The organism is Polynucleobacter sp. KF022 (assembly GCF_027924105.1).
Lineage (GTDB): Bacteria > Pseudomonadota > Gammaproteobacteria > Burkholderiales > Burkholderiaceae > Polynucleobacter.
Genome location: NZ_AP026972.1, coordinates 1,026,026 through 1,140,675, shown reverse-complemented (window position 1 = coordinate 1,140,675; position 114,650 = coordinate 1,026,026). Strand labels below are relative to the sequence as shown.

113 protein-coding genes and 6 tRNA genes (2 of these 119 running past the window's edge) are annotated in these 114,650 nt (G+C 46.3%); 77 read left to right on the top strand and 42 right to left on the bottom strand.

Annotated features, from left to right (window positions below):
• The 6 genes in view from PKF022_RS05930 to fabI are tightly spaced (at most 57 nt apart) and all read right to left on the bottom strand, a layout consistent with a single transcriptional unit that may run on beyond the window.
• Positions 1–798, bottom strand: partial view of a tripartite tricarboxylate transporter substrate-binding protein gene (locus PKF022_RS05930; protein ID WP_281776190.1) — the 5' portion only. Its footprint begins 204 nt before the window's first position; 798 of the gene's 1,002 nt are visible here — the first part of the coding sequence; the start codon lies at positions 796–798; its stop codon lies beyond the left edge, outside the window.
• A 57-nt stretch (positions 799–855) separates the two neighbouring features.
• On the bottom strand, positions 856–1,701 hold the full coding sequence (locus tag PKF022_RS05925) for a CoA ester lyase (protein WP_281776189.1): 846 nt from the start codon (positions 1,699–1,701) through the stop codon (positions 856–858).
• Positions 1,702–1,715: 14 nt separating this feature from the next.
• A complete protein-coding gene (locus tag PKF022_RS05920; RefSeq protein ID WP_281776188.1) occupies positions 1,716–3,092 on the bottom strand; it encodes an MmgE/PrpD family protein in 1,377 nt (458 codons plus the stop codon).
• Between the two features lie 17 nt (positions 3,093–3,109).
• The gene (locus tag PKF022_RS05915; RefSeq protein ID WP_281776187.1) at positions 3,110–3,994 is read right to left on the bottom strand and encodes a MaoC family dehydratase N-terminal domain-containing protein; all 885 of its coding nucleotides are present in this window, start codon (positions 3,992–3,994) and stop codon (positions 3,110–3,112) included.
• A gap of 22 nt (positions 3,995–4,016) precedes the next feature.
• Positions 4,017–5,345 carry a chromate efflux transporter gene (gene chrA / locus PKF022_RS05910; RefSeq protein WP_281776186.1) on the bottom strand — a complete coding sequence of 443 codons (1,329 nt, stop codon included), beginning with the start codon at positions 5,343–5,345 and terminating at the stop codon, positions 4,017–4,019.
• The gene (fabI, locus tag PKF022_RS05905; protein WP_068323402.1) at positions 5,342–6,127 is read right to left on the bottom strand and encodes an enoyl-ACP reductase FabI; all 786 of its coding nucleotides are present in this window, start codon (positions 6,125–6,127) and stop codon (positions 5,342–5,344) included. The genes chrA and fabI overlap by 4 nt, the downstream gene beginning before the upstream one ends.
• 50 nt (positions 6,128–6,177) lie before the next feature.
• Between fabI and PKF022_RS05900 the strand changes: the two genes are divergently transcribed.
• The 5 genes from PKF022_RS05900 (at position 6,178) to PKF022_RS05880 (ending at position 12,574) form a co-directional block, all read left to right on the top strand.
• Positions 6,178–8,046, top strand: coding sequence for an extracellular solute-binding protein (locus PKF022_RS05900; RefSeq protein WP_281776185.1), 1,869 nt, complete (start codon positions 6,178–6,180; stop codon positions 8,044–8,046).
• 11 nt (positions 8,047–8,057) lie between these two features.
• Positions 8,058–9,122: a microcin C ABC transporter permease YejB gene (gene yejB, locus PKF022_RS05895; protein ID WP_281776184.1), complete on the top strand. Its 1,065-nt coding sequence runs from the start codon at positions 8,058–8,060 to the stop codon at positions 9,120–9,122.
• Positions 9,119–10,144 carry an ABC transporter permease gene (locus PKF022_RS05890; protein WP_281776183.1) on the top strand — a complete coding sequence of 342 codons (1,026 nt, stop codon included), beginning with the start codon at positions 9,119–9,121 and terminating at the stop codon, positions 10,142–10,144. The genes yejB and PKF022_RS05890 overlap by 4 nt, the downstream gene beginning before the upstream one ends.
• Positions 10,141–11,778 (top strand): dipeptide ABC transporter ATP-binding protein, encoded by a 1,638-nt coding sequence (locus tag PKF022_RS05885; protein WP_281776182.1) that lies wholly within the window; start codon positions 10,141–10,143, stop codon positions 11,776–11,778. Before PKF022_RS05890 ends, PKF022_RS05885 begins: the two co-directional genes overlap by 4 nt.
• A 148-nt stretch (positions 11,779–11,926) precedes the next feature.
• A complete protein-coding gene (locus PKF022_RS05880) occupies positions 11,927–12,574 on the top strand; it encodes a C40 family peptidase (RefSeq protein ID WP_281776181.1) in 648 nt (215 codons plus the stop codon).
• 28 nt (positions 12,575–12,602) lie between these two features.
• Here PKF022_RS05880 and PKF022_RS05875 read toward each other — a convergent pair whose 3' ends face one another.
• Positions 12,603–13,526 (bottom strand): patatin-like phospholipase family protein, encoded by a 924-nt coding sequence (locus PKF022_RS05875; RefSeq protein ID WP_281776180.1) that lies wholly within the window; start codon positions 13,524–13,526, stop codon positions 12,603–12,605.
• 187 nt (positions 13,527–13,713) lie between these two features.
• Here PKF022_RS05875 and scpB point away from each other — a divergent pair, with 187 nt between their 5' ends.
• The 13 genes from scpB to arsB all read left to right on the top strand — a co-directional run bounded on the left by scpB (position 13,714) and on the right by arsB (position 28,736).
• Entirely contained in the window at positions 13,714–14,439 is a 726-nt protein-coding gene (gene scpB, locus PKF022_RS05870) for an SMC-Scp complex subunit ScpB (protein WP_281776179.1), read from the top strand.
• 6 nt (positions 14,440–14,445) lie between these two features.
• The gene (locus tag PKF022_RS05865; RefSeq protein ID WP_281776178.1) at positions 14,446–16,236 is read left to right on the top strand and encodes a pseudouridine synthase; all 1,791 of its coding nucleotides are present in this window, start codon (positions 14,446–14,448) and stop codon (positions 16,234–16,236) included.
• A gap of 173 nt (positions 16,237–16,409) precedes the next feature.
• Positions 16,410–16,901 (top strand): ribosome maturation factor RimP, encoded by a 492-nt coding sequence (rimP, locus tag PKF022_RS05860; protein WP_068323364.1) that lies wholly within the window; start codon positions 16,410–16,412, stop codon positions 16,899–16,901.
• Positions 16,898–18,379 (top strand): transcription termination factor NusA, encoded by a 1,482-nt coding sequence (nusA, locus tag PKF022_RS05855; RefSeq protein WP_215361312.1) that lies wholly within the window; start codon positions 16,898–16,900, stop codon positions 18,377–18,379. The genes rimP and nusA overlap by 4 nt, the downstream gene beginning before the upstream one ends.
• A gap of 13 nt (positions 18,380–18,392) precedes the next feature.
• Positions 18,393–21,155, top strand: coding sequence for a translation initiation factor IF-2 (gene infB, locus PKF022_RS05850; RefSeq protein WP_281776177.1), 2,763 nt, complete (start codon positions 18,393–18,395; stop codon positions 21,153–21,155).
• A gap of 5 nt (positions 21,156–21,160) precedes the next feature.
• Positions 21,161–21,529: a 30S ribosome-binding factor RbfA gene (gene rbfA / locus PKF022_RS05845; RefSeq protein WP_215346622.1), complete on the top strand. Its 369-nt coding sequence runs from the start codon at positions 21,161–21,163 to the stop codon at positions 21,527–21,529.
• A 3-nt stretch (positions 21,530–21,532) separates the two neighbouring features.
• The gene (gene truB, locus PKF022_RS05840; protein ID WP_281776176.1) at positions 21,533–22,444 is read left to right on the top strand and encodes a tRNA pseudouridine(55) synthase TruB; all 912 of its coding nucleotides are present in this window, start codon (positions 21,533–21,535) and stop codon (positions 22,442–22,444) included.
• Between the two features lie 51 nt (positions 22,445–22,495).
• Positions 22,496–24,313, top strand: a complete 1,818-nt coding sequence (typA, locus tag PKF022_RS05835; protein ID WP_068323346.1) for a translational GTPase TypA — start codon at positions 22,496–22,498, stop codon at positions 24,311–24,313.
• Positions 24,285–24,419, top strand: coding sequence for a hypothetical protein (locus PKF022_RS05830; RefSeq protein WP_281777507.1), 135 nt, complete (start codon positions 24,285–24,287; stop codon positions 24,417–24,419). The genes typA and PKF022_RS05830 overlap by 29 nt, the downstream gene beginning before the upstream one ends.
• Entirely contained in the window at positions 24,420–26,783 is a 2,364-nt protein-coding gene (locus PKF022_RS05825) for a Tex family protein (protein WP_281776175.1), read from the top strand.
• A gap of 92 nt (positions 26,784–26,875) precedes the next feature.
• Complete coding sequence (locus PKF022_RS05820) at positions 26,876–27,205, top strand: helix-turn-helix domain-containing protein (RefSeq protein ID WP_281776174.1); 330 nt, start codon at positions 26,876–26,878, stop codon at positions 27,203–27,205.
• Complete coding sequence (locus PKF022_RS05815; RefSeq protein ID WP_281776173.1) at positions 27,202–27,681, top strand: arsenate reductase ArsC; 480 nt, start codon at positions 27,202–27,204, stop codon at positions 27,679–27,681. The genes PKF022_RS05820 and PKF022_RS05815 overlap by 4 nt, the downstream gene beginning before the upstream one ends.
• 8 nt (positions 27,682–27,689) lie before the next feature.
• On the top strand, positions 27,690–28,736 hold the full coding sequence (gene arsB / locus PKF022_RS05810) for an ACR3 family arsenite efflux transporter (RefSeq protein ID WP_281776172.1): 1,047 nt from the start codon (positions 27,690–27,692) through the stop codon (positions 28,734–28,736).
• Positions 28,737–28,810: 74 nt separating this feature from the next.
• Here the strand turns inward: arsB and PKF022_RS05805 are convergent, their stop codons facing one another.
• On the bottom strand, positions 28,811–30,466 hold the full coding sequence (locus PKF022_RS05805) for an FMN-binding glutamate synthase family protein (protein ID WP_281776171.1): 1,656 nt from the start codon (positions 30,464–30,466) through the stop codon (positions 28,811–28,813).
• 170 nt (positions 30,467–30,636) lie between these two features.
• On the opposite strand from PKF022_RS05805, the gene PKF022_RS05800 reads away from it, so the two are divergent.
• From PKF022_RS05800 to PKF022_RS05755, 10 genes are all read left to right on the top strand, one after another.
• A complete protein-coding gene (locus tag PKF022_RS05800) occupies positions 30,637–31,020 on the top strand; it encodes a translational machinery protein (protein WP_281776170.1) in 384 nt (127 codons plus the stop codon).
• On the top strand, positions 31,017–31,283 hold the full coding sequence (locus tag PKF022_RS05795; RefSeq protein WP_281776169.1) for a DUF1488 family protein: 267 nt from the start codon (positions 31,017–31,019) through the stop codon (positions 31,281–31,283). Before PKF022_RS05800 ends, PKF022_RS05795 begins: the two co-directional genes overlap by 4 nt.
• A gap of 9 nt (positions 31,284–31,292) precedes the next feature.
• Positions 31,293–31,547, top strand: a complete 255-nt coding sequence (locus PKF022_RS05790; protein ID WP_281777477.1) for a hypothetical protein — start codon at positions 31,293–31,295, stop codon at positions 31,545–31,547.
• A 114-nt stretch (positions 31,548–31,661) separates the two neighbouring features.
• Complete coding sequence (locus PKF022_RS05785; protein ID WP_281776168.1) at positions 31,662–32,555, top strand: pseudouridine synthase; 894 nt, start codon at positions 31,662–31,664, stop codon at positions 32,553–32,555.
• A 6-nt stretch (positions 32,556–32,561) separates the two neighbouring features.
• Entirely contained in the window at positions 32,562–33,644 is a 1,083-nt protein-coding gene (gene dusA, locus PKF022_RS05780; protein ID WP_281776167.1) for a tRNA dihydrouridine(20/20a) synthase DusA, read from the top strand.
• A 67-nt stretch (positions 33,645–33,711) separates the two neighbouring features.
• Positions 33,712–33,787, top strand: a tRNA-His gene (locus PKF022_RS05775).
• A 52-nt stretch (positions 33,788–33,839) separates the two neighbouring features.
• The gene (locus PKF022_RS05770) at positions 33,840–34,625 is read left to right on the top strand and encodes a formylglycine-generating enzyme family protein (RefSeq protein WP_281776166.1); all 786 of its coding nucleotides are present in this window, start codon (positions 33,840–33,842) and stop codon (positions 34,623–34,625) included.
• A gap of 3 nt (positions 34,626–34,628) precedes the next feature.
• The gene (locus tag PKF022_RS05765; protein WP_281776165.1) at positions 34,629–35,960 is read left to right on the top strand and encodes a DEAD/DEAH box helicase; all 1,332 of its coding nucleotides are present in this window, start codon (positions 34,629–34,631) and stop codon (positions 35,958–35,960) included.
• 55 nt (positions 35,961–36,015) lie between these two features.
• Positions 36,016–36,306: an AbrB/MazE/SpoVT family DNA-binding domain-containing protein gene (locus PKF022_RS05760; protein WP_281776164.1), complete on the top strand. Its 291-nt coding sequence runs from the start codon at positions 36,016–36,018 to the stop codon at positions 36,304–36,306.
• A 5-nt stretch (positions 36,307–36,311) separates the two neighbouring features.
• Entirely contained in the window at positions 36,312–36,632 is a 321-nt protein-coding gene (locus PKF022_RS05755) for a type II toxin-antitoxin system PemK/MazF family toxin (protein WP_281776163.1), read from the top strand.
• A gap of 4 nt (positions 36,633–36,636) precedes the next feature.
• Here PKF022_RS05755 and PKF022_RS05750 read toward each other — a convergent pair whose 3' ends face one another.
• Genes PKF022_RS05750 through PKF022_RS05735 form a run of 4 tightly spaced genes read right to left on the bottom strand, consistent with a single transcriptional unit; the run spans position 36,637 to position 41,106 of the window.
• Positions 36,637–38,226 (bottom strand): gamma-glutamyltransferase family protein, encoded by a 1,590-nt coding sequence (locus tag PKF022_RS05750; RefSeq protein WP_281776162.1) that lies wholly within the window; start codon positions 38,224–38,226, stop codon positions 36,637–36,639.
• Between the two features lie 42 nt (positions 38,227–38,268).
• Positions 38,269–39,303, bottom strand: coding sequence for a tripartite tricarboxylate transporter substrate binding protein (locus PKF022_RS05745; RefSeq protein WP_281776161.1), 1,035 nt, complete (start codon positions 39,301–39,303; stop codon positions 38,269–38,271).
• On the bottom strand, positions 39,293–40,678 hold the full coding sequence (locus PKF022_RS05740) for an FAD-dependent oxidoreductase (RefSeq protein WP_281776160.1): 1,386 nt from the start codon (positions 40,676–40,678) through the stop codon (positions 39,293–39,295). Before PKF022_RS05740 ends, PKF022_RS05745 begins: the two co-directional genes overlap by 11 nt.
• 26 nt (positions 40,679–40,704) lie before the next feature.
• Positions 40,705–41,106, bottom strand: a complete 402-nt coding sequence (locus PKF022_RS05735; RefSeq protein WP_281776159.1) for a nuclear transport factor 2 family protein — start codon at positions 41,104–41,106, stop codon at positions 40,705–40,707.
• Positions 41,107–41,199: 93 nt separating this feature from the next.
• On the opposite strand from PKF022_RS05735, the gene PKF022_RS05730 reads away from it, so the two are divergent.
• Complete coding sequence (locus tag PKF022_RS05730) at positions 41,200–42,540, top strand: aspartate aminotransferase family protein (protein ID WP_281776158.1); 1,341 nt, start codon at positions 41,200–41,202, stop codon at positions 42,538–42,540.
• A gap of 17 nt (positions 42,541–42,557) precedes the next feature.
• Here PKF022_RS05730 and PKF022_RS05725 read toward each other — a convergent pair whose 3' ends face one another.
• Together PKF022_RS05725 and PKF022_RS05720 are read right to left on the bottom strand one after the other, a co-directional pair.
• Positions 42,558–43,286 (bottom strand): LrgB family protein, encoded by a 729-nt coding sequence (locus PKF022_RS05725; protein ID WP_216230390.1) that lies wholly within the window; start codon positions 43,284–43,286, stop codon positions 42,558–42,560.
• Entirely contained in the window at positions 43,279–43,626 is a 348-nt protein-coding gene (locus PKF022_RS05720) for a CidA/LrgA family protein (protein ID WP_281776157.1), read from the bottom strand. Before PKF022_RS05720 ends, PKF022_RS05725 begins: the two co-directional genes overlap by 8 nt.
• Positions 43,627–43,756: 130 nt before the next feature.
• Between PKF022_RS05720 and PKF022_RS05715 the strand changes: the two genes are divergently transcribed.
• The 6 genes from PKF022_RS05715 to soxA are packed head-to-tail and all read left to right on the top strand — an operon-like array spanning position 43,757 to position 48,484.
• Positions 43,757–44,206 (top strand): (2Fe-2S)-binding protein, encoded by a 450-nt coding sequence (locus PKF022_RS05715; RefSeq protein WP_216230388.1) that lies wholly within the window; start codon positions 43,757–43,759, stop codon positions 44,204–44,206.
• A 10-nt stretch (positions 44,207–44,216) separates the two neighbouring features.
• Complete coding sequence (locus tag PKF022_RS05710; protein ID WP_281776156.1) at positions 44,217–46,433, top strand: molybdopterin cofactor-binding domain-containing protein; 2,217 nt, start codon at positions 44,217–44,219, stop codon at positions 46,431–46,433.
• A gap of 27 nt (positions 46,434–46,460) precedes the next feature.
• Positions 46,461–46,898 (top strand): sulfur oxidation c-type cytochrome SoxX, encoded by a 438-nt coding sequence (gene soxX, locus PKF022_RS05705; RefSeq protein WP_281776155.1) that lies wholly within the window; start codon positions 46,461–46,463, stop codon positions 46,896–46,898.
• A gap of 16 nt (positions 46,899–46,914) precedes the next feature.
• The gene (locus PKF022_RS05700; RefSeq protein ID WP_281776154.1) at positions 46,915–47,391 is read left to right on the top strand and encodes a SoxY-related AACIE arm protein; all 477 of its coding nucleotides are present in this window, start codon (positions 46,915–46,917) and stop codon (positions 47,389–47,391) included.
• Positions 47,388–47,717, top strand: coding sequence for a thiosulfate oxidation carrier complex protein SoxZ (locus tag PKF022_RS05695; protein WP_216230384.1), 330 nt, complete (start codon positions 47,388–47,390; stop codon positions 47,715–47,717). Before PKF022_RS05700 ends, PKF022_RS05695 begins: the two co-directional genes overlap by 4 nt.
• Positions 47,714–48,484 (top strand): sulfur oxidation c-type cytochrome SoxA, encoded by a 771-nt coding sequence (soxA, locus tag PKF022_RS05690; protein ID WP_281776153.1) that lies wholly within the window; start codon positions 47,714–47,716, stop codon positions 48,482–48,484. Before PKF022_RS05695 ends, soxA begins: the two co-directional genes overlap by 4 nt.
• Positions 48,485–48,500: 16 nt before the next feature.
• Here soxA and purU read toward each other — a convergent pair whose 3' ends face one another.
• Genes purU through PKF022_RS05670 form a run of 4 tightly spaced genes read right to left on the bottom strand, consistent with a single transcriptional unit; the run spans position 48,501 to position 52,762 of the window.
• Positions 48,501–49,355 (bottom strand): formyltetrahydrofolate deformylase, encoded by an 855-nt coding sequence (gene purU / locus PKF022_RS05685; RefSeq protein WP_216230383.1) that lies wholly within the window; start codon positions 49,353–49,355, stop codon positions 48,501–48,503.
• 56 nt (positions 49,356–49,411) lie between these two features.
• Complete coding sequence (locus PKF022_RS05680; RefSeq protein WP_216230382.1) at positions 49,412–49,795, bottom strand: hypothetical protein; 384 nt, start codon at positions 49,793–49,795, stop codon at positions 49,412–49,414.
• Positions 49,796–49,811: 16 nt separating this feature from the next.
• Positions 49,812–50,249: a surface-adhesin E family protein gene (locus PKF022_RS05675; RefSeq protein ID WP_281776152.1), complete on the bottom strand. Its 438-nt coding sequence runs from the start codon at positions 50,247–50,249 to the stop codon at positions 49,812–49,814.
• Positions 50,250–50,302: 53 nt separating this feature from the next.
• Positions 50,303–52,762: a penicillin acylase family protein gene (locus PKF022_RS05670; protein WP_281776151.1), complete on the bottom strand. Its 2,460-nt coding sequence runs from the start codon at positions 52,760–52,762 to the stop codon at positions 50,303–50,305.
• A 124-nt stretch (positions 52,763–52,886) separates the two neighbouring features.
• Between PKF022_RS05670 and PKF022_RS05665 the strand changes: the two genes are divergently transcribed.
• Positions 52,887–52,975 (top strand) — tRNA-Leu (locus PKF022_RS05665).
• A 20-nt stretch (positions 52,976–52,995) separates the two neighbouring features.
• Positions 52,996–53,463 carry a hypothetical protein gene (locus PKF022_RS05660; protein ID WP_281776150.1) on the top strand — a complete coding sequence of 156 codons (468 nt, stop codon included), beginning with the start codon at positions 52,996–52,998 and terminating at the stop codon, positions 53,461–53,463.
• Between the two features lie 43 nt (positions 53,464–53,506).
• Here the strand turns inward: PKF022_RS05660 and PKF022_RS05655 are convergent, their stop codons facing one another.
• The 5 genes from PKF022_RS05655 to PKF022_RS05635 are packed head-to-tail and all read right to left on the bottom strand — an operon-like array spanning position 53,507 to position 57,699.
• Entirely contained in the window at positions 53,507–53,920 is a 414-nt protein-coding gene (locus tag PKF022_RS05655; RefSeq protein WP_215359180.1) for a biopolymer transporter ExbD, read from the bottom strand.
• Between the two features lie 2 nt (positions 53,921–53,922).
• Positions 53,923–54,615, bottom strand: a complete 693-nt coding sequence (locus PKF022_RS05650; protein WP_281776149.1) for a MotA/TolQ/ExbB proton channel family protein — start codon at positions 54,613–54,615, stop codon at positions 53,923–53,925.
• A gap of 5 nt (positions 54,616–54,620) precedes the next feature.
• Positions 54,621–55,337, bottom strand: coding sequence for an energy transducer TonB (locus PKF022_RS05645; protein ID WP_281776148.1), 717 nt, complete (start codon positions 55,335–55,337; stop codon positions 54,621–54,623).
• Positions 55,334–56,140 (bottom strand): glutamate racemase, encoded by an 807-nt coding sequence (gene murI, locus PKF022_RS05640; protein ID WP_281776147.1) that lies wholly within the window; start codon positions 56,138–56,140, stop codon positions 55,334–55,336. Before murI ends, PKF022_RS05645 begins: the two co-directional genes overlap by 4 nt.
• Before the next feature lie 35 nt (positions 56,141–56,175).
• Complete coding sequence (locus tag PKF022_RS05635; protein WP_281776146.1) at positions 56,176–57,699, bottom strand: fumarate hydratase; 1,524 nt, start codon at positions 57,697–57,699, stop codon at positions 56,176–56,178.
• 187 nt (positions 57,700–57,886) lie between these two features.
• Between PKF022_RS05635 and acs the strand changes: the two genes are divergently transcribed.
• The 10 genes from acs (at position 57,887) to PKF022_RS05585 (ending at position 71,946) form a co-directional block, all read left to right on the top strand.
• Positions 57,887–59,860: an acetate--CoA ligase gene (gene acs / locus PKF022_RS05630; RefSeq protein WP_281776145.1), complete on the top strand. Its 1,974-nt coding sequence runs from the start codon at positions 57,887–57,889 to the stop codon at positions 59,858–59,860.
• 60 nt (positions 59,861–59,920) lie between these two features.
• A tRNA-Ser gene (locus PKF022_RS05625) sits at positions 59,921–60,011 on the top strand.
• Positions 60,012–60,310: 299 nt separating this feature from the next.
• The gene (locus PKF022_RS05620) at positions 60,311–60,781 is read left to right on the top strand and encodes a hypothetical protein (RefSeq protein ID WP_281776144.1); all 471 of its coding nucleotides are present in this window, start codon (positions 60,311–60,313) and stop codon (positions 60,779–60,781) included.
• Positions 60,782–60,849: 68 nt separating this feature from the next.
• Positions 60,850–61,155, top strand: a complete 306-nt coding sequence (locus tag PKF022_RS05615) for a YciI family protein (protein WP_068323188.1) — start codon at positions 60,850–60,852, stop codon at positions 61,153–61,155.
• A 16-nt stretch (positions 61,156–61,171) separates the two neighbouring features.
• Entirely contained in the window at positions 61,172–63,592 is a 2,421-nt protein-coding gene (locus PKF022_RS05610) for a DUF748 domain-containing protein (protein ID WP_281776143.1), read from the top strand.
• Positions 63,593–63,602: 10 nt separating this feature from the next.
• A complete protein-coding gene (locus tag PKF022_RS05605) occupies positions 63,603–63,827 on the top strand; it encodes a hypothetical protein (RefSeq protein ID WP_281776142.1) in 225 nt (74 codons plus the stop codon).
• Positions 63,828–64,020: 193 nt separating this feature from the next.
• Positions 64,021–65,823 carry an NADH-ubiquinone oxidoreductase-F iron-sulfur binding region domain-containing protein gene (locus tag PKF022_RS05600; RefSeq protein WP_281776141.1) on the top strand — a complete coding sequence of 601 codons (1,803 nt, stop codon included), beginning with the start codon at positions 64,021–64,023 and terminating at the stop codon, positions 65,821–65,823.
• 35 nt (positions 65,824–65,858) lie between these two features.
• A complete protein-coding gene (gene fdhF, locus PKF022_RS05595; RefSeq protein ID WP_281776140.1) occupies positions 65,859–68,753 on the top strand; it encodes a formate dehydrogenase subunit alpha in 2,895 nt (964 codons plus the stop codon).
• Positions 68,754–68,845: 92 nt separating this feature from the next.
• Complete coding sequence (gene nadB, locus PKF022_RS05590; protein WP_281776139.1) at positions 68,846–70,504, top strand: L-aspartate oxidase; 1,659 nt, start codon at positions 68,846–68,848, stop codon at positions 70,502–70,504.
• Between the two features lie 68 nt (positions 70,505–70,572).
• A complete protein-coding gene (locus tag PKF022_RS05585; RefSeq protein ID WP_281776138.1) occupies positions 70,573–71,946 on the top strand; it encodes a TAXI family TRAP transporter solute-binding subunit in 1,374 nt (457 codons plus the stop codon).
• Between the two features lie 7 nt (positions 71,947–71,953).
• On the opposite strand, the gene PKF022_RS05580 is transcribed toward PKF022_RS05585, so the two are convergent.
• From PKF022_RS05580 to pgi, 6 genes are all read right to left on the bottom strand, one after another.
• Entirely contained in the window at positions 71,954–72,262 is a 309-nt protein-coding gene (locus tag PKF022_RS05580) for an addiction module antidote protein (protein WP_281776137.1), read from the bottom strand.
• 8 nt (positions 72,263–72,270) lie between these two features.
• Positions 72,271–72,441: a type II toxin-antitoxin system RelE/ParE family toxin gene (locus tag PKF022_RS09650; RefSeq protein ID WP_348773163.1), complete on the bottom strand. Its 171-nt coding sequence runs from the start codon at positions 72,439–72,441 to the stop codon at positions 72,271–72,273.
• Between the two features lie 196 nt (positions 72,442–72,637).
• Complete coding sequence (gene nadC, locus PKF022_RS05570) at positions 72,638–73,492, bottom strand: carboxylating nicotinate-nucleotide diphosphorylase (RefSeq protein ID WP_281776136.1); 855 nt, start codon at positions 73,490–73,492, stop codon at positions 72,638–72,640.
• A gap of 34 nt (positions 73,493–73,526) precedes the next feature.
• A complete protein-coding gene (nadA, locus tag PKF022_RS05565) occupies positions 73,527–74,654 on the bottom strand; it encodes a quinolinate synthase NadA (protein WP_281776135.1) in 1,128 nt (375 codons plus the stop codon).
• Positions 74,655–74,693: 39 nt separating this feature from the next.
• A complete protein-coding gene (locus PKF022_RS05560) occupies positions 74,694–76,079 on the bottom strand; it encodes a phosphomannomutase/phosphoglucomutase (protein WP_281776134.1) in 1,386 nt (461 codons plus the stop codon).
• Between the two features lie 53 nt (positions 76,080–76,132).
• On the bottom strand, positions 76,133–77,623 hold the full coding sequence (gene pgi, locus PKF022_RS05555; protein WP_281776133.1) for a glucose-6-phosphate isomerase: 1,491 nt from the start codon (positions 77,621–77,623) through the stop codon (positions 76,133–76,135).
• A 113-nt stretch (positions 77,624–77,736) separates the two neighbouring features.
• Between pgi and PKF022_RS05550 the strand changes: the two genes are divergently transcribed.
• Positions 77,737–78,870 (top strand): NAD(P)/FAD-dependent oxidoreductase, encoded by a 1,134-nt coding sequence (locus PKF022_RS05550; protein WP_281776132.1) that lies wholly within the window; start codon positions 77,737–77,739, stop codon positions 78,868–78,870.
• Between the two features lie 5 nt (positions 78,871–78,875).
• Here the strand turns inward: PKF022_RS05550 and PKF022_RS05545 are convergent, their stop codons facing one another.
• Together PKF022_RS05545 and PKF022_RS05540 are read right to left on the bottom strand one after the other, a co-directional pair.
• Positions 78,876–79,286, bottom strand: a complete 411-nt coding sequence (locus PKF022_RS05545; RefSeq protein ID WP_281776131.1) for a type II toxin-antitoxin system VapC family toxin — start codon at positions 79,284–79,286, stop codon at positions 78,876–78,878.
• 8 nt (positions 79,287–79,294) lie between these two features.
• On the bottom strand, positions 79,295–79,552 hold the full coding sequence (locus tag PKF022_RS05540; protein ID WP_281776130.1) for a type II toxin-antitoxin system Phd/YefM family antitoxin: 258 nt from the start codon (positions 79,550–79,552) through the stop codon (positions 79,295–79,297).
• 168 nt (positions 79,553–79,720) lie between these two features.
• On the opposite strand from PKF022_RS05540, the gene PKF022_RS05535 reads away from it, so the two are divergent.
• A tRNA-Ser gene (locus PKF022_RS05535) sits at positions 79,721–79,810 on the top strand.
• 65 nt (positions 79,811–79,875) lie between these two features.
• On the opposite strand, the gene PKF022_RS05530 is transcribed toward PKF022_RS05535, so the two are convergent.
• Positions 79,876–80,457 (bottom strand): hypothetical protein, encoded by a 582-nt coding sequence (locus tag PKF022_RS05530; RefSeq protein ID WP_281776129.1) that lies wholly within the window; start codon positions 80,455–80,457, stop codon positions 79,876–79,878.
• A gap of 158 nt (positions 80,458–80,615) precedes the next feature.
• A complete protein-coding gene (locus PKF022_RS05525; protein WP_281776128.1) occupies positions 80,616–81,866 on the bottom strand; it encodes a CoA transferase in 1,251 nt (416 codons plus the stop codon).
• Positions 81,867–81,942: 76 nt separating this feature from the next.
• Between PKF022_RS05525 and PKF022_RS05520 the strand changes: the two genes are divergently transcribed.
• Together PKF022_RS05520 and PKF022_RS05515 are read left to right on the top strand one after the other, a co-directional pair.
• Positions 81,943–82,932 carry a tripartite tricarboxylate transporter substrate binding protein gene (locus tag PKF022_RS05520; protein ID WP_281776127.1) on the top strand — a complete coding sequence of 330 codons (990 nt, stop codon included), beginning with the start codon at positions 81,943–81,945 and terminating at the stop codon, positions 82,930–82,932.
• Positions 82,933–82,937: 5 nt separating this feature from the next.
• Positions 82,938–83,735, top strand: coding sequence for an enoyl-CoA hydratase/isomerase family protein (locus tag PKF022_RS05515; protein WP_281776126.1), 798 nt, complete (start codon positions 82,938–82,940; stop codon positions 83,733–83,735).
• Between the two features lie 18 nt (positions 83,736–83,753).
• Here PKF022_RS05515 and hemW read toward each other — a convergent pair whose 3' ends face one another.
• From hemW to rph, 3 genes are read right to left on the bottom strand one after another with little or no spacing between them, the layout of a single operon-like run.
• Positions 83,754–84,935 carry a radical SAM family heme chaperone HemW gene (gene hemW / locus PKF022_RS05510; protein ID WP_281776125.1) on the bottom strand — a complete coding sequence of 394 codons (1,182 nt, stop codon included), beginning with the start codon at positions 84,933–84,935 and terminating at the stop codon, positions 83,754–83,756.
• On the bottom strand, positions 84,928–85,518 hold the full coding sequence (gene rdgB, locus PKF022_RS05505; RefSeq protein WP_281776124.1) for an RdgB/HAM1 family non-canonical purine NTP pyrophosphatase: 591 nt from the start codon (positions 85,516–85,518) through the stop codon (positions 84,928–84,930). Before rdgB ends, hemW begins: the two co-directional genes overlap by 8 nt.
• 8 nt (positions 85,519–85,526) lie before the next feature.
• The gene (rph, locus tag PKF022_RS05500; RefSeq protein ID WP_281776123.1) at positions 85,527–86,267 is read right to left on the bottom strand and encodes a ribonuclease PH; all 741 of its coding nucleotides are present in this window, start codon (positions 86,265–86,267) and stop codon (positions 85,527–85,529) included.
• Between the two features lie 67 nt (positions 86,268–86,334).
• Here rph and PKF022_RS05495 point away from each other — a divergent pair, with 67 nt between their 5' ends.
• The 4 genes from PKF022_RS05495 to PKF022_RS05480 are packed head-to-tail and all read left to right on the top strand — an operon-like array spanning position 86,335 to position 90,575.
• The gene (locus PKF022_RS05495; RefSeq protein ID WP_281776122.1) at positions 86,335–87,264 is read left to right on the top strand and encodes a YicC/YloC family endoribonuclease; all 930 of its coding nucleotides are present in this window, start codon (positions 86,335–86,337) and stop codon (positions 87,262–87,264) included.
• A 21-nt stretch (positions 87,265–87,285) separates the two neighbouring features.
• Positions 87,286–87,924 carry a guanylate kinase gene (gene gmk / locus PKF022_RS05490; RefSeq protein ID WP_281776121.1) on the top strand — a complete coding sequence of 213 codons (639 nt, stop codon included), beginning with the start codon at positions 87,286–87,288 and terminating at the stop codon, positions 87,922–87,924.
• A gap of 44 nt (positions 87,925–87,968) precedes the next feature.
• Positions 87,969–88,172, top strand: coding sequence for a DNA-directed RNA polymerase subunit omega (gene rpoZ / locus PKF022_RS05485; protein WP_011902918.1), 204 nt, complete (start codon positions 87,969–87,971; stop codon positions 88,170–88,172).
• A 15-nt stretch (positions 88,173–88,187) separates the two neighbouring features.
• Positions 88,188–90,575 (top strand): bifunctional (p)ppGpp synthetase/guanosine-3',5'-bis(diphosphate) 3'-pyrophosphohydrolase, encoded by a 2,388-nt coding sequence (locus tag PKF022_RS05480; protein WP_281776120.1) that lies wholly within the window; start codon positions 88,188–88,190, stop codon positions 90,573–90,575.
• 2 nt (positions 90,576–90,577) lie between these two features.
• Here the strand turns inward: PKF022_RS05480 and greB are convergent, their stop codons facing one another.
• Positions 90,578–91,078 (bottom strand): transcription elongation factor GreB, encoded by a 501-nt coding sequence (gene greB / locus PKF022_RS05475; protein WP_281776119.1) that lies wholly within the window; start codon positions 91,076–91,078, stop codon positions 90,578–90,580.
• Positions 91,079–91,096: 18 nt separating this feature from the next.
• Between greB and PKF022_RS05470 the strand changes: the two genes are divergently transcribed.
• The 8 genes from PKF022_RS05470 to PKF022_RS05435 all read left to right on the top strand — a co-directional run bounded on the left by PKF022_RS05470 (position 91,097) and on the right by PKF022_RS05435 (position 99,059).
• Positions 91,097–91,173: transfer RNA gene (locus PKF022_RS05470), tRNA-Arg, on the top strand.
• An 89-nt stretch (positions 91,174–91,262) separates the two neighbouring features.
• Complete coding sequence (locus tag PKF022_RS05465; RefSeq protein ID WP_281776118.1) at positions 91,263–92,435, top strand: ABC transporter permease; 1,173 nt, start codon at positions 91,263–91,265, stop codon at positions 92,433–92,435.
• Positions 92,435–93,220 carry an ATP-binding cassette domain-containing protein gene (locus PKF022_RS05460; protein ID WP_281776117.1) on the top strand — a complete coding sequence of 262 codons (786 nt, stop codon included), beginning with the start codon at positions 92,435–92,437 and terminating at the stop codon, positions 93,218–93,220. The genes PKF022_RS05465 and PKF022_RS05460 overlap by 1 nt, the downstream gene beginning before the upstream one ends.
• Complete coding sequence (locus PKF022_RS05455; protein WP_281776116.1) at positions 93,217–94,146, top strand: MlaD family protein; 930 nt, start codon at positions 93,217–93,219, stop codon at positions 94,144–94,146. Before PKF022_RS05460 ends, PKF022_RS05455 begins: the two co-directional genes overlap by 4 nt.
• Entirely contained in the window at positions 94,143–94,769 is a 627-nt protein-coding gene (locus PKF022_RS05450; protein WP_281776115.1) for an ABC-type transport auxiliary lipoprotein family protein, read from the top strand. The genes PKF022_RS05455 and PKF022_RS05450 overlap by 4 nt, the downstream gene beginning before the upstream one ends.
• Before the next feature lie 4 nt (positions 94,770–94,773).
• A complete protein-coding gene (locus tag PKF022_RS05445) occupies positions 94,774–95,760 on the top strand; it encodes a tripartite tricarboxylate transporter substrate binding protein BugE (RefSeq protein WP_281776114.1) in 987 nt (328 codons plus the stop codon).
• A gap of 30 nt (positions 95,761–95,790) precedes the next feature.
• A complete protein-coding gene (locus PKF022_RS05440; RefSeq protein ID WP_281776113.1) occupies positions 95,791–96,576 on the top strand; it encodes an SDR family oxidoreductase in 786 nt (261 codons plus the stop codon).
• Entirely contained in the window at positions 96,573–99,059 is a 2,487-nt protein-coding gene (locus tag PKF022_RS05435) for an FtsX-like permease family protein (RefSeq protein WP_281776112.1), read from the top strand. The genes PKF022_RS05440 and PKF022_RS05435 overlap by 4 nt, the downstream gene beginning before the upstream one ends.
• A 10-nt stretch (positions 99,060–99,069) precedes the next feature.
• Here PKF022_RS05435 and PKF022_RS05430 read toward each other — a convergent pair whose 3' ends face one another.
• Genes PKF022_RS05430 through PKF022_RS05415 form a run of 4 tightly spaced genes read right to left on the bottom strand, consistent with a single transcriptional unit; the run spans position 99,070 to position 101,287 of the window.
• Positions 99,070–99,606, bottom strand: a complete 537-nt coding sequence (locus PKF022_RS05430) for an RDD family protein (RefSeq protein ID WP_281776111.1) — start codon at positions 99,604–99,606, stop codon at positions 99,070–99,072.
• Between the two features lie 9 nt (positions 99,607–99,615).
• Complete coding sequence (locus PKF022_RS05425; RefSeq protein ID WP_281776110.1) at positions 99,616–100,251, bottom strand: DUF3106 domain-containing protein; 636 nt, start codon at positions 100,249–100,251, stop codon at positions 99,616–99,618.
• Positions 100,252–100,262: 11 nt separating this feature from the next.
• Positions 100,263–100,721, bottom strand: coding sequence for a DUF3619 family protein (locus PKF022_RS05420; protein WP_281776109.1), 459 nt, complete (start codon positions 100,719–100,721; stop codon positions 100,263–100,265).
• Positions 100,718–101,287, bottom strand: coding sequence for an RNA polymerase sigma factor (locus PKF022_RS05415; RefSeq protein WP_281776108.1), 570 nt, complete (start codon positions 101,285–101,287; stop codon positions 100,718–100,720). Before PKF022_RS05415 ends, PKF022_RS05420 begins: the two co-directional genes overlap by 4 nt.
• 193 nt (positions 101,288–101,480) lie before the next feature.
• Between PKF022_RS05415 and PKF022_RS05410 the strand changes: the two genes are divergently transcribed.
• From PKF022_RS05410 to PKF022_RS05385, 6 genes are all read left to right on the top strand, one after another.
• Positions 101,481–103,268, top strand: a complete 1,788-nt coding sequence (locus tag PKF022_RS05410; RefSeq protein WP_281776107.1) for an acetolactate synthase 3 catalytic subunit — start codon at positions 101,481–101,483, stop codon at positions 103,266–103,268.
• Positions 103,268–103,759 (top strand): acetolactate synthase small subunit, encoded by a 492-nt coding sequence (ilvN, locus tag PKF022_RS05405; protein WP_011902903.1) that lies wholly within the window; start codon positions 103,268–103,270, stop codon positions 103,757–103,759. The genes PKF022_RS05410 and ilvN overlap by 1 nt, the downstream gene beginning before the upstream one ends.
• 50 nt (positions 103,760–103,809) lie before the next feature.
• Entirely contained in the window at positions 103,810–104,826 is a 1,017-nt protein-coding gene (gene ilvC / locus PKF022_RS05400; RefSeq protein WP_068323077.1) for a ketol-acid reductoisomerase, read from the top strand.
• Between the two features lie 55 nt (positions 104,827–104,881).
• Entirely contained in the window at positions 104,882–105,529 is a 648-nt protein-coding gene (locus PKF022_RS05395) for a phosphatidylserine decarboxylase (RefSeq protein WP_216214978.1), read from the top strand.
• A gap of 28 nt (positions 105,530–105,557) precedes the next feature.
• Positions 105,558–106,421: a CDP-diacylglycerol--serine O-phosphatidyltransferase gene (pssA, locus tag PKF022_RS05390; protein WP_216232010.1), complete on the top strand. Its 864-nt coding sequence runs from the start codon at positions 105,558–105,560 to the stop codon at positions 106,419–106,421.
• A 225-nt stretch (positions 106,422–106,646) separates the two neighbouring features.
• Positions 106,647–108,194 carry a 2-isopropylmalate synthase gene (locus PKF022_RS05385; protein ID WP_281776106.1) on the top strand — a complete coding sequence of 516 codons (1,548 nt, stop codon included), beginning with the start codon at positions 106,647–106,649 and terminating at the stop codon, positions 108,192–108,194.
• Between the two features lie 14 nt (positions 108,195–108,208).
• Here the strand turns inward: PKF022_RS05385 and PKF022_RS05380 are convergent, their stop codons facing one another.
• The gene (locus PKF022_RS05380; RefSeq protein WP_281776105.1) at positions 108,209–108,751 is read right to left on the bottom strand and encodes a YSC84-related protein; all 543 of its coding nucleotides are present in this window, start codon (positions 108,749–108,751) and stop codon (positions 108,209–108,211) included.
• A 268-nt stretch (positions 108,752–109,019) separates the two neighbouring features.
• Between PKF022_RS05380 and rpsO the strand changes: the two genes are divergently transcribed.
• The 8 genes from rpsO to PKF022_RS05340 all read left to right on the top strand — a co-directional run.
• Positions 109,020–109,289 (top strand): 30S ribosomal protein S15, encoded by a 270-nt coding sequence (rpsO, locus tag PKF022_RS05375; protein ID WP_068323724.1) that lies wholly within the window; start codon positions 109,020–109,022, stop codon positions 109,287–109,289.
• Between the two features lie 267 nt (positions 109,290–109,556).
• On the top strand, positions 109,557–111,725 hold the full coding sequence (gene pnp / locus PKF022_RS05370) for a polyribonucleotide nucleotidyltransferase (protein WP_281776104.1): 2,169 nt from the start codon (positions 109,557–109,559) through the stop codon (positions 111,723–111,725).
• 24 nt (positions 111,726–111,749) lie between these two features.
• The gene (locus PKF022_RS05365) at positions 111,750–112,748 is read left to right on the top strand and encodes an NAD(P)H-quinone oxidoreductase (protein WP_281776103.1); all 999 of its coding nucleotides are present in this window, start codon (positions 111,750–111,752) and stop codon (positions 112,746–112,748) included.
• A 16-nt stretch (positions 112,749–112,764) separates the two neighbouring features.
• Positions 112,765–113,523: a triose-phosphate isomerase gene (gene tpiA, locus PKF022_RS05360; RefSeq protein ID WP_281776102.1), complete on the top strand. Its 759-nt coding sequence runs from the start codon at positions 112,765–112,767 to the stop codon at positions 113,521–113,523.
• 22 nt (positions 113,524–113,545) lie between these two features.
• Entirely contained in the window at positions 113,546–113,890 is a 345-nt protein-coding gene (gene secG, locus PKF022_RS05355; RefSeq protein ID WP_216232016.1) for a preprotein translocase subunit SecG, read from the top strand.
• Positions 113,891–113,976: 86 nt separating this feature from the next.
• Positions 113,977–114,061: transfer RNA gene (locus PKF022_RS05350), tRNA-Leu, on the top strand.
• Between the two features lie 108 nt (positions 114,062–114,169).
• Positions 114,170–114,529 carry an NADH-quinone oxidoreductase subunit A gene (locus PKF022_RS05345; RefSeq protein ID WP_012357790.1) on the top strand — a complete coding sequence of 120 codons (360 nt, stop codon included), beginning with the start codon at positions 114,170–114,172 and terminating at the stop codon, positions 114,527–114,529.
• A gap of 5 nt (positions 114,530–114,534) precedes the next feature.
• Positions 114,535–114,650 carry the beginning of an NADH-quinone oxidoreductase subunit B gene (locus PKF022_RS05340; protein ID WP_011902891.1) on the top strand. 367 nt of this gene lie beyond the right edge of the window, so the window shows 116 of its 483 coding nt (coding positions 1–116); it begins with the start codon at positions 114,535–114,537; the stop codon falls past the right edge of the window.

Below are 114,650 nucleotides of genomic sequence, written 5' to 3'. Positions count from 1 at the left end.
TTTTGGAGCATATACACCGTGCCAAACTTTAACTTCGAAGCCTTTGAGACCTTGTTCGTTCAAAGTTGGAACGTTTGGAATAGCTGGCAAACGTTTCATGGTGGTTGTGCCATATGCCTTCACACGACCATCCTTGATGTAAGGAATAGTCTGCGTTGTTTGGTCACACAAGAGGTCAACTTGACCGCCCAATAGGTCTGTTAACGCAGGGCCAGTTCCTTTGTAAGGAATGTTGGTTAGTTTCACGCCCAAACGGCTTTGGAACAAGAGGCCGCAAAGTTGTGACACAGCGCCAGGGCCAGCGTTAGCCATTGTGACTTTAGAACCATTAGCGCGGATGTAGGCTTCAAGTTCTTTAAAGTTGTTTGCTGGCAAATCTTTTTTACCCAACAACACCATTGGTACGTCAGCAACTTGGCCGATGTATTCAAAGCTAGTCATAGGATCGTATGGGAGCTTGTCATACAAAGCTTGCGCAGTAGCCATGCCCATGTGATGAATATAGATGGTGTAGCCATCTGGTGCAGCGCGCGCTACCTTAGTAGAAGCGATTGTGCCGCCAGCACCTGGAACGTTCTCAACAACCACAGTTTGACCAAGGGCTTGACCCATTGGTACGGCGATCAAGCGGGCGATAGAGTCGGTAGGGCCGCCAGCAGCAAAGGGAACGACCAACTGAATGGATTTAGTAGGCCAGTCTTTTTGCGCAACAGCGCTAGTGCTTAGAAATGCGCCAGCAGTTAATGCTGCAGCAATTCCTGAAAATAAAAATTTCTTCACTTTCAATTTGATCTCCATGTTGTTGTTATGTGTGTCAATTTTGCCAGTTTTAAAGCCTATTTGTGTTGAAAGACCCTAGTGTTTACCAGTAATTGCCAGGGCTCTTTGGGCTAATAACACTACTGGCCTGTCAATCATGCGGCCATCCAATTTCACGGCACCCCCCTTGGAGGCTTGATCTGCTTCAATTACCCGTTGGGCCCATGCCAACTCTTCTTCGGTAGGCGTAAATGCTGCAATGACGATTCCTACCTGTTTGGGATGAATGCAGAGCTTTCCACCAAAACCCATGCGTTTTGCGCGTTCTGCATCTTCTGCAATGCGCTCAACATCATCGGTAGAGGGCGTAACCCCATCAATTGGAGGGGCAATTTGTGCCAGGCGAGAGGCTAAAACGATTTGGTAGCGAGCAGTTTGCAGTTCAGTCTCTTGACGGTCGCAAACCATCCCAAGATCAGCTTGTAAATCTAGGTTACCTAAAGCAAGTCGAATAACCTGATTAGAGTTAGCGATTTCTTTGAGTTGATCCAAGCCAATTGCAGTCTCAATCATCGGGATGATTGCTGTATTGGGAAGTATCAAAGCAGCGCCATTAATTTGATCGAGTGATTCGCTTTTGGGAATGAGTAGGCAGGCAACCTGAAGTTCTTGAGCCAAGATTAAATCAGCGGAATAGAACTTGCTGCCGGGAGAGTTCGTACGAATCACCAATCTTTTCTTTTGCTCAGCACTAAAGCTTGGCCAGGCAGCGCGGATAGCATCCCGTGCGCTAACTTTATCTTCCTCAGCAACGGCATCCTCAAGATCCAGTACGACGCCGCTAGCACCGCTATCAAGGGCTTTTGCAAAGCGTTCAGGGCGAGTACCTGGGACGAATAGAAAGTTGGTGCTATAGCCTAATGGTGTATCAAGTGGATTCATAAAGAGGTATGCGCTTAATTCGAGGGAAGTAGAGAGCCTATCTTGGCTTGTTTGCGGATATTCCACAAGAGATCAATTGCTTTATTCATATCGGCTGGGTTAGCGCCACCGCTGAAGGCTGCTAGACGCATCGCTTTGTCGGTAATTTCTGCGCGAGACAGGGTGTTGCCAGGATCACCCTTAGGTTCGTCTACGCGTCCATCCAAGACTTGCCCGTTATTTAAATGCACTTTGACTTTGCCGATCCAGCGTTGTGGATAAGCGCCATCGACTTCAGGATCTAAGGTCATAGAAACGCGCTCGCGGAATGCGCAGATCTCATCATCATGAAAGTGCTTGTCGAACTCTTGAAGGCCGGCAAATTGATAGTGAGCAACTAAAGCCAAGACTGTGCCCATAGAAAACTTCGATTGATGGACGGTGGCCGGATCAGTGACTGGACCTAAAACATCAACAGCGCCCTGATGAACTAAAGTTTCCACTTTGGCGATATCGTTGGGCGTTAACTTATTCGTTAGCATCACTTGCAACAAAGCATCAGCAGCAGGGTGGGTATGGCGACATGAGGCGTAATACTTAAAACTGGTTTCCGCTAAAGCCCAGCGACTACCCAAACGATCTACGAGCTTACTTGGATCGCTATCGCTAGACATGCCAGCTGCAAGACCTTGCTTGCCTTCCAGAATATGCTGCGCACCTGTAAAACCAGCTTGTGCAATATAAGCAGACATCAAGCCGGTAGATGCGGCATGTGCAGTATGGAGTTGCTTTGAGTCGGCCGCATCGCGCAGAAATTCCCAAAGACCAGCTGACTGTGTGCCCGCTGAACCAAAGGCGTTGAGCATTTGCTCTGGAGACAATTTCAGAAGTCTTCCAACTGCTGCAGCCGCCGCTAGAGTGCCAGCGGTGCCAGTAGTGTGAAACACTTTGTAATGAGAGCGACCTAGAAATTCGCCAACACGGATACCTACTTCATAGCCCGCTACTGCAGCAACCAATAATTCTTCTCCAGAGGAGCCCAGCGCTTGTGCGCAAGCCAGTGCAGGAGGAAAGACTACTGTCGCCGGATGAAAGACGGAGCCATTATGAACATCGTCTTGCTCTGCTACATGTGATGCAGCAGCATTTGCCATTGCCGCCAAAAAGGGGCTGGAGGTTTTGCGTGAAACCAGAATCTCAGATGGGCCAGCGTGTGCCGCATCAAACCCACCCATGTTCTGCGCAAATTGGGTAATAAGCTCAACCGGGCGTGAGCCTTTGCCGGCGATAGCAGAACCAAACCAATCTACCAATAAATCTTCGGCACGGTTCATGACATCGTTAGGGATGTCTGCAGCCTTGAGATTTGCTGCAAAGCTGGCGAGCTCACGAGAGAGGTGTTGAGTAGTCATAAATAAATAGTGTTTGATTAAGCTAGTACGGCAGTGGCTTGCATCGTGAGCCAACCTTCATGATCTTGCGCCCAAATCGAAATCGTTTTTCCGCTGGGATCTTTTTCCAAATCTGGCTTGGCATTCACTTTAAAAATATTGATGTCAAAAGTCGGGCGAATCGCGCGGAACTCAAAACTCTTGAGCTTGCAGCCGGGAATGCTTTGACGCACTAGATCTACTAGCAAGGTTGCAATCAAAGGCCCATGCACAATTAAGCCGGGATAGCCTTCTACCTCGGTAACGTACTTACGATCGTAGTGAATGCGGTGACCATTAAAGGTTAATGCTGAGTAGCGAAAGAGCAGCACATCATCCGGCGTAATTGTTTTACTCCATTGAGCATCTGTTGGAGCAGGGGTGGGAGCAACAGGTTTGTCGTCTGGTCCAGGAGCATCGCGATACACGATGTCATGTTCTTCTATGATTGCTAAGCCATTTTGATTGGAGATTTTGTGATTGACCAAAACGAAAATCAAATCACCAGTGCGACCAGCCTTGTGAGTTACTGATTCGATCGTAGAAACTCGTTCAATTTCATCGCCAACAGCTAATGGTTTTAGCCATTCAATTCGGCTACCTGCCCACATGCGGCGTGGCAATGGAACGGGAGGTAAAAAACCACCGCGCTTTGGATGACCATCAGGGCCAATTTCAGATTCACGTGCATGCGGTAGAAAGTACAGCCAGTGCCATAGCTCAGGTAAAAACGTGCCTTTACTTGGCGCAGGATCTTCCCGGTCTAAAGTGGCTGAGAGGGCACGCACCGGCGCTGCAGTGACTGTGTCTTGTAATGACTCTGTTTTACCGAGCCATTCTTGAAGGTGGGTGATGGTTTGAGGTTCGATTCGCATAACTTCCATTATGCCAATCTTAGGGAAAAACTCACCCTAGCAAGATAGAGATGCAATAGAAGAGTAATCCAGCTAAGGCTGAGCCACCCAAGACTGTCAGAACACCCTTTTGAAATTTAAACAAGGCCAATCCCGCTAGGGCGCAGATGATGATGGAGATCCAGGAGATAGATCCCCCAAAACCTCTAGGCAGGAAGACATGGTAAGCAAAAAATAGCCCAAGATTAGCGATGACGCCAACAACTGCTGCGGTGATAGCAGTCAGTGGAGCTGTAAACCCAAGCTTGCCATGGGTTGACTCAATTAGTGGGCCGCCAACCAAGATAAAAAAGAAGGAAGGTAAGAAAGTAAACCAAGTGGCAACGCATGCGCCCAGTACACCAAACCAAAAAGGACTGCTAGCGCCAATCAAGTGTTGAATATGCCCTGCAAGGTAACCAACAAAAGCAACCACCATGATGAGTGGCCCTGGTGTTGTTTCACCAAGAGCTAAGCCATCAATCATTTGATTCGCACTGAGCCAATGGAAGTGATCAACAGCGCCTTGATAAACATAAGGAAGAACCGCATACGCACCACCAAAGGTAAGGAAGGCGGCTTTGGTAAAGAACCAGGCTATCTGTGGATATAAAGTCTTCCAACCAAAAAGTACAATCAATGCACCCATTGGTAGCAGCCAAAAACCTAGAGCAATTACAGAATGGCGAATTGTTTTTTGATAGCTAAATTGAGCGTGAAGAGGGGTGGGGGTGTGATCGCCAATGACCGCGCTGCCAAGCCCGCTAGATTCTTTGCTGCCATGACTATTTTTTTGCTGAAAATATTCTGGATAGCGTTTGCCACCCCAGTAACCAATGGCAGCAGCAATGGCTACGATGATTGGAAAGGCAAGATTTAAAATAAAGATTGCTAGGAAAGAACCTAAAGCAATCCATTGCAGCGCCTGATTATGAATCGTGCGCTTACCGATGCGCACTGCAGCATGCAATACGATCGCAGTGACTGCAGGTTTGATACCAAAAAAGATGGCGGCAATCCATGGGACCTGTCCATAAGTTAAATACACCCAGGACAAGCCAATCAAAATGAAAAGTGATGGCAATACAAAAAGTGTTCCCGCTAGAATGCCACCCCAACTACGGTGCATTAGCCAGCCAATGTAGGTAACTAGTTGCTGAGCTTCGGGCCCAGGAAGAAGCATGCAATAGTTCAGTGCATGTAAAAAGCGCCGCTCAGAAATCCAGCGACGCTTTTCAACTAACTCTTGGTGCAGAACAGCGATTTGCCCTGCCGGCCCACCAAAACTAATGAAGCCAAGCTTAGCCCAAAATTTCAGGGCCTCGCGCAGTGGAACACTCAAACTTCATCCATTCCGCCAACCACTTGGCTAAAGCCGTTATCAACATAGATGATTTCAGCAGTAATGCCATTTGCTAAATCAGACAACAAAAATGCTGCAGTGTTGCCTACATCATCAATGGTGACGTTACGACGTAATGGCGCAGTTTGTTCAACCGCTTCCAAGATCTTGCTAAAGCCTTTGATGCCAGAGGCTGCCAAGGTTTTAATCGGGCCGGCAGAAATACCGTTGGCACGAATACCTTTAGGGCCCACTGAACCAGCGAGATAGCGTACAGAAGCCTCAAGAGATGCTTTTGCTAAGCCCATAGTGTTGTAGTTGGGAACATTTTTCATTGAGCCCAAGTACGTTAGGGTGAGTAACGAGGATTTGTCGCGCAACATTGGCAAAGCTTCTTTTGCCATTGCTGGGAAGCTATATGCTGAAATGTCGTGAGCAATCTTGAAGCCTTCACGAGAGAGACCATCCAAGAAATCACCAGCAATTGCTTCGCGCGGTGCAAAGCCAATAGCGTGAACAAAGCCGTCAAACTGCGGCCAGGATTTAGCTAAATCCTTAAAAAGGGCGCTAATTTGCTCGTCGCTGCCCACATCACAGTCAAAAATCAGATCGGTATTGAATTCTTTTGCAAAATCAACGATGCGGTCCTTAAAGCGCTCACCCACGTAGGTAAAGGCTAGTTCAGCACCTTCGCGGTGGCAGGCCTTGGCAATGCCATAGGCAATGGAGCGGTTGGAGAGGAGGCCGGTAATGAGGATTTTTTTGCCGGAGAGAAAGCCCATGTTGTGTCCTTTGCTTCAAATATGATTAGCTATCTACAATTGTTGCATATATGCCCACCTTAAAACCTATTCGCCAAATTGCCCGTTTCCTGCTGCTAGCCCTGCTAGTGGCGCTTGGTGCCAATTCAGCCATGGCAGGACAGGGGATTGCGCAATACGGTAAACCGAAGTATCCCGATGGATTTACCCATTTTGATTACGTGAATCCGAATGCTCCTAGGGGTGGAACCCTGGTCTTGCCAAATCCGGGACAAAGAACCAGTTTCGATAAATTTAATCCGTTTACTCTGCGCGGTATTACTGCCCCTGGTATTGATTTGATGTTTGAGTCTTTAGCGGAGGGTAGTGCTGACGAGGTATCTAGTATTTACGGATTATTGGCTGATGATATTCAAGTAGCTAAAGATCGCAAATCAGTAACGTTTCATATTCGTACAGAAGCCAAATTCTCTGATGGTAGTTCTGTTTTAGCAGCTGACGTTAAACATAGCTTTGATACTTTAATGAGTGGAAAAGCTCACCCACGCTACAAGACAACTTTTGCTGATATTAAAGAAGCGGTAGTTTTGTCTGATCGCTCGATTCGCTTTGACTTTAAAAATGACAACGCAGAGTTACCAATCTTGGCGGGCACTTTTCCTATCTTTTCACGTAACTGGGGTAAGCGACCCGATGGATCGATGATTCCATTTGAGAAGCTCGCCTTTGAGGCACCGCTTGCAAGCGGTCCTTATTTGATTGAGTCATTTAAAGCGGGTAAGTCGATTGTTTACAAAAAGAATCCAAACTATTGGGCTGATCAGCTCAATAAACCACTAAATGTGCGCGTTGGTTTTTATAACTTTGATCGAGTACTGTACAAACTCTACAGTGATGATGCTGTTAGGCTGGAGGCCTTTAAAGCTGGGGAGTTTGATGCCCTAGTCGAGTATCGCGCAAAGATTTGGGCTAAAGGTTATGTCGGTTCCAAGTTTGATAAGGGAATCTTGCTAAAGAAAGCATTCCTCAATCACAACGGCGCTGGCATGCAAGGTTTTGCGATGAATGTACGTCGTCCCATTTTTAAAGATGCGCGCGTTCGTGAAGCATTGGGATATGCGTTAGATTTTGAGTGGCTCAATCGACAGATATTTTTTGATCAATACGGTCGCATTAATAGTTACTTTACAAATAGTGACTTAAGCGCCAATTTTGATGGGCCACGTAAACCCACCGAAGCTGAATTGAAATTACTCAAGCCCTTGAAGGCAAAATATCCGCAGTGGGTTCCAGATGCTGTCTTTGAGCCAATGCCGGCGGCACCATCAACTAAGCCGCCTGGAAGTTTGCGTCAGAACTTGAGGAAAGCGCGCGAACTCCTCATGCATGCTGGCTGGCAATATCGTGATGGCGCATTGCGCAATGAAAAGGGCGAGCCATTTCGTTTTGAGATTGTGGAAGATGGCGGCTTTTTCTTAAGAGTTATTTCTGCGTATGTTCGTAACTTAGAGAAGTTGGGAGTGCAGGTAGATATTCGTACTAGCGACTTTGCATTACATCAAAAGCGTATGAACGAGTATGACTTTGATATGACTACGGTACGTTTCCAGGATTCTCAAAATCCAGGCAATGAGCTCTGGGATCGCTTTGGTAGTCAAGCCGCCAAAGAAAAAGGTTCCGATAACGTGATTGGCGTGCAATCACCTGTAGTCGATGCCTTAATTGATGAAATTACCAAGGCGCAAAATCGTGAGCAGTTAAGAACTGCTACTAGAGCGCTTGATCGTGTCTTATGGAATAGTTATTACGTAGTTCCTCAGTGGTATAACCCAACTCATCGCGTTGCCTTCCGTCACGAGATGCGCTACCCAGAGCCACCTTTGTACTATTCAGCTGAACTGTGGATCATGCAAAATTGGTGGAAAGAGGAGTCTAAATAATGCAAGGTCAAATGCGCGCCTACATCTTCAAGCGTTTGCTCTTGATGATCCCAACCATCTTGGGTGTATTGACTCTAACCTTTGCCGTGGTGCAATTTGTTCCGGGTGGCCCAGTAGAGCAAATGGTATTGGAATTAAAAGGCAAAGGAAGTGCAGCCACGGGTGGTTCAGAGTCTTCGGGTTCTGGTGCAACTTATCGTGGTCGTCAAGGTGTCGACGCGCAACGTCTGGAAGAAGTCAAAGCCTTGTATGGTTTTGATAAGCCGCCGCTTGAGCGCTATTTCATGATGTTGGGGCGCTTTGCTAGATTCGATTTAGGTCAAAGTTATTACCAACATGAAAGCGTTTGGCGTTTAGTAGTCTCAAAATTGCCGGTATCGATCAGTATCGGTTTATGGACTTTCTTTATTACCTATTTAGTCTCGATTCCTTTGGGTATCGCGAAGGCAGTGCGTGACGGCTCACGTTTTGATGCGATCACTAGCAGCATGATTCTGGTGGGTTATGCGATCCCAGGATTTGTGCTTGGCGTCCTATTGCTTGTTATCTTTGGTGGAGGAAGTTTTTTGCAGATCTTCCCGCTAAGAGGCCTCACTTCTGATAACTGGAGTGATCTCAGCTTGATTGGCAAGGTCATGGATTACTTATGGCATTTGGTATTGCCAATTACTGCATCCGTTCTAGGAAGCTTTGCAGTAGTTACTATGTTGACCAAGAATTCATTCCTGGAAGAGATTCGTAAGCAATACGTTCTGACTGCACGTGCAAAAGGCCTTACAGAAAAGCAAGTTCTTTGGAAGCATGTCTTCCGCAATGCGCTCTTGCCACTAGTAACCGGTTTCCCTGCAGCGTTTATTGGTGCTTTCTTTACGGGCTCCTTGTTGATAGAGACCTTGTTCTCGCTAGACGGGCTTGGCTTGCTTTCGTACGAGTCAGTGATGCGCCGTGACTATCCAGTGGTGTTTGGAACTCTGTATTTATTTACCTTAATTGGTTTATTTACGAAGTTGATTTCTGACCTTTGCTATGTATACATCGACCCACGCATTCAGTTTGGTGCGGGAGGCGGTTCATGACTCGTTGGCAACGTTTTAAAAATAGCCGCATGGGCTACACCAGTCTGTGGATCTTCATGGTGCTCTTCGGTTTATCGATGTGCGCAGAGTTGATTGCCAATGACAAGCCTTTAGTGGTGCGTTATGAAGGGCATTTCTATTTCCCCATCGTCAAGAGTCAGCCAGAAACCGTCTTTGGTGGAGACTTTGCCACGCCGACTGATTTCTTGGATCCAGACATTCGTCAAAACATTACAAGTAACGGCAATTGGGCAATCTACCCGCCGATTCACTATAGCTATGAGACGCTCAATTACTTCTCCAAAGTGCCTAACCCAGCGCCACCATCTTTGGAGAACTGGTTAGGCACTGACGATCGTGGGCGTGATGTTTTGGCGCGACTCATCTATGGCTTTCGCTTATCCATTCTTTTTGGTCTGGCTCTCACCATTGTTGGTGTCAGCGTGGGCATCATCACTGGATCCCTGATGGGATTCTTTGGGGGCAAGTTTGATTTGATATCTCAGCGGTTAATTGAAATCTGGTCTGCTATGCCGGAGTTGTACTTGCTGATTATTTTTGCTTCGATCTTTAATCCCAGCGTTTCCTTATTGATTATTTTGTTAGCAGCTTTTGGATGGATGGGCCTATCAGATTATGTCCGTGCAGAATTTTTCCGTAACCGCGCCTTGGAGTACGTGCGTGCAGCACGCGCACTTGGCCTTACCAATGTTCAGATTATGTGGCGCCATATTTTGCCCAATAGTTTGACGCCGGTAATTACCTTTTTGCCATTCCGTATGAGTGCAGCCATTCTTTCTCTGACGAGTTTGGACTTCTTGGGCTTAGGTGTGCCTCCGGGTACGCCAAGCTTGGGTGAGTTGTTGTCACAGGGCAAGAGTAATCTCGATGCCTGGTGGATCTCCTTATCAACCTTTGTGGTCTTGGTAGTAACTTTGCTGCTATTGACCTTTATGGGCGAGGCATTGCGTAATGCATTTGACTCCCGCAAAGCTGGTCTGATGAGTGGAGGTCGCTCATGAGTTTGCTGCGCTACGAAGATCTCAGTATTTCTTTTGGAACAGGTCGTCGCGAGAAGTTTGCCGTTAATCATCTTGATTTAGAAATCGGTATAGGTGAGCGAGTTGCCCTCGTGGGTGAGTCGGGCTCTGGTAAGACCCTGACTGCACTCGCACCGCTAAGACTTGAGCCAGAGGGTGCAAAAGTTTCCGGAAAGATTCTCTGGAATAGAAAAGATGGAAAGGGTGAAGTCGATTTGCTGTCTATGTCGATTCAAGATATTCGGGAGATTCGTGGCCGCGAGATTGCCATGGTGTTTCAGGAGCCGATGACGGCTTTGAATCCATTGTTTACTGTAGGCAATCAAATTATTGAAGCAGTGCAGATCTATCAGCCATTGATCTCTAAAACAGATGCGATGGATGCTGCGGTTGATTTGCTCCGAAAAACCGGCATTCCTGAACCTGAGCGCCGTTTTCATTCTTACCCACACCAGCTCTCTGGTGGTCAGAGACAGCGCGCCATGATTGCGATGGCTTTGGCGTGTAAGCCGCGACTTCTCATTGCTGATGAACCAACAACAGCATTGGATGTGAGTTTACGTTTGCAGATTTTGGATTTGCTCAAAGAATTGCAAGAAGAATCTAAAGATGATGGCGGCATGGGAATTTTATTGATTACCCATGACCTCAATTTAGTGAAACACTTTGCGCAGCGTGTAGCCGTCTTAAACCAAGGCAATCTGATGGAGTCTGGATCAACAAAGCAAGTGTTTGAACATCCCGAAGATCCATATACTCGCGCTTTGGTAAACAGTGAGCCTGTGCGTGACTTGGCACCACTGATGCCTTTAGCGCCAGTGTTATTAAAAACTGAAGACTTGTCAGTAGCCTACCCAAGCTCAGAATCAGTATCTTGGTTTAAAAAAGCGCCACCTCATAAGGTTTTGAAAAAAGTCAGCTTCTCGCTTAAGCAAGGTCAAACCATTGGTGTGATTGGCGAGTCTGGTTCTGGCAAGACGACTTTGGGGATGGCTGTGCTCGGATTGCTTGGCGACTCAGCAGCAGAAGTATCTGGCGAAGTTGATGTTCTTGGTAATGACTGGCAGAAACTTAAGCCAGTCGAGAGAAGAGCGCTGCGCTCCAGCTTGCAAGTAATCTTTCAGGATCCTTTTGGATCGCTGTCACCGCGCATGAATGTCTTGCAAATTGTTTCTGAAGGTTTGGATGTGCATTTTCCAAAGCTGTCGACAGCAGAACGTGAGACTCGCGTAGTGGATATGCTGAAAGAGGTAGGCTTAGACCGCTCAGCCCTACTGCGTTATCCCCATGAGTTTTCTGGTGGTCAACGCCAACGCATTGCAATTGCGCGTGCACTAATTTTGCGTCCCCAAATTTTGGTATTAGACGAACCAACCTCCGCATTGGATGTTTCTATTCAGAAGCAGGTGCTAGCTTTATTGACTGAGCTGCAAAAGAAATACAACTTGGCCTATCTGATGATTAGTCATGACTTAGCGGTTATTAGGGCCATGTCTCACGAGGTTATGGTTCTCAAAGGCGGGAAAGTGGTGGAGTTTGGTGATACTGAAACCCTGATCAAGCATCCCCGTCAAACCTATACCAAAGAGCTTTTTGCGGCCGCAGAGCTGACTTAAGAGGGTTTGGGGCGGGGGTCCAAATCCCCGCAAAATGGGCTAAATTGGTGCATTTGCCCTCATTTAGTGAAAATTCATGTTTATAAACAAGGACTTGGATCTAAATTGAAGACTTGGTTAATTAAGGGTTCTTTGTTAAACTGATTCGATGTCATTGAAAAAAACAATGCTTTCTAAATTCCTAGGCTTCGGTCTAGGCGCATTCATTTGTCTATCCGCTTATGCGGCAGACCCTGCGGTCGAGGCAAATGCAGATGCGGCTGTGCCTAAAGAAAGTATGTTCCAGGCAGGTCGCTCTTATATTGCCCGTGTTTCAGATCGACTGGCAGACACCGTTACCGGCAAATCCGAAGAGTTGATTAATCGTGCGATGGAAGTTATTGGCGTGCGTTACCGCTGGGATACCGAATTGCCACAATCTGGTTTGGATGGCAGCAGTTTTGTTGGTTATGTCTTCAAAGACAAACTTGGATTTTTATTGCCACGCAAATCGACTCAGATGAGTCGCGTTGGTAAGCCGATTACTCGTGAAGAATTGCAACCAGGTGATCTCGTATTCTTTAACACGATGCGTTTAACTTTTTCTCACGTTGGCATTTACGTGGGTGATAACAAATTTATTCATTCACCTTCCAAAGGTACATCCGTCAGAGTGGATGATCTCGGAAGCCTCTACTGGGATAAGCGTTTTGATGGTGCACGTCGTTTAGATGGTAGCGACAACCTCAACGATTCAGAGCGTCAAGAGCTTTTGAACGAAGTCAAAAATCTCAAGCGTAAATCACGCAGTCTCTAGGGCTATAGGGCTACAAGCCCAATAGATATCAGCCTTTCAGCTTTTCTTTAATCAGCGCCATTTGTTCTTGCGCTGCAACTTCGCCAGCCAAAATAGCGGCATTTCTGGACTTAAAATCGCCACTACTCATTTGTTTAAGTTGAGGCTGAATAATAATGTCGGCACTTTTTAATTCGTACTGATTAATACTTCGTTGCATGATAGAAATGGTTTGCTGTAAGACGCCTAAGGTTCCGCTGGCATCTTGATGCACTGGCTCAGAAGAAATATTGACTGCAATGACTAGGGTGGCACCCATTTGTCTTGCATAGCTAACTGGTACTGGCGCAACTAAACCACCATCTACATATTCTTTACCGCTAATCACTGCTGGCTGAAAAACACCAGGTACGCTGCAAGAGGCGCGCACTGCTAAGCCTGTATTACCTGTGCGAAATAGAACCCCTTTGCCCGACTGCAGTTCAGTGGCAACGATACCGAGGGGAATGCGCATTTGTTCAATGGACTTGTTTTGTACTTCTCGGTTCACCATATTTTGTAGGGCGTCACCTTTGATGAGGCCACCAAATCGACCGCCAAAAGGAACCCCCCAGTCGGCAATAGTGGCTTCGTCTAGATTTAGGGCTAAACGATTGAGTTCGTTGCCATTGGCCCCAGAAGCTAAAAGGGCGGCAATCACGCTGCCAGCGCTGCTGCCAACAACAATGTCGGGTCTAATGCCTTGGGCTTCTAAAGCTTTAATAACGCCCACGTGAGCAAAGCCGCGGGCTGCTCCGGCCCCCAAAACCAAGCCAACAACCGGTTTTTTGCTGCTCATCAGACTGCAGGAGCTCAAGCCTGCGCCCCCAAGAAGGGTGCCCACACCAACCCCAAGGCTCAGTAGCTTGCGACGCTCCATATAGATAGGGGCATCAGATGTGAGAAAAGGGGGTTTGGTGTATTTCTTATGCATGTGGCTATTGTATTGAGCCTACCTTATAATGGGCGCAAGGTGAACGAAAAGGACTTCGTTTCAGCGCGGGCATATCCCAATAAGAACTGATGAGATGGATTGTCCGTAGTCGCTAGAGAACACCAAAACCCATTACTAAATACATTTTTAAAGCCTCATCAGGATGATTCCTGGTAGCCTGAATTTTATGGACGATCACAATAAGCGCGTAATTGAAACAGCCCTCCTATGTGCGCAGGAGCCACTCACCGTTGCTGATTTGTCTCGCTTGTTTGTAGAAGACATCACTACGGCAGATATCGATGAAGCATTGGTCGAGCTGCAACGAGCCTGGGACGACAAGGGTATGGAATTGGTGCACATTGCAACTGGATGGCGTTTTCAGAGCCGTCTTTCGATGCGTGAGTATCTTGACCGCCTGACTCCAGAGAAGCCGCCAAAGTATTCGCGCGCAGTGATGGAGACATTGGCGATCATCGCTTACCGTCAGCCGGTTACTCGTGGTGAGATAGAAGAGATTCGCGGTGTGGCAGTGAGTAGTAACGTGATGAAGCAGTTAGAAGATCGTGGTTGGGTAGAGGTGATTGGACATAAAGAAACAATTGGACGTCCTGGTTTGTACGCAACTACCAAGCAATTCTTGGATGACCTGAGTTTGACGAATCTGCAAAGCTTGCCGATTTTGGAAGATGCAGCGCCAATGGCTGCTGCAGAACAATTAGGTCAAGCAGTTATGGAATTTGATCCATCTGCAACCGTAGAAACGGTCATCATTGATACGGATGCACAAGAAGTGAACGAGACAGAAGAGATCACAGAAATCACTGTAGAAGAAACAGTCATCGAAGTGACCGAAGAAATTACTGAAGAAGATATCCCTGAGTCTGAAGACAAATCAGACGAAACAAAATAACGATTAATGACAAGCTCCAACGAAAACGATTCATCCCCGGTAGTAAATCCATCGGCAAACCCTTCAAATTCAGATGCTGCACCATCTAACCCTGATGGTCAGAAGACTGAGGGTGGGGAGCGCGGTGAACGTGGAGAGCGTCGCCCACGCCGCCAGAGTTCAGGCAAGCACCCGTTTAATAAGAAGCGCCCATTCAATAAAGACCGGCCACGTCGCGAAGGTGGCGAAGCAAATGGCCCACGTGAGGGCGGCAATAATCAAGGCAATAACCAATTATCAAAGTTAGCACCGAACCCCGCTGAAAGCGAAGCATTATTTGCTTCAGTGGTATCTGGTGAGTTTGATGCAGCCTTGGATGCTCCTGAAGTTCAAGAGGTTAAAAATCCTGATGGTGTAAATGAGAGTGAGATCTCTCATCAAACTGGTGCTGAGCGCCGCGCACAACGCGCACAACGTTCGCGTGAAGACGAAGACTCAGATGTGCCAACAGAGGATGAAGTCAGCAGTTTGCAATTTGCGAACGTCGATGATTTACCACTCAGTTTGCGTGATGAAGTATGGTCAGACCTCGATGGTTTAGATGACGACGCTGATGATGAAGATACCGTTAAGTTGCATAAGGTTTTAGCTGACGTTGGCATGGGTTCACGTCGCGATATGGAAGACTTGATTATTCAAGGGCGCGTTTCTGTAAACGGATTGCCTGCACATATCGGTCAGCGTATTGGACCAACCGATCAAGTACGCATTAATGGCAAGCCAGTTCATCGCAAGATTCAGACTAAGCCGCCACGCGTGATCATGTATCACAAGCCTGCAGGCGAGATCGTTAGTCAATCTGATCCTGAAGGTCGTCCGACTGTGTTTGACCGATTACCAAAGCCACGTCAAGGACGTTGGATTGCGGTAGGTCGCTTGGACTTCAATACTGAAGGACTGTTGTTGTTTACTACTTCTGGTGAATTAGCGAATCGTTTGATGCATCCGCGATATGGTGTTGAGCGTGAATACGCTGTTCGTATTTTGGGTGATTTGAGTCAAGAAAACACAGCGCTATTAAAGAGCGGTATTACGCTTGATGATGGCCAAGCAAAATTCTTACGCCTAGCAATGGGCGGCGGTGAAGGCGCAAACCGTTGGTACCACGTTGCATTAAGTGAAGGCCGTAATCGCGAAGTACGTCGCATGTTTGAAGCGGTGGGACATACGGTATCTCGCCTAATCCGAACTCGTTACGGCATTTTCTTATTGCCCCCACGCTTACGTCGTGGCAAATGGGAGGAGATTGAGGCCGGTGGCATCTACAACTTGATGAAGTCTGCAGGCTTAAAAATGCCGCAGCCACAAGACAAGGGCCGCAACCCCAATCCAAATAACCGTGATCGTCGCCCTCTGGGGGAGGATTTCCAGCCAGACCCAATGCAAACCTCCGTTTCTTACTGGGGTTCACGTGATGCCTTAACCCTTGCTAGCGGCCATAACGGCTTAACGCATCAGGGCAGAGGCGGCAAACCTGGCGGCGGCGGTTCTGGAGAAGGGCGCGGGCCTTTCCGTGGACGCACCCAAGGTGGTAGACCTGGCCAAGGTGGTCAAGGCGGTCGCAATGCTCAGGGTGGGCAAGGCGGCGGTCAAGGCCAAAACCGCAGTAAAGGTGGCAAAGTTCACCATGGCCAGTCCGCTTTTGTGACTGGTAACCCACAAACCCCTGGAAATGGATCTAAACGTAGCGCACCAAAAGGGCGCAAACCCTTCAATAAGGGACCAAGAAAACCGCGAAATCCGGGCGAAAGCTTCTGATTTGTATCGGTTTTCTGCCAAATAGGCTATAATTATGGTCTTACAGCAGGATTCTGCTGTTTTTAGTTATTACCGACTGATGTTGCGATCAACGTAAGTCGGCCTGTTCTGAATTTCGAGAATATGGGCTTTGAAGCCCATTTTTTTTTGCCATTTTGGTATGAAGGGGTGTCGTGAAGGATCAGCAGGTTATTTCTGCAGAGCTGGAAAACTTAGGTTACACGCTAGTTGAGATTGAGCGTGAAGCCGGAGGTTTGCTACGCGTCACGATTGAAAACCCAGATTACGAGCGCTTGATTACGGTATTAGATTGCGAAAAGGTAAGTCATCAGTTGAGCTACACCTTGCCAGTTGAAAACATTCCGTATGAGCGTTTGGAGATTTCGTCTCCAGGATTGGATCGTCCAGTGAAAAGTGCTGCTGATTATGAGCGCTTCGCTGGAATGCAAGTGGATTTGAAGTTGCGTGTTGCTGTTGGCAATCGCAAGAATTTTCGTGGTGAGTTGCAAGGTTTGCTGAGTGGTGAATTGAATTCGCCGGATGCAAAGTTTGGTTTGGTATTTGAGGGAGCTGATGGTCAGCCTTCTCAATTGGAGTTCTCTTTAGCCGAGGTCGATAAGACTCGGTTGGTCCCTGTTATTGATTTCAAAGGAAGAAAGTCATGAGCCGAGAAGTTCTCATGTTGGCAGACGCGCTAGCGCGTGAAAAGAACGTTGATCAAGCTATCGTATTCGAGGCGTTGGAGATGGCTTTGGCCTCTGCAACCAAGAAGCGTTATGCCACAGAAGACGTGGATATCCGCGTTTCAATTGATCGCGAAACTGGTGAATACGAAACCTTCCGTCGTTGGTTGGTTGTTCCGAACGAAGCTGGTTTACAAGAGCCTGATAAAGAGATTCTGCAATTTGAAGCTCAAGAGCAACTTGCTGACATGGAAGTTGGCGACTATATCGAAGAGCAAATCGAATCCTTAGCTTTCGGCCGTATCGGCGCGCAAGCTGCTAAGCAAGTGATCTTGCAACGCATTCGTGATGCTGAGCGCGAGCAGATTTTGAACGACTACCTTGAGCGTGGCGAAAAAGTCATGACCGGTACTGTCAAGCGTGCTGACAAGAATGGCCTCATTATTGAATCTGGTCGTGTAGAAGCATTGCTCCGTCGCGATCAAATGATTCCAAAAGAGAACTTACGTTCTGGTGACCGTGTACGTGCTTATATCCTTAAAGTGGATCGTGAAGCTCGTGGCCCACAAATTGAACTCTCACGTACTTGTCCAGATTTCTTGATCAAGTTGTTTGAGAACGAAGTTCCAGAGATGGAGCAGGGCTTGTTAGAGATCAAAGGCGCTGCCCGTGATCCTGGTATCCGCGCAAAGATTGCCGTCATTACTTATGACAAGCGTATCGACCCAATCGGTACTTGTGTTGGTGTTCGTGGCACACGCGTTACTGCGGTGCGTAACGAAGTAGCTGGCGAAGCGGTAGATATCGTGTTGTGGTCTGAAGACCCAGCGCAGTTCGTGATTGGTGCTTTGGCTCCAGCCCAAGTTTCTTCTATCGTGGTTGACGAAGAGCGTCACGCCATGGACGTAGTGGTTGATGAAGAGAACTTGGCAATCGCGATTGGCCGCAGCGGACAAAACGTTCGTTTGGCGAGCGATTTGACTGGTTGGCAGATCAACATCATGACTCCTGAAGAGTCTGCTGAGAAAACTGAAAAAGAAGCCTCTTCTGTACGTCAATTGTTTATGGACAAGTTGGATGTAGACCAAGAAGTAGCTGACATCTTGATTGAAGAAGGTTTCAACACATTGGAAGAAGTGGCTTATGTGCCATTGTCTGAAATGTTAGAAATCGATTCATTCGATGAAGACACTGTGAATGAGTTACGTACTCGTGCTCGTGATTCTTTGTTGACAATGGAGTTAGCAAAAGAAGAGCGTATTGGCGAGGTTTCACAAGACTTACGTTCCCTAGAGGGAATGACCACAGAGTTGATTGCGAAGCTTGCTGACAATCAAGTACATACCCGTGACGACCTCGCTGAACTGGCTGTTGATGAGCTGGTTGAGGCGACACAAATTGACGAAGAAACTGCGAAAACGCTCATCATGAAAGCGCGCGAACATTGGTTTACTTCATGAGAGGAAGTAGTGCATGGCAACAACAGTAAAAGTACTTGCTAAAGAATTAAAACGTACCGCGCCAGACCTCTTGGAGCAGTTGAAGGCGGCCGGTATCGAAAAAGGTTCTGAGGACGACAGCATTACCGAAAAGGACAAAACAGTCCTGCTCGAGCATTTGCAAAAAGCGCATGGCAGTGCAGATACAGGGGCGCGCAAAAAGATTACTTTAATCAAGCGCGAGAGCTCTGAAATTCGTCAGGCAGACTCTGCTGGACGTACGCGTACTGTGCAGGTGGAGGTTCGTAAAAAGCGTGTGCTCGTTAAAGCGGGTGATAAAGCTCCTGAGCCGGCAGCAGAAGCGGCTCCAGCGAAAGCAGCAGCTAAAGCTGCGCCAGCTAAACCCGTTATTTCTGAGGAAGAATTAGAAAAACGTGCAGCCGAGGCAACTCGTCAAGCTGAGTTACTAGCTCGTCAAGAAGCAGAAATGAAGGCAGCTGAAGAGGCGCGTCAAAAAGAAGTGGCTGCTCCTGTAGCAAAAGAAGAAGCCGCTCCGATAGATGAAGCCCCTGCAGCAGCTGCCGCAGCTGCAGAGAAAAAAGCAAAAGCAGATAAAGCAGCTAAAGATTTAGCGGCAAGCAAAGAAAAAGAACTGGCAGATATTCGTGTACGTCGTGCAGCTGCCGAGGCAGAAGCTTTAGCAATTCGCGACATGATGAGTGCTCCAGCTCGTGTTCTAAAGGCGCCGAGTGAAATCGCTGCTGAAGAAGCGAAAAAAGGTACTTTGCATAAGCCTGCAAAAGCTGAAGGTGCTGATGATAAGAAGAAGGCGGTTGCCAAAGTTGGCGGCAAAACCATTAAGTCTTCTGAAACATCATCTACTTGGCAAGAAGAAGGTGCCAAGAAACCTGGTGGCTTAAAGACTCGCGGAGATACCTCTGGTGGTGTTGGTGGTTGGCGTTCAGGTGGCGGTCGTAAGAAGCAGCGTCAAATCGCTGAAGCAAACGTCGACACAAACTTCCAAGTGCCTACTGAGCCAGTAGTACGCGATGTTCATGTGCCAGAAACGATTACTGTTGCTGAGTTAGCTCATGCAATGGCAGTGAAGAGTGCAGAAGTGATTAAGCTATTGATGGGTATGGGTCAAATGGTCACCATCAACCAAGTGCTTGATCAAGATACTGCAATGATCATTGTTGAAGAAATGGGTCATAAAGCCCATGCAGCTAAATTGGATGATCCTGATTTAGATCTCGGCACCGATGGTCATGATGCAGAGTTGTTGCCACGTCCACCAGTTGTCACTGTGATGGGTCACGTTGACCACGGCAAAACTTCTTTGCTCGATAAGATTCGTGCAGCAAAAGTGGCTACTGGTGAAGCTGGTGGTATTACCCAGCACATTGGTGCTTACCACGTTGAAACTCCACGCGGCATGATTACGTTCTTGGATACCCCGGGGCACGAAGCCTTTACGGCAATGCGTGCTCGCGGTGCTAAAGCAACCGATATCGTGATCTTGGTGGTGGCGGCTGATGACGGTGTAATGCCGCAAACCAAAGAGGCGATTCACCATGCAGTTGCGGGTGGCGTACCTTTGGTAGTTGCAATTAACAAGATCGATAAACCTGAGGCGAATTCTGAGCGCGTTAAAACAGAATTGGTTGCAGAGCAGGTTGTTCCTGAGGAATATGGTGGCGATGTGCCATTTATTCCAGTGTCCGCTAAAACAGGTGAAGGTATTGATGCTTTATTAGAGAACGTTCTCTTGCAAGCAGAAATTCTGGAGCTCAAAGCGCCTAAAGATGCACCAGCTCAAGGTTTGGTCATTGAGGCGCGCTTGGATAAAGGTAAGGGCCCAGTTGCAACTGTGCTCGTTCAATCCGGTACGCTCAAGCGTGGCGATATGCTGTTGGCTGGCTCTACATTTGGTCGCGTTCGCGCCATGATGGATGAGAACGGCAAGCCATGTAATGAAGCTGGACCGTCTATTCCTGTTGAGATTCAAGGTTTGGCAGAAGTTCCTGCGGCAGGTGAATCAGTGCAAGTAGTTCCAGACGAGCGTAAGGCTCGTGAGATTGCATTGTTCCGTCAAGGCAAGTTCCGCGATGTGAAGTTGGCTAAACAGCAGGCATTCAAGCTTGAAACCATGATGGAAAACATGGAAGAAGGCGCAATTGAAGCTAAGTTGTTGCCACTCATCATCAAGGCAGACGTGCAAGGCTCACAAGAAGCTTTGGCTCAGTCATTAATGAAGCTCTCTACACCAGAGGTGAAGGTGCAAATCGTTCACGCTGCTGTGGGTGGTATTACTGAAACTGACGTGAACTTAGCGGTTGCTTCGAAGGCGGTTGTTATTGGCTTTAACTCACGCGCAGATGCGGCAGCACGTAAGTTGGCTGAAAACAATGGTGTAGATATTCGTTATCACAACATCATTTATGACGCAGTTGACGAAGTGAAGTTAGCTCTGAGCGGTATGTTGACTCCAGATAAGAAAGAAGAAATCACTGGTCTCGTTGAGATTCGTCAAGTCTTCTTGGTATCTAAAGTTGGCGCAATTGCGGGTTGCTTGGTTGTTGACGGTATCGTTAAACGTACTTCAAGCGTTCGTCTCTTGCGTGACAACGTGGTTGTTTGGACTGGTGAGCTGGACTCACTCAAGCGCTTCAAAGATGATGCTAAAGAAGTTCGTGCCGGTGTTGAGTGTGGCCTGTCATTAAAAGGCTACAACGACATTAAAGAAGGCGATCAGCTTGAGGTGTTCGAAGTTACTGAAGTTGCTCGTTCACTCTAAGCAATATGCATAAGACTAGTCCTCATCGTAACCAGCGTCTTGCTGATCAAATTCAGCGAGACCTGGCCGAGCTCATTCCCCGTGAATTACGCAGTCCAAGTTTGGGTTTGATTACTTTACAAAGTATTGAACTCACTCCTGACTTGGCGCATGCCAAAGTATTTTTCACTGTGTTGGGTGCAGAGCCTGAGCATGCCTTAAAAGCGCTCCAGGAAAAAGCAGGCTATTTACATTCTTTATTGTTTAAACGTTTGCACATTCACACAGTGCCTACATTGCATTTTCACTATGACAGCTCAGTAGAGCATGGCATAGAAATGTCTCGACTGATCGACCAAGCTGTAGAGAGCGATCATAAAGACGAGACAAAGTAATTCATGGCTATCAGAATCGACGGCGTAGTGCTGCTAGATAAACCCGCTGGAATGAGTTCACAGGGTGCAGTGACTGCGGTCAAGCGTGCTTTCAACGCGGATAAAGCAGGTCATACTGGTACTTTAGATCCAATGGCTACCGGCCTATTACCGATCTGCTTGGGTGAGGCTACTAAGTATTCGCAAGATTTGCTCGAAGCAGATAAAACTTATATCGCTCAGGTGAAATTTGGTTCACGCACTGATACTGGTGATGCAGAAGGCCAAATTATTGAAGAATTGCCGTTACCAGCATTCGCAAGTGATGCGGAAATGAAGGCAGCCTTAGATGCGCTGCTACCTAAATTTACTGGCGCCATTTCTCAAGTGCCGCCAATGTATTCGGCTTTGAAGCGTGATGGCAAACCTCTTTACGAATATGCTCGTGCTGGTGTTGAGTTAGAACGTGCACCACGTGACATCATTATTCATTCCATTCGTTGGACTAATATCAACTGGCCAGAAGCTACTCTAGAAGTGAGTTGCAGCAAGGGCACCTATATTCGTGTGCTGGCTGAAGATATTGGTAACGCCCTGGGTTGTGGCGCTCATTTAGTTGGCTTGCGCCGTACTGAAGTAGGACACCTAACTCTCGAACAGTCTTTTACGATCGAATCAATTCAAAGCGGCCTACAAAATACTGCTGACTATATATTGCCAGTAGACGCGCTCTTGCAAACATTGCCACACCTCACGGTAGATGAGCAACAAGCCAAGCGTCTGGAGATGGGGCAACGTGTTCCACTCAATTTACCTTCAATCGAGGCATTAGTTCGCATCTATCGCGCAACTGCTGCTCCCCATAACTTTATTGGTACTGCTGATTGGCGCTCTGGAGTTTTACATCCGAAACGCTTAATTTCCCAGGCACATTAAACAATCATTATTCATAACCTTTTTACTTATCTTTAACTTTAGAAGCTTCACATGACTAAACGCGCACTTCGTAACATCGCCATCATCGCCCACGTTGACCACGGTAAAACTACTTTGGTTGACCAACTCTTGCGCCAATCTGGCACATTCCGCTCTAATGAAAAAATGACCGAACGCGTCATGGACTCAAACGACTTGGAAAAAGAGCGTGGTATTACTATTTTGTCTAAGAACTGTGCGGTTGAATATGACGGCACACATATCAACATCGTTGATACCCCAGGACACGCGGACTTCGGTGGTGAAGTAGAGCGCGTACTTTCTATGGTTGACGGTGTATTGCTCTTGGTTGATGCGGTTGAAGGCCCAATGCCACAAACCCGTTTCGTAACTAAGAAAGCCTTGGCTTTAGGTTTGAAGCCAATCGTTGTTATTAACAAAGTAGACCGCCCAGGTGCACGTACTGATTACGTTATCAATGCAACTTTTGAGTTGTTTGACAAATTAGGCGCTACTGAAGAGCAGTTAGACTTCCCGGTTGTCTACGCTTCAGGCTTGAATGGCTATGCTGGCTTGACTGATGATGTTCGTGAAGGCGATATGCGCCCATTGTTTGACACCGTGTTAAAGCACGTTCCAGTGCGTGATGACAATCCAGAAGGTCCTTTGCAGTTGCAGATTACTTCGATTGAGTACAGCACATACGTAGGCAAGATTGGTGTTGGCCGTGTTAACCGCGGAACTGTTAAGCCATTAATGGATGTTGTGTTTATGGATGGCCCTGACGGCGTTCAACGCAAAGGCCGTATTAACCAAGTATTGAAATTCCGTGGCTTAGAGCGCGAAATCGTTGACGAAGCGCAAGCTGGCGACATCGTATTGGTAAACGGTATTGAAGATTTGGCTATCGGAACAACAATCTGCGCGCCAGATGTGCCAGAAGCATTGCCAATGCTCAAGATTGACGAACCAACATTGACCATGAACTTCATGGTGAACACTAGCCCATTGGCTGGTCGTGAAGGTAAGTTCGTTACTAGCCGTCAGATTCGTGAGCGTCTTGACCGCGAATTGAAGTCAAATATGGCTTTGCGCGTTAAAGAAACTGATGATGACACTGTATTTGAAGTGTCAGGTCGTGGCGAATTGCATCTCACCATCCTGGTAGAAACAATGCGTCGTGAAGGTTACGAATTAGCAGTTTCTCGTCCACGCGTTGTGTTCCATGAGGAAGATGGCGTGAAGATGGAGCCGTACGAGAACTTAACGGTTGACGTTGAAGATACAACTCAAGGCGCTGTGATGGAAGACTTGGGCAAGCGTAAGGGTGAATTGCTCGATATGGTGAGTGATGGTAAAGGGCGTACACGTCTCGAGTATCGTATTCCTGCACGTGGCTTGATCGGCTTCCAAGGCGATTTCATGACCATGACTCGTGGTAATGGTTTGATGAGTCATACATTTGATTCATATGCACCAGCTAAAGACGGCATCTTGGGTGAGCGCCATAATGGCGTATTGATTAGCCAAGATGATGGTGAAGCAGTTGCATACGCATTGTGGAAGTTACAAGACCGTGGTCGTATGTTCGTAAGCCCTGGCGATCCTTTGTATGAAGGTATGGTCATTGGTATTCATAGTCGCGATAACGACTTGGTTGTGAACCCTATTAAGGGCAAGCAATTAACCAACGTTCGTGCATCTGGTACTGACGAAGCGGTTCGCTTAGTTACTCCAATCGCTATGAACTTGGAATACGCAGTTGAATTTATTGATGATGATGAGTTGGTTGAGGTAACGCCTAAGAGTATTCGTATTCGTAAGCGCTATCTCAAGGAGCATGAGCGTAAAAAAGCGTCACGCGAGTAAGCAAGCTCAAGCTGCACAACAAAAGTCACCTCCGGGTGGCTTTTGTTCTTCAATCAATACCAATATTCCAAAAATAGAAACGCATCAGAGTCAGAAAATAAAATAAATGCTGCCATCAATCGAACAACGTCTTGCCCAAGAACTTTCCGCTAAACCTGCTCAAGTAGCTTCTGCTATCGCTTTGATGGATGAGGGTGCAACTGTGCCTTTTATTGCCCGGTACCGCAAGGAAGCAACTGGGGGTCTAGATGATGCTCAGTTACGCCTATTGGAAGAGCGTCTGAGCTACCTTCGTGAATTAGAAGATCGTCGTAAAACGATCGTTGCCTCAATTGAAGAGCAGGGCAAGATGACACCAGAGTTACTCAAGGCCATCATGCTGGCAGAAGATAAGACGCGTTTAGAGGATCTGTATCTCCCTTACAAGCCAAAGCGCAGAACTAAGGCGCAGATTGCTTTGGAAGCTGGCTTAGAGTCTCTAGCGAATGATTTGCTCGCCAACCCCAGTTTAGATCCTGAAACAGAAGCTGCTAAATACATTAAAGAAGCATTTGACGTAGATGGGACTAATAACCCTGGGGTACCTGATACGAAGGCTGCTCTCGAGGGTGCTCGTCAAATTTTGATGGAGCGTTTTGCTGAAGACGCCGCGCTAGTTCAGTCACTTAGAGAGTATTTACAAGACCACGGAGTAGTAGAGTCCAAAGTGATTGCTGGCAAAGAGCAAGAGGGTGAAAAGTTTGCAGACTACTTTGATTACTCCGAACCCATTAAAGCCATTCCTTCGCATCGCGCCTTGGCTTTATTTAGAGGTCGCCGTGAGCAAATGCTGATGGTGAACTTGCGCCTAGACTCCGAAGAAGAGAAGCCAAAATGGGATTCACCACATAATCCTTGCGAGAACCGGATTGCTAATCACTTCAAGATTAAAAATGAAGGTCGTCCAGCTGATGCATGGTTAGCAGATACCGTGCGCTGGACTTGGCGCATCAAGTGCTCACTGCATTTGGAGTCAGAGTTAATGACTGCCTTGCGTGAACGTTCTGAAACTGAGGCAATTAACGTTTTTGCCCGTAACCTCAAAGACCTGCTCTTGGCTGCTCCAGCTGGACCTAGGGTGACGATTGGTCTTGATCCTGGGATGCGAACTGGTGTGAAGGTGGCAGTCGTTGATGCTACAGGCAAAGTGGTTGATACGGATGTGATTTACCCTCACCAGCCCAAGAATGATTGGGTGGGTTCATTGCATACCTTGGCTCAATTGGCTGAGAAACACAATGCGACTTTAATCTCTATTGGTAATGGCACGGCATCGCGCGAGACCGATAAATTGGCTCAAGAGCTCATTAAGGCAAAGCCTGAGTTAAAGCTGACCAAGATTGTTGTGTCTGAAGCAGGTGCATCTGTTTATTCGGCATCAGAGTACGCTTCAAAAGAATTACCAGGTATGGATGTTTCATTGCGTGGTGCGGTATCTATTGCTCGACGCTTACAAGACCCACTTGCAGAATTGGTCAAGATCGATCCGAAATCGATTGGTGTTGGTCAGTATCAGCATGATGTGATGCAAACCCAATTGGCCAAATCATTGGTTGCGGTTGTGGAGGATTGCGTGAACGCGGTTGGTGTTGATGTGAACACAGCCTCTGCACCATTGCTGGCAAGGGTTTCAGGGTTGAGCTCAACTGTGGCTGAAGGTATTGTTGCTTATCGTGACAGTAAGGGTGCATTTAAATCGAGAGCGGATCTCAAGAGCGTTCCGCGACTTGGTGATAAAACCTATGAGCAGGCTGCAGGTTTCTTGCGCATCATGAATGGCGATGATCCATTGGATGCATCTGCAGTCCATCCAGAATCCTATCCACTGGTTGAAAAGATTCTGAAAGATATAAAAAAGGGTGTAAAAGAAGTGATTGGTGATGCAAGTTTATTGAAATCACTCTCACCAGAAAAGTATGCCGATGGTCAATTTGGTGTACCGACAGTAACCGACATCATTAAAGAGTTGGAAAAGCCAGGTCGCGATCCGCGTCCTGAATTTACTACTGCAACTTTTAAAGATGGCGTAGAAAAGATTAGCGATCTGAAGGCAGACATGATTCTTGAAGGTGTTGTTACTAACGTAGCAGCCTTTGGTGCCTTTGTTGATATTGGCGTACATCAAGATGGTTTGGTGCATATTTCTGCGTTATCCAATACCTTTGTTAAAGATCCGCATAGTGTTGTTAAAGCAGGGCAGGTCGTGAAGGTTAAAGTACTTGAGGTAGATGAAAAGCGCAAACGCATTGCTTTAACAATGCGCCTATCTGATGAAGTGCCAAGAGAGAGTTCTAAGGCAGGTGCTAAGCCCGAACAAAGATCGTCAAATCGTCCCAGAACAGCCGAACCTAGAAAGCCCCAAGAGGATAGAAGGCAGGCGCCACCCATCAATAATGCGATGGCAGCGGCATTTGGCAAGCTCAAAAAGTAAAGAGCGAACCAAGCTCAAACTAAGTATCAAAGTATTTACAGGCCCTAGCGGCCTGTAATATTTCTGTCATATATTTCTATATAATTGGAAATATGAAAAATACAGATGCAGTTCAGGCTTTTTTGGCTTTAGGCCAAGAATCTAGACTCAATGTCTTTCGTTTGATTGTGCAGCGAGGAGATGTTGGCCTAACGCCAAGTCAAATTATTGAGAAGTTGGGTATTCCGAACGCTACTTTGAGTTTTCACCTCAAGGAGCTGGTGCATGCGAATCTTTTATTAGTTGAGAGACAAAGTCGTAATTTGATTTATCGACCGAATGCCAAGCTTGTACAGAATCTCAGTGAATTTTTATTAGAAAACTGCTGTGGTGGGAAAGATTGCGGCACTGTCAAAGTAGTCAAAAGGTCTAAATCGGTATGAAGCAATACAACATTCTTTTTCTCTGCACCCATAATTCTGCACGCTCAATTTTGGGAGAGGCTTTAGCTTCTACTCATCCGAGTGGTAAATTGAGGGGTTTCTCGGCAGGCTCTACACCTGGAACCAGTGTTAATCCGATTGCGGCAGATATCGCTGTAGAGCTTGGTATGGATCGCGCATTACTAAAATCCAAAAGCTGGGACGTATTTGGTGAGCCCAATGCTCCAAAGATGGACTTTATTGTTACCGTTTGCGATAACGCTGCGGGTGAGGTCTGCCCGTTCTGGCCTGGTAATCCAGTCACCGCACACTGGGGCTTTCCAGATCCATCCCGAGTACAGGGCACTGATATAGAAAAGAGGGCTGCTTTTAATGAGGTCATGAATGGCCTCAAAAAGCGCATCGATATCTTGGCTGCAATGCCATTAGATAAATTGGACTCCATGAGTCTGAAGAACATCCACACTCAAATATAAGCGGCATCATGACTTCACTAACTAAAAAACTGTCTTTTCTAGATCGCTACTTAACGGTCTGGATTTTTGCTGCGATGGCGCTGGGAATTGGCTGGGGATACTTTTTCCCCGGAGTAGAGGGCTTTATCAATTCATTTCAGGTGGGTAGCACCAATTACCCCATTGCCATTGGCTTGATTTTGATGATGTATCCACCGTTTGCCAAGGTGCGCTACGAAGACTTGCCCGATGTATTTCGGGATAAAAAGATTTTTGCTATTGCCTTCTTAATGAATTGGATCATTGCACCTGCATTCATGTTTATTCTGGCGATTACCTTTGTTTCTAACCAACCAGAGTACATGGCTGGTCTGATCTTGATAGGTATTGCTCCATGTATCGCCATGGTGATTGTCTGGAATGACATCGCCAAAGGCTCGACTGAATATGCCGCTGGCTTAGTCGCATTCAATGCCATTTTTCAAGTTCTGTTCTTTAGCTTGTATGCCTATTTCTTTTTAACGGTATTGCCACCATTCTTCGGCTTGGCCGGCTCCAACGTCAGCATTACGATTGCAGAAATTGCCAAAACTGTCTTTATCTATTTGGGCATCCCTTGTATTGCTGGCTTGCTCACTAGATATATCGCACTTAAATTTGTTTCTAAAGAGTGGTATCACGAACACTTTGTGCCAAAAATTGGGAAGATCACTTTAATTGCGTTGTTATTCACTATCGTGGTGATGTTTAGCTTGAAGGGCAAGTTAATCCTGCAGCTGCCTGGCGATGTATTGACTATTTCTATCCCATTGCTCATTTACTTTGGTGTGATGTTTGTGATTACCTTTGTCATAACAACCAAGATGGGGATGGATTACAAGCGCTGCTGCACACTTTCCTTTACTGCTTCGAGCAATAACTTTGAGTTGGCTATAGCGGTTGCCATAGCTGTATTTGGTATTAATTCTGGGGCAGCATTTGCTGCAGTGATTGGTCCTTTGGTTGAGGTACCCATCATGATTGGTTTGGTTGCAGTTGCCCTTTGGATAAAAGATCGTTACTTCAGTGTAGATTAGGGATTTACCAATAAAAAACCGCATGAGGGCGGTTTTTTATTAAGCCGAATTTTCCTGACATCTCTATTGCTGATCTAACTCTTCAGTGCAGTAAAGCTACTAGCCTGAGATTTATTCCAATAGAGGTTATAGACCCTAGGTAAGTTTAAGGACTCACTAATAGGCTCATCCTTAAGCAATTGGCCAGCTGGCATCTCCGGAAGCAGGACCGAGAGCAAGCGTATCTCATTCTTGTTGATGCGACGAACGATATGAGGCGCATCAATTTCGCTTGGGTGATTTAAGCCTGCAGCCTCAACTAATTCTTTAAGCGCTCTCAGGGTTTCATTATGAAAGTTATAAACGCGCTCAGCTTTATTCGGAACTACTAGCGCCTTTTGGCGCCCAGGATCTTGAGTTGTCACTCCTGTAGGGCAAAAGCCGGTGTCACAAACTTGTGCCTGAATACAGCCAATGGAAAACATAAAGCCCCTAGCGCTATTACACCAATCGGCCCCCAATGCAAAGGCTACTGCCATGTCAAACGAGCTAATAATTTTTCCAGAGCAACCGATTTTGATTTGGTCTCTTAGGTTCACGCCAACCAGCGTATTGTGTACGAGACGTAAACCCTCTTGAAGTGGAGTGCCCACATGGTTGGTGAACTCGACTGGTGAGGCGCCGGTGCCACCTTCAGAACCGTCCACCACAATAAAGTCTGGGGTGATATTGGTCTCTAGCATAGCTTTGACAATGCCAAACCACTCCCAAGGATGGCCAATACAAAGCTTAAAGCCTACTGGCTTTCCACCAGATAGATCGCGTAGTTTTTTCACAAAGTGCATGAGTTCCAATGGGGAGGAGAATGCGCTGTGTGAGTTTGGAGAAATGCAGCTTTCGCCTACTTTGACGCCGCGCGCTTCAGCAATCTCTGGAGTAACCTTCGATCCCGGCAGAATTCCGCCATGGCCAGGCTTAGCACCTTGACTCAGCTTTATCTCAACCATTTTGACCTGGGGATCTAATGCATTTTCAGTATATTTGTCGGCATTAAAACTGCCATCAGTATTGCGGCAACCAAAATAACCGGAGCCGATTTCCCAAATGAGGTCGCCGCCATGCACGCGGTGATAGATGGAGATAGATCCTTCGCCAGTGTCATGAGCAAAGCGACCTTTGTACGCGCCAAGATTAAGTGCCATCACAGCATTTGCGCTTAAGGAGCCAAAGCTCATGGCGGAAATATTAAAAATACTGGCAGAGTAGGGTTGCTTGCAATCTTTGCCGCCAATCATTACCCGAAAGTCATGACTAGCTATCTTCGTGGGCATAAGAGATTGATTAATCCACTGGTATCCAGGTGCCATGACATCTAGCGTAGTGCCAAACGGAATGGAGTCTGAAACTGCCTTAGCACGTGAATAAACTAATGTTCTTTGCTCCCTAGAGAAGGGAGCTTCGTCATTGTCACCCTCAATAAAGTATTGACGAATCTCTGGGCGGATAAATTCGAGCATGAAGCGCAAATGACCAATCACCGGATAATTACGCAAAATCGACATTCTGGTTTGTAAAAGATCGTAGATGCCAACTAAGGTTAAGGTGCCAAAGATAAAGAAATAGCGCCAGGCTCGGCTATCCCACGGACTCTCATTAAGCTCTAAAGTGGCAAAGCTAAAAATTGTCCCAAAAATGCAAAGCGTAAATGGGATGTATCGGAGGGGAATTATTTTGCTGAGTGGATTGGCCATAGCGCGCTCATATTGACATCACTTGAGTATAAGGATTTATCCAAAATTGACTATTTAACCGCTAATCCCCCAGGAGTATGTAGGATTTTGACTTAAATCAACTCTAAAGCTGTTTCATGCGGGAATAAGGAGTATGGTGGATGATTGATCGATATAAAAATAGGAAAACAATGTCTTTAAATCACGCAGTTATCTGGATTGACCATAAAGAAGCCCATGTGATGTTTTTGAGCGCAGATGCTAGCGAAGCAGAAGTTATCAGAACTAAGTCTAGCCATGCGCATTTACACCACAAGGGCGGAGCTGTTGGAAGTGGAAGATTAGAGTTAGATTCTAAATATCTTCACTCAGTCATTCAGGCGGTTACGCTATCTAAAGAGATTTTGGTTATCGGCCCAGGATCAGCCAAGCTTGAGTTAATCAAGCATGCCCATCACCATGATCCTAAGGTTGCAGAGAAGATTGTTGGTGTTGAAACGGTTGATCACCCAAGTGATAAAGAAATTTTGGCGTACGCACGTAAGTTCTTCTATAAATTGGATCAGATGTTATGAGCATTGAGTTTGTAGGGCCCGCAATTTTAGCTGCTGATGGTGGCGTTATTTATATTGCCAAGCTTGATGGCAAGAATGTGCAATGCCACTTTAGTTATGAGGCATTGGAAGATGTGGATCCTGACTCTGTTTTTGGTGATGCATTAGAGCATTTCTCAAAACATCAGTTAATCCTTTTATCTGCAGCAGAAAAGAAGCTTCTTAAGGGTTTAGGTCATAATGGCCAACTACAAATTAGTAGTTACGATCTACGTCTTGAATAGGGGGAGATGATGACTAAAGAAACGTTAGGGCCTGATGGCTTACCAGGACATGATTATTTTTTGGATGCCGTCAATCATATTGATGAGGCTGTCGCTAGCGAGACTATTGCTATTAGTGCAGCCAAAGGAATAGTTTTCAGCCTGGTGGAAACATTGGGTGTCATGGTTGGTGACCCGGATTTACCGAATCATTTGAAATCTGGTTATATGGGCGCACTTGATCTCGCGGTGGAGCTAGAGGCTAAGTTAGCTAAGAGAAGTTAATAAGCATCGGCTTGTAAAGAGCAATGAAAGCGAAAAGGGTGGTTAGGCCACCCTTTTTATTGGGTGTTACCCAAATCCCTTAAAATTAACTTACTGAAATCTTAAGCTAGATACATGAAAGTTAATTCCGAGGGGGTATCCTCATCTCGCGTTTATCTGCCAGCAGATAAACATTACCCCAGTCTCCTGGATTTCTTTGTCAGTCAATTTCCACATATTGAAAAGAGCGAATGGGAAGCTCGCTTTAATGAAGGGTTAGTGATGATGCCCGATGGGCAGACCGTCAGCCCGCAAGATGTCTATCAACCCAATACTCACTTAATCTATTTCAGGCGATTGGCTAAGGAACCGGAAATCCCCTTTGAAGAAGAAATTCTATTTCAGGATGCGCATATTGTGGTTGCTGATAAGCCGCACTTCCTGCCAGTTACACCAAGCGGTCTATATTTACATCAAACCCTACTTAACCGCCTCAAGAAAAAAACTGGAGTTCAAACTCTGAGCCCCATTCATCGAATCGATCGCGATACGGCTGGCCTTGTCATCTTTTCAGTTAATCCAAGCGAGAGGTCGCAATATCAAAACCTCTTTCGAGATCGCGTAGTAAAGAAGGTCTACGAAGCAATAGCCCCATATTCAGCAGCGCTTGAAAAAAATCTACCGATGATCTATCAAAGCAGGCTTGAGGAGTCCGAGCACTTTCTGCAAATGCGAGAAGTGGAGGGCGCGCCTAATGCTGATACAGAAATCGAAATCATGGAAGTTTCAAAGCCCTGGGCAAAATATCGATTAACCCCAGGCAGTGGCAAAAAGCATCAGTTGCGCTGTCATCTTAATAGTCTGGGCATTCCCATTAAGGGCGATCAGATCTACCCAATTTTGACTCCTTATCAAGAGTATGATTTGGATTTTTCAAACCCACTACAACTCTTAGCAAAAGAAATTCATTTCAAAGACCCGATTAGCAATGAAAGCAGATCCTTTTTTAGTAAGAGATCGCTTCGCTAAATCAATATGAGTAATAACAATAAAAAACGTCTAGCTGTTGCTCCCATGATGGAATGGACCGATCGTCATTGCCGTTCATTTCATCGCACGCTCACTAAAGAAGCTGTTCTCTATACAGAGATGGTTACTACTGGTGCATTGATGCATGGTGATGTGCCACGTCATCTAGATTATTCACATGACCAGCATCCGGTAGTGCTTCAGCTTGGAGGTTCTGAGCCTTCTGATCTGGCTCAGTCAGCCGAGTTAGCTCAACAGTGGGGTTACGATGAAATTGACTTGAACTGTGGCTGCCCATCTGAACGTGTGCAGCGTGGTGCTTTTGGAGCATGCCTTATGGCGGAGCCTAATTTGGTTGCTGAGTGCGTGCGCTCTATGAAAGGAGCGGTTGACATTCCGATCTCAGTAAAGCATCGCCTGGGTTTAGATTCCATGGATGCTGCAAACTCAGTAGCCGATTATCAATTTGCTCTGAACTTTATTCTGGCAGTTGCCGATGCTGGCGCCAGTCAAGTGACTATTCATGCGCGTAATGCGGTGCTCAAGGGTTTATCTCCCAAAGAGAATCGAAGTAAACCACCGCTGCGCTATGAAGTGGCTGCCAAACTCAGGCTCGATGCACAGAAGCAGTTTCCGAATTTAAAAGTGTTGCTCAATGGCGGTCTAGAAACTAACGAACAAATTGCCGCTCATTGGGACAGCTTTGATGGCTTCATGGTTGGTAGGGCAGCCTATCATTTCCCGGCATTGCTCTTGGGTTGGGATGAGATGATTAATACCAATGGAGATGCTGCTGGATACCTCTTTAGTGAAACCGAATGGCACCGCATCCAAATTGCATTGGTGAAGCAAGTCCATGCCTGGTTTGATGAATGCCAGGCTAAAGGTAAGCCTTTCTATATAGGCGCTTTCACTAGACATATTTTGGGCCTTGCTCATGGCAGGGCGGGTTCTCGCTACTGGCGTCAACGACTCTCAGATCACCATGCCTTAGCTAAAGTTCAGAGTAAGGTGGCAATCACAGACTTCTTTATCGATGCAAGCTTGTGCCTTGGAGATTGGGCTGCTTTTGAGTTCGAAAGCGTCTAGATAAGCCTGAAATACTGTGTTTTTGACAGGTTTTTGGCTGAAAAGCTATAATATGACCTCTACAACGGCGGACGTAGCTCAGTTGGTAGAGTCCCAGATTGTGATTCTGGTTGTCGCGGGTTCGAGCCCCGTCGTTCGCCCCACTAAATTTCTCGAGAGCTCCCAAGTGGAGCTTTTTCTATTACAGTCTCTGATATGAAAAAGTTCGATTTCTCCACCATCCTATTTGGACTGTTGCTTACAGCCATTGCTGCGTACTTTATGCTCAGATCAACTCCGGCTCAGAGCGCACCTTCATCAACAATTCCAACCGTGAAGATTGGAAGCCTTGTCTGGGATCAAACCGAGATGACTATTGCGGATGTCAAAGTCTATGCATCCTCCACAGGTTTTGTGAGCGCAGCTGAGAAGAAAGGCGGTGGCTTATCCTATGAAGCAGGGTTTGTTCAAAAACCAGGATGGACCTGGAAGACGCCTTATGGTGTCCCGGCAAAAGATAATGAGCCAGCAGCCCACTTAAACCAAAAAGAAGCAGAAGCGATTTGTCGTTATTACGGCAAACGTTTGCCAACGGATGCAGAATGGACTAGCGCTGCTTTCCTGGAGCAAAGAAACAATCCTCCGGCCGGGTTTGCAAAGGGTCAGCGCTATCCATTTCCTGGTGGCACTAATCCAAGTCCTTCACACTGCCTGAGTGGATGTGGTGACTACAAAGGTTTGGCTCCAGCGGGGGCATTGAATCGCGGCACTGGGCACGTGACGACCAATACTACTAAGCCTGGCGTCAATGGTATGTATGACATGGGTGGCAATGTCTGGGAGTGGACTGCAACCGAGCGCAATGGTGGTTACATTACTCGTGGCGCTTCATGGTGGTATGGCCCTGAAAGACAGCAAGAGTCTGATGTGGAATCAAAACCGGGCGATATCGCTGTGGTTTACATCGGATTTCGATGTGTGGCTGATGCCGTGAAACAATAGGGGATGTCTACCCCAATCCCGCAATCCTCTGATATAGAAATCACACCTGATTACGAGGCAGTAATTGAGGCTATAGAGCGGCATGATCCTTATATCTTTGTTAGTGGCAAGGCAGGTACCGGTAAAACTACTTTAATTGGTTATCTGCGTGAGGCTATTCCGGGTAATGTGGTGGTGGTTGCCCCTACAGGGGTGGCCGCACTACAAGTCAAAGGGGTGACGATTCACTCCTTCTTTAGGCTGCCACCGCGACTCATCTTTCCTGAAGAGGATATCAAGCCGCTGCGTGACAAGCGGCTTTACAAAGACATTCGATTACTCATTATTGATGAGATCTCGATGGTCCGCGCTGATGTAGTCGATGCGATGGATTTATTTCTGCGTGAGAACGGCCCACAAAAAGGCAAGCCTTTCGGTGGCATTCAGGTGATGTTTGTTGGGGATTTGTTTCAACTTCCACCGGTAGTATCCAGTTCGGATATACAAGTACTATCTGATCGTGGTTATGAAGGGCCTTATTTCTTTTGCGCCATGGCATTGCATCGTAAGGATGTCACGATGGTTGAGCTTTCTAAAATATTCCGACAAAAAGATGAACACTTTGCCGGTCTACTCAACCGCATTCGAATTAATCAAGATGTTGATGAGGCAATCGATACTCTGAATGCGCAGTGCTATCGCAAAGACGAGCAAGTTGATGAGCAGACTATTACTCTCACCACTACCAATGCACGCGCTGATCAAATCAATGGTGCTGGGCTGCGAGCTCTTACCACTGAGGGCAAGGTATATGCCGGCAAGTCGTCTGGAAAATTCAATGTCGATGAACGTAATTTGCCATCGCCCAATAATTTAGTGCTCAAAGTTGGCGCTAAGGTGATGTTTACAGCTACGGATCCAGGCTTTCCAAAGCGCTGGGTCAATGGCACGATTGGAGTCGTGCGTGAGATGCTGCCAGATAAGGTAAAGGTCATGGTGCAAAACGGCCCATACTCTAATACTGTTGAGGTAACTGGTCATCAGTGGGAATCCTATCGCTATGATCACGACATGATGTCAGGAAAGATCTCTCCGAGCATCATCGGCACTTACGTACAGATTCCATTAATGTTGGCTTGGGCGGTAACAATTCACAAGAGTCAGGGCAAGACCTTGGATAAGGTAAAGGTTGATCTCTCATCAGGTGCTTTTGCCTCAGGACAGGTCTATGTAGCCCTCAGTCGTTGTAAAACGATCGAAGGCATTTCTCTACAAAGACCAATTGAACCTAGAGATGTAAGTTGCGATCAGGAGATCAAGCGCTTCTATATGAATTGCCTTCCTACCGCCAAATAGGGGTATTTGAGTCTATTTGACATGCCGTTTTTAATGTAATAACATTGTTATTACTATGAACAAAAGTCATAAATCTCCTCAACAAGCAAGCGCGCCTTTGCAAATAGCTATAAGACCTGTTGGTAACTCTAAGGGTGTGGTTATTCCAAAGATTATTCTTGAGCAATCTGGGATTGAGGGGGTTGTTGAGATGGCAGTTGACGGCGAAAAAATTATCCTCAGTAAGCCAAAAAATATAATGCGTGAACATTGGGCTCGGGATGCACAAAACCTTGTCAAGGCAGGAGAGGATGAATTGGTTCTCGGTGACTTTGCAAACGAGGAAGATGGAGACTGGGTTTGGTAAAAAGCATGGTGTCCCGCGGCGAGATCTGGCTTATCAACTTGGATCCAACAATTGGTGGTGAAATTAAAAAAACAAGACCCTGTATTGTGGTTTCACCGCAGGAGTTAAACGACCATTTACGAACAGTTATCGTAGCGCCAATGACCACCAAGGGTAGGCCCGCAGGCTTTCGAGTTCCCATTACACATGACGGAAAAAAAGGACTGATTCTTTTGGATCAAATTAGATCCATAGATAAATTGCGCCTCGTTAAGAAAATTGGGAAGAGTAATCCCAAGACTTTATCTGCAAGTCTTAGTGTTTTACAGGAAGCTTTTGCTCTTTAGGAAATTAAAAACCAGCTGCCAAACCGTCACGGCGATGATCGCTGCCGGCAATATAGGCTGAATTTGCGTCTTCACTTAACTTAGCAATCGCTTGTGCGCTACCAAAATCAAGGCTGTTAGCAGGCTGTACGGCTACTTCATGGCCTAGGGCTTTTAAGCCCTCAACAACACTTGCTGGCATTGAGGCTTCAACCGTGAGCTTACCTAAATCATCAATGCGCCAGCGGGGCGCATCTGAACAAGCTTGAGGGTTGAGATATTCATCAACAAAGCGCATCACAAACTGGATATGACCTTGAGGTTGCATGTTGCCGCCCATCACGCCAAATGCCATGGTGGGCTTGTCATCTTTGGTTAGGAATGCGGGAAGAATGGTATGGAACGGACGCTTACCTGGCGCCACTTGATTGGGGTGCCCATCTTCTAATCTGAAGCTCATGCCGCGATTATGGAAAGCAATCCCGCCTGGCGTAACAATACCAGATCCAAAGCCTTTAAAGTTCGACTGAATATAAGAAATCATCATGCCGGATTCATCGGCGGCGCACAAATACACCGTGCCACCAGAGTGGGGATCGCCAGCACCATAGCTACCTGCTTTGCTATGGTCAATCATTGCTGCGCGGCTTGCTAGGTAATCTCTATTCAATAATGAGGTCACTGGCATTTGCATTGAGCGTGCATCAGAAACGTAGGCGTACACATCAGCAAAAGCCATACGCATCGCTTCAATCTGCAAATGGATACGCTGTGCAGAGTTAGCGGGATATTGCTTCACATTGGCTGCTTGCAAAATACCTAAAGCGATTTGCGCTGCTATTCCAGAGCCATTCGGGGGAATTTCATGGAGGGTGTAGTCACCGTAGTCAAAGGCAAGGGGCTCAACCCATTCTGATTGGTTGTCAGCAAAGTCTTCCATGGTGAAGCAGCCACCAGTAGCTTGTGCAAAGTCGACCATGCTCTGAGCGAGCGGACCTTTATAGAAGGATTCACCCTCTGTCGCAGCAATTTCTTTCAAGGTTTTTGCTTGTGCTGGATATTTCCAGATTTGACCTGCCTGTGGTGATTTGCCATCAATCAAGAATGAGTCAGAAAAGCCTGGTTGATTCTTCAGGATCGGAATCGCTTCACGCCATTGACGCGCAATTACCGGAGATACCGGAAAACCATTTTCAGCGTAATCAATCGCTCGTTTGAATAATTGAGCAAATGGTAATTTGCCAAACTTACGTGACAAGTCAATCCAACCTGCCACCATGCCTGGAATCGTTACGGTATTCCAACCAATTAAATCCATTGCGGATTTTCCAGCAAAATACTCCGGCTTCCATGCGGCAGGAGCACGACCAGAAGCATTTAAGCCATGCAGCTTCTTTCCATCCCACAGAATGGCAAAGCCATCACCGCCTAAGCCATTCATCGTAGGTTCGACAACGGTAAGGGTGATGGCAGTTGCCAACGCAGCATCTACTGCATTACCACCATTTTGCAAAGCTTCGATACCAGCTTGGGTTGCAAGCGGTTGGGAGCTAGCAACGGTATTTCTGGCTAGTACCGGAGCGCGGCCACCACCAAAGGGAGGGGAAATCAACATGGTAAGTCTTCTAGTTATGCAATGCGGTTACGAATAAATCAATTAATCAATTTTAATATTAGAGGCCTTCACAATCTTTGCCCACTTTTCATGCTCAGCAATGGTGATCTCAGCTAATTTTTCTGAATTAGCAAACTGAGGGTGGATACCTTGATTGGCTAACTTCGTTTTAAAGTCTGGGTTTGTCAGAATCTTGCGAATTTCTCTTTCTAGGCGGTCAACTATTGCAGGTGAAGTTCCCTTAGGTGCGTAGATAGCAAATAAATTCTCAACATCAAATTTTTTCATACCATCTTGCTCAAACGTAGGAACGTTTGGCATCAAAGGTGAGCGCTCTGAAGAGGCAATTGCAATCGGTCTTAGCTTGCCACTTTGAATATGAGGCAGGGATGCTGTGATGCTGTCAAACATCATCAAAGTATTACCAGCGATTAAATCAGGCAATGCAAAGCTGCTTCCTTTGTAAGGAATATGTACTCCAGTGGCGCCGATACGCTGCATAAATAATTGGGACTCTAGATGGGATAGGGTGCCATTGCCTTGTGATGCGTAATTAAAGTTGCCGTTCTTAGATTTAATGAACGCAATCAGTTCGGTCATATTTTTGGCAGGAACGCTGGGGTTTACTTCTAAGACGTGAGGTACTGAACCCACTAAAGCAACGGAAACAAAGTCTTTTTGCAAGGAAAAGGGTGGGTTAGCAAAAAGCGCTTGGGCAATTGCCTGATTTGTTAAAGCACTGAAGTGAACGGTGTAGCCGTCTGGATTTGCTTTGGCTGCGGCAGTCATGCCAATCATTCCGCCACCGCCGGGTTTATTTTCAATAACTACTGCCTGACCTAAGGCATCTCCCAATGGGGCAGCGATGCTACGTGCAAAGACATCGGTTGAGCCTCCTGCAGGGAAAGAGAGAATCATTTGAATCGGTTTTTTAGGCCAATCAGTATCGGGTGCTGCAATGCCGACATTGACTAAGCCAAGAGCAGCAGTGATGCCGAAGACGATGCGATGAATGAGATTCATGGGTGCCTTTGTAGAGTGTGAGTTGAATTTTTGAGTGAGAGGATTATTTTTCATCTTTGAGCCAATACCACTTATAGAGAAAACTTTGCCCCAATCTTCTAAATGGAGCCAGTGCCTCTGAGCGTACTTGTCCAAAGAGATTAGGAAATTCGAGAGGGGAGTTATAAATCGGTAACTTAAACACTTCAGAATTGACTTTGTTTCCAGCCACTAGTTCGGCCAAACGTTTGCCAGCCCAGGTGGAGAAGGAGACGCCATTACCACCATAGCCTAAAGCGTGCCATACCATTTGCTTTGGATCAGGTTGAGTAATGCGAGGCATCATGTCATGGCTGACATCAACCCATCCCCACCAGGAGTAATCAATCTGAATACCTGCAAGTGGTGGAAACTTTCTGGCGATGGCATCTGTTAATAGCTGGAGATGTTCAGGGGCATTGGCATCGGCACCGCTAATCGAGCTACGACTACCTAATTGCAATCGATTATCTTTCAGAAGGCGGTAATAAAAACGCAGTGTTCGTGTATCCGTTAAGAAAGTGTGCGAACGAAAGTTACATGCTGCTATCTCTGCATCAGTCAGCGGTCTGGTCACTACTGAATTTGACAGAATAGGAAGGATGCGATTTTTGATGGGCTTTAATCCCTGCATGCCATAGCCGCCGGTGCAGATGGCAATCCGCTTAGCGCGAACAATCCCGCCGGGAGTTCTGAGGTGATGAACGCCATTGATTGTTTCCCAAGATTCAACGGGGCTGCTGGTATGGATCTTTACACCTAAGCTTTGCGCTTTCCGAAGTAATCCATAGGTAAATTTCAGTGGATGAATGCCAACACCTTCACGCTCTAGAAGTGCTCCAGCAGCATCACGATCGTCGCAGTATTGCTCTCTGAGCTCTTGCGCACTCATGAGGAGTGGATCGTAGCCAAACACTTCTTTTCTAACTTTCGCTTCATTCTGAAGGTAAGTCATTTTCTCTGGGCGATGGGCAACGTATAAGTGACCGCCATCAGTGGCATCACAATCAATTTGACTCACTAACTCTTTGAAGTTTTCAAAGCCGGTGTAAATCTCTCGATCAAGTTTTTTAGCAGTATCTAAACCCCAGCGCTCAATCCATTGAGAGCGAGATAAACGACCGCTGGCATTTTGTCCTTGACCACCGCTTCTGCTAGAGCAACCCCAAGCAGTTTGGTTAGCTTCCAGAATGACTGCCTTGATGCCATGCTCTTGTGCTAAGTACAGTGCAGTTGAAACCCCGGTTGATCCTGAGCCAATTACGACAACGTCGGTATCAAAGTCTTGAGTGACGGGCCCATCATTAGGCGGAGGTGTGCCGGCGCTTGCTACCCAGTAACTTGGCGCATAGTCTCGACCTGTCCCTGGGTTTTGGGAGGTGAGGGGATCATAAAGCGGGTCGTATTTCATTAGGAATTAGTCTAGGGCATTCCCAATTATTTTGCTGCCGGTAAATTCGGGCGATTCTTGCGAAAGACATTCTTTAATTGAATCTTGCCATCTTTGAAAGTGAAAACATCTACCCCGTCCGCTTCTACGCGTGATCCGTCGGCTGCTGTGCCGGTAAAGGTCCACTCTGAGACTCCAAAGTTCTCATGCACAAAATGTCGATCATGAATCCACTGAGCATCCGGGAAGTTGATCCAAGCGCTCTCAAATGCTGCTTTGACTGCTGAAGGGCCTTCATGGCGTGCACCGTAGGATTCAGGGCCAGCAGCGGTTTGAAAAACGCAGTCATCACTCATAAAGCTCATCAGAGAATCGATATCGTGACGATTCCAGGCGGCGCTGAAAGCGGCTAAGGTGGCAACGGTAACTGGGTCTTTAGTGTTTGACATAGGGCTTATTGCTTAATTCATGAGGATGATCAATGAAATGCGGTTTGGTTGCTATAGTATCGAATAAATCTAATAAACACATATGAGACAAGCATGGACACTTCTGTAAAGCAAGTTGATATGTCAGCCTATTGGTTGCCATTTACACCGAATCGCTATTTTCAGCATCATCCGAAGATCATGCAGTCCGCTAAAGGAGCTTACTACTATGACGATCATGGACGTAAGCTGTTTGATGGTCTTTCAGGGCTTTGGTGCTCCCCATTAGGGCATGCTGATCCGCGTATTGGTGCAGCTATCCAAAAACAATTTGAAACCATGGACTATTGCCCAGCGTTTCAGATGGCGAGTGAAACAGCCTTTAACTTGGCGGCCCGAATTGCCAAAATGGCGCCTGCGGGATTAGATAAAGTCTTTTTCACGAACTCCGGTTCAGAGGCTGTCGATACCGCATTAAAAATTGCTATTGGTTATCACCGCGTCATGGGCAATGCTTCTCGAACACGTTTAATCGGCAGAGATCGCGCATATCACGGCGTTGGTATTGCAGGTATCTCTGTAGGTGGTATGGTTGCCAATCGCAAAATGTTTGCCAGCATGATGATGCCAGGTGTCGATCACTTGCCACATACGCTCAATCTCTCGCAAATGGCTTTTTCAAAAGGGCAGCCAAAGTGGGGCGCACATTTGGCTGAAGAGCTTGAAAAAATTGTCACATTGCATGATGCCAATACGATTGCCGCAGTGATTATGGAGCCCGTGCAAGGTTCTACAGGGGTCATTGTTCCACCGGACGGCTATCTTCAAAAGATTCGTGAGATCTGTACTAAGCACGGCATCTTATTGATCTTTGATGAGGTGATTACTGGTTTTGGCCGCCTAGGCGCCAACTTTGGCGCCGATCGTTTTGGTGTAACGCCAGACATGATTACCTTTGCTAAGGGAATTACAAACGGCGTCATTCCAATGGGCGGTGTCATTGTCCGTAGTGATATTTACGAAAGCATCATCACTAATGGTGGTCAAGAGCAGTCAATTGAATTCTTCCATGGCTATACCTATTCAGGTCATCCAATACCTGCAGCAGCTGGTCACGCAGTGCTAGATATTTTTGAATCCGATGATTTGGTTAATCGTGCGCGTTCGCTGGAGCCTGTATTAGAAGATGGGTTGCATGCACTAAAAGGTAAGTCCGGAATTTTGGATATTCGTAATTTTGGTTTGTCAGGTGCTGTGGAGTTGGATCCCGTACCAGGCAAGCCAGGCCTACGTTCCATGAAAGTCCTAGAGGCTTGTATCGAAAAGGGCGCATTAGTTCGTGTGGCCGGCGATGCGATTGCTGTAGGCCCTCCGTTCATTTCGACTCCAGAGGAAGTGCAATTTCTCTGCAGCGTTCTAGGCGAAGCGATTGATGTTGCTATGCAGATTAATTAATCTGATCAAGCAAACCATCACTTATTAAATAAGTGATAAATCACAGGGATTGCAACGGCGCTCACTACGCCGTTCATTCCCATGGCAAGGCTGGCATAGGTTCCTGCTTCAGGGTGAATACTAAAGGCGCGGGAGGTTCCAATGCCGTGTGCTCCAATGCCAATCGCAAATCCTCTTTGCCACCAAGCCTTCATTCCTAATGCATTGAGAACAAAAGGTGCCAAGATTGCCCCTAGGATTCCGGTGCTCACTGCAAAAATAGCAGTAAGGGTAGGTGAGACACCAATACGCTCTGCTATACCCATCGCAATTGGCGCTGTAACTGACTTGGGGTACATTGCCCCAGTAATGCTGGAGTCTGCCCCAAGCAAAGTAGCAATGCCCACTGCGCTAACGATCGACACTAGGCCGCCAGTACACAGCGATGCAATCAGAGGAGCGGATCTTCCTTTAAGGCTGCTGAGCCCTCGATAAATTGGTATCGCCAAAGAGACGGTCGCCGAACCCAGCAAGAAGTGAATAAACTGCGCACCCTCAAAATAGGTTGAGTAGGGCATCTCAATAAATTGAATCATGCTCGCCACAATCAGAATGGCAATGGCCACTGGATTGGCTAGAGGATTCTGATGGGTTGCCTTATAAATAGTTAGTCCAATTTGGTAAGCGGCCAAGGTAATAAATAGGGCAAAGAGTGGGCTACCAGATAGGTAGACCCAAATCTCAACAATAGAGTGCTTCTCACTCATGGGATTCTTTCTTGCTTAGAAAGCGTGCAACAAAAGCACTAGAGGCGATGGTGAGTATGACGCTGCCAATGAGGGCGCTAATGATGGCCAATGCATTGGCTTGCAGTTGGGGGAGAAACAGAACTACACCAACGGCTGCCGGTACAAAAAGTAGGCCAAGGTATTGACTGAAGGCATCGGCAACCATTGCCAGGTCGGAATTGATTCCTTTGCGTAAAACAAGCCATAGAACCAGAAGAACTAAGCCGATGACTGGCCCAGGTAACGTCGGCAGTAAAAACTTAGAGACAAGCTCTCCAAGACTTTGAAAGAGCAGGATTTGTACGAGGCCAGAGATCATGTCTTGATCTTACTGCGCAATAATTTATGTTGCAAAGCAATAAATCAATTCTTGGTTAAGATGAACGTACAAAAAACAGGGGTATTTCTAATGCCCTAAGAACGATAAAAGACTTAACAGGAGAGCACGCATGGCCGAACTAAATGTGAATGGCAAAAAGTACAAGCTGGATGTAGATCCAGACACCCCTTTACTTTGGGTAATCCGCGAACAAGTTGGATTAACCGGCACTAAGTATGGTTGCGGTATTGGTGCGTGTGGTGCTTGTACAGTTCTCTTCGATGGTCAGGCTGTTCGCAGTTGCGCAATACCCGTCTCAGCTGTAGAGGGTAAAAAAATTGAGACCATTGAAAGTTTAGAAAAGAATGGTCAGTTGTCTAAAGTACAAAAAGCTTGGGTTGATAACCAAGTTCCTCAGTGCGGTTACTGTCAATCTGGCATGGTGATGGCAACTACAGCTTTGTTGCGTAACACGCCAAAGCCTACAGATGCGCAAATCGATGCGGCCATTACTAATATCTGTCGTTGCGGCACCTTCCAAGAAGTGCGTGCAGCGATTCATGCTGTAAGCAAGGCTTAAGGGGAAACATATGACTACAAATACAAATACTTCCCGTCGCCACTTTGTTATCGGTTCTAGTGCTATTGCCACAGGACTAGCAATTGGTTTTGATCTTTCCTTTATGTCTAGTGCTCATGCTGCTATGGGCACAGGCACTACTGCAATGACTCCATTAGCAACCCCAGAAATTGGTGTGTGGGTTGTGGTGAAGCCAAATGATGATGTTGTCGTGCGCATTGTTCGCTCTGAAATGGGCCAAGGCACGATCACTGGTTTGGCGCAGATGGTTGCAGAAGAATTGCAATGCGATTGGAAAAAAGTTTCTTATGATTACCCATCGCCTGGTGAGAATTTAAAACGCAATAAAGTTTGGGGAAGTTATTCAACGGGTGGTAGCCGTGGTATTCGTACTTCTGAGCAATATGTTCGTAAGGGCGGTGCTGCAGCACGCATGATGTTAATTCAGGCTGCTGCCAACCAATGGAACGTACCTGCATCAGAATGTGTCGCTAAAGACAGTGTGATTACGCACACACCATCTGGCAAGAAAACCACTTTCGGCAAAGTATCTGTTGCTGCATCTCAATTAGAGGTGCCTAAGGAAGTTCCGCTTAAGGATCCAAAAGAGTGGAAGCTCATCGGCAAGTCGGTTAATCGTATTGACGGCGTTGCTGACAAGGTTACCGGAAAGCAAGTCTACGCAATCGATTTGAAGATGCCAGGCATGTTGGTAGCCAACATCAAGGAATCTCCGGTATTTGGTGGCAAAGTGAAGAGCTACGATGCAACCAAGGCTCAAAGCATGAAGGGCGTTAAGAAGGTTGTGCAGGTTGGCGACTCCGCAGTAGCAGTGGTTGCGGATACTTTCTGGCAGGCTAAAACCGCTTTAGACCAAGTCAATATTGTTTGGGATAACGGTTCAAACGGTGATCTTTCTAGCGCTGGTATCAAGAAGATGTTGGAAGAGGGGCTTAGCGCAAATGATGCATTTGCTCACAATACAAATGGTGATGTGAAAGCGGCTATGTCTAGCGCATCCAAAACATTGGAAGCCACTTACTTCTACCCATTTTTGAATCATGCAACGCTTGAGCCACAAACAGCTACTGCCAAATGGACGGCAGATTCCTGTGAGGCTTGGGTGCCTACTCAGGACGGTGAGGCCTCGTTAGCTGCAGTTATCGCTGCATCAGGATTGCCTGCTGACAAATGTAATGTTTATAAAGTGAACTTGGGTGGTGGCTTTGGTCGCCGTGGTGCCTTCCAGGATTACACAACGCAAGCAGTGAATATTGCAAAGCAAATGCCAGGAACGCCTATTAAGTTGATCTGGACTCGTGAAGAAGATATGACGCAAGGTCGTTACCACCCAGTAATGATGTGCAAAATGTCTGCTGCAATCGATGACAAGAAGAACGTGACTGCAGTCAATATGCGTTTATCAGGCCAGTCTATTTTGGCTGCTGTACGTCCAGCTGTTGTGGCGGCCAATAAAGGTAAAGATCCTTTGGCATTCCAAGGCGTTGATCCGACGGGTGAGCATGGTATTACCTACAGCTTCCCCAATCTCAATATTGATTATGCGATGCGTAACACAACCGTGCCTCCAGGATTTTGGCGCGGCGTGAACGTAAACCAGAATGCGATCTTTATTGAAACCTTTATGGATGAAATGGCTGAAGCCACTGGTGTTGATGCAGTGGAGTTCCGTCGCAAGCATATGGAAAAGTTTCCACGTGCGGTAGCGGTACTAAATGCTGTAGCTGATGGTATTGGTTGGAATACACCGGCTAAACCAGGCGTATTCCGTGGTGTGGCTCAAATGCGTTCCTTCGGAAGCTATGTGGCTGCAGCCTGCGAATTATCAGTGACCAACGGTAATGAAGTGAAGATTCATCGCATTGTTGCGGCAACGGACCCTGGTTATGTCGTTAATCCTGCGCAAGTAGCTCGTCAGGTATCAGGCTCTTTTGTATATGGCTTATCCGCCTTATTCGAAGAAGAGATCACAATCGAAAAAGGGGCTGTTGTACAAAAGAACTTCGATACCTTCGGATCGATTCGCCTCTCTCAAATGCCTAAAGTAGAAACTATCATCATTCAAGGTGGTGGCAAGGACTGGGGCGGAGTAGGTGAGCCAACGATTGCGGTAGCTGCACCAGCGGTACTGAATGCAATTTATCGTGCAACTGGTAAGCGTTTGCGCACAGTTCCTTTGAAAAACAGCGGTATCAAGTTGGTTTAATAGTTAGTTCAAAGTGAAATTGTGTCCATGAGAAAGAGGATTGCACTAGCAGTATCTTTGCTAGTCATCCTCAATCTCCAGGTTGCGCAAGCTCAAATTATTAAGGGGGATTCGATTGTCGAATCCCTTTCTGTTGAGCCCGGCGACCCAATGCGTGGTAGGGCCATTGTGGCAAGTCGTCAAACTGGATTGTGTTTGTTATGCCATAGCGGCCCTTTTCCAGAAGAACGCTTTCAAGGCAACTTGGCACCCGAACTCAAGGCAAGCGTTGCTCGCTTGAATGCGCCACAACTGAGGGCGCGTATTGTAAATGCATCATACTTCAACCCACAAACCATCATGCCGTCTTACTACCAAACAAATAATCTTAATCGTGTAGCCCCTAAATTTGCCGGGCAGACTATCTTTAGTGGCCAGGAAATTGAGGATGTGATTGCGTTTTTAGTGACATTAAATAATGAATGAACCCTATCAAACCCAGATGAATAAAACCATTCAGCATCATCGTCGAAACTGGCTAAAGCAAGTCAAAGGACTTGGCCTACTAGCCCTTGGTATTTGCCTTAATCCATCCGCAGCCTTTGCGAAAAAAGAAGATGCTGATGAGGCGATCAAAAAAATTACAGGTGGCGCCGCTATTCTGGAAGGTAAGGTTAAGCTCACCATTCCACCCCTGGTAGAAAATGGCAATCTAGTCGTTCTGAAAGTAAGTGTCGATAGTCCGATGACTGCCAGCGATTACGTGAAGACTATTCATGTTATTGCAGAGGCCAATCCATCTCCGAATATCTTTACTGTTTTCTTAACACCACGTTCAGGGACTGCAAACGTTACCACTCGCGTGCGTCTGGCTGATAGTCAGAAGGTCTGGGCAATTGCACAGATGAGTAATGGTAGCTTTTGGCAGGGCTCAGCTGAAACGTTAGTAACACTTTCTGCTTGTACGGAGATGGTATGAGTAAAACTTCCCGCACATCCATCACCATGCCGACAGCGGCAAAAAAAGATTCCATTATTGAGATTCGCGCCATCGCACAACACGATATGGAATCGGGTTTTCGTTATACCGAGGGGGGCAAGCGCATTCCTCGCGATATTATTCGCACCTTTACCTGTACTTATAACAATGTTGAAGTCTTCAAGGCGGATTTTTTCTCTGGTATTGGCGCAAATCCATTAATCATCTTCACCACGGTGGCAGTTGAGTCTGGCATGCTTGAGTTTAAGTGGGTGGGGGATGATGGATATGAGGCAGTCAATCAGGCGCGCATTACTGTTTCGTGAATAAGCTGACCTTACTTTTTCTCGGCAGCATTTATTTTTCTCTTAGCCCATCCGTAGGGGTGGGTGCGTCACCTATTCAGCAGTCTAGCTATGAACTCATGTCTGCTGAAAACAAAGCAATGCAGGATGACCCTTTGTTAAATCCTGCGATGTTTTGGGTGGGCGATGGTGAAACTTTGTGGCAACAGCCATTGGGCCCAAAGAATAAATCATGTGGTTCATGCCATGGCGATGTCAAAAAATCCATGCGTGGCGTTGCTACGCGGTTTCCCAAAGTGATTAAGGGTAAATTGCAGACCCTAGAGGGGCAAATCAATCAGTGTCGTGTGGGTACCCAATCTATGCCTGCACTGGCATATGAGAGTAAGGATCTTTTGGCATTAACAGCCTTGATTGCATTTCAATCTAAAGGGATGCCGATTGCCATTCAAGAAAGCCCAGCCAATGCAGTTTTTATGAAGAAGGGGCGTCAGACATTTAATGAGCGCATGGGGCAACTCAATTTATCTTGTGCGCAATGCCATGAAGATAGAGCAGGCTTGAAGTTGGGTGGAAGTCTCATTCCGCAAGGGCATCCGAATGCTTATCCTATCTATCGCTTGGAATGGCAAACCTTGGGTTTAGTGCAGCGACGCCTTCGTAACTGTATGAGTGGTGTCAGGGCCCAGCAGTTTGAATATGGTTCGCCTGAGATGGCTCAGCTAGAGTTATTTCTCATGTGGCGTGCTAGAGGTCTCCCCCTAGAATCTCCAGGGGTTAGACCCTAAAAATAGCCGCTACTAATTAATCAGAGAAGACTACGGAAGTCGCTCCATTAATCAGAACGCGATCATGCAGGTAGTAGCGCAATGCTCTAGAAAGTACGGTACGTTCTAAATCACGCCCCTTGCGAACTAAGTCATCCGGCGTATCACCATGGGTAACGCGAGTAACGTCTTGCTCAATAATCGGCCCCTCATCCAAATCACTAGTCACGAAATGGGCGGTTGCGCCAATCAACTTGATACCGCGTGCATGAGCCTGATGGTAGGGTTTAGCACCTTTAAAGCTTGGCAAGAATGAGTGGTGTACGTTAATGCAGCGGCCAGAAAGCTTGGTAGATAAATCATCAGACAAGATTTGCATGTAGCGGGCCAAGATCACCATATCCACTTTAGACTCGGCAATGATTTCTAAAAGTCTTGCTTCTTGGGCTGGCTTAGTTTCTGCAGTAACAGGCAGGTGATAAAAAGGAATGTCCGCAAAATCGATGCTGGCATACACGTCACGAGGATGATTAGAAACAATGCCGCAAATAATCATCGGCAATTCACCAATGCGCCAGCGGTAGAGTAAGTCAACCAAGCAATGATCAAGCTTAGAGGCCATGATCAAAACTCGCTTTAGATCTTTGACTGCGCGCAATTCCCAAGTGAGTTCAAAGCGTTTGGCAATATCTTGAAAGCCTGCTCTGAGTGACTCCGCATTTGCAGGGCAGCTAAAGCTCACCCTCATAAAAAAACGTTTAGAAGCCTTGTCATCAAACTGTTGGGCTTCTTCAATATCACCACCTAATTCAAAAATATAGGTAGATACTGCGGCAACAATGCCCGGTTTATTGGGGCAGGTAAGCGTCAGGTAGTAGTTTTCTGTAGCCATTTTAATTATTAGATATCCGTCAAATGCAGTTGGAGAGAATCTTTAATGCCTCAATTTTAGTCTGTAATTCCCTTGGTTGGCGCTAAGCCAGTTGCTTGCTGCTTGGGCAATTCAATAATGACATCTGCAGGGCCCATTAGAGGTTCACTCTTATCTGTCACTGTCGGTAAGACCACTTCGATGCAGATGGGCTTAGAGTCAATGACATTAAAGAAGCTACATTCCTTCTTAGTGACTGCAGAAGCAGCGTGTTCCAGTGGGGATTTTCCGGTGGTTGCAGTTGAGGCAAGACTTGCTGCTGTGCCAGGATTAGCAACAGCAGCAGTACCAACGGTGCTTGCTGCGGCTGAACCACTACTGCTTAAAAACGCTAGTGGTGCAGCACAAGCAGTCAATAAACCAAACGCACAAATTAAACTAAACCAGAGGCCGACATTCAATTGCCGGCTAGGAAATTTATTTGCTCTGACAAGCAACATTAAATACACCAGCAGCCCAATGGCCATTGGGGATGGCTTCAAATACGCTGTCAGGAGTTTTTTGATCTACGATCACTTTGCCTTTACCGCGGTTTCCAGTAAAGACCTTGAATTCAATCGGACGATATTTGCCGGTGCTGCAATCGTATTCATTTAAACCAATTATGGAGTTCACATTCTCTTTAGTTTGCGGATCTTGACCTGGTTTTTTGAAATCCAGCATAGACATAATCTGCGCTAAATTACCTTGAGTTTGAAGGGTGGCGGTATCCACAAATACGACGGATTGATCATTGCTACCAATCTCTTGCCAGGCAGCCGAAGCATTTGCGCTAACGAGTAATGCGGCAGACATAGTGAGCAGGGTGATAATCGATTTCATGGGTGTTAAGTCCTTAGTAATGGCTGTTGACATTTATGTAGCATTTTAACTAGCTCTAGTTGATGTGCCAATAGCAGCTTAAAAGCTTACTTATTGCTCAATTCTAGCTGGCGACTGATCTTTTCGAACTTCATTTGCAATGGGAGATATTCAGTATTTGCCCATAATGAGTTCATATTGCGGTACAGCTTGCTTTGCACCCATCCAGACTGACCAGTTTGATATATGAAGACAGATTTTTCTAGGTCTGATAAATCGTAGACTGTTCGTAAGCTTGGCGCTTGCAGAGTCTCGTAAGGATTTTTAGACCGTAAAAGCTCCAATCGGCCCACATTGACTGAAAAGCTATCTCCTGGAAACGGCGTTTTAATATTAAATAAACTTCCTAAAACTGGTACTTTGCTAAATGGGCGATGCTCAGATATGGCGATATGTGCTTTTCCCCAGGCCCATGATTTAGGATCGTTGCCATACTCTTTACTGAGGTAGTCCAGGGCTTTGTCCAAGGCAAGATTGGATGACTCTAAACAGGATTCAACGGATTCAGTTTTTGGATCATCGCACCAAGGGCTATTTGGGTTTTGAACTTGATTGAGCAGAGGCGCACGATAGTTGCGCGCACCATAGTTATCGGTAAATAAATAACCTAAGCGTGAAAAAAGATTGCGCGTCAGTTGATCAGCCCATGCATTAAAGATCAGCGCGCCTGCGCTATCAACCCTCATATCACCATTAAAGTTCCTAGCGATCTCCATCGCTTGTGTGCTGAGCGGGTGAGAAGATTGACTGGTCTTAAAGAGTTCGAGTAGAGGTGTTGCGCCTAGCGAGAGCGTATCGCCTTGCATTGTTTTCATATCATCAAATGAATGAATATTTTTAGACTTTATGAGATCGACAATACGGTGATAGCGCGTTGGCAATTCCCAATCACCCGTTAAAGGATTGGGATCATTGGTGGCCACTATTTTTTGATTGGCTGTAGCAATCCAGCCTTGCTCAGGATTATTGCTAGCAGGTAATTGCTCAAAAGGAACATAGCCATTCCAGTCATATTGTTTCTCCCAACCAAGTGCGGGCGCTACTCCATATAAGCCCTGATGCAACTGTCTTTTGGGTGCAATACCAGCTGCTTGATAGGCAATATTGCCTTCAGTATCTGCCATCACCACATTTTGCATGGGAGCGTAATTTTTTCGTAGTGCCTGCTTAAATTGATCGAGATCGGCAGCGCGATTGATTTCTAACAGCCCTGCAACAGATTGGTTTTCTACATCAAGCGCTGTCCAGCGCAATGCCAGCGCATAACGATTGACATCAATTGCACGTTTCGCTCGCGCATAAGAGTCTGAGATCACAGGCCCATGTCGAGTTTCTTTGACTAAGAAGGTGAGAGAGGGTGCGCCCTTGATGTCGATGATCTCTTGATGCACTTTGAAGGGAAGTGGGCCGTCCGGACCACGATACATCCCCGGATTCTTAGAATCAATTTGTTCAATATACAAATCTTGTACATCGGGTCCGGTATTGGTGAAGCTCCAAGCAAACTTATCTGTTCTTCCTAAAACTACAGCCGGAATTCCTGGGAGTGTTCCGCCAATCACGTTCAATCCTGGAGCTTCCAGATGTGCAAAGTACCAAATAGCTGGGGCAGATAGTCCTAGATGAGGGTCATTCGCCAACAATGGTTTGCCAGTACTGCTCAGCTTTCCACTGAGGGCCCAGTTATTCGAGCCAATGCCATCTTTGCCGCCAAGGTAATCCCATTGGCTCAATTCAGTAGCGGGTAAGTTTTGAGGTTTGCTTTCCCCTGGGCCGGGCGTGGGATGAAACACTTTGAGCTCTTTATAGAGCTTGGCAAAATCCATATTGCTGACGGGTTCATCGGGTTCATTTGGTGGAGTTACATCCCATACTTGTTTGGTGCTGAGGTATTGAGACAGCTCCAGTCTTTGTAATTCTCTATGCCAGTTACCGCCAAGGTCATACGCCATCATCAACATCCAGGCAACGCTATCGGTAGGAGACCAATGACCTGGCTTAGAGCCTGTTAAGAAATACTCTATTGGAAGCGCCCATCCTAACTGCGCATTGCCGGCATTGACGCCATCTGCATATGCTTGCAAGAGTCGCTTGGCAGAAACGGGGTAGCGATCAAATTGGCGTTCAGCTGCACGCTTGATTCCGAGAGTGCGCACAAAGCGATCAATCTTGACAGTGTCGTTGCCAAGTATTTCTGAGAGGCGACCGCTTGCAATGCGCCGATTCATTTCCATCTGCCAAGAGCGCTGGTTGGCATGAAGGTAACCTAATGCAAAGTAGGCATCCGCCTGACTTTTGGCTTTGATGTGCGGAATCTCAACATCATCAAATGTGATGACAATGGAATCGCCCAAGCTTTTAATGGTGCGCTTACCGGAGATGTTAGATTGCGCAGAATATAAATAGGCAATAGCTGCCGCTATAAGCACTATCAGGCACAGTCCAGTCACCCATAGGGCGACTCGCAAAAGCTTGCTTAATCCAGTAGATTTGCCCGGTAATTTCATTTAGATATTTTAGTGGTTTTGCTAGGTCTAGCCTTGGTTAGCCGGCCAATCGAAGCTCCAGGGGCTTGCATGCTAAAATTTGGTCTGTCTTGATTTATTTAGCACGGCTGTATTGTTAGTGCGAGCCCGAGTGGTGAAATCGGTAGACACAGCAGATTTAAAATCTGCCGACTCAAAAAAGTCGTGCCGGTTCGATTCCGGCCTCGGGCACCAAAGACACTCATACCTCACTTATGAACTTACCAAAACTCTTACTTTGTTCTTGCTTGACCTTGTCATCTGCGCTCGCATGGGGCGTTGATGTGATGGAATTTAATTGCAAACGCTCGGAAAAGGGCTATACCGAAGAGTATGAGATGAAAATCATGCTTGCGTCAGGCACTCAAAAAGCCAAGGTATTTTTAGATGGTCGTGACTTAGATCAGTCCGATAATTTTGGATCTCAAGTCGTCAAGAGCGTCACTCTTGCGCGACCTAATATTCTGATATTGATTGAGGCAAAGTTTCAGCCTGAAGAGCTGATGGGGGTTTCTTATCCCGCTGGTAGTGTTGTGACCAACATTACTCTTGATCCCATCACAGGCAAGTTCAGGAAAGTAGAAAAAATACAGGGCGGTATTTTGGGTGCAACAATCGGCAACGGCACCCACATCAGCGATGAGACTTGCCAGGTATCTAAACTGCCTTACAAGATTAAATAAGGCCAAATAGAGCCAATCGGCAGCAAGCAGCAGCAAGCAGCACTTAGTTTGGCTCGGTCACAAACCCCAATTTAGTTAGGCCAGCACGGCGAGAAGCAGCCAATACTTGCGCTACATACTCATACTTCACTGACTTATCAGCGCGCAGGTTAATTTCTGGCTGCGGCTCTTTCTGAGCGGCTTTCTCTGCATAGCCATCAAATGTTTTGAGATCAATCGCTGTGCTATTCCAAAAGATTTGGCCATTCGCATCAATCGAAAGCTGAACTGACTCGGGCTTGACTTCATTGCGAACGCTATTGGCTTTGGGTAACTCGACTTTTACCGCCTGCTGTATCACGGGCAGCGTGATGATGAAAATGATTAACAGTACCAACATGACGTCCACCATCGGCGTCATGTTGATTTCCGACATAATGCTGTCGTCGTTTTGGTCGTCTTGAATATGAAAAGACATCACTATTCCCCGGAATTAACGCGAGCACCAGTTACAAAGTAGGCTAATAGATCATTGCCAAAGCGATTGAGGTCTGCAACAAATAATTTATTTGCGCGGTTGAGTACGTTAAAACCTAAAACAGCCGGAATTGCCACAGCAAGTCCGAGGGCGGTCATGATGAGCGCTTCACCAATGGGGCCGGCGACTTGGTCAATCTGCGCGCTGCCAGAGCTGCTGATAGAGATGAGGGCATGGTAAATACCCCACACTGTTCCAAAGAGACCAACAAATGGCGAGATTGCGCCTGTAGAACCCAGAAAGGTAAGTCCTTTTTGTAGTCCGGCAGCAATGCTATCAATGCTATTTTTTACACTTCGCGACATCCACTCTGAATAGTTCAGTGTTTGCAGTAATTCACGATGATTGGTAGATTGATTTTGGTGATGCGCTGACGCCTTAATGGCGGATTTAGCAATTTGATAATAGGGATTAGATGCATGGTTGCTAAATGCCTGTAAACCTTGATCAAATGAAGTGGCACGCCAGAATTGCTCGAGCTCAGGTTTGAGTTTACGCAGATTGCGTAAGTCCCAAAGACGGGTTAGCAAAATAACCCAAGTCACAATGGAGCAGGTGAGAAGGATGATGGCTACAAAACGGGTAATCGCATCGCCTTCAAGCCAGAGATTTGCTATGCCAAATGGTGTATTCATATTGATTAATTCTTGAGGTTAAATTTAATTAAAAGATTGGTAGAAATTCTTTGGGGTGTGCCATTTACTATAAAAGGTTTAAAGCGATAGCGTTTGCCAATTTCAGTGGCGGCACGATCCAGTCTTGGAAAGGTGCTGGACTGTAGCAATGCCACATCTTCTACGCTACCCGTTTCATCAATGATTAATCGGACTACAACAGGGCCTTGCTCGCCAGAGCGTTTCGAAAAGGATGGGTAATACGCATCGGCATCTGGCTGGTAGACCACAACCAGTTTACCAATGTCGGTTTGGATCGGGGTCCCGCTGGCGCCTCCGCTAGTGGCAGGGGCTACAGCAGCATTTTGTGTTTGCGCTTCAGATTTACTTTGAGACTGGTTTTGTTGCTGTTGTTGCTGTTGTTGCTGTTGTGGTGGCGTTTGCTGTGCCTGGTTTGGGCTAGGCTTCTCAGTTGGTTTTTCTGGAGGCTTTTCTTTTACTACCTTTTTTTCAGCTTTGGGCTTCGGTGCGGGAGCAGCTGGTGCTTGCTGACTCTTATTAGCCGCTTCTGGGCTAACCAAGTTTGCCATCACACGTGCATCATCCATTTGTGGAGGGCGTTTACTGAGGTGAATGAACTCCAGAGCAGGAAGGGCATGCAAGAGTAATACGATGCCGATGATGATGCGTTCACTTTTATTGAACGGTAGGCGAGCATCTAATTTTTGAAGCCAGGTACTCATCTGACTTCACCTAAGCTCTGCGCTTGCACTGAATGTGACGCCAAGTCAGCTGACATTAAATCTTGCGCCATTGATAGCAATGATTTTTCATTCTTACTGCTTAGCAATAATACTGAACCAAACTCAGCACTCGAGCTACTTTGCTTAAGGGCATCCAGTTGTCTTTTTAATTGCCTCACAACGGCATCGCTGGTGTCAATTAATGTGATGGACTCACCCAGTAACTTGCGAATTGCTTTCCTGAGGAAAGGGTAGTGTGTGCAACCAAGCACTATGGTATCGGCACCAGCATCCTGAATAGGCTCAAGATGTTTAGCTAATAACTCTAAGGTTTCTTGGCCATCGGCCTTGCCAGACTCTATGAGTGGTACCAGCCCAGCGCCCGCCTGTTTGATGAACTGACAATCACTCGGCAGGGTTGCCAACAGCGCATTGAATTTATCGCTCTTCAGAGTGGCTTCGGTTGCTAAGACGCCCACGATATGATTTTGGGATTGCATTGCCGCTGGCTTAATACCTGGCTCAACACCAATAATGGGAATAGACAGTTGTTCGCGGATTTGTTTGATCGCTTCTGCAGTTGCAGTATTGCAAGCAATCACAATGGCGTCGCAGCCTTTGTCTGCTAAATGGCGACATAACACTAAGCTACGTTGCGCAATCCAGTCACTTGATTTTTCACCATAGGGCGCATTTTCAGAGTCGGCTAGATAAATGTAATCGTGCTCTGGAAGCTGACGCAGAGCCTCATCCAAAATGGATAAGCCTCCAACGCCAGAATCAAATACCCCGATGAGTGCCAATGATTTACCGTGCTCTTTAATTACTAACTTAGTAATTAAGCAACCTTAACGGGAATACCAGCAATTTTAGCTTGCCACTCTTTAGGACCAGTTTCGTGCATAGAAATACCTTCAGAATTCACGGCAACAGTCACCGGCATATCCTTAACATCAAACTCATAGATCGCTTCCATGCCCAAGTCAGCAAAGCCAACGACTTTGGATGTTTGGATTGCTTTGGATACCAAATAAGCAGCACCACCAACAGCCATGAGGTATGCAGACTTATGATTCTTGATTGCTTCAATTGCTACAGGACCGCGTTCAGCTTTACCAATCATCGAAATCAAGCCAGTTTTCGATAGCATCATCTCGGTGAACTTATCCATGCGTGTTGCTGTTGTAGGTCCAGCAGGGCCCACAGCTTCATCGCGTACTGGATCTACCGGGCCAACGTAATAAATGACGCGATTCTTAAAGCTGACCGGTAGTTCTTCACCTTTAGCCAGCATATCTTGAATGCGTTTATGTGCTGCATCACGGCCAGTCAAAATTTTGCCGTTCAACAATAGTGTTTCGCCTGGTTTCCAGCTGGCAACTTCTGCAGCTGTCAATGTATCTAAATTCACACGCTTGGATTTTTGAACATCTGGTGTCCAAGTAACGTCTGGCCAATCTGAAAGAGAAGGTTTTTCCAATTTAGCTGGACCATCACCATGTAAATGGAAATGCACGTGACGAGTGGCCGCGCAGTTTGGAATCATGGCTACTGGCAATGAAGCAGCATGCGTTGGATATTCCATAATCTTGATATCGAGCACAGTTGCCAAGCCACCAAGGCCTTGTGCACCAATACCTAGCTTGTTTACTTTGTCGTAGATCTCTAAGCGCAATTCTTCAGCGCGAGTTTTAGCTCCACGGGCAATGAGTTCCTGAATATCAACAGGGCCCATCAGTGATTCTTTTGCCATGAGCATGGCTTTTTCTGGTGTGCCACCAATACCAATGCCGAGGATGCCAGGAGGACACCAGCCCGCACCCATGGTTGGAACAGTTTTCAGAACCCAGTCCACGATCGAGTCAGAAGGGTTAAGCATTACCATCTTTGCTTTATTTTCAGAGCCACCACCTTTAGCGGCGCAAATGACCTCAACATCATCACCAGGGACGATTTCGTAATGAACAACAGCGGGAGTGTTATCGCCGGTATTTTTGCGTTTGCCTGCTGGGTCGGTTAACACCGAAGCGCGGAGCGTATTGTCTGGGTTCAAGTAAGCACGACGAACCCCTTCATTGACCATTTCAGTCACGCTCATGGTGGCATCTGGCCACTGGACGTTCATGCCAATTTTGAGAAAAACCACCGCAATACCGGTGTCCTGGCACATCGGACGGTGACCTTCGGCGCACATCCGGCTATTCGTCAGGATTTGAGCGATCGCATCCTTTGCTGCCTCGCCTTTTTCAAGCTCATAAGCCCTCCCCATGGCAGTAATAAAGTCTTTAGGGTGGTAGTAGGAGATGAACTGAAATGCGTCGGCAACGCTTTGAATGAGGTCGTTTTGTTTGATATTGGTCATGGTTTTAGGCTTATTTCCACATTATTAGTAAGGTTTGCCCTATTTTAAGGGTTTGCCATAGAGCAAATCCCCAGTGTTTTCACTTATCTTCTAAGGTCTTGAGGGTGTAAACCTGTCATTTTGCGACATTTTTTCGCATTTGTAGTTGATTTTAGTTTATTGATTATTTGATAGAGGGCTGTGAAGCATGGAACCATTAAAACAAGAAAACCGCGTATTTAACCCACCTGCAGACTTTGTAAAGGGTGCGGCTATTCCAGGCATGGAAGCCTATAAGAAGCTTTGTGATGAAGCAAATACAGATTACAACGGTTTTTGGGGTCGTCTTGCTAAAGAGAATCTTTATTGGAAAAAACCATTTACGAAAGTTTTGGACGAATCCAAAGCACCTTTTTACAAATGGTTTGAAGATGGCACAACCAACGCTTCTTATAACTGTTTAGATCGTCAAGTTGATGCTGGTCTTGGTGATAAGACTGCCATCATTTTTGAAGCCGATGACGGCACAGTTACTAAAGTTACTTATAAAGAAATGCTCGAGCGCGTTTGCAAAATGGCAAATGCACTACGTAAGATGGGCGTCAAGTCTGGCGATAGCGTCATTATTTACATGGCGATGACCATCGAAGGTATTGTGGCAATGCAAGCATGTGCTCGTATTGGTGCAATTCACTCTGTTGTGTTTGGCGGCTTCTCAGCCCAAGCATTGCGCGATCGCATTATGGACGTTGGCGCAGTTGCAGTGATTACTGCTGATGGCCAGTTCCGTGGCGGCAAAGCATTGCCACTCAAAGCTATTTGCGACGAAGCCCTGTCAACAGGCGAGTGCCCTAAGGTTAAGCATGTCATCGTGAGCAAGCGCACTGGCACAGACGTTGCTATGCAAGCAGGTCGCGACGTATGGATGCAAGAAATCGTTGCTAATGAGGCAACTACTTGCGAACCAGAGTGGGTAAGTGCTGAGCACCCATTATTTATTCTGTACACATCAGGCTCAACTGGTAAACCAAAGGGTGTGCAACACTCCACTGGTGGTTACCTCTTGTGGGCAATTCTCACAATGAAGTGGACTTTTGACATTAAGCCAAACGATGTGTTCTGGTGTACTGCCGACATTGGTTGGGTAACAGGTCACTCTTACATTACTTATGGCCCACTCGCAGTAGGCGCTACTGAAATTGTGTTTGAAGGCGTTCCTACATATCCAAATGCTGGCCGTTTCTGGGAGATGATCCAAAAACACAAAGCATCTATTTTCTATACAGCACCAACCGCAATTCGTTCATTGATCAAGGCATCTAGTAACGATCAAGCCGTACATCCAAAGAGCTACGATTTGTCATCACTGCGTCTCTTGGGTTCTGTGGGTGAGCCAATCAATCCAGAAGCTTGGATGTGGTACTACGAGAATGTTGGTAACTCCAAGTGTCCAATCGCCGATACTTTCTGGCAAACAGAAACTGGCGGCCACATGATTTCTCCATTGCCAGGCGCAACACCAATGATTCCAGGTTCATGCACATTGCCATTGCCAGGTATTCAGGCGGCAATCGTTGACGAAGCTGGCGTTGATGTTCCAAACGGTCAAGGCGGCATTTTGGTTGTGAAGCGTCCATGGCCTTCTATGATTCGTACGATTTGGAATGATCCTGATCGTTTCGTGAAGTCTTATTTCCCAGAAGAGTTGGGTGGTACTTTGTATCTGGCTGGTGACGGCGCAATCCGTAATAAAGATACTGGTTACTTCACTATTACTGGCCGTATCGATGACGTCTTGAACGTTTCCGGTCACCGTATGGGAACCATGGAAATTGAATCTTGCTTAGTTGCAAATCCATTGGTTGCTGAAGCTGCCGTAGTTGGTCGTCCAGATGAGTTGACTGGCGAAGCAATTTGCGTATTCGTAGTGCTTAAAGGTGGTCGTCCAACCGGTGAAGATGCTAAGAAAGTCGCTACTGAATTGCGTAACTGGGTTGGTAAAGAAATTGGCCCAATTGCTAAGCCTAAAGATGTTCGTTTCGGTGATAACTTGCCTAAGACCCGTTCTGGCAAGATCATGCGCCGTCTCTTGCGTGTGATCGCTAAAGGCGAAGAGGTTACTCAAGACACCTCAACCCTTGAAAATCCGCACATCTTGGACCAACTCAAAGAGTCTCTGTAAGCGTCTAAATAGGCTTTTAGAGGCAACCCTTTCGGGCAACCGTATAATTGACGGCTGTACGGAAGGGTGGATGAGCGGTTTAAGTCACACGCCTGGAAAGCGTGCGTAGGTTAATAGCCTACCGCGGGTTCGAATCCCGCCCCTTCCGCCAAGTAGTAACCAAACCACCTTCGGGTGGTTTTTTATATGCCTTACGAGATGTAATTTTCGCGAATTGAGTGCTTGAGTGCTCAAGATAACTTATCTTCATATTCCTTGGCTGCCTCATAAGAACCAACCACACCAAATAAGAGTAAGTTTTTTCATTTACTTCTTTGTTTTGCTTTTTGACTTTGAGGATCTCTGAGGTGTTACTACAAATTAGATGACGCTCTTTAAGAACAGTATTTAATCCTCAAAAGATCAAGAACTGAGGGATTATTATGGCAACATACTTTTAAGGGAATAAATATGAAACTCAATACAGACTATTTATTACGTTTTTTAGCAAAATCTATTTTTATTAGCCTAATATTTTTTGATGTAGCCCACGCTCAATGGATTTTTGCTGCTCGCCATGTCGCCGGGCGCATCAATCAGATGACGCAAGAGGACTCGAGCGGAAATCCTGTCTCTCAATTTGCAACTGTAATTATTGATGCTCCAGCACAGAGGGTTTATGCGACTGCGGTTAATGTGGCCAGTCAAAATTCAGCAATCAGCATTGTTTCTCAAGACTCACAAAATTTAAAATTGAAAGTAACAGAGGGTGCTGGAAGCGCTTCTCTAAGCGTAGTTCCGCTGAGTGAAAAATCATCTGAAATCATGATTTCAGCTACACCACTTTCACAAGGCCAGGATTTGACTACTTCTTCGGCTGTCAATTCCATTATGAAAATTTGCAACCAACTTAATAAAGTATGTAGGCTGGGCGCAAATTAACTTAAAACTTTCTGATATTGAGTAAGCCTAGCAATCAGAAATAAAACAACCTGAACAATGGAGAAAACATGATTTTTACAATGTTATTAATGGATCGTCCCGGTACTGCAGACTTGCGCGTACAAGTTCGCCCTGAGCACCGCGCCTATTTGGCAAAAATGGCTGACCGCATGGCTTTTGCTGGACCCCTTACCTCCGAAGATGGCAAGACGACTTTGGGTAGCTTGATTGCTATCGACTTCCCGAGTAGGGCAGATGTGGATGCATGGTTGAAAGATGAGCCTTATACAAAAGCAGGCGTGTACGAGAAGCCGATCATCAACGTATTCAACAATATGTGGACTCAAAAGGTTGGCTTTCCACCAGCACAATAATTTTGTATTGCATTAAATGGTATTGACTCAATTACCTCGCTTCAAAAAATGGCTGATCAGGCTCACCGTCTTGGCGCTCTCCTGTGTCGTCATCTTTTGGGTGGGGGCCCACCTCCTTGTCCCTGGATTCATCAAAAAGTCCGCTTCAGAATTTGGCGCCAAGATTGGTTATGACATTAGCTACCAAGACCTGAGCATTTCTCCATTAAGGCTGAAGATAGAGCTTGATGGCTTTCATATAGCGAAGTCGGGCGGTTCAAAATTACTGGAATTTAAAAAGCTGGCTATTACTGCCAAATGGACAAAATTAGTCCTAGGTGAATTGGGTTTTGATGAAATATTGTTGGTTGAGCCAAAAATGTTGGTGGAAAGAAGGCTGCCAAAGAGCGCGCATTCAGGAGGCTGGAATTGGCAGGAATTCATTTCTACTATTGAGAAAGCAATGCCGCCAACAGATCCCAGTAAGTCCAATAAACCACTCAAGATATCAATTGATGAGCTACTGGTGAGTTCTGCCTCATTAAGCTTGCTAGATGACTCCACTAGGTTGAAGGAGGAGCTTAAGCCCTTTACGATGAAGTTGCTTGATGTAGCCAACTATGACAAGCAGGGGGTGGTAACAGGTATTCGTGGTCAATATGACTTTAGTCTTGGAGCGCTTCAAGTATTGGTACCTGGTATTAACAAAACCATTTCTTATCAGCGCGTTGCCATTGCAGGTGGATTGGATAATCCTCAGCCTGGTAAGTTGGGCGTGCAATTGAATGTGAAATTAGATGATGGCGCTATTCGCTCTCACTGGGACTTTAATACCGACTCAAAATCAGTAGATGGCAAGCTGGAACTTGAGAATCTAGCAACCGCTCCACTCATTGCACTTTTGCCGGCCAATAAAGAGTTAATCGGTAAAAGCGGCGCTATGAACTCGACGCTCACTATGAAATTTGGACCTGATGCCGATATATTTGCGGGCGACATTCATATTTCAGATTTGGCAGTTCTAGAAAAAGATCAAAAATATCCGCTAATTGTTTGGAAGATGGCCGATATTCGTCAGTTTGAATATAAAAGCCTGAAATCAAAGCAAGCTCCCACCAATAGTCTTTCAATTAATGAGTTGATTGTTGATTCACCAACGCTTCAATTTGAAATCAATGAAGATGGATTTTCAAATTTTAGAAGATTGTTTTCCAAGCCTGCAAGCGAGCAGAGGGCTGAGCTTGCTGACGCCCCTAAATCAAACGCTGCCTCCACCTTCAATCTTGATATTCGCTCCACTAACCTCAAGAACGGCGAAGTATTCTTCGCAGACTTGGCAATGCGCCCCCATTTCAAGGTAGATGTTAAGAAATTCAATGCCACGCTCTTGGGTATTAGCAATACACCTGGGCGTTTTGCTACGGTTGCAATGGATGGCGTAGTTGCAGGCTCCGGAAGTATGCGAGCTAAAGGGCAGGCATCCTTCGATGACCCACGCCGTAATCATGACATCTTGATGACTTTCCGCAATTTACCGCTCACTGCATTCAATCCTGCTGTCATGACTTTTGCTGGATATCAAATTGCAAGCGGTCGTCTGAATCTCAATTTAAATTACCGTGCAAAGGATGGCGAGTTAAACGGCAGCAATCAGATCATCATCAAGAAAGTAGTGCTTGGCGATGAAGTGCCAGACTTTACCGGTAAAAAATTGCCTTTAGGTTTAGCCATTGCTTTGCTCGAAGACTCTGATGACACCATCGATGTCACTATCAAAATTGCAGGTAACGTGGATTCGCCAGAATTTAGTGCTAGTGGCTTGGTATGGCAGGCCATCAGCAATGTTCTAAGTAATATTGCTACTGCACCATTCAGGGCCTTGGCGGCATTGATTGGTATTGGCGATGAAGAGGGTGTAAATGCCGTCCCAGGCGAGGCTGTGTTTCTAGCAGTTGATCAAGATCGCTTAGAGAAGTTTGGCGAGTATCTCGTCAAGAGACCCAATTCCAGTTTAGAAATTATCGGTACCTATGATCCTGTCCAAGACCGCAAGGAGCTTGCTAGGGCAAAAGCAGACTCCGCCATTTTGAAAGATGCTGGATTTAAATTAATTCCAGGAGAGCCGATATCTATTCCAAGCTTATCGGACCCTAGAGTGCAGTCAGGCCTGAAGTCAGCGTATGCGCAATATATTGGTCGCATCAAGCTAGGGCAGCGCCTATTGATGTTGCCTGATGGTGAGCAGCGTAATGAGCAATTACATGCCGAGCTCATTGCGGGAATGGAGATTGCCGATGCCGAACTGAAGGAATTAGCCCAAAGTAGGGCGAAAGCTGCTTACGAATTGATGATTAAATCCGATTCCAGTCTCAAAGACAGGATTCAGCTGGGCGAGGTCAAAACGGTAGAGGCAGGAAAAGAGGGCATTCCACTCGATGTTGAAGTCAGAATCAAGTAGACTTGAGGTCATGAATTCAACAAAAATGCGCTTTATCTCCATCTTCACGCTACTTGCTGTTTTGGGCCTCACTGGCTGCGGTTCCATTGAATCAGCAGCCCAAGACGACTGCACCTCGATTGGCTGGCAGATTGGTAGTAAGGGCTATCAGGACTGCTACAAAGCAAGACTGTATGAGCGCAAGTTGGATTACTCCCTTCCGCCAGGCGACAAGCCCTCCCCATCCTTCATTTAATTAGGGTAAACCCTTGATTCAAGTCCTTGAGCGCCGTCAAGGACTTGGGGTATTAAATAACCCAAAATAAAGCGTTATTTTGCGCATCTCAAGTCGTCTAAGTATTTGGCTTAGCAGGACTTTTGGTGGGCAAGGTGTTAAAAATGCTGCATCAATGCAAAGCAATAAATATAAAAATTAGAGACTACAAAATATGAATCATCCAAAGCCTTCTGGAGAAGTCAAAGCAATTGCTGTTGCAACTGCAGATGATTTGAGGGAAACCATTCGTCGTAAGAGTAAGTTGAAGGGTCGTCAAGCTGATGATGCCTCCATAGCGGAAGTGCGCAAACTCATTGGAGATGCCCCACATCGCAGAGACTTACTTATTGAAAATCTACATAAGCTCAATGACGAATATCGCGCTTTGCATGATCGTCATTTAGTTGCCTTAGCAAAAGAAATGAATCTGCCAATGGCAGAGGTATATGAGGTTGCCACTTTCTATCACCACTTTGAAGTCGTGCGCGGCAATGATCCAGTTGCAGACATCACCATTCGTGTTTGTGATGGCATCGCTTGCGAACTAGCTGGTGCGCAAAATCTATTGGCTAAATTGCCGGGTATCTTGGGTAATCCAAATATCAAAGTCATTGCAGCCCCATGCGTAGGTCGTTGCGAGCAGGCGCCTGTAGCGGTAGTTCATCAATGCCCAGTGCTTTTTGCTACAACCGATAAAGTTTCTGCTGCTGTCAAAAATAAGTTGACCACACAGCCAATGGCTAAAGATGATGCTGTGTTTGAGCCTGCAGCTTTAGCGGAGCAGGGCGTATCACCACAAGGTGAGATGCAAGCCGTTTCCCCTGACTATGTTGGTTACGAGTCATATCGTGCGCAAGGTGGTTATGCACTTGCTAAAGAGATCCATGAAGGTAAGAAAGATGCTGAGAGCATCATCAAGGCGATGGAAAGCTCTGGTCTACGCGGATTGGGTGGCGCAGGATTTCCGGCGGGTCGTAAATGGCGCATTGTGAAGGATCAAGTTGCTCCTAAATTAATGGCTGTGAATATTGACGAAGGTGAGCCAGGAACATTTAAGGACCGTACTTATTTAGAGCGCGATCCACATCGCTTCTTGGAAGGCTTATTAATTGCCGCCAATGTAGTCGGTATCGATGCTTGCTATATCTACTTGCGCGATGAGTACCATGGCTGTAGAGAGTTGCTTGAGGCTGAGTTAGCAAAACTCAAAGCCAATCCACCGTTTAAATTACCTACGATTGAATTGCGTCGTGGTGCCGGTGCCTACATCTGCGGTGAAGAGTCCGCCATGATCGAAAGTATCGAAGGTAAACGTGGTGAGCCACGCATGCGTCCTCCGTACATTGCACAAGTTGGTTTGTTTGGTAGACCAACGCTCGAGCATAACTTTGAAACCTTGTACTGGGTGCGCGATATTGTTCAGCGTGGCCCTGAGTGGTTTAGTTCATTTGGTCGTCATGATCGCAAGGGCCTTCGTAGCTTTAGCGTGAGCGGTCGCGTGAAGAGGCCGGGCGTGAAGTTGGCTCCTGCTGGCATCACCATTCAAGAATTGATTGATGAATACTGTGGTGGCATGCAAGATGGCCATAAGTTCTACGGCTATTTACCTGGTGGTGCATCAGGCGGTATCTTGCCCGCCACTATGAATGATATTCCACTCGACTTTGATACCTTGCAACCTTATGGCTGCTTCATTGGTTCTGCTGCAGTGATGGTGTTTAGCGATAAAGACAAAGCACGCGATATGGCGCTCAACGTCATGCACTTCTTTGAGCATGAGAGTTGCGGTCAATGCACTCCTTGCCGTGTAGGCACAGGCAAAGCTGCTCAATTGATGCAAGCCAAGTCTTGGGATCAGGAAACTTTAGAAGACTTAGCCACAGTAATGGTGGATGCTTCTATTTGCGGTCTTGGCCAAGCAGCACCAAACCCTATTCGTTGTATTCATAAATATTTCCCAGAAGAAGTGAAATAAGCTACTTATAAAAAATAGGGAATCACGAGACATATATGAACGCACCCACAAATCCTAAAGAACTTGAATTGCAAACCGTTGAGTTCAAGCTAGACGGCAAGACGATCGTATCCTATGAAGGTGAAACCATCCTCAAGGCTGCCAAACGTCACGGTATTGATATTCCACATCTGTGTTTTAAAGATGGCTACCGCCCAGACGGCAACTGCCGTGCTTGCGTGGTGGAGATTAATGGTGAGCGCACATTAGCGCCAAGTTGCTGCAGAAGTGCAACGCCTGGCATGGAAGTAAAGGCGAATAGCGAACGCGCAATCAAGAGTCAAAAATTAGTTTTGGAGATGTTGCTCTCTGATATGCCTGATGAAGGTTTTAAGTGGGTAGGCGATACCAAGGAAGAAGAGCAAAAAAATCAACATGGCGAACTCAGTACCTGGGCAGCACGCATGGATGTTACCGTTCGCCCGGAGCTCAAAGCAATTCGCCGTGAAAAAGTCAGCAGCGATATTTCTCATCCGGCGATGGCGGTCAATCTAGATGCCTGTATTCAATGTAATCGCTGCGTACGCGCTTGTCGTGAAGAGCAGGTCAATGATGTGATCGGCTACGCGATGCGTGGCGCTCAAAGCGAAATCGTTTTTGACTTAAATGATCCGATGGGCGATAGCACCTGCGTAGCTTGTGGCGAATGTGTGCAAGCCTGCCCAACTGGCGCATTGATGCCTAAAGGTTTAATCGGTTCGCAAAAAGTCGACCGTAAGGTGGATTCCGTTTGTCCATTCTGCGGCGTGGGTTGCCAAATCACATATAACGTCAAAGATGAAAAAATTGTCAGCGTTGAAGGTCGTGATGGTCCAGCCAATCACAATCGTCTTTGCGTTAAAGGTCGCTTTGGTATGGACTATATCCATAACCCACAACGCCTGACTAAGCCACTTATTCGTAAAGCAGGTGTTCCTAAGGATGAATCTATTCTGGAAGGCAAACAAGACTGGTCAGACATCTTCCGCGAAGCAACTTGGGAAGAGGCCTTGGAATTGGCTGGTGGCGGCCTCAAGAAACTGAAAGATCAATACGGCAATAAAGTATTGGCAGGCTTTGGCTCGGCAAAGGGCAGCAATGAAGAAGCTTATTTATTCCAAAAACTGGTACGTACCGGTTTCGGTAGTAATAACGTAGACCATTGCACCCGTCTTTGTCATGCTTCATCAGTTGCGGCGCTTCTAGAAGGTGTTGGTTCAGGTGCAGTAAGCAATCAGGTGAATGACGTTGAGCATTCCAGCATGATTTTCTTGATTGGATCTAATCCAACGGCCAATCACCCAGTGGCAGCCACTTGGTTTAAGAATGCTGCTAAACGTGGTGCAAAAATTGTATTGTGCGATCCTCGTGCAACAGAGATTAGTAAGCATGCCTGGCGTACGATGCAGTTCAAGCCAGATACTGATGTGGCAATGCTCAACGCCATGATCTATACGATTATTGAAGAAGGCTTGGTTGATAAAGACTTCGTAGAAAATCGTGCTAATAACTTTGCAGCTTTAAAAGAAAACATCAAGGGCTATAGTCCTGAAGCAATGGCACCAATCTGCGGTATTCCAGCAGAGACGCTGCGTGAGGTGGCTCGTGAGTTTGCGACTACCAAGTCAGCGATGATTTTGTGGGGCATGGGCGTAAGCCAGCACGTTCACGGCACTGATAATGCACGCTGCTTAATTGCTTTGGTGAGTATCACCGGTCAAATTGGTAAGCCAGGTTCAGGATTGCACCCATTGCGCGGTCAGAATAATGTGCAGGGCGCCAGTGATGCTGGTTTGATTCCGATGATGTTCCCGAACTATCAGCGTGTGGACAATCCAGAAGCCCATGCTTGGTTTGAGAAGTTCTGGGATACGCCTTTAGATAAAAAGCCGGGCTATACCGTAGTAGAGATCATGCATAAGATCACTGCACCTGATTCTGATCCGGACAAGATTCGTGGGATGTATGTCGAAGGTGAGAATCCTGCGATGAGTGACCCTGACTTAAATCATGCGCGTCATGCTTTGGCATCTTTAGAGCATTTGGTTGTACAAGATATCTTCATGACAGAAACAGCACTCTTGGCTGACGTAGTATTGCCAGCAAGCGCTTGGCCTGAGAAGGTAGGTACGGCAAGCAATACTGACCGTATGGTGCAAATGGGCAAGAAAGCCATCAATCCTCCGGGTGATGCAAAGCCAGACTTGTGGATCATTCAAGAGATTGCTAAGCGTATGGGTCTCAATTGGAACTATCCAGGTCCTGACGCCGGTGTTGCAGCTGTATATGATGAAATGCGTCAAGCCATGCATGGCGCTATTAAAGGCATTACTTGGGAGCGTTTGGAGAAAGAGTCTAGCGTGACTTATCCATGCTTATCAGCAGAAGATCCAGGTCGCCCCATTGTGTTTGATGATGAGTTCGCTACACCTGATGGTAAGGTGAAGTTGGTTCCTGCTGACATCATTCCAGCAAATGAGCGTCCAGATGCTGAGTACCCATTTGTATTGATTACGGGTCGTCAGTTAGAACATTGGCACACCGGCAGTATGACTCGCCGTGCAACCGTGCTCGATGCAATTGAGCCTATGGCTACTGTGTCTATGAATGGTGAAGACATGACTCAGTTGGGTGTATCCGCTGGTGATGTGATTACTGTTCAGTCTCGTCGTGGTGAAGTAGGTATTCACGTGAGAAGGGATGACGGCACACCAAGAGGCGTAATCTTCATTCCGTTTGCTTACTATGAGGCTGCTGCTAACCTCATTACGAATCCTGCGCTAGATCCATTTGGCAAGATTCCGGAGTTTAAGTATTGCGCTGTCAAGCTGGCCAAAGGTGGTGAAGTAGCCCAAATCATGGGATACGGTACCAATGCCCCAGGCGGCTCTAAGGTGATGTCTAACGTTTAATTTACATTGTCGTAAATCAAAAAAGGGCTCCCACAAGGAGCCCTTTTGTATTTAAACCGAAGAACGTAATTGCCCTTTAGAATAAGACCTCCATGGCTAGCTCAAAACCTTCCCCAAACAGCAGCGATAAAGCAGAACTACCGGTCCTTATTATTGGGGCTGGGTTAGCAGGCTTAACCGTTGCATTGCATATGGCTGAATCCCAGCCAGTGATTTTGATGGCAAAGCGCGGCTTAGGTGAAGCGGCGACAGCTTGGGCGCAAGGCGGCATTGTTGGGGTGGTAGATAAAGAGCATGACAGTATTGATTCGCACGTAGCGGATACCTTAGATGCCGGTGCAGGCCTTGTAGTGGAATCGACTGCACGTTATATCGCGGAAGAGAGTGCTGAAGCCATTCGGTGGTTAGTAGAGCAGGGCGTTCCATTCACAACCGATGAGACTGGCCCGATGGGTTTGCATTTAACGCGTGAAGGTGGCCATAGTCACCGTCGCATTGCGCATGCCGCAGATGCCACTGGTAAAGCCATTCATGAAGTGCTCTTAGATAAAGCCAGAGCGCACAAAAATATTCAAATCTTGGAGCATTGGATTGCACTCGATCTCATCACCAATCGTCAGCTAGATGCCAAAACACAGCGCACTAAGCCGAATCGCTGCTATGGTGTTTATGCACTCGATATTAAAAACAACCGTGTAGAAACCATTGAAGCAAAGTCAGTCGTACTAGCTACGGGTGGCGTAGGTAAGGTCTACCGCTATACCAGCAATCCAGATACTGCTACCGGCGACGGTATTGCCATGGCTTGGCGGGCAGGTTGCCGTGTAGGCAATATGGAATTTATTCAATTTCATCCGACATGTCTGTATCACCCCAGCGATCGCACTTTCTTGATTACTGAAGCGATGCGTGGTGAGGGTGGTTTATTGAAGTTGCCCAACGGCGAACGCTTTATGCCAGAGCATGATGAGCGTAATGAATTAGCCCCTCGTGACATTGTCGCGAGAGCTATCGACTTCGAAATGAAAAAACACGGTCTAGATTATGTTCATCTAGATGCCACTCATCTAGGCGAAGCGTTTATTAAAGAGCATTTCCCAATGATCTATGCCCGTTGCTTAACCCTGGGATTGGACATCACCAAAGATCCAATTCCGGTGGTGCCTGCAGCCCATTACACCTGTGGTGGCGTAGTCACTGATCTCAAAGGCCGTACAGATTTACCGGGTCTTTATGCAGTAGGGGAGGCGACCTACACTGGTTTACACGGCGCTAACCGCTTAGCCAGTAACTCCTTATTAGAGTGTGTGGTGATTGGTAAAGCCGCTGCAGAAGATATTTCTAGCCTAAAGACTCCAGTAATGCCGAACTTGCCTTTGTGGGATGAGAGTCAAGTTGAGGACGCTGATGAGCAAGTGGTTATTGCTCATAACTGGGATGAACTCCGCTCATTGATGTGGAACTATGTTGGCATCGTGAGAACTAATCGACGTCTTGAGCGAGCGCTGCATCGCATTAAGTTGCTACGCTATGAAGTGCAAGAGTATTACGCCAACTTCAAGGTTACGCGTGATTTAATTGAACTGCGTAATCTTCTAGAGTGCGCGGAACTCATCGTGCGTTCAGCACTGATGCGCAGAGAAAGCCGTGGCTTGCATTACAGTCGCGACTATCCGGGTACTTGGGCCGTCTCTTATCCAACCATCCTGACCCCCCAGGCAGAAGGTGCCGAGGGCGATTCAGCTCCTTAAAGATCTCACCTAGATCTATAAAACAGCGTTATTTGGTGATAAGCTAGCCCTATCTTAAGAGGAATTTCATGGCCAGCTTTAAAGAGGAAGTCTACGAACATATCTCTGCGGTATATCAAACTGCCGCAGATGAAATCAAGAATGCTCTTAGCTTGCTAAAAGAGGTCTGGCCTCTGATTTTCTTATTGCTGCTTGCACTCAGTATTCTGATTTGGTTTGCCAAGCCCGCGCCACCCGATAAAGTCTTAATGGCCACTGGTAAGGGTGGCTCCTACAAGGTCTTAGGTGAAAAATATAAAGCCTATTTCGAGAAAAAAGGAATTCATCTCGAATTAGTAGAGACCCATGGCTCCAAAGAAAACCTACAACATTTAATTGATCGCAAAGACCCCATTCAAGCAGCATTTGTGCAGGGTGGCATGATCGCGACCGACAATCTATCTGGTGTTCAGTCGCTAGGCAGTGTGGATTACGAGCCAGTATGGATTTTTTATCGTAAGAATGTCTTTAATGAGAATAAGCATATTTCTGATCGAGATATTGCCAAGCTCAAAATCAATATTGGACAAGTTGGTAGTGGTACTCATACTCAGGCAGTCAACCTCTTCAAGTTAAATCATCTCAATCCCGATGCTCCAAATTTGTTAAGTATGAATAATGCAGATGCGGTTAATGCAATAGCCAAAGGAACGATCGATGCCGTATTTTTAGTAGATGGCTATGATTCTCCCAATGTTCAAAATCTCATCAAAAATCCTGATATCAGTTTGGTGACATTTAGCCGGGCAGATGCCTATACCCGTTTATTGCCGTATTTCGAGGAGTTGCTTGTGCCTATGGGTGGCTTTGATTTGGGGAAAAATAATCCTGATCATCCTATTCAGCTCATTTCCACTACAACCAATCTCTTAATTGATGATCGTCTGCATCCAGCGATACAGGTGCTCTTCTTAGAGGCTGCTAAAGAGGTTAATGGGGTGAAGTCGTATTTTTCAAAGGCAGGAGAGTTCCCGGTTTATATGAATACAGAGGCGCCGCTGAGTGATGAGGCCAAGTTTTATTATGAAAAAGGCACGCCTACCTTGATGAAGTATTTGCCATTTTGGATGGCCGAGTTTATCGAGCGTATGTTTTTCCTCTTACTTCCTTTTGCTGCTTTTGCTTATCCGATTATTAAGTCGATTCCAAGCTACAGAACGAACTTGGCTAAGAAGCAAATTAATTCAATCTATAAAGAGTTGGATAAATTTGAGCAAAATACAATTCAGACATTCGATCCCAACCGTCGTGGCGAATATATTGAGGTACTCAACGAGATGGAGCGCAGAGTGCTTAACTCCAAAGCTGCCAAGCTAGCAACCGCCGACTGCTACAGCCTGCGAAACAATATTGAATTTATTCGTAATGCCCTTGAGAAGCAGGTTATTTATAAGGGTAGGTAAGAGTAAATTAAGCACGTATTTTGCTGATAGGCTTTGCATGTAAACATAGGCCAAGAGCTGCCAGTACTTTAAGGACCGTATCAAAGCCAGGTATGCGATCACCAGAAAGCGCTTTATAAAGACTTTCTCTTGATAGTCCGGATTCTTTCGCTACTTGAGCCATTCCTTTAGCGCGCGCTATATCACCAAGAGCTCTAGCAATAAATGCGGCATCTCCATTGGATTCCTCAATACATGCCTGGAGATAAAGTGCCATTTCTTTTGGTGTGCGTAAATGTTCTGCTACATCATAGGGGCTGGTAATCGTTTTTTTCATTTCATTCTTTACAAATTTTTAGCCAAAAGTTTAGCGATCTGTATATCCTTAGCCTGAGTTCTTTTACTACCTCCGATAAGAAGAAGGTAAACCTTATTCTCTTGTTTTGCGTAATAAATCCTGTAGCCCGGTCCAAAATCAATTTTCATTTCAAAGACTTTACTTCCAACGGATTTCACATTTCCTTGGTTGCCTTCAGCTAGCCGTTTAATTTTTGCTTGAATTTTTTGCCCTTCCCATTAAGTCATTCAGGGCATCTAACCAGGCTTTAAATTCTTCTGTTTTCCTTATTTTGAGCATTCATTAATGTAGCCAATAGGATACATTAAGTCTGTAAGAAAATCTATAATCTAGATAAGAATTTACTGAAAAGTATTAAAGAATGCGCATCGAGAAATCAACTGCGTTCACATCTTTGGTCAGCTTACCAAGAGAGATGCGATCAACGCCAGTGCTGGCGATAGCGCGCATTTGATCTAATTTAATGCCACCAGAGGCTTCTAATAAAGCACGTCCAGCAGTGATTGCAACCGCTTGCTTCATTTGATCAGTATTAAAGTTGTCAATCAAGATACTTTTTGCTCCAGCCGCTAAAGCCTCTTCGAGTTCAGCAAAGTTTTCTACTTCAATCTGAATATCAACTCCAGCATTGAGTGCTTGAGCATTCTTAAGGGCTGCAGTCACGCTACCAGCTGCAGCAATATGGTTCTCTTTAATGAGGATGCCGTGCCAGAGTGCTAGGCGTTGATTCTTGCCGCCACCAACGAGCACGGCATATTTCTGAGCCTGACGTAATCCTGGGATCGTTTTGCGAGTGTCTAAAACAGCGCAGCCTTTAGGATTGGGGCTGGCACCAGCAATCGCATCAACGTGCTGACGGGTAATGCTGGCCGTCCATGAAAGTGTTTGTAAGAAGTTAATGCAGGTACGTTCAGCGGAGAGTAGAGCTTGAGAATCGGCTTCAATATCGCAAACCTTGGTGTCAGGCTCCATGAGATCGCCTTCAAGGTAATGCCAAGTTATTTTGGCATTGGGATCAAGCTTTTTGAGTGTGCCTTCAAACCAATCTACGCCACAAAGCACTGCTTCTTGACGAACAATCAGCTGAGCCTTTACCGGCTTACTAGGAACAAGCTTTGCAGTCCAATCGCCAGTACCAATATCTTCCATCAATGCATCTGCGATATTTCGTTGACGGGCTTGCTCTAGCGTTTCGTTGTATTCAAACATGAAGATCAATCAAAAAAGGAAAAGAATTAAAAAACTAAGCAGCGCCAATATTCTTTACAAAACCATGTTGCGCTTTAGCTAAGAGGTCAGGGTGATTCTTGGTGAAGTCGAGCATACGCTCGATGCAGCCCAATGCCTCTACACGAATAGCTTCATCAACAAAGATTTCCCCAGAAGCATTTTCTAAACAATTCAATATTCCTTGTAAGCCATTCATAGCCATCCAAGGGCAGTGAGCACAGCTCTTGCAAGTAGCGCTATTACCAGCAGTGGGTGCTTCAATCAATATTTTGTTCGGAGCTAGTTGTTGCATGCGATGCAAGATACCCTTATCGGTAGCAACAATGTACTCAGTAGCAGAGCCTTCTACGACCGCCTTAATCATGGCAGAGGTTGAGCCCACAACGTCTGCAATGTCGACCACCGCTTGTGGGGATTCAGGGTGAACTAAGACCATGGCATTCGGGTGAGCAGCTTTTAGCATCTCTAATTCAACTGCTTTAAATTCGTCATGAACAATACAAGCGCCATTCCAGAGCAACATATCCGCGCCAGTTTGATCTTGAATGTAACGACCGAGGTGGCGATCTGGTGCCCACAAAATCTTTTTACCTTCAACCTTGAGTTGATGAACAATCGCTAAAGCACAAGAACTGGTCACCATCCAATCAGCTTGTGCTTTGACTGCTGCCGAGGTATTTGCATAAACCACGACAACGCGATCGGGATGCAATGCCCGAAATTGAGCAAAGTCACTAGCATCACAACCTAAATCGAGAGAACAGGTTGCTTCTAAGTCTGGCATGAAGACGCGTTTTTCTGGGCTGAGGATCTTGGCGGATTCACCCATGAAGCGCACGCCAGCAACAATTAAATTCTTAGCAGCATGGTTTTTGCCAAAGCGTGCCATCTCTAATGAGTCAGCAACATAACCGCCAGTAGATAAAGCTAAGTCTTGAATATCGCCATCCACGTAGTAGTGGGCAACTAAGGTAGCGTCTTTCTGAACCAGGAGCTGCTTGATGCGCGCAATGACATCCGCTTTTTCAGTGCCATGCAATTGAGGGGGTGTCTTGGCCCAAGCTTGGGCGGTGCAGGTGGCGCCAGCAGCATCCTGCTGGGGGTAATCAAAGGAAATGGGGGTGCTAACAGTTGAATTCATACGAAATCTTACTTGACCCTAGTAATCTTGGCTAAATTGCTAGAACGGCAGCTTGGCATCCGGCTTAGCAGCCAACAAAACCGCCTTAAATTCCGCCTGAATACGAGCAATTGCCTCTTCGCTGTCTGCTTCAAAGCGTATCACGACTACTGGAGTCGTATTAGACGGTCTTGCTAAACCAAAGCCATCCGCATATTCCACGCGCACGCCATCAATCGTGTTGATGGATTCAGAGGTGGGGAACTTAGCATTGGCTTTGATGGTTTCTAGTAAAGCAAATGGCTCACCTTCGGCACAAGCGAGTTGTAATTCTGGGGTGCAGATCGCATTGGGTAAATCATTGAGTGTTTGATTGGGGTCTTTCTCTTTGGAAAGAATCTCTAACAAACGTGCGCCGGTATAAAGACCGTCATCAAAGCCAAACCAACGGTCCTTAAAGAAAATATGGCCTGACATTTCGCCCGCGAGAGGAGCACCAGTTTCTTTCAGCTTGGCTTTAACTAAAGAGTGACCCGTTTTCCACATCAAAGGCTCGCCACCGTGCTGCTTTACATAGCTCGCTAGGTTACGGGTGCATTTAACGTCATAAATAATCTGCCCACCAGGATTTCTGGAAAGAACATCTTTAGCAAAAAGCATCATTTGGCGATCCGGGAAGATCACCTGACCATCTTTAGTGACTACACCTAAACGATCGGCATCACCATCAAAGGCAAGCCCTAATTCGTTATCAGTAGTCTGTAAGTTTTTGATGAGATCTTGTAGGTTCTCAATATGCGCTGGATCTGGATGGTGATTCGGAAAATGGCCATCTACCTCACAGAAGAGTTCTTGCACTTCGCAGCCCAATGCCCTGAACAGCTTGCCTGCAAATGCGCCGCCAACACCATTGCCGCAATCGACCACAATCTTCATCGGGCGAGCCAGTTTCACATCACCCACAATACGCTCTAAGTACATTGGGAAAATATCAAAAGTGCTGCGAGTGCCTTGGCCACTAGCAAATTGCTTCGCTTCAATGCGTTTACGTAGCGCCTGAATTTGATCGCCGTAAATTGCTGCGCCACCCAGAACCATCTTGAAGCCGTTATAGTTTGGCGGATTGTGACTACCAGTAATCATGATGCCGGACTTTGGTTTCTTGCCATTCAACGTCTGATTGGCGCCAAAGTACACCATCGGAGTGGCAACCATTCCTAAGTCAATCACATTAATGCCGGTGGAGAGCAGGCCTTCAGTTAAAGCCTCGATCAGGCTAGGACCCGATAAGCGTCCATCACGACCAATCACAATCTCAGTCTCGCCCAATTCACGCATCTCGGTGCCAAAGGCTTGACCAATCAGTTTGGCAATCGATGGATCTACAGTCTCATCAATAATGCCGCGAATGTCATAGGCTTTGAAAATGGAAGGAGAGAGTTGCATGAGCGTTCTTTCGATGTCTAGACTAATGCTAGAGCTATAGGGCTAACAATAAGCTATTGATTAAATAAATTAATACGTGCAGCAGTCACTTCATCAATGCCAGCATTGGCTTGCACAGTGCCACCATCTTTTAAAGCAGCCTCTATCGGCTTGGCTAGAACTTTACCAAGCTCAACGCCAGGTTGATCAAAGCTATTGATATTCCATAGGGCGCCTAAGGCAGCTGTGCGACTCTCATAGAGTGCCAACAGGGCGCCTAAGTAAAACGCATTGAGCTTGGGCAGGATCAGCAAGTTACTAGGACGCTTACCCGGATAGGTATTGTTCGGGTTATCCGTCTTCTTACCGTTAGCCAGGGCCTGGGCTTGAGCTAAGCAGTTTGATAGCAGGATACGGTGATGGGCCTTTGCTTCTGGCAAATGGCTCATCGGCTCACGTACCGCAATAAAATCAATCGGGATAATTTCTGTACCCTGGTGCAATAGCTGGAAGTAAGAATGCTGAGCATTACTACCAGAACTACCAAATACCACCGGGCAAGAAAACTTCACTGGCTTGCCATCGCGATCGACACTCTTACCATTACTTTCCATATCCAGCTGTTGCAACCACTTCGGAAACCAATCCAAAGCATCTGCATATGGAATGACTGCATAAGACTTAATGTGGTGTTTTTCTTGCTGGTACAGCAAGCTCAAGGCCATGATGACCGGGAGATTCTCTTCAAGCGGGGCGGTTTTAAAGTGCTGATCAATGGCTTGCGCGCCGGATAAGAATTCTTTAAAAGTATCAAATCCATACTGCAAGGCAATGGGTAGGCCCACTGCTGACCAAACAGAATAACGACCGCCAACCCAATCCCAGAAGGGGTAGATGTGGTCTTGCTCTATACCAAACGCCTCAGCGGCTGGGACATTGGCCGTAACTGCAAAGAGGGATTTACTAACTTGACTATCAGTCAGGCCGTTATTTTTGAGCCACTTCACCACTGCCTTGGCATTCATAGTTGTTTCCAGCGTCGTAAAGGACTTGGAAACAATAATGACTTTAGTGCTGTGCGGTAAAGCGCGTTGCAAAATACGATTGAGTTCTGCCGTATCGATATTGGCCAAAAAATGCATTCGCATGCCACGGCTCTCGATATCGGGAACATGGGCTAAAGCTTCGATTGCAAGGCGTGGACCAAAATCAGATCCGCCAATACCAATATGAATGACATCGGTCACACCGACCCATTTATTGCATAAGGCTTCGATTCGGTGCCAAACCTCTGCAACGTCAGGCATGACATCTTTTCCGTCTACCAAAACTGGTGATTTATCAAGATTGCGCAGGGCCGAGTGCAGGGCGGGGCGATCCTCGGAGTTATTAATGTGCTTACCGCTAAACAGGTCGGCAATAAATTGCTCTAAGTGCGCGTTTCTGGCTTGGTGAAAAAGAGAAGTCCAACCAGCCGCATCAATGCCTTGATAAGCGCTATCTAAAACGATGCCGTTAGTTAGATGGAGGGGTTGCGAGTTCTGTGCAGCGGGTTTTAAAGACATCTATGAATTTTATCAATAACTACCCCTCAAAAACCCCAAAAATCACCTTAAACCACTGAAAATGTTACGATTTCATGATGAATACAAGCAAATTTAGATGCGGGAACGAGTAAATGGACCGCGTTGACTGTGTCGTTATTGGGGCTGGGGTCATTGGCCTAGCCGTTGCCAGAGAAATGGCCTTGCAAGGCCGCGAAACGATTTTGCTCGAGCGGGAAAGTGCTTTTGGCACGATTAGTAGTGCCCGCAATAGCGAGGTAATCCATGCTGGCATTTATTACCCCAAGGATTCCCTAAAGGCGAAGTTATGCGTAGAGGGTAATCGTATGCTCTACGAGTACTGCCGCACTCATCACGTTGCTACTCAACCGTACGGCAAACTCATCGTAGCCAGCGATGATTCTCAATTGGATGACTTGCAAGCAATCCTATACAAAGCACAGCAAAACAACGTCCCAGAAATCAAAATGATTACTGGAGAGCAAGCTAAATCTATGGAGCCTGAGCTCCAATGCTCTGCTGCCGTACTTTCAGCCTCAACCGGCATCGTAGATAGCCATGGTTTCATGCTGTCCTTGCTCGGTGGCTTTGAGGATGCTGGTGGCATGATCGCCTATCAATCCCCGCTGATCAGCGCTAAGCCAATAGGATCAAAGGCTCAAGACGGATTTGAATTAGAAATCGGTGGCGCAGATGGCATGAAGATTCATACAAAGCTTCTGATTAATTGTGCGGGTATGAGCGCGCCAGCTATTGCGAGAAAAATTGAATCTTTAAGTAAAGAGCAAATTCCGAAAGCCTATTTTGCTAAAGGGAATTACTTTTCACTTTCAGGTAAATCACCGTTTAAGCATTTGATTTATCCCATTCCAGAACCTGGTGGCTTAGGCGTGCACTTAACTCTGGACATGGGTGGCCAAGCTAAATTTGGCCCCGATGTGGAGTGGCTCGAAATCGATGAAGAAAATCAAATTGATTACACAGTGAACCCAAAGCGAGGCGAGGGCTTCTATGAAGCGGTTAGAAAGTATTGGCCCGGCCTGAAAGACAATGCGTTGCAGCCAGATTATTCAGGCGTGAGGGCAAAAATTGTCCCGCCCAATGCACCTGCAGGCGACTTTTGCTTTAATGCGCCCAAGGATCATGGCTTAGAAGGACTCTTTAATCTATATGGCTTTGAGTCCCCAGGATTAACCTCTAGCCTTGCAATTGCCAAGTATTTAGAAGGCTTAATTAAGGGATCTTAATCCGCTTAGGCCTGATATTCGAATGGGTTCAGTAAATTAACCTTGAATCGCTTGAAGTCTTTTATATTTCTACTAACTACGATGAGTTTCTGATCAATAGCTGTCGCTGCAATCATGGCATCTTCCCAAACGGTATTGCTTTCTTTATGCATGAGCTTTGCCCACAACCTAAAGGTTGATCCTGTCATCGGTAAGACATGATGTGCATTTGAAACTAGTTGTAACCAACTCTCTAAAGACGCTGCTTTATTTTTATCTTGATCGCGAGTCAGCTCAATACCCGCTTGAATTTCACCGATCGAGACCGTGGAAATATAAAGATCATTATCTGAAATATTGCCATACCACTCTAATACTGCGCCATGCGGTTTTGGTTTGCGCAGTTCCGAAATAATATTGGTGTCTAGTAAGTACATTAGTTGTCTTACAGTTTGATAGGTTTTCGAAATGCACCTTGGCCACGCTTGGGCAGTACTAGCTCGCCCTTTGCTTGCTCTGAAAGCAAAAGCGATTTAAGAGAAGGCTTGGCTAACTTTTTCAATGTATTCCACTCCTGGATGGTGATTAATACGGCTGCTTCATGTCCGCGCTTAGTAACCACTTGAGGTCCTTCTTCAAGGCAGGCATTTAGTAGCTCGCTAAATTTTGCTTTGGCATCTTGAACTGCCCAGTGCTTATTCATCGCTTGTACTCCTGACTAGTTATCTGACTAGTTTATCAGAGAAAAGGCTATATTGGTTGGCGCACATAGAGTATTTAAGTCAATGGAGGCTATCTTTAGAAGGGGGCATATTGCATTTTTACGTAGGGGTTCACCGAATTCCTTATAATCTAGGACTCAATTCGCAAAGGAAGAGTGGCAGAGCGGTTGAATGCACCAGTCTTGAAAACTGGCGAGGATGAAAGTCCTCCGTGAGTTCGAATCTCACCTCTTCCGCCAAGTCAAATGAAAAAGCCCGCTCATAGCGGGCTTTTATCTTTCTAACTACTAGAAAGTTTGTGACTTTACTTCTTCGCAGCTGGCGCGCTTACTACTGCAGCGATTGCTTCTGTATAAACCACTTTTACTTGATCGTTTACAGCGATATCCTTCATCAAGTCAGGATTCTTAACCTTAACCTTGAAAATATTTCCCTGTGGACTTTTCAAAGAAACAGTATTTTTAGCTGTATCAATCGCTTCAACATTAGCAGTTGCAGTAACAGTATTGGTAGTGATCATGCCTGGCTTGTCGCCTTGTGGGGCAGTGACAGTACTAGTGCTAACTTGCTCACCAACTGCGCCTGGATTTTTTACCTTAACCAACTCAACAGCTACAGCGAGTTCGTAAACAACATCAAAACGGTCACCTACCTTAATTTCAGCAAAGTTCTTCACTTCAGGGCCGGCAACGATAGATGTTTCGCCATCACTATTTTTGAGGGTAACAGTACGGGTTGCAGCATCAACTTTAGTTACTTCACCGTCATAAAGAAGCGCTGCTTCTTGCGCAGCTACGCCAGCAATAGGAGCCTTTGGTTTAGTGAGCATCATGTAAGCGCCAACCGCGATAGCGGCAATAACGATAGCAATAATAATTTTTTTCATAATGGTTTATTCCTTAGATAATCAAATTGCACCACCATTAAGTGGTGATGCGGTAATGTTTAAAGACTAGTAATCTAGTATTTATGGCTATTGTATTGCCAACGCAAGTGGCATGCTCATCATCTGGCAATTTCACTATTGCCTAAAAGATTCATTTCTTAGGCCTTAAAAGCGCCACCAGCTTCTAAGGATTTGAGTTCATCGCCGGCAATGCCTAATTCAGCAAGCAGCTCACGGGTATGTTCGCCCAATAGAGGTGGATGGCGGTATACCTGTTGTGGGGTGCCATTCATTTTGACGGCAAAGCCAATATTCGGGACTTTACCTTCAATGGGGTGATCGATTTCCATGCGCATCTTGCGATGACGCCCATGTTCACTATCGAATGCTTCCGGATACGTATTGATGGGACCGGCTGGTATTCCAGCGGCTAGTAATGCGTCAACCCATTCATCACTGGTTTTCTTGGCGAATGATGTTTCTAATTCGGCTGCAAGTTCTAGCCGGTTAGCTAAACGGAGTGGATTAGTTTTAAAACGGGCATCTTCAAATAATTCAGGACGTTCAATTTTGTCGCAGAGCAGTTTCCATAGTTTTTGATTCGTAGCGCCCATCACAAAGTATCCATCGGAAGCCTTCATAGCTTGATAGGGTGCACTCATATGATTAGCTGTGCCCAGTTTGTAGGGCTCAACTCCAGTACCCCAATACTGTGCGGTATCCCAGATGGAGAACGCTAAAGCAGAGTCAAAGAGAGAGGCATCAATAAACTGACCTTCACCAGTTTTAGATTTACCAATATAAGCAGACAAAATTCCGTATACGGCGAATAGGGCGCAGCCGATGTCAGCTACTGGAACGCCCGCTTTCACTGGTGGACCATCAGGGTAGCCTGTGACACTCATCACGCCAGACATGGCTTGGGCCATTAAATCAAAGCCAGGGCGATCTGCCCATGGACCTGTTTGACCAAAACCGGAGATGCTGGCATAGACCAGGCCTGGATTAATCGCTTGCAAAGATGGGTAGTCAATGCCAAGTTTTTTCATTACACCTGGTCGGTAGTTTTCAACCAAGATATCGGCTGTTTTGACCAGCTCAAAAAATACCTTTTTACCGGCTTCCGTTTTGAGATTAAGAGTGAGACTACGTTTATTACGATTCATATTCAGAAAGCCCATGCTGTCTGAACCTTTCATCTTGAATCCCATAGCACCTCGAGTTTGATCTCCAGTGCCAGGTGGCTCAATTTTGATGACATCGGCACCCAGGTCAGCTAAGAGCATGCAGCAGTAGGGGCCGGCCATCACTTGACTCACATCAAGAACACGTACTCCCGATAGGGGTAATGGCTTGGTGAAGCCATGATGCGCGGTATCTAAAGTGCCATTTATAGGTGTTTTCGTCATTGTCTCAATTGTTTTTATATGTTTAGAATTACCCTGTAATAGTAACAAACACAATTAAAACAATTTTGGAGACTTTATGTTGGTTAAAACGCCTAAATGGGCTATGCGTAGCTTGCTCGCAATCACGTTGGCCACTAGTTCATTTTTTGCCATGGGTCAGCAAGCCTACCCATCAAAACCGATTCGTTTAATTGTTGGTTTCGCACCGGGTGGCGGTACTGACATTGTTGCGCGTGCAATTGCACCGAAGATGAGTGAAATTCTCGGTCAAAGCATCATTATTGAAAATAAGTCTGGCGCAGCTGGCACGATTGGTGCGGATTTGGTAGCAAAGTCTAATCCTGATGGCTACACCTTATTGATGGGGCATTCCAATTCCAATGCGATTTCTCCATTTGTATTAACGAACGTGCCATACAACCCTGCAACGGATTTCACCCCAATTACCTATTTGGGTTACGTGCCAAACGTATTGGTTGTGAAGTCTTCACTGCCTGTGAACTCAGTAGCTCAGTTGATTTCTTTAGCTAAAGCAAATCCAGGCCAAATGACCTATGGATCTTCAGGCATTGGTAGTACTCAGCATTTGGCTGGTGCTTTGTTCTCCAAGATTGCTGGCATCCAGATGAACCATGTGCCATACAAAGGTAGTGGCCAGGCAATTGTGGACTTGCTAGGCGGTCAAATCACAATGAACTTTGATACCTTGCCTCCAAACTTGCAGCAGATTCGTCAAGGCAATCTCAAGGCATTGGCGATCTCAACACCAAAACGTTTATCACTCTTGCCTAATGTGCCAACATTTGCAGAAGTCGGTATTGTTGGTTTTGATGTGACCAATTGGTACTCTGTGATGGGGCCAAAAGCGATGGATCCAGCAGTAGTAAACAAAATTGATCAAGCAGTAAAAGCCGCGATGAATGATCCTGAAATCAAAAAGACATTGGATGCCCAAGGATTGCAACCAGAAGGCCCTGCAACACCAGCAGCCTTTAGTTTGTTCTTGGCAGCTGAACTTGCTAAATATCAGCGTCTTGTAAAGAGCCTCAACATCAAGGCCGAATAAATTGCATGGCTGAGTACGGTAAAGAGGGTAATGTTGCGCAAGTTGTATTAGAGATACGCGACAACATTGCCCGCATTACCTTTGATCATGTGGCGGCTCGCAATGCGATGACCGTCGCTATGTATCAAAGCCTCAAGACAATTTGCGAGGATCTTGCTAAAAATCCACAGGTGCGGGTTGCTCTCTTTAGGGGGGCTGGAGGCAAGTCTTTTGTATCCGGTAGTGATATCGCCCAATTTGCTAGTTTTGAGAGTGGTGAAGATGGTGTGCGCTATGAAGAGGGCATCGATAGTTATCTTGCTCCACTTGCTACCTTACCCATCCCAACCATTGCGGTGATTGACGGCATGGCAGTAGGTGGTGGATTAGCGATTGCGAGCTGTTGTGATTTTCGACTTGCCACTCCAGGCGCAAAATTTGGTGTTCCTATTGCCAAAACACTGGGCAACTGTTTATCAGCCGGCAATATCGCTTGGCTTGTGGCGCATCTAGATATCAATATAGTGAAACGGATGCTGTTACTGGCAGAAATGATTTCTGCTGAAGAGTTAGCAAAGCAAGGCTATGTCTTTGCTATTCATAATCAAGACCAACTCAGTCAAGAGGCTGATTTCTTAGCTGAGCGCCTCAGTAAATTAGCGCCGATTACGCAAAAATCAAGCAAGCTTGTTCTTGCAAGGCTGATCAAAAATCATCTGCCTGATTGCAACGATCTGATTAGTGAAACGTATGGAAGTGCAGACTTTAAGAATGGTGTTGCAGCATTTTTAAAAAGCGAGCCACCAGTTTGGATTGGCAAGTAGAAATCTAACGCTATAGAGTTAATCCAAAAACATCTCTTGTAAGTTATTGAGGTAACGAATACCTAATTCAGTCGCTTTCAGTCTGCGAGGGTTTTCGTCTAACAAACCTTTTTTGCTAGCTTCATCCAAGCTTTTGCTAATGGTGCTTAAAGGCAAGCCAGTACGCTCGGTAAAGGTGCTAGTGTCAACGCCATCTGTGAGCCTTAAGGTATTGAGCATAAATTCAAATGGAAGATCTTTGGCTGCAATCTCGCGATTTTCAATGAGTGCATTACCTTTGGTTTCCATCGCAGTCATATAGGCCTCGGGTTGACGTTCTCGAACTTGTCGTGTGATTCGGTCTGGGTAGGAAACTTTGCCATGTGCCCCTGCACCAATGCCAATGTAATCTCCAAAGCGCCAGTAGTTTAGGTTGTGTTTGCACTCCTGATGCTTTTTGGCGTAAGCGGAGACTTCATAGCGTTGATAGCCGGCCTTGGTGAGTAGATCTAAATTCTGCTCATAGATCGCATCAATTGCATCTTCATTCGGAAGAGATGGTGGAAAGCTAGCAAAGTACGTATTGGGCTCAAGGGTAAGGTTGTAGAAAGAGAGGTGGGGCGTCTTAAATGACAAGGCAGTTTCTACATCTGCTTTCGCCATCGCTAGCGTTTGATTTGGCAGGCCGTACATGAGGTCTAAATTTACGGACTTAAAGTGTTTTAGTGCAATTCCAACGGCTCGCTTGGCTTCCTCACCATTATGTATACGACCCAAGGCTTTAAGGTATTCATCTTGAAAGCTCTGAATTCCAAGGGAAACGCGGTTAATTCCGGCCTTTGCAAAACCAGCAAATTTTTCAGTCTCAACTGACCCGGGATTTGCTTCCATCGTGATTTCGGCATCTGGCTCTAGGTTCACTCTGGCGCGTATTGCGCATAAAAGTTGATCCATGCCTTCGGCGGAAAGCAGGCTTGGAGTTCCGCCACCAATAAAAATACTGTGGACTTGGCGCCCCCAAGTATTGGGCAATTCTGTTTCCAGATCGGCAATCAGCGCATGGATATACCGCGCCTCATCAAAACCTGCTTTGCCCTCTTTAATTTGATGCGAATTGAAATCGCAATAAGGACATTTCTTTTCACACCAAGGAAAGTGAATATACAAAGCCAGAGGTGGCAATGCACTGAGACTTACTTTGTTAGGGTTGGAGTTAAGCACGCGCTTTAAGTAGGGTAATGAGTTTGCGTAAGGCTTGACCGCGATGGCTAATCAAGTTCTTTTTTGCAGGCTCTAGCTCTGCAGCAGTGCAGCCATGTTCCTGTAGGAAAAAGTGAGGGTCATACCCAAAACCATTGCCACCCGATGCTTTATCCACAATTTGCCCATACCAACGTGTTTGAACAATGATGGGCTCTGGGTCATCTGCGCTATTGACGAATACCAGCGCACATACATAATGCGCACCCCGATCAGCGTGAGCCTTTAATTCATCAATGAGTTTTTCATTGTTCGCTGCATCATCGCCTTGCTCTCCTGCAAAGCGAGCGGATAAAACCCCGGGCTTACCATTTAAGGCATGCGCACAAATTCCAGAATCGTCAGCCAAAGCAGGCAAACCAGATACAGCGCTAGCGTGGCGTGCTTTGGCTAGTGCGTTTTCTACAAAAGTACAGTGAGGTTCTTCTGCGGACGGAATGCCTAATTCACCTTGGGGAATAACCTGAAAATTCAGAGGAGCTAAAAGCGCCTGAAATTCCTTTACCTTGCCAGTGTTATTAGAAGCGAGAACGAGCTTTTGCATCTGGATCTTTATTTCAATGCATCCATTTGCATTTGGGTGAGCTCACGAATGCCTTGTTCCGCAAGATCCAGCAGCGCATTTAACTCAGCTCTAGAGAAGGCTGCGCCTTCAGCAGTGCCTTGTACTTCAATCATGCCGCCTTTACCAGTCATGACCACGTTCATATCGGTATCGCAAGAAGAGTCTTCTGGGTAATCCAAATCAAGCACTGGCGTGCCTTCATAGATGCCAACAGAAATAGCGGCTACGCTATCAATGATTGGATCCTTGGTGAGAGCACCGCTCTTTAGAAGCTGGTTAACAGCATCTCTTGCTGCTACATAGGCTCCAGTAATAGATGCCGTACGTGTGCCACCGTCGGCTTGTAATACATCGCAATCCAGATGAATGGTTCTCTCGCCCAACACTTTCAAGTCAAAAACGCTACGCATCGCTCGGCCAATGAGGCGCTGAATTTCTTGGGTACGTCCTGATTGTTTGCCGCGCGCAGCTTCACGATCGCTGCGGGTGTGCGTAGAGCGGGGGAGCATGCCGTACTCGGCGGTTACCCAACCCTCGCCAGAGCCCTTTTTATGGGGTGGTACTTTTTCCAGGATGCTGGCGGTGCAGAGCACTTTGGTATCCCCAAAGGCAATTAATACCGAACCTTCCGCATGCTTGGTAAAGGCTCTAGAGATGGTAACTGGGCGCAAATCTTTTGGCTGACGGCCGCTTGGGCGGGCAATATTAGCTGGGCTGGTGGCGCTCATAAAAGGGGGTCCTGTGGGGTTAGGGTCTGAATCGGGTCTTGTTCAATAATGAATCTACAATGTCCATATGATATCGAGCATGACTGGTTATGGCAGCGCTTCTCGCCAAGTCTCCTTAGGAGCGGGTGTAGTTGCTGATCTGCAGGTGGAATGTCGGGCTGTAAATAGCCGCTTTCTGGATTTGGGATTTCGTCTTCCGGACGAATGTCGAGGGGCTGAGCCTGCCTTGCGGGAAATGGCCACTCAAAGCCTCTCTCGTGGCAAGGTAGAGTTCCGCGCTGCTTGGCGAGTCAATGCTGGGGCAGCTAGCTCGGCTAAATCCAATCCACATGCACTAGGCGCTATTAACAAAGACCGTTTAGACGCTTTATATACCCTACAAGAAAAAGCCCAAGACGCCTTTCCTAAAGCGCAAGAACTGAGTATTGCTGAAGTATTGCGTTGGCCTGGTGTTGTTTCTGAGCCGCGGGGCGAAGAAGATAGTTGGATTACTGCCGCTGTTGAAGCAGGGCGTGCAGCTCTTGCAGCGCTGATGGAAAGTCGTCACGCGGAAGGCAAGGCCTTAGTTGGTGTTCTCACTAACATTACCGGTAAGATGCGTGACATTGTTAAGGTGATTGAACCCAAGGTTCCTGAATATGTAGCGCAGTACCAGGAGAAGTTGACTGAGCGATTGGCTGAAGCTTTGGCTGCACAAGAGCAGGCTAAGGCAGGGGCTGAACTCATGGAACGTATTCGTCAAGAGGTTGTCTTGTACGCAGTACGGATTGATGTCGCTGAAGAGTTCGCACGTTTAAAAACCCACCTGCAGGCTGTAGATACTGCGCTCACAGGTAAAGGCCCAGTAGGCAAGCGTTTGGATTTTCTGATGCAAGAACTCAATCGCGAAGCCAATACCTTAAGTTCCAAATCTGTATCGGAAGAGTGCACCCAAGCAGCGCTAGAGCTCAAACTGTTTATTGAGCAAATGCGTGAGCAAGTTCAAAATCTTGAGTAATTCTTGAGTAAATAATTAATCATGACTAACGCTATTTCAACTCCATCCTATCAAGGCAGCATGTTGATGATTGTGGCACCATCCGGCGCCGGTAAATCATCTTTAGTGAATGCTTTATTAAAAGATGACCAGGGATTAAAACTTTCTTTATCGACTACCACTCGCGCTCCAAGGCCTGGAGAGGTGGATGGCAAAGACTATCGTTTTTTGACCAAAGAAGATTTTTTGCAAGAACGTGATCAAGGCCATTTTTTGGAGTGGGCAGAAGTACATGGTCATTTCTACGGTACATCCAAGCCGTGGATTGAATCGCAAATGCAAGCAGGTAGCGATGTTATGTTGGAAATCGATTGGCAGGGCGCCCAACAGATTCGTAAATTAATTCCTTCCGTGCAGTGGATCTTCATATTCCCGCCGTCTATTGAGGCTTTAGAGGAGCGCTTACGTAAACGGGGTCAAGATGATGAGGCCACCATTGAGCGGCGCTTAGCAGCTGCTCATATCGAGCTCACGCATGCCCATGAGGCGGATTACATCGTTGTGAACGATTCCTTTGATCAGGCTTTAGTGGATTTGAAGCATATTTTGGCTTCTAGCCGCCTGCGTTCTGGGCCCAGTATGGCCAGAAATCCAGCGCTTTTGAAGCGTCTCGGGGTCTAATCAGTTATCCTATAGGTATTGAAGCTAAATTAAGTGAGTTCAGCATGGCCCGTATTACTGTAGAAGATTGCCTTAAAACGATTCCAAACCGATTTGAATTGGTTTTGGCTGCCACTTATCGTGCGCGCCAATTGGTGCAAGGTCACTCCCCACGTGTTGAGTCCAGAGATAAAGCTACGGTAGTTGCATTGCGCGAAGTAGCCGCTGGTGTAACCGACCGTGACATGTTGACCAAAGTACCTCTGTAATTTAGGAGTTCCGGTGTGGAGCTCCCTCTTGGACAAGTCAAAACATCGGAAAACGTAGGAAGCATCTTGCCTAAAGATGCTGCACTTGACTCAGCTCAAGCGCAATTGTTGGATATCGAATCCAACACATCTCAAAGCGGTAAAAAATCGATCATTGCGAGTTTGTTAGCGCAATCGAGTCGTCATTTGTTTGGGCCTACCTCAGCACCCAATCTACCTCTCAAGCATCAGGTAGTTTCGATAGAGGGGTTGCTATCAAAGTTGACCTATCTCAAACCAGAAGAAATTGCGCAAATCAAAAAAGCTTTTCAGTTTTCGGATGCGGCGCATTTAGGTCAATACCGCCATAGCGGTGAACCGTACATCACCCATCCAGTTGCTGTTGCAGAGCTTTGCGCTACCTGGCGCTTAGATGCACCTTCCATCATGGCGGCATTAATGCACGATGTGATTGAGGATACCGGCTGCACAAAGGCAGATTTAGTTGAAAAGTTTGGCAATAAAGTGGCAGAGTTGGTTGAAGGCCTAACTAAACTCGATAAATTAGAGTTTCAGAGTCATGCTGAGGCGCAAGCGGAGAGCTTTCGCAAGATGTTCATGGCGATGGCACGCGATGTTCGCGTTATCTTAGTCAAGCTGGCTGATCGTACGCACAATATGCGCACTCTTGATGCAGTGCCGATGGAGAAGCGTCGTCGTGTAGCAGCGGAAACCATTGAAATCTATGCACCCATTGCTCACCGTCTCGGCCTGAACGTCATTTACCGCGATCTCCAGGATCTAAGCTTCCGTTACTCGATGCCGATGCGTTTTAGAGTGATTGAAGGAGCTGTAAAGCGGGCGCGAGGCAATCGCAAAGAAATGGTTGAGAAGATTTTGCAAGCTTCTCGTATGGCATTCGCTAAAGCCAATTTAGAAGTCGATCTTCGCGGTCGTGAAAAGACGCTCTTTAGCATCTATAACAAGATGCGCTCTAAGCATTTAAGCTTTTCGCAGGTATTGGATGTGTATGCATTTCGCGTTACCGTTCATTCGATCGACGAATGCTATCGCGCGCTAGGTATTTTGCATTCTTTATATAAGCCAATGCCTGGCAAGTTTAAAGATTACATTGCCATCCCTAAGTTGAACGGCTATCAATCCTTACACACTACCTTATTAGGCCCATCGGGCGTGCCGGTTGAGTTTCAGATTCGCACAACTGATATGCATGCCGTTGCTGAGGCAGGGGTAGCAGCACATTGGGCCTATAAAGATGGTTCGCCCGATATGAGCGAGGTACAAAACCGCGCTCATCAATGGCTCCAGTCTTTGATTGATATTCAAGATAGTAGTGGCGATTCACAAGAATTTTTAGAGCACGTCAAAATTGATTTGTTCCCAGATGCTGTGTATGTATTTACACCTACTGGACAGATTAGGGCGCTACCAAGAGGTGCTACTGCTCTCGATTTTGCTTACTCCATTCATAGTGATCTTGGTAATACTTGTGTGGCAGTAAAGATTAATGGTCTGCAATTGCCCTTGCGTAGCGAGCTTAAAAATAGTGACATTGTTGAAGTCATTACTTCTGCAAGCTCACAGCCTAATCCCGGTTGGCTCGCTTTTGTGCGAACTGGCAAAGCCCGCGCTTCTATACGTCATTCTTTAAAGACCAAACATTATTCCGAATCTCTACAACTGGGTGAACGCCTATTAGCAAATGCATTGCGCCAGCAAGGTGTAGATGCTGCATTGCTGAGTCCCGAGATTTGGGAAAAGCTTACCCATTGGACGGGCGACAAAAACAGAGAAGAGGCTTGCGTCAATATTGCTTTGGGTAGACGATCGCCGCAAGAGTTGGCCATACGCCTCAAAATTTTGATTGATGATGAAGGCGGATCAGAGCAGATGCGCTTGGGCGCCACTGATTGGGTTGCGCCAAATCAAGAAATCAATCACCATCAACGTCAAGCGATTTTGGTGGATGGCCGTGAAGGTAATTCGATTCACTTTCAAACTTGTTGCCATCCAATTCCAGGCGATAACATCATTGGTTATCTCGGCAAGGGTGAGGGATTACAAGTTCATACCAATGACTGTCCTATAGCCTTACGCATGCTCTCCAAAGATAGCGATAAGTGGGTGGAGGTGGAGTGGGGCAAAGAACTCAATCGCGAGTTTGAGCTTGATTTGGCCATTGATACACGCCAAGGTAAAGGTGTTTTGGCTAGAGTTGCCAGTAGTGTGACTGCAGCCGATTCCAACATCATGAATGTTTCTATGGAAGACCGCTTTAAAGAGGATTCTGTAACCATTCGCTTTACGATCCAAGTCTATGATCGCTTGCATCTCTCTAGAGTGATGCGTAGTTTGCGGGCCAATCCTGATGTGATGCGAGTCACGAGAACGCGCGCTGTTTAGTTTTACAAATATTGAACGTCTAAGATTTCAATTTCAGCAGGACCGGTTGGCGTCTGAATGAAAACACAATCACCAATGCGCGCCTTAATAAGTGCTTTTGCAATCGGTGATACCCAGCTGACATGCCCTTTATCCAAGTCGACTTCATCCACCCCCACAATCGTGATAACAGTCTCTTTGCCGGATTGAGCACCCTCTAGCGCGGAGTAGGTGACAGTTGCCCCAAAGAAGACCTGGTCGGCGTCATTTTCCCCGGATTTTCGGGCGGAATTATCGACAACTACCGCAAATTCGAGGCGTTTATTGAGAAAGCGAATACGCCTGTCGATCTCTCTGAGACGCTTTTTCCCGTAGATATAGTCGCCATTTTCCGATCGGTCACCATTGCTAGCGGCCCAGTGCACCACCTTGACAACCTCCGGTCTATCAAGGTTTAAGAGCTGTAGGAGCTCGTTTTTGATGCGCTCGTGACCAGCGGGGGTGATGTAGTTCTTCTCTTCCATGGCATAATTATGGCTGTTGCGGCTGTAGCTCAGCTGGATAGAGTACTTGGCTACGAACCAAGGGGTCGTGGGTTCAATTCCTGCCAGCCGCACCAACTTATATGAGGGCCTAGTTGCAAAACTGGGCCCTTTTCATTTTTAAGCCTTTTACATCACTTAAACCTGTATCCCTTATAGTTGGGTTATGAGCAATTCTGACACCATTTCTGCCGTTTCTGAGGCCCCAGTTGCTGTTTGGTCGCAAATAAGCGCTGCCTCTGCGAAGGTGTCACTTTCGGGTGTTATCAACGCTTACTCCCTAGGTGGAGTCTGGACTCAAATTCGCGATTCTCAAGATGCTTGGCTAAAGCAAGGCGATAGCAAGGCGAAATCACTCAGCGTCGATTCTTCAGGCGTCGCTTCTTTAGATGGTGCTGGCATCGCATTTTTGATCGCAATAGAAGAAGCGCAGACTGTTGCGGGCGGCAAATATGAATTAACAGGATTGAACTCACGTTATCAACCTCTATTAAAAGAGTTTGATCCCATCAATAATTTATTTCCGACGCCATTGGAAAAACCCAAAAGAAGTTTTGTGGTTAGCCTGGGGATGGCAGTTCAAAACATCATTGATGACACCGTAGGTTTAATTGAATTCATGGGTCATCTGTTTTCGGATTTAGTGTGGTCTGTCAGAAACCCAAAGCACGTTCGATGGGGTGACTTTATCAATGCTGCTGTCGAGGCAGGTATAGCGGCATTGCCAATCGTTGGATTGGTAGCTTTCTTGATTGGTGTGATCTTATCTTTCCAGGCTGCAATTGGTATGAAACAGTTTGGCGCAGTATCTTTTGTAGGCCCGCTGGCAGCGCTAGGCATTGTTCGCGAAATGGGCCCCTTAATTACCGCTATTTTGTTGGCCGGTCGTTCATCAGCAGCCTTTGCAGCCGAGATTGGCACGATGACGGTAAATAGCGAAGTAGATGCTTTAGTTTCAGGCGGCTTAAGCCCCATGCGTTTCTTGGTTGTGCCGCGTGTTCTTGCAGGCATTCTAGTTGCGCCGATTTTGACTTTATTTGCCGACATCGTCAGTATTTTTTCTTCGATGTTGACAATGTTGATCTATGGCATTCCATTTATCAATTTTTACAATGGAATGTTGTCTGCTGTAGATGTTGAAGATATTCTTTCTGGATTATTAAAGGCAACTCTCTTTGGCGTGGTTATCTCGGCAATGGGTTGTTTGCGCGGCATGCAAACCGGTAATGGCGCAGCAGCGGTGGGCATCTCTGCTACCCGTGCAGTGGTCAGTAGTATCGTCATGATTGTCATCGTTGACGGTATTTTTGCCTTCATTTCCTATAAAACAGGTTTCTGATGGACGCGCCGACTACTCCTAATAATTCACCTTACGCCATCGACGTACAGAACTTGACAGTCGGGTACGGCTCCAAGGTTTTGATGCAGAACCTTAACTTCACCGTCAATAATGGTGAAATTTTTGTCATTCTAGGGGGCTCAGGTTGCGGTAAATCGAGCCTTCTTAAAAACCTATTTGGTTTATATCAGCCATTGGCGGGTAATGTCCTGATTGAAGGACAAAATATCACCACGGCTACTGGAGCTGAACGTCAAAAGATCATGACTAGTTTTGGAGTGATGTATCAGCAGGGCGCTCTATTTGGATCAATGAATCTGCTGGACAACGTCACACTGTTTATGCAGGAGTACACCCAGCTCACGCAGGCACAAATGGATCTTCTAGCGCGCTGTAAGCTCGACTTGGTTGGCCTCTTGCCTTACGAGACTTATATGCCGAGCGAAATCAGTGGTGGCATGCAAAAGCGTGCTGCGATTGCAAGAGCAATGGCACTGGATCCTAAAATATTGTTTTTGGATGAACCTTCTGCAGGCCTTGATCCAATCACCTCAGCAGATCTTGACAGCACCATCCAGGATCTATCAAAAAACCTCGGCATTACCTTTGTAATCGTATCTCACGAGTTGGCAAGTATTTATGCTATTGCTGACAAAGTCATCATGTTGGATAAGGGCGCAAAAGGCATCATTGCTGAGGGCGATCCAAAAGTATTAAGAGATACCAGCAAGGATCCTAGAGTGCATCAATTTTTCAATCGCATTATGAGTAAGGACGCAGCATGAGCAATAACTCAAATCCGAATTATTTCCGCTTAGGCATTTTTGTTCTGGCTGGAATAGGGGTGCTATTGGCAGTGATACTGATCTTTGGATCCGGACAGTTTTTTAAAAAATCTTTCTATATTGAAACCTATATTAAACAGTCTGTAACTGGCCTAGATACTGGTGCTGCAGTGCGTTTTAGGGGTGTAAAGGTGGGCCAAGTCAGCATGATTGGTTTAACGGGAGATATTTATGAAAAAGATGTTCCCTTTGAAAAGCGTCGTCAGTATGTGATTGTGCGTATGCAAATTTATGGCGAACAAGTGGATATGGATCATCTTAATGACTTCGTGAAAAATAATTTACGGGCACGTGTTAAGTCCATGGGTATTACCGGCGTCAATTACGTAGAGTTTGATTTTGTCTCTGGCGCCAACCATACTGAGGCACTGCCTTATAGCTGGAAGCCTGACTACCCAGTCATTCCATCTTTACCTAATCAGGCTGATGAAATCATCTCCGGAATTCAAAAGCTCATCGGAGCTCTTAATGATATGAATATCGATGGTACCCAGAAGAAGCTAGATGCTTTGTTGGGTAATCTGAATGTCATGATGGCTGGTGATGGCAAAAGCAATGATGGCATGATTGAGTCAGTCAAACAATTAAACCTCATCATGGCTCGGATTGCCAAGGTAACTGACAAAGATGAGCTGGGCATTCTGATGCGTGAGCTTGTGGGCACGATGGTGACCTTACGTCAAACAGTCTCTAGCATTCAAGGCGATACGAGTGTCACAATTGAGAACCTGAAGCAGGTTAGCGAAAATCTCAACGAATTTAGTCGAATTGCTAGCCAATCGCCGTCAAGCTTAATTTGGGGTGAGCCTCCCGCAAAAATTACACCACCGCTGAATGGCACAGGCGCTTCAGGAGTACAAAAATGATGAAACGAATTCTCTTTATTGCAGCAATTCTGGGATTAGTCTCATGCTCTTTGCCTACTAGAGCGCCAGTAGCGCCAACGAGTTGGATGGTAGCCCCTGAGCGAACCGGAGCTGCGCTACCAACACGTTCGGATCTCTGGCTCAAGATTGGGCCAGTCACGGTAGCGCCGCCATTTGATGCAAAGTCTTTGGTATACCGTCTAGGCGATCAACGGTATGAGAAGGATTTTTATAACATCTACACCGTGATCCCTTCGGAGATGATCTCTAATGCGGAGCGCAAATGGTTTAACCAAGCCAACATCTTTTCTGCGACGGTTGGTCAAGGCAATACCTTTTTCCCTTTTTATACCTTGCAGCTAACAGTGAATGAGTTTTATGGGGATTACCGCATTAAGCCTGAGGCAGTAGTCAGTGTGGAGTTTTTCCTATCTGCAGCTACCGCAGGAAAAACCAATCCCTTGATTGGTGCAAATCGATATACAAAACGCGTAGCACTTAAAGACAATACCCCTGAGGCACTTGTTTTAGGCCAGCAACAAGCCTTAGCTGAAATCTTCCGTGAGTATGAAGTTCAGCTTTCCAAGTATGCGGCCAATTTACCAAAACCTTTGGGTCAGTAAGCTTATGAAAATCTCATCTTTTGTCCTCACTAAACTTTTCAGTGCAGCTGTTCTTTTAGCTGCAAGTTCAGTTTCTGTTGCTCAAGTTCAAAATTTCCCAGTTAAACCAATTCGCTTAGTAGTGCCGTTTGCGCCAGGTGGAAGCACCGATATCATTGCGCGTGCGGTAGGAGATGCCTTAGGGCGTCAATTAGGACAGCCAGTCATTGTTGAGAACAAGGCAGGCGGTGGCGGCTCTATTGGTGCATTAGAGGTGATGCGAGCACCTAAAGATGGCTATACCATTGGCATGGCAACGGTATCGACTACGGCAGCCAATCCAGCGATCAACCCCAAGATTGGCTACGATCCCATTACTGATTTCACGGCCATTAGTAATATTGCTGCGACACCCAACATCATCGCGGTGAATCCGTCATTTCCAGCCAAAGACTTTAAAACGTTTATGGAGGTCTTAAAGGCGAACCCAGGTAAATATTCATACTCTAGTTCTGGTACCGGTGGCATTGGGCATTTGCAAACTGAATTATTTAAAAGTTTGACGGGTGTATTTATTGTGCATATTCCTTATCGTGGTGCTGGTCCTGCATTGGCCGACACTGTTGGTGGCCAAGTGTCAATGATTTTTGATAACCTGCCTTCCTCTTTGCCATTTATCAAAGATGGCAAGCTAGTACCGATTGTGATAGCCGCACCCAAGCGTTTAGCTCAGTTGCCCAATGTTCCCACCTTTGCTGAAGTGGGTTTAGCACCAGTGAATCGCATGGCCTACTATGGACTTTTGGGGCCGGCCGGTATTCCAAAAGAGATCGTGGATAAATATACGGCAGCACTCCAAAAAGTGGTTGCAGATCCAGCGGTGAAGAAGCGCATTGAAGATACCGGATCCATTATTAATGTGAATGGTCCTGATGCCTTTGCAAAAGAAATTAAAGCGGAGTACACCGTTTATAAAGAAGTGGTTGCAAAGCAAAAATTACAGATTGACTAAAAAATATAAAAATTAGTTTTTGGAGACAACATGGATTTAGGAATTCAGGGGAAGGTCGCCTTAGTGATGGCATCAAGTCGTGGCTTAGGTCAAGCCATGGCAGTATCGCTGGCACGTGAGGGCGTGAAAGTGGCTGTCACTGGACGCAATGCTGAAGGCTTACAGGAGTCTGTTAAGTTAATTGAGGCTGCTGGCGGTAAAGCATTGGCACTTAACTGGGATTTGTCGGATTTATCAGTCATTGATTCTTTGATCACCAAGGTAGAAAAAGAATTAGGGCCAATTGACATCCTTATTAACAACACTGGTGGTCCGCCACCAACACCAGCGGCCGGCCAAGATCCGGCACTATGGCAAAAGAGCTTTAACGATATGGTGCTTTCGTTAATCGCCATTACAGATCGAGTATTGCCTGGTATGCGCCAACGTAAATGGGGTCGCATTATTACCAGCACCACTTCAGGCGCGATTGCACCTATCAAAAATTTAGCTATCTCCAATACATTGCGTGCCGCTCTCCTAGCTTGGTCCAAGACCTTAGCAGCTGAAGTAGCCGCCGATGGCATTACTGTCAACATCATCATGCCGGGCAGGGTGGCGACAGATCGCCTGCGTCAGCTCGATGAAGCTCGAGCAAAACGGGAGAACAGAAGCTACGAGGATGTGGTGAAGCTCAGCTTGAGTCAGATTCCGATGGGACGTTATGGAGACCCTAAGGAATACGGCGATACCGCGGCATTTTTAGCTAGTCAAAACGCATCCTTTATTACAGGCACTGTCATGCGTGTTGATGGCGGTCAAATTCAGGCGATTTGAGTCAATTGATACTTCGCTTCTTCAGTGATCTGAAGCGTGCTTTGCGCTCAACTGAATTAGCTTGGTTGTTTGTCGCGTTAACACTATCCGTTACAGCACTTTCTAGTGTGAGTTTTTTGGCGGATCGCATGCAAAGAGCGTTTGCATTCGACGCTCGTCAACTCTTGGCATCAGACTTGCTGATAGTTTCTGATCAGCCTTTACCTAGCTTGTTTCTAGAGGAAGCCCAAAGCAAGAATTTAAAGATTGCGCAAACAGTGGTGTTTCCCAGCATGGCTACTGTTGGTGCAAATAGCAAACTCGCATCCCTAAAAGCGGTTAGTCCTCAATACCCCTTACGCGGATCATTGCGTGTTCAGTCGGTAGCCAGCAGCAACACACTCAGCTCTGGGCCCCAACAAGGTGTTGTATGGGTTGATCCTGCCATGTTAGCTAGCTTAGCTGCAAAAGAAGGTGACTCCATCCGGCTTGGCGACAAAATTTTTGTCATTGGCGGAGTCATAGAGCGTGAGCTTGATCGAGGTGCAGGCTTTATGAATTTTGCTCCTCGAGTGATGATGTCGCTGACTGATTTAAGCTCAACTGGTTTGATTGGTCTTGGTAGTCGGGTGACTTATCGATTATTGCTTGCTGGATCAGACGGGCAAATTGCTGCGTATGGAGCATGGGCAACTCAATATATTGAGAAAGAAGCGCTAAAGGGTGTGCGTATTGAAACCTTAGAGAACGCTCAGCCCATGATGCGCAAAACACTGGAACGTGCCGATCGTTTTCTATCCTTGATCGCCTTACTGACAGCGATGGTAGCTGCCGTTGCTATTGCCTTATCTGCGCATCGCTACACGCGTAAACAAGCGGATGCATGTGCGGTTCTCAAATGCTTAGGAGCCAAGTCCAATGCCATCCTGATGCGTCAGGGCCAAACACTTTTAACTCTGGGTCTGATTGCGGCTATTTTGGGTTCGCTGCTGGGCTATTTCGGTCAATACGTCTTAACGTTGCTCTTGGGTAACTTGGTCATATCAGAATTGCCGCAGGTATCACTATGGCCTGTCTTTTGGAGCATTCTGGTTGCCTGGTGTTTACTGTTTGGCTTTGCGGGTCCCGCTATATTTCGCCTGGTCAAGGTTTCGCCAATTCGTTTGATTCGAAAGGAATTTGATGGTGTTGATGTCTCCACATTTTGGACGGCGACTTTTGGATTGGCAGCAGCAGCTGTGCTGATTATGATGGCAGCGCGTGATTGGAAGTTGGCCTTATGGACTAGCCTGAGCTTTGCTGCTGCCATTGTGATCTTCAGTTTTGTCTCTTGGGGCATTTTAAGGCTGATTTGCTCAATACCTACTAAACGCTTTGCTTTGAGCTTTGTCATTCTCTCCCAGGGTCGTAGAACGGGATTAGCAGTCGTCCAAATTACCGCCCTTGGAATAGCTTTGATGGCGCTTCTATTGGTTCTTTTATTGCGCGCAGATTTCTTGAGTGCATGGCAAGGCAATATTCCTGCCGACGCACCGAATCGCTTCATGATTAACGTGCAAGAAGATCAAAAGCGAGGCCTTACACAATCTTTGCAAGACGCAGGTGTATTAGCTCCCCAGTTTTATCCAATGGTGAGAGGTCGCTTAACGGAGATCAATGGCAAAGACGTTACGCCAAACAGTTACACAGAAGAAAATGCAAGGCGTCTTGTAGATCGCGAGTTCAATTTGTCTTACACGGATCAAATGCCACCAGGAAATCAACTGTTGACTGGTAAATGGATAGAGGGTGATGCACCACAGATTTCGATGGAAACAGGTATAGCCAAGACCTTGAAATTGAAATTGGGCGACCAGCTCACGTTTGAGGTGGCAGGAGAAAAAATAACTGCCCCGATTACCTCATTGCGCAAATTGGATTGGGGCTCCATGCGGGTGAACTTCTTTGTCATCATGCCTGCCGCTCAGTTACAGGCATTACCGCAGTCATGGATTACTTCCTACTATCAAGCACCCAAACAAGAGTCTCTGGATTTTCAGTTGAGCCAAGCTTATCCCAACCTAACGATTGTGGACGTATCGGCTTCCTTGCAGCAAATTCAGGAAGTACTGAATAAACTCTCTTCCGTCTTAGGATTGCTATTGGCATTCACTGTCATTGCTGCAATTTTGGTTTTAATGTCTGCCATTGCAGCCACCCAAGATGAGCGCTATAAAAACGCTGCCTTATTAAAAGCTTTAGGAGCTTCTCGAATTACCTTATCTAATATTGCCAATATTGAGTTGCTCATGATTGGTCTTTTATCTGGTGCGTTGGCTGGTCTTGCCGCTGGAATGGCTGCTTGGGCCTTGGGCCGTTATGTGGTGGAGATCCAATTCAATGCATTTGGCGAGGCTCTATTGATGGGGATTGGCTTTGGAATCATCTCCTGCCTAGCTTCTGGATATCGCTTCCAGAAGAGGATTCAGAAGGCAACCGCGATTGAATGTTTACGTGAAGCCTAAGACCAAGTTCTTAGGTCAAGGTTACTAGGTTCTTAGGAAGCTCAACTAAGCGCGTACCAGCCAATCGATCTGGCAGACTTTGTCGAAGTAATTTATTTTGACGGTCTAAATAAATACTCAATGGCCAAATAAATAGGGCTACCGCAAAGAGCATCTCGATAATTTGCCACTTCTCCAAATGAAATGCCCATTGCAATATCACGCAAGGAATTAACCATAGAGAGCCATAGATGTAACGCCAGAAGGCTTGTCGTTTGGTGAGGGTGTAACCACCGCGACCAATGATACGAACACGCCATGTTTGCATGGCAAGCGTCTGACCAGACTTGGTCCAATACCAAACAAAATAAATTCCTAAGACTGCATAGAGGTAAAGAAAAGTCAGCCAGCTAGGCAATGAAATGCCAAAAAGAATGCCTAACCCAAGGTTGGGTAATAAAAAAGTAAAAGCAATGACACCCAGTAAAACGAGCTGTTCATAGAGGCAGCATGAAACTCGACGCCAAAATTGAGGGGAGGGTAATGCGTTCAGTTCAGCTGGCGTCATATGAGCAAATCAATTGTTAGGCTGATTGCTTTCGGCATCAGGTATTGACTCTTCTGCTGGTAAGGCTAATGGTATGGGTGTGGTGGGAGTCGCTACCGCTGGAGCAGGTAGCGTAACGGTTGAAGAGATGGGATGTTGCTGAAGGGTTGGCGCACTGACAGCGGTTTGCCTTTTTTTGGTGACTGATTCAGCAAGCTTCTTTTTTTGCTCATCACTAAGCTTTTGGTAAGCGCTCCATGCCTCTGCTTTTTTCTCGGCCGGAAACTTCAAGCTAGCAAGATAATTTTCACGCGCAATACGTCGCTCCTTCTGGGAGAGATTAGACCAGCTAGCCATGCGAGACTGAAGACGTTCTTGATCTTGAGCACTCATTTTTGGGTAGATATTTGCAATATACGTCCATCTTTTACGGCTTTCGGGAAGCATGTAATCCCAATCGCTTTCAAGTGGCGCAAGTATTTTCTGTTGAGCCGGCTTTAAGCCTTCCCATGTGCCGTCAGGCTTTTTTTCAGGGAGGGCTGCAACTTTGCCGGGTGGACTATTGGGTTGAGCTTGCGCAAGTACATAACTCACTGGAGTGACCAGCAAGGCGACTATTAGCGCAAGGTTGCCAACCGCATTCGTTCTCATTATTGATGACGTCAAATGAGTCAGGATTATTTGCTTTGGATAGAGTCTGATGAGTTATCTGACTCAGATAAAGGACCATTTTTAAGAAACGCCATAAAGCCACTGTCAGCATAGGCATCTGGTGGAACGTCATCGGATAACAAAGCGGCATCAACTTCGGCGATGTCATTAATGCGGGAGTCATCTTGCCACTGGGCAATACCAATCAGACCAAACACTAAAACCACGAGGGGGGCCATCCAACCTACGGTATCCCAAACCCCATTGGATCCAGAAGTCCAGTTCCGAGAGGTGCCAGCCAACACCTGTTTCTGAATACGTACTTTTTCTGGTTTTTTGACGGATAGAGCCTTCATTCGCGCTGAATACAGGCGATCCTTAATACTCTGCGGAATGTTCTGAGTGCTTTGACGAAGCAGGGCAGCGCTAGCCTGGCCAAATTGGTCGACTTCAGTCTGGGTAAATTGGTCATCAAAGTGTTTCACAGCGTAATTCCTTTTAATTTCAATGCTTTAGCTAATGTCTGGGTGGCCCTAGAACAGTGGGTTTTGACGCTACCTTCACTACAATGCATTGCCAGTGCCGTCTCAGTAATACTTAGCTCATCCCAATAACGCATCAGGAAGGCTTCTCGTTGACGTACAGGCAATTTAGATATTTCTGACTCCAGAGCCTGTAACAGCTGACTATTTTCAAGCTTTTGAGCCCCATCTTGGTGAATTTCACTGTCATCGGGAGCTGATAGGGACTCCAGGGGGTCAAAATCATCGCTTTCATCGGCTTTTTTGCCCATATTGGAAAAAAGGGTGACCCAGGTATTTCTTACCTTTTGCCTTCTAAACCAATCATGAATGCGATTTTGCAAAATTCTGGTGAAAACCAGGGGTAGCTCTGCAGCAGGTCTATCCCCATATTTTTCGGCCAACTTGATCATGGCATCTTGAACGATATCTAACGCAGCATCGTCGTCACGCACAGCGTAGACCGCCTGCTTAAAGGCGCGCTGCTCAACACTGCTCAGAAAGTCAGATAGTTCTTTGGCTGATGCCATGCAATGGATTAGACCTAAATCTGTAAGAATTCAGCCATTTTAGGGGATTGCTATAGAATAAAGGGCTTACTACCTAGAATCTCATTCAAGAAGTGGTTTTTTCCGGTAGCAGCGCCGTTCGAACTCAGGCCATAAGCAGGAGACAGAACAGACCAATCAATTTTTTGCCGAAAATTGCAAAGGACGAAAGAAAATGAATACAAGCAGCGCCGAATTTTTAGCTAGCAAAGCTAACAAAGACTCAACAAATACAAATAATGATGCAGCGCCTCCAGAAATGATTGGCGCAGAGATGCTCGTTCATGCATTGCACAAAGAGGGTGTTGAATACGTATGGGGTTACCCAGGCGGTTCCGTTCTCTTCATTTATGACGAAATTTTTAAGCAAGACAAGTTTGAGCACATTCTTGTTCGCCATGAGCAAGCGGCGGTTCATGCGGCCGATGGCTATGCGCGCGCAACCGGTAAGGTTGGTGTAGCGCTGGTCACTTCAGGTCCCGGTGTAACCAATGCGGTGACTGGTATTGCTACTGCGTATACCGATTCAATCCCTATGGTGATCATCAGCGGTAACGTGCCTACATATGCAATTGGTGAAGATGCTTTCCAAGAAGCAGACACCGTAGGTATTACTCGTCCAGTTGTTAAGCACAACTTCTTAGTGAAAGACGTGAAGGATCTTCCTTTGGTCTTGAAGAAGGCTTTCCATATTGCGCAGACTGGCCGTCCAGGCCCAGTGTTGATTGATATCCCTAAGGATGTCTCAGCGGCTAAAGGCCCGTTCGTTTATCCAGAAACACTGGAGATGCGCTCTTACAACCCCGTTATCAAGGGTCATAGCGGCCAGATTCGCAAAGCAGTTGCTTTGTTGCAAGAGGCAGAGCGTCCATACATCTACACCGGTGGTGGCGTGATCCTGTCCGATGCTGCTGCTGAGTTAAAAGAGTTCGCTGATCTTTTGGGCTATCCAGTGACCAATACCTTGATGGGCTTGGGTGGATTCCCTGGCACCAGCCCACAGTTTGTGGGCATGCTCGGTATGCATGGAACATATGAAGCAAACATGGCAATGCAACATAGCGATGTATTGATTGCCATTGGTGCGCGCTTTGATGACCGCGTGATTGGAAATACATCACACTTTGCTAGCCATCCACGCAAAATCATTCATATTGATATCGATCCTTCCGTGATTTCTAAGCGCGTTAAGGTGGATGTTCCTATTGTTGGCAATCTCAAAGAAGTATTAGTTGAGATGACTGCGCAAATTAAGGCAGCAGGTCCACGCAAGAATGGTGACAAAGTTGCCGCCTGGTGGGATCAGATCAATGAGTGGCGTAAAAAAGATTGCTTGAAATACGACGAAGCTTCCCAGATTGTGAAGCCGCAATACGTTGTTCAGAAATTATGGGAGCTCACCGGTGGCGATGCATTCATTACATCTGACGTAGGTCAGCATCAAATGTGGGCTGCTCAGTTCTATAAGTTTGATAAACCACGGCGTTGGATTAACTCTGGTGGATTAGGAACTATGGGCGTGGGCTTGCCATACGCTATGGGCATCAAGAAGGCTTTCCCTGATAAGGATGTATTTGCTATTACTGGCGAAGGCTCTATTCAGATGTGTATCCAGGAGCTATCAACCTGTAAGCAATACAACACCCCGGTCAAGATCGTATCACTGAACAACCGTTATCTCGGCATGGTTCGTCAATGGCAAGAACTGACTTATAACAAGCGTTATTCCAGCTCTTATATGGATTCATTACCTGACTTTGTGAAGTTGGCTGAGGCCTATGGGCACGTTGGTATGCGCATCGAAAAGAAATCCGATGTAGAGGGCGCGCTCAAAGAAGCCATTCGCTTAAAAGATCGCACTGTATTTATGGATTTCCAGACTGACCCAGAAGAAAACGTTTGGCCTATGGTTCAAGCAGGTAAGGGTATTACTGAAATGCTTTTGGGTAGTGAGGATCTCTAATGCGCCATATTATTTCTGTACTGATTGAGAACGAGCCGGGCGCATTGTCACGCGTTGTAGGTCTTTTTTCTGCGCGCGGTTACAACATTGATACTTTAAGTGTGGCGCCAACTGAAGATCCATCTTTGTCCCGTATGACTATCGTTACCTTTGGTTCCGACGATGTCATTGAGCAAATCACTAAACACTTAAACCGCTTGGTTGAGGTTGTTAAGGTATTTGATTTGAGTGAAGGTCCTCATATTGAGCGCGAGCTCATGATGATCAAGGTGCGCGCTGTAGGTAAAGAGCGTGAAGAGCTTAAGCGTACAACCGATATCTTCCGTGGTCGCATTATTGATGTGACAGACAAGAGTTACACCATTGAGTTAACGGGTGATGGTGCCAAGTTGGATGCCTTTATTGATTCGATCGATCGCGCATCGATTTTGGAAACTGTCCGCTCTGGCGGTTCCGGAATTGGTCGCGGAGAACGCATCCTCAAGGTTTAATTTTTTAACTAATTACTGCATTAATTACATTTTCAATACAAGGAAAGAGCATGAAAGTTTTTTACGATAAAGACGCTGATTTGTCCCTTATTAAGGGCAAGAAAGTCACCATCATTGGTTATGGTTCACAAGGTCACGCGCACGCATTGAACCTCAAAGATTCTGGCGTTAACGTTACCGTTGGTTTGCGTAAAGATGGCGCTTCCTGGAGCAAAGCCGCAAATGCTGGCTTGACAGTAAAAGAAGTTGGCGAAGCTGTTAAAGACGCAGACGTAGTTATGATGTTGTTGCCTGATGAGCAAATCGCTGATGTTTACAACAAGGAAGTTCACGGCAATATCAAGCAGGGCGCTGCCCTTGCTTTTGCTCACGGCTTTAACGTTCACTACGGTCAAGTTCAGCCACGTGCTGATTTGGATGTCATCATGATCGCTCCGAAAGCGCCTGGTCACACTGTTCGTGGCACATACGCACAAGGTGGCGGTGTTCCTCATTTGATCGCCGTTTACCAAGATAAATCTGGTTCAGCGCGCGATGTTGCTTTGTCATATGCAACTGCTAACGGCGGTGGCCGTGCTGGCATCATCGAAACCAACTTCCGCGAAGAAACTGAAACTGACTTGTTCGGTGAACAGGCTGTTCTTTGTGGTGGCGCTGTTGAGTTGATCAAGGCTGGTTTTGAAACTTTGGTTGAGGCTGGTTACGCTCCTGAGATGGCTTACTTCGAGTGCTTGCATGAGCTCAAGTTGATCGTTGACTTGATCTACGAAGGTGGTATCGCCAACATGAACTATTCAATCTCTAATAATGCTGAGTACGGTGAGTATGTCACTGGCCCACGCGTTGTTACAGAAGACACTAAGAATGCAATGCGTCAGTGCTTGAAAGATATTCAAACTGGTGAGTACGCAAAGAGCTTCATCTTGGAAAACAAAGCAGGTGCGCCTACTTTGATTTCACGTCGTCGTTTGAATGCAGAGCATGACATCGAAGTGGTTGGCGCTAAATTGCGCGCTATGATGCCTTGGATTGCGAAGAACAAATTGGTTGACCAAACTAAGAACTAAGCTAAAAAGCAAAGCAATTAACCAATAGCAGTAAATAAAAAGGCTCAAAACAAAGATGATGTATCCGCACCCCATTATTGCGAAAGAAGGTTGGCCGTATTTAGCGTTAGTGGGGGCAGTGACTTTACTTGTTCACTATCTCGGTGGCATAGCGTGGTCATGGCCTCTGTGGATTATCTTTATCTTTGTTCTGCAGTTCTTCCGCGACCCACAACGTATTCCTGCAATGGGCCGCGATCTTGTTTTGTCCCCGGCTGATGGTCGCATTGTGGTGGTTGAAAAAACCAATGATCCTTATGCTGGTCGTGAAGCGCTGAAAATTAGCGTATTCATGAACGTATTCAATGTCCACTCTAATCGCAGCGCGGTGAATGGCTTGGTGAAGGAAGTGCAATATTTCCCTGGCAAGTTCGTCAATGCTGATTTAGATAAGGCGTCTACAGAGAATGAGCGTAATGCCGTAGTAATTGATGCCAATGGTCAAATCGTGACTTTGGTTCAGGTTGCCGGCTTAATTGCACGCCGTATTCTTTGTTATATACATGTTGGCGACCGCCTTAAAGCCGGTGAGCGCTATGGTTTTATTCGCTTTGGTTCGCGTGTTGATGTGTATTTACCTCTAACAGCCGAACCATTAGTGAGTGTTGGTGATAAAGTATTTGCAACAAATACCGCTTTGGCGCGTTTGCCTGGTTTAGATTGATTCGAAATATTATTCACTAGGATATTTTTTGACAACATTTCGCCGTCGTGGTCGCATAGACCGTAGCCGTCTCTCCCATAAACATACACCCATTTCCAACGAGGAATGGGCAGAGGAGTTGGGTGATGGAATTGATTACGAAGTAGAAGAGTTGCACCCTCAAAAGCCCCGCTTACGCAGCAAGGGGATTTACCTCCTACCAAACGCATTCACCACCGCAGCTTTGTTTTGCGGTTTCTTTGCTATTGTGAATGCGATGAACCATCAATTTGAGATGGCGGCAATCGCGATCTTTGCATCTTTAGTCTTGGATGGCATGGATGGCCGTGTAGCGCGTATGACTAATACTCAGAGTGCTTTTGGCGAGCAGTACGACTCTTTGGCAGATATGGTTTCCTTTGGTGTTGCACCTGCATTGGTTGCATATGAGTGGGCCTTAAAAGATTTGGGTAAATGGGGCTGGTTGGCTGCATTTACATACTGCGCTGGCGCTGCTTTACGTTTAGCGCGTTTTAATGTGAACACAGGCGTCGTGGATAAGAAGTTTTTCCAAGGTTTGCCAAGCCCAGCAGCTGGGGCTTTAATGGCCGGCTTTATCTGGTTGGCTGATGACAACAAGATTCCGGTGCGTGACACTGCGATTCCTTGGGTAACTTTCTTCATTGCGGTCTATGCCGGTTTAACGATGGTTTCCAATGCCCGTTTTTATAGTGGCAAAGCCTTAGACGTTCGCTACCGCGTGCCTTTTGGTGTGATGGTTTTGATGATTTTGACCTTTGTTCTAATCTCATCTAACCCGCCATTAACCCTATTTGGTTTGTTTGTGGTGTATTCCATATCCGGCTATGTGATTTGGGCCTGGGAACGACTCAGTGGAAAGCGTTTTAGCTAATTCCATCATTTTGGGGTATAGTAATTCCATGACTACGAATTTCTCACTTTTATCTAGCCTTCTTCTGCTAGCACTAAGCCTAAAGCTTGGGGCGGGTAAGGCCTGAGTTAATGAGATAAAAAAAATTCATTAGCCAACACATACCAGCCCCAGCAAATTGCTGGGGTTTTTGTTTTATAAGATTGAATTCATGAGTTCAGAAGTATTTAAAACCGGAGAGTAGTTATGAGCGACAAAGTAATCATTTTTGATACCACCTTGCGTGATGGCGAACAGTCACCTGGCGCATCAATGACTAAAGACGAAAAAGTACGGATTGCCCGTCAGTTAGAGCGTCTTAAGGTTGATGTAATCGAGGCTGGCTTTGCAGCAAGCTCTGAAGGTGATTTCCAGGCGATATCTGCTGTTGCTGCTGCCGTTAAGGACTCTATTGTGTGCTCTTTAGCCAGAGCAAATGATAAGGACATCACTCGTGCCGCTGACGCATTGCAAGCCGCCAATGCCAAACGAATTCATGCATTCTTGGCAACCAGCCCTCTGCATATGGCTGTGAAGTTGCGCATGTCTCCAGAAGAGGTATTGGAGCAAGCGAAACGTTCTATTCGTTTTGCACGTAATTTGGCTTCCGATATTGAATTCTCTGCTGAGGATGGCTATCGTTCAGAAATGGATTTCTTATGCAGAGTAGTTGAGGCGGTCATTAATGAAGGCGCATCAACAATCAATATTCCGGATACCGTAGGTTACGCAACTCCTGAGTTGTATGGAGAGTTTATTAAGACCTTGCGTACTCGAGTTCCAAACTCAGATAAAGCAGTGTGGTCTGTGCATTGCCATAACGACTTAGGTATGGCGGTGGCTAACTCTTTGGCTGGCGTCAAGATTGGTGGAGCTCGTCAAATCGAGTGCACGATTAACGGCTTGGGTGAACGTGCAGGCAATACTGCATTAGAAGAAATTGTGATGTCATTGCGCACTCGTAAAGACTATTTTGATATGGTTTGCGGTATTGATGCTACACAAATTGTCCCAGCATCTAAATTAGTTTCTCAAATTACCGGCTTTGTTGTGCAGCCTAATAAGGCGGTGGTTGGTGCAAATGCTTTTGCACATACTTCAGGCATCCATCAGGATGGCATCTTAAAAAACCGCGACACCTATGAAATTATGCGTGCGGAAGATGTGGGTTGGTCTGCAAATAAAATTGTTTTGGGTAAATTGTCGGGCCGCAATGCCTTTAAGCAACGCTTACAAGAATTGGGTATTACGGTTGAAGCTGAAGCTGATTTGAACGAAGCATTTACTCGTTTTAAATCATTGGCGGATCAGAAGTCAGAGATTTTTGACGAAGATATTATTGCCATTATGTCTGATTCTTCTGCGGCAGAAGAGGGCGAGCATTACAAATTTATTTCATTGAGCCAACACTCTGAAACTGGTGAGCGTCCTAAGTCACGTGTGACTTTCCGCATGGGTGACAAAGAGATTAGCTCGGAAGCAGAAGGTAACGGTCCAGTTGATGCTAGCTTGAATGCTATTGAAGGCATTGCTAAGAGTGGAGCAGAGCAGTTGCTTTATTCGGTTAATGCGATTACTTCAGGAACGCAATCGCAAGGCGAAGTGACCGTGCGTTTAGCAAAAGGTGGCCGTATTGTGAATGGTGTTGGTACTGACCCTGACATCATTGCCGCTTCTGCGAAAGCGTATTTATCAGCCTTGAATAAATTGCATGATCCAAGCCAGGCTAAGCTCAATGCGCAGATGACGCCATAAACGTCATCATCAGATTACTTATTTAGGTCAGTATTTTTATAGTACTTCGTGCCCTTGCCGGTGATTTCAGCGGCAAGGCCGGAGTCAGTGAGTTGATACATTAAGACCCCAGGCGCAACAACCGTTGCATCCTGATAAGCGCCACCATCTTTTTCATACTTGGCGGCAGCAGTTACTTGACCACCAAAAGTCCAGCCTGAATTCACGAATTCATTCATGGCTGCATCATTTTGAAAAATGAAAATGTTCTGAAAGGACTTGATGCCGAGGCCTAGTCCTGCTTGGACCTCAGCCATATTCATATAAACCGGCTTTTTATCTTTGCTGATGACTACGCCGCTGCCCGTGCCGCCGCCGGCAATCAAAATTTTCATTCCAAAATTACTAAACGTCGCGTATCCAGCAGATTTCTCGATTAACTCTTTAGCTTTTGGCTCAACGGAATACAGCCGCTTTAGAGTTTGTTCGTTCTTAGTCAAAATGTCCTGTTGTTGCTGGGCAACCGTCTTGTCTGAAGCAAAGGGATTTGAAAACTGGGCAAAAACAGGGGTGTTCATGCAAAAAGCTAGGAAAAGGAGGGGGCTGAAAGCGCGGAAAATGGAGATCATTTTTGTAAGTTATTGATTAATATAGATATTTTATAATTAGAAGATTCATTTACCCCTAGAGAATAACAATATCTGTGGGGCAATTCTTTCTTTTGGGCTGCTGTCTGCTACAATTCGAGGGCTTTGATTTGTAAAGCTTTTTTTGTTTTATTTTGTTAAATACGCACGACACATATTGGGTGAAAGCTCACGTGTTCGCAAGTTAGGAGTATTAAAAATGGCAGTTGCTGATATTAAAACGGCGGAAATCGTCAAAGAAAACGCGCGCAGCGCAAACGATACGGGTAGCCCTGAAGTTCAAGTTTCATTGCTTACAGCCCGCATCAATGAATTAACCCCCCATTTCAAGGCTAACGCTAAAGATCATCACAGCCGTCGTGGTTTGTTGAAGATGGTTTCACGTCGCCGTCGCCTCTTGGATTACCTCAAAGGCAAAGATTTGGATCGCTATCGCGCATTGATTGAGAAATTAGGTCTCCGTAAGTAATTCTTATCGGTATGCAATGCCATCTTTCTTAGGGTTGTTTCTTCACAGAATCAGTCTTAAGCAGATGGCATGTTTTTTGGGCGCTTCAAGATTATTTGTGTAGGGGATTGTGTCATTCCAATGAGCTTCTGAAGAAGGTTCAGAGTCTCCCTGGAATGGCATCCCTTGTGATCTTAAATCGCTCCAGTGTTGTCGTGACACTGCTTTATCCCACGACAAGCGCAATGCTCATGTGAGTTTTGCGTGAACAATTTGGAGAAGATCAGAATGACTATGTTTAAAAAAGCAGTTAAAAGTTTTCAATGGGGCAATCATCAAGTCACTATGGAAACAGGCGAGATTGCTCGTCAATCCGGTGGTGCCGTTATCGTTAACGTAGACGACACAGTAGTAATGGGTACAGTTGTTGCCTCTAAGTCTGCAAAGCCAGGCCAGTCTTTTTTCCCATTGACTGTTGATTACCTAGAAAAAACTTACGCAGCAGGCAAGATCCCCGGTGGATTCTTCCGCCGCGAAGGTCGTCCATCTGAAGGCGAGACGTTGATCTCCCGTTTGATTGACCGCCCATTGCGTCCTTTATTCCCAGAAGGTTTCTTGAACGAAGTTCAGGTTGTGGTGCACGTGTTGTCGATCAACCCAGACGTTCCTGCTGATATTCCTGCTTTGATCGCTGCATCTGCAGCCTTAGCTGTTTCAGGCATCCCATTTGCCGGCCCAGTTGGTGCAGCACGTGTTGGTTATGCAAATGGCCAATACCTCTTGAATCCGACACGTACAGAACAAGCTACTAGCGAACTCGATTTAATCGTTGCTGGTACACAGGCAGCTGTATTGATGGTTGAGTCTGAAGCAAATCAATTATCTGAAGAAGTGATGTTGGGCGCAGTTGTATATGGTCATGACCAAATGCAAACAGCGATCAACGCTATTAATGATTTAGTACGTGAAGCTGGCAAACCTGAGTGGGATTGGACTGCAGCTCCTAAAGATGAGCCATTCATCGCTAAGGTAACTGCATTGGCTGAAGCGCCATTGCGTGAGGCTTATCAGATTCGTCAAAAAGGCGCTCGTTCAGACAAGCTCAAAGAAATTTCTAAAGAAGTAATGGCTAAGTTATCCGAAGAGGGTGATGTTGATGCTGTTGCTGTGAGCGACATCATGTTTGAAATCGAAGCGAAGATTGTTCGTAGCCAGATTTTGAATGGTGAGCCACGTATCGATGGTCGTGATACACGTACAGTTCGTCCGATTGAAATTCGTAACGGCGTATTGCCACGTACACACGGTTCAGCATTGTTTACTCGTGGTGAAACTCAAGCATTGGTTGTTGCAACATTGGGTACTGCACGTGACGAGCAAATTATTGATGCGCTCGAAGGTGAATACCGCGATCGTTTCATGTTCCACTACAACATGCCTCCGTTTGCTACTGGCGAAACAGGTCGCGTAGGTAGCCCTAAGCGTCGTGAAATTGGTCACGGTCGTTTGGCTAAACGTGCATTGATTCCAGTATTGCCAAGTGCAGAAGATTTTGCATACAGCATTCGTGTGGTTTCAGAGATTACTGAGTCCAATGGCTCATCTTCAATGGCTTCTGTTTGCGGTGGCTGTTTAGCAATGATGGACGCTGGTGTTCCAGTTAAAGCGCACGTTGCTGGCGTAGCAATGGGCTTGATCCTTGATGGCAATCGTTTTGCTGTGTTGACAGACATCTTGGGTGACGAAGATCACTTAGGTGATATGGACTTTAAAGTTGCTGGTACAGCGAATGGTATTACTGCTTTGCAGATGGACATCAAAGTACAAGGTATCACTAAAGAAATTATGCAAGTAGCTTTGGCGCAAGCTAAAGAAGGCCGCTTGCACATCTTGAGCAAAATGCAAGAAGCGATGGGTTCAGTTCGTACAGAATTATCCGCACATGCTCCACGTATGGTTTCTTTCAAGATTCATCCAGACAAGATTCGTGAAGTAATCGGTAAAGGCGGCGCAACAATTCAAGCGTTGACTAAAGAAACTGGTTGCAGCATCGACATTAAAGATGACGGCACTGTAACTATTGCTTCTACATCTGCTGAAGGCATGGCAGAAGCAAAAGCACGCATTGAAGGCATTACTGCTGAAGCAGAAGTAGGCAAGATCTACGAAGGTCCAGTTGTGAAATTGCTTGAATTCGGCGCTTTGGTCAATATTCTTCCAGGCAAAGACGGCCTTTTGCACATCTCTGAAATCTCAAATGAGCGCGTAAAAGAAGTGAAGGACTATTTGGCTGAAGGTCAAATTGTTCGCGTGAAATTATTGGCTGCTGATGAGCGTGGCCGTTTACGTTTGTCATTGAAAGCTGCGATGGCTGATGAAGGTGGCACGATTGCTCCTTTAGCTGGCGCAACTGAAGCAGTGGCTGAAGTTGCTCCTGCATCTGGCGAGTCTGCTTAATTACATTAGCTAGTAGGAATATCTATGCGCGTAATTGAAATCAAAGAATTTGGTGCGCCAGAAATGTTGGTGCCAACCAATCGCCCTGATCCAGTAGCTCCGGCTGCTGGAACTGGTGAAATTTTGATCAAAGTTTTAGCTGCTGGAATTAATCGTCCAGACGTTTTACAACGCAAAGGGCATTACCCAGTTCCAGCAGGTGCATCTGATATTCCCGGTCTTGAAGTTGCAGGTGAGATTGTCGGTGGTGATTTATCTCACTCTGACAATGTATTTGGATTAAAGCTTGGCGATAAGGTGTGTGCATTAGTTCAAGGTGGTGGCTATGCAGAACTATGTACCGCACCTGTTGCTCAGTGCCTGCCATATCCTAAAGGTTTTAGCGACCAAGAGGCAGCAGCTTTACCTGAAACGTTCTACACCGTTTGGAGCAATGTCTTCATGCGTGGTGAATTAGCTGAAGGCGAAACTTTGCTGGTTCAAGGCGGCTCTAGCGGCATTGGTGTTACTGCGATCTTGATTGCAAAAGCCTTGGGGCACAAAGTATTTGTAACGGCCGGTACTGATGAAAAGTGTGCTGCTTGCGTGGCTTTAGGTGCTGATCTTGCCATCAATTACAAGACACAAGACTTTGTTGAGGAAGTCAAAAAAGCTACAGATGGCAAGGGTGTAAACGTCATTCTGGATATGGTTACCGGCGCTTACGTGCAAAAAGAAATCGATTGCCTGGCTGATGATGGCCGCATCGTGATCATTGCCATCCAGGGTGGCTCTAAAGCTGAAGTGAGTACCAATCAGATTTTGCGTCGACGCTTGACTATTACTGGTTCAACATTGCGTCCGCGCCCCGTTTCTTTTAAGAAGCAAATTACCAAGCAGCTCTTTGAACATGTTTGGCCTTTGCTGAATGCGGGCAAACTCAAGCCCGTTATTTATAAGACATTTACGCTAGATCAGGCTGCTGATGCTCATGCATTGATGGAGTCGTCTGAGCACGTTGGCAAAATCGTTTTAACTGTCTAGAAAATTCAATACCCATATGCGACCACTCATCGTTATCGGCAATTGGAAAATGAATGGCAGTCTTGCAAGTAATCAAGACTGGGTCAAGATCGTTGCTCGTGGCATGGAGAGTGGTATGCCCTCAGGTCGTAAATATGCCGTATGTCCACCATTTCCATATTTGCCTCAATGTGCTGAGTTAATTAAAGCGCATTCTCTAGCGTTTTTGAGCTTAGGAGCGCAAGATGCATCTGCTTACAGTTCTGGCGCATATACCGGTGAGGTATCCGCGCCAATGCTCAAAGAAGTTGGCTGTACTTACGTCATTGTTGGTCACTCTGAACGTCGTCAATTGCATCAAGAGGTTGATGAGGTAGTTGCTGCTAAAGCGCTTCAAGTTCTGGATAACGGTATGACGCCAGTCATTTGTGTTGGTGAGACGGCGGATGAAAGAAATTCTGGTCGAGCAGAAGAGATTGTTTGCTCACAAGTTGCCAAGCAGGTTAGCGTTCTTCAAGATCGACTGGCTGACTGCCTGATTGCTTATGAGCCAGTTTGGGCAATTGGTACCGGTAAGGTTGCTAGCGCTCAGGTAGCGCAGGATATGCATCACGCTATTCGTCAGCAGTTAGCTGAATTTAATGAGGACGTCGCTTCGCATGTAGGAATTTTGTATGGCGGTAGTGTCAAACCTGACAATGCCGTTGAATTGTTTGCCATGCCGGATATTGATGGTGGATTGGTTGGGGGTGCTTCACTGAATCCTCAGGACTTTCTAGCCATCTGTCAGGCATAGATTTTTTATTTGGAGATAAGCTGTGGAATGGTTTAAGACTTTATTGATCGTATTGCAGGTAATCTCAGCTTTGGCTGTGATTCTCTTGGTTCTGTTGCAGCAGGGCAAAGGCGCCGATATGGGTGCAGCCTTTGGTTCTGGCTCTTCTGGCAGCCTCTTTGGCGCTAGTGGCTCAGCCAACTTCCTTTCTCATGCGACAGCTATTTTTGCTGCTGTTTTCTTTATCAGCACCCTGGGTATTACCTGGATTGGCAATAAGAAAGAAGTGAGCCCCGGCGTTCTTTCTGGAACAGTAGCCCCAGTAGTGGCTCCAGCTGCTCCTGTTGCTCCAGTTCAAGACCCAAGTAAGCCAGCAGTTCCTAAGTAAAAAAGTAGGTTTTTACGTATTTAAATGCCCAAAAAATGGGGTAGTGCAGTGGTGCAATGCAGTAGAATTGATGGGTTTTGCAAGATGCCGACGTGGTGAAATTGGTAGACACGCTATCTTGAGGGGGTAGTGGCTTAGGCTGTGCGAGTTCGAGTCTCGCCGTCGGCACCAAAAACGAGTATTGATAAGGGTTTTTGCTCTAAATCAACACTTTATGTAGTGGAATAATTAATAATTTGCTGCTTTTAGGATTTACTAGACAAACGAATCAGGGCTATTTTGAATCTCGCTAATTACTTTCCTGTTCTGCTTTTTATCCTCGTAGGTATTGGGGTGGGATTAGTCCCCATGTTCCTCGGAAAAATTTTGGCTCCTTCGAAGCCTGACGCTGAAAAACTCTCTCCATATGAGTGCGGTTTTGAAGCATTCGAAGATGCGCGTATGAAGTTCGACGTGCGCTACTACTTAATCGCCATTCTCTTCATCCTGTTTGACTTAGAAACCGCATTCCTATTCCCATGGGGTGTAGCTCTACGTGATATTGGATGGCTTGGCTACGCCTCTATGGTGATTTTCTTATTGGAATTCATTGTGGGATTCGTATATATCTGGAAAAAGGGCGCTCTCGACTGGGAGTGATAGATATGGCATTAGAAGGCGTTCTCAAAGAAGGTTTTGTTACCACTACAGCAGACCAGTTGATTAACTGGACTCGTAATGGTTCTTTATGGCCCATGACTTTCGGTCTTGCCTGCTGCGC

Coding starts and splice junctions, on each gene's coding strand:
- PKF022_RS05735 (WP_281776159.1), bottom strand. CDS start 41,106: ATGTCAAACACTAAAGACCCAGTTACCGTTGCCACCTTAGCCGCTTTC.
- PKF022_RS05545 (WP_281776131.1), bottom strand. CDS start 79,286: ATGTACTTACTAGACACCAATATTATTTCGGAACTGCGCAAACCAAAA.
- nusA (WP_215361312.1), top strand. CDS start 16,898: ATGAGCCGAGAAGTTCTCATGTTGGCAGACGCGCTAGCGCGTGAAAAG.
- PKF022_RS05550 (WP_281776132.1), top strand. CDS start 77,737: ATGGACCGCGTTGACTGTGTCGTTATTGGGGCTGGGGTCATTGGCCTA.
- rbfA (WP_215346622.1), top strand. CDS start 21,161: ATGCATAAGACTAGTCCTCATCGTAACCAGCGTCTTGCTGATCAAATT.
- PKF022_RS05800 (WP_281776170.1), top strand. CDS start 30,637: ATGTCTTTAAATCACGCAGTTATCTGGATTGACCATAAAGAAGCCCAT.
- arsB (WP_281776172.1), top strand. CDS start 27,690: ATGACTTCACTAACTAAAAAACTGTCTTTTCTAGATCGCTACTTAACG.
- PKF022_RS05525 (WP_281776128.1), bottom strand. CDS start 81,866: ATGACGAAAACACCTATAAATGGCACTTTAGATACCGCGCATCATGGC.
- PKF022_RS05580 (WP_281776137.1), bottom strand. CDS start 72,262: ATGAAAAAAACGATTACCAGCCCCTATGATGTAGCAGAACATTTACGC.
- PKF022_RS05515 (WP_281776126.1), top strand. CDS start 82,938: ATGGCTGAGTACGGTAAAGAGGGTAATGTTGCGCAAGTTGTATTAGAG.
- dusA (WP_281776167.1), top strand. CDS start 32,562: ATGAGTAATAACAATAAAAAACGTCTAGCTGTTGCTCCCATGATGGAA.
- PKF022_RS05700 (WP_281776154.1), top strand. CDS start 46,915: ATGAATAAAACCATTCAGCATCATCGTCGAAACTGGCTAAAGCAAGTC.
- PKF022_RS05790 (WP_281777477.1), top strand. CDS start 31,293: ATGACTAAAGAAACGTTAGGGCCTGATGGCTTACCAGGACATGATTAT.
- PKF022_RS05815 (WP_281776173.1), top strand. CDS start 27,202: ATGAAGCAATACAACATTCTTTTTCTCTGCACCCATAATTCTGCACGC.
- PKF022_RS05925 (WP_281776189.1), bottom strand. CDS start 1,701: ATGAATCCACTTGATACACCATTAGGCTATAGCACCAACTTTCTATTC.
- PKF022_RS05805 (WP_281776171.1), bottom strand. CDS start 30,466: ATGGCCAATCCACTCAGCAAAATAATTCCCCTCCGATACATCCCATTT.
- acs (WP_281776145.1), top strand. CDS start 57,887: ATGGAACCATTAAAACAAGAAAACCGCGTATTTAACCCACCTGCAGAC.
- nadC (WP_281776136.1), bottom strand. CDS start 73,492: ATGTTTGAATACAACGAAACGCTAGAGCAAGCCCGTCAACGAAATATC.
- PKF022_RS05620 (WP_281776144.1), top strand. CDS start 60,311: ATGAAACTCAATACAGACTATTTATTACGTTTTTTAGCAAAATCTATT.
- PKF022_RS05650 (WP_281776149.1), bottom strand. CDS start 54,615: ATGAATACACCATTTGGCATAGCAAATCTCTGGCTTGAAGGCGATGCG.
- PKF022_RS05395 (WP_216214978.1), top strand. CDS start 104,882: ATGATGTATCCGCACCCCATTATTGCGAAAGAAGGTTGGCCGTATTTA.
- PKF022_RS05495 (WP_281776122.1), top strand. CDS start 86,335: ATGATATCGAGCATGACTGGTTATGGCAGCGCTTCTCGCCAAGTCTCC.
- PKF022_RS05715 (WP_216230388.1), top strand. CDS start 43,757: ATGGCCGAACTAAATGTGAATGGCAAAAAGTACAAGCTGGATGTAGAT.
- PKF022_RS05770 (WP_281776166.1), top strand. CDS start 33,840: ATGAAAAAGTTCGATTTCTCCACCATCCTATTTGGACTGTTGCTTACA.
- PKF022_RS05445 (WP_281776114.1), top strand. CDS start 94,774: ATGAAAATCTCATCTTTTGTCCTCACTAAACTTTTCAGTGCAGCTGTT.
- PKF022_RS05890 (WP_281776183.1), top strand. CDS start 9,119: ATGACTCGTTGGCAACGTTTTAAAAATAGCCGCATGGGCTACACCAGT.
- PKF022_RS05430 (WP_281776111.1), bottom strand. CDS start 99,606: ATGACGCCAGCTGAACTGAACGCATTACCCTCCCCTCAATTTTGGCGT.
- PKF022_RS05750 (WP_281776162.1), bottom strand. CDS start 38,226: ATGTTGATTTCCCCTCCCTTTGGTGGTGGCCGCGCTCCGGTACTAGCC.
- PKF022_RS05720 (WP_281776157.1), bottom strand. CDS start 43,626: ATGATCTCTGGCCTCGTACAAATCCTGCTCTTTCAAAGTCTTGGAGAG.
- PKF022_RS05660 (WP_281776150.1), top strand. CDS start 52,996: ATGAACTTACCAAAACTCTTACTTTGTTCTTGCTTGACCTTGTCATCT.
- tpiA (WP_281776102.1), top strand. CDS start 112,765: ATGCGACCACTCATCGTTATCGGCAATTGGAAAATGAATGGCAGTCTT.
- PKF022_RS05605 (WP_281776142.1), top strand. CDS start 63,603: ATGAATTCAACAAAAATGCGCTTTATCTCCATCTTCACGCTACTTGCT.
- PKF022_RS05825 (WP_281776175.1), top strand. CDS start 24,420: ATGCTGCCATCAATCGAACAACGTCTTGCCCAAGAACTTTCCGCTAAA.
- PKF022_RS05520 (WP_281776127.1), top strand. CDS start 81,943: ATGTTGGTTAAAACGCCTAAATGGGCTATGCGTAGCTTGCTCGCAATC.
- fdhF (WP_281776140.1), top strand. CDS start 65,859: ATGAACGCACCCACAAATCCTAAAGAACTTGAATTGCAAACCGTTGAG.
- PKF022_RS05610 (WP_281776143.1), top strand. CDS start 61,172: ATGGTATTGACTCAATTACCTCGCTTCAAAAAATGGCTGATCAGGCTC.
- PKF022_RS05415 (WP_281776108.1), bottom strand. CDS start 101,287: ATGGCATCAGCCAAAGAACTATCTGACTTTCTGAGCAGTGTTGAGCAG.
- PKF022_RS05585 (WP_281776138.1), top strand. CDS start 70,573: ATGGCCAGCTTTAAAGAGGAAGTCTACGAACATATCTCTGCGGTATAT.
- PKF022_RS05880 (WP_281776181.1), top strand. CDS start 11,927: ATGTCATTGAAAAAAACAATGCTTTCTAAATTCCTAGGCTTCGGTCTA.
- PKF022_RS05915 (WP_281776187.1), bottom strand. CDS start 3,994: ATGGAAGTTATGCGAATCGAACCTCAAACCATCACCCACCTTCAAGAA.
- PKF022_RS05385 (WP_281776106.1), top strand. CDS start 106,647: ATGAGCGACAAAGTAATCATTTTTGATACCACCTTGCGTGATGGCGAA.
- PKF022_RS05530 (WP_281776129.1), bottom strand. CDS start 80,457: ATGAAAAAAATTATTATTGCTATCGTTATTGCCGCTATCGCGGTTGGC.
- ilvC (WP_068323077.1), top strand. CDS start 103,810: ATGAAAGTTTTTTACGATAAAGACGCTGATTTGTCCCTTATTAAGGGC.
- PKF022_RS05615 (WP_068323188.1), top strand. CDS start 60,850: ATGATTTTTACAATGTTATTAATGGATCGTCCCGGTACTGCAGACTTG.
- PKF022_RS05460 (WP_281776117.1), top strand. CDS start 92,435: ATGGACGCGCCGACTACTCCTAATAATTCACCTTACGCCATCGACGTA.
- PKF022_RS05820 (WP_281776174.1), top strand. CDS start 26,876: ATGAAAAATACAGATGCAGTTCAGGCTTTTTTGGCTTTAGGCCAAGAA.
- nadA (WP_281776135.1), bottom strand. CDS start 74,654: ATGAATTCAACTGTTAGCACCCCCATTTCCTTTGATTACCCCCAGCAG.
- rph (WP_281776123.1), bottom strand. CDS start 86,267: ATGAGCGCCACCAGCCCAGCTAATATTGCCCGCCCAAGCGGCCGTCAG.
- PKF022_RS05675 (WP_281776152.1), bottom strand. CDS start 50,249: ATGTCAACAGCCATTACTAAGGACTTAACACCCATGAAATCGATTATC.
- fabI (WP_068323402.1), bottom strand. CDS start 6,127: ATGGGCTTTCTCTCCGGCAAAAAAATCCTCATTACCGGCCTCCTCTCC.
- nadB (WP_281776139.1), top strand. CDS start 68,846: ATGGCTAGCTCAAAACCTTCCCCAAACAGCAGCGATAAAGCAGAACTA.
- PKF022_RS05440 (WP_281776113.1), top strand. CDS start 95,791: ATGGATTTAGGAATTCAGGGGAAGGTCGCCTTAGTGATGGCATCAAGT.
- PKF022_RS05920 (WP_281776188.1), bottom strand. CDS start 3,092: ATGACTACTCAACACCTCTCTCGTGAGCTCGCCAGCTTTGCAGCAAAT.
- typA (WP_068323346.1), top strand. CDS start 22,496: ATGACTAAACGCGCACTTCGTAACATCGCCATCATCGCCCACGTTGAC.
- PKF022_RS05560 (WP_281776134.1), bottom strand. CDS start 76,079: ATGCAACTCTCTCCTTCCATTTTCAAAGCCTATGACATTCGCGGCATT.
- PKF022_RS05755 (WP_281776163.1), top strand. CDS start 36,312: ATGGTGTCCCGCGGCGAGATCTGGCTTATCAACTTGGATCCAACAATT.
- PKF022_RS05745 (WP_281776161.1), bottom strand. CDS start 39,303: ATGAAAAATAATCCTCTCACTCAAAAATTCAACTCACACTCTACAAAG.
- PKF022_RS05380 (WP_281776105.1), bottom strand. CDS start 108,751: ATGAACACCCCTGTTTTTGCCCAGTTTTCAAATCCCTTTGCTTCAGAC.
- PKF022_RS05830 (WP_281777507.1), top strand. CDS start 24,285: ATGAGCGTAAAAAAGCGTCACGCGAGTAAGCAAGCTCAAGCTGCACAA.
- pnp (WP_281776104.1), top strand. CDS start 109,557: ATGACTATGTTTAAAAAAGCAGTTAAAAGTTTTCAATGGGGCAATCAT.
- PKF022_RS05600 (WP_281776141.1), top strand. CDS start 64,021: ATGAATCATCCAAAGCCTTCTGGAGAAGTCAAAGCAATTGCTGTTGCA.
- PKF022_RS05710 (WP_281776156.1), top strand. CDS start 44,217: ATGACTACAAATACAAATACTTCCCGTCGCCACTTTGTTATCGGTTCT.
- PKF022_RS05655 (WP_215359180.1), bottom strand. CDS start 53,920: ATGTCTTTTCATATTCAAGACGACCAAAACGACGACAGCATTATGTCG.
- truB (WP_281776176.1), top strand. CDS start 21,533: ATGGCTATCAGAATCGACGGCGTAGTGCTGCTAGATAAACCCGCTGGA.
- pgi (WP_281776133.1), bottom strand. CDS start 77,623: ATGTCTTTAAAACCCGCTGCACAGAACTCGCAACCCCTCCATCTAACT.
- PKF022_RS05695 (WP_216230384.1), top strand. CDS start 47,388: ATGAGTAAAACTTCCCGCACATCCATCACCATGCCGACAGCGGCAAAA.
- PKF022_RS05760 (WP_281776164.1), top strand. CDS start 36,016: ATGAACAAAAGTCATAAATCTCCTCAACAAGCAAGCGCGCCTTTGCAA.
- PKF022_RS05730 (WP_281776158.1), top strand. CDS start 41,200: ATGGACACTTCTGTAAAGCAAGTTGATATGTCAGCCTATTGGTTGCCA.
- PKF022_RS05455 (WP_281776116.1), top strand. CDS start 93,217: ATGAGCAATAACTCAAATCCGAATTATTTCCGCTTAGGCATTTTTGTT.
- PKF022_RS05795 (WP_281776169.1), top strand. CDS start 31,017: ATGAGCATTGAGTTTGTAGGGCCCGCAATTTTAGCTGCTGATGGTGGC.
- ilvN (WP_011902903.1), top strand. CDS start 103,268: ATGCGCCATATTATTTCTGTACTGATTGAGAACGAGCCGGGCGCATTG.
- rdgB (WP_281776124.1), bottom strand. CDS start 85,518: ATGCAAAAGCTCGTTCTCGCTTCTAATAACACTGGCAAGGTAAAGGAA.
- PKF022_RS05670 (WP_281776151.1), bottom strand. CDS start 52,762: ATGAAATTACCGGGCAAATCTACTGGATTAAGCAAGCTTTTGCGAGTC.
- PKF022_RS05885 (WP_281776182.1), top strand. CDS start 10,141: ATGAGTTTGCTGCGCTACGAAGATCTCAGTATTTCTTTTGGAACAGGT.
- purU (WP_216230383.1), bottom strand. CDS start 49,355: ATGGCTACAGAAAACTACTACCTGACGCTTACCTGCCCCAATAAACCG.
- scpB (WP_281776179.1), top strand. CDS start 13,714: ATGGACGATCACAATAAGCGCGTAATTGAAACAGCCCTCCTATGTGCG.
- PKF022_RS05785 (WP_281776168.1), top strand. CDS start 31,662: ATGAAAGTTAATTCCGAGGGGGTATCCTCATCTCGCGTTTATCTGCCA.
- soxX (WP_281776155.1), top strand. CDS start 46,461: ATGAGAAAGAGGATTGCACTAGCAGTATCTTTGCTAGTCATCCTCAAT.
- PKF022_RS05465 (WP_281776118.1), top strand. CDS start 91,263: ATGAGCAATTCTGACACCATTTCTGCCGTTTCTGAGGCCCCAGTTGCT.
- PKF022_RS05410 (WP_281776107.1), top strand. CDS start 101,481: ATGAATACAAGCAGCGCCGAATTTTTAGCTAGCAAAGCTAACAAAGAC.
- PKF022_RS05365 (WP_281776103.1), top strand. CDS start 111,750: ATGCGCGTAATTGAAATCAAAGAATTTGGTGCGCCAGAAATGTTGGTG.
- PKF022_RS05740 (WP_281776160.1), bottom strand. CDS start 40,678: ATGAAATACGACCCGCTTTATGATCCCCTCACCTCCCAAAACCCAGGG.
- gmk (WP_281776121.1), top strand. CDS start 87,286: ATGACTAACGCTATTTCAACTCCATCCTATCAAGGCAGCATGTTGATG.
- PKF022_RS05865 (WP_281776178.1), top strand. CDS start 14,446: ATGACAAGCTCCAACGAAAACGATTCATCCCCGGTAGTAAATCCATCG.
- PKF022_RS05900 (WP_281776185.1), top strand. CDS start 6,178: ATGCCCACCTTAAAACCTATTCGCCAAATTGCCCGTTTCCTGCTGCTA.
- rpsO (WP_068323724.1), top strand. CDS start 109,020: ATGGCAGTTGCTGATATTAAAACGGCGGAAATCGTCAAAGAAAACGCG.
- PKF022_RS05645 (WP_281776148.1), bottom strand. CDS start 55,337: ATGAGTACCTGGCTTCAAAAATTAGATGCTCGCCTACCGTTCAATAAA.
- PKF022_RS05635 (WP_281776146.1), bottom strand. CDS start 57,699: ATGACCAATATCAAACAAAACGACCTCATTCAAAGCGTTGCCGACGCA.
- infB (WP_281776177.1), top strand. CDS start 18,393: ATGGCAACAACAGTAAAAGTACTTGCTAAAGAATTAAAACGTACCGCG.
- PKF022_RS05875 (WP_281776180.1), bottom strand. CDS start 13,526: ATGCATAAGAAATACACCAAACCCCCTTTTCTCACATCTGATGCCCCT.
- PKF022_RS05540 (WP_281776130.1), bottom strand. CDS start 79,552: ATGAATAAGCACTGGGCAGTTCAAGATGCCAAAGCAAAATTTAGCGAG.
- PKF022_RS05725 (WP_216230390.1), bottom strand. CDS start 43,286: ATGAGTGAGAAGCACTCTATTGTTGAGATTTGGGTCTACCTATCTGGT.
- yejB (WP_281776184.1), top strand. CDS start 8,058: ATGCGCGCCTACATCTTCAAGCGTTTGCTCTTGATGATCCCAACCATC.
- PKF022_RS05765 (WP_281776165.1), top strand. CDS start 34,629: ATGTCTACCCCAATCCCGCAATCCTCTGATATAGAAATCACACCTGAT.
- rpoZ (WP_011902918.1), top strand. CDS start 87,969: ATGGCCCGTATTACTGTAGAAGATTGCCTTAAAACGATTCCAAACCGA.
- greB (WP_281776119.1), bottom strand. CDS start 91,078: ATGGAAGAGAAGAACTACATCACCCCCGCTGGTCACGAGCGCATCAAA.
- PKF022_RS05450 (WP_281776115.1), top strand. CDS start 94,143: ATGATGAAACGAATTCTCTTTATTGCAGCAATTCTGGGATTAGTCTCA.